Genomic DNA, 115,343 nt, shown 5'->3' with positions numbered 1-115,343 from the left:
CGGCCCCGCCGGCGAGAAGTGGGAGGTCTACACCGTGCTCGCCGACTCCGACACGTTCGGGTCGAGCCCTCGGCACAGCGATTCCGACACCGAGGAGGCCACCTGCTGCGGCACCGCCTCGGACGGCGAGAAGGCCTCCGCGGGCACGTCCTGCTGCTAGCCGACAAAGAGAAACCCCGCCACCTGCATCACAGCAGTCGACGGGGCTTCTTTGTGCGCCCGAAGGGATTCGAACCCCTAACCTCTTGATCCGTAGTCAAGTGCTCTATCCGTTGAGCTACGGGCGCATGTTCTTCAGTTGTCTAACTCTCACCGGCCGACTAGGCCCGGTGTGGCGGAGGCGAGAGGATTTGAACCTCCGGTCCCTCGTAAAAGGGACAACTCATTAGCAGTGAGTCCCATTCGGCCGCTCTGGCACGCCTCCCTGGGGTGGTTCCGATCCCTTCGGACCGCCGGTGCGAAAGATTACACACCTTTCCACCACAAAGGCAAAACGGCTGGTCAGCGCGCAGGAATGGCCGCTCTAACGCAGGTTGACGTCGAACCAGTCGAAGATCCGACGCTGCGCGTCGACGATGGCCTGGGCTCCCGGGTCGTCGTCCTTGCCGTCGGGCACCTGTGGCGGTTCGTCGGCCCGGTGCGCGAGCCCGGCGTAACTCACGACGAGTCCCGCGACGTCGGACTTGGCGGTGGCGTCGCGCAGCATCTCGACCTGATCCGGCGGCGTGGACGGATCGTCCTCCCCGTACAGACCGAGCCACGGCGCCTTCAGCCCGGGCGCCGCGTGCACCAGCGCGGGCGCGTCCTCCGACAGCGGTTCGACGATCCCACGGGCGGCGACACTCACGGCGGCGCCGACGGGACGCGTCGTGGCGACGAGCAGGGCGGCGGTCCCGGCGTCGTCGAAACCCAGCACCCCCACGCAGTCGGCGTAGATGCCCCGCGCGATCAGCCAGTCGAAGGTGGCATCGAAGTCGGCGAACAGCGATTCGCCGAACACCTCGACGTCGCTGGGCGCCGGTTCCCGGTGGAAGAGGTGCGGCGCTACCGTCACCCACCCTTCCATCGCGAGCGAGCGCATCAGATCGAGGAGAGGTTCGCTGAACGTGCGCGACTCGTGCAGGACCACGATCCCGCCCCGCGCCGGACCGTCCGGCTCCACCGCGGTGAGCGGAACACGCATCTGAGGGCTTTCCGGCGCGTCTCCGGACGTCCGCAGGGCTGCACTGTCCCTGAAGAATCCCGACATGTCCCTACCTTGGCACGAAGGGGGCGTCGGCGCAGTCGATCGGGAGGCGCATAATCGCCTGGTGACTCCGCGAACCAGGGCAGACCTCGACACCATCCCGGCCTACATCCCCGGCAAGAGCTTTCCGGGCGCGATCAAGCTGGCGAGCAACGAGACCACGCTGGGCCCGCTGCCGAGCGTGCTGGACGCCATCGCGGACGCCGCCGCCAACGCGAACCGGTACCCGGACAACGGTCACGTCACCCTGATCGCGGCCCTCGCCGACCACCTCGGGGTGGCCACGGAGAACATCGCCGCGGGGTGCGGTTCGGTGAGCCTGTGCCAGGAATTGGTGCAGGCCACGTGCAACGACGGCGACGAGGTCATCTTCGCCTGGCGCTCCTTCGAGGCCTATCCCGTGGTCACCCAGGTCGGCGGGGCGACGCCCGTCAAGGTTCCCCTCACCGCCGACCACGGGCACGACCTCGACGCGATGCTGGCCGCGATCACCGACCGCACCCGGCTGATCTTCGTCTGCAACCCGAACAACCCCACCGGCAACGCGCTGACGAAGGCCGAACTCGAGCGGTTCCTCGACGCCGTTCCCTCCGACGTCCTCGTGGCCCTCGACGAGGCCTACTTCGAGTACAACCGGTCCGACGCCGACGGCGTCGCCCTGTTCCGCGGACGCCCCAACGTGGTAGTGCTGCGCACGTTCTCCAAGGCGTACGGCCTGGCCGGCATCCGCGTGGGGTACGCGGTCGCCGATCCGGCGGTCGTCACCGCGCTGAGCAAGGTGCACATCGCGTTCGCGGTCAATGCCGTCGCGCAGGCCGCCGCCATCGCGTCGCTGGCCGCGTCCGGAGAACTGCTGGCACGCACGGACGGCGTCGTCGCCGAGCGGAACCGGGTTCGCGACGCCCTCCTCGCCGCCGGGTACGAGGTACCCGAATCCGCCGCCAACTTCGTCTACCTCCCGCTGGGCACCCGTTCCGGAGCGTTCGGTGCGGCCAGCGCCGAGGCCGGTGTTCTGCTGCGCCCGTACGGCGACGACGGGGTGCGGATCACGATCGGCGATCCCGCCGAGAACGATGCGTTCCTCGCGTTCGCGACGAGCACCGAGGCGCGCTCGATCGCGAACGTCGCGGTCCGGGCGTAACGCTCGAGACGTAACCGTTACCCACGGGTACAACGCCCGTCACTCCTTGTTGGCAGACTCAGTGAGGTTTTGCCGAAGGGAGACCGCACATGCGTCGCCGCGCCGTGATCCGCACCGCCGTGCTGGCGGCCGGACTGGCGACGACGCTGGCGATCTCGGTGACGTCGGGGCCGACGGCGCAGGCCCAGGATTCGGCGGTCTCCGTCCGGATCCTCGCCTTCAACGACCTCCACGGCAGCCTCCAACCGCCGCCCGGCGTCCGCAGCCAGGTCAAGCACGCCGACGGTTCGCTGGTCCCGGCCGGCGGCGCCGCCTACCTGGCCGCCTACGTCGCCCAGCTGCGCGGGCAGGCCACCCGTTCGCTGCTGTATTCGGTGGGCGACAACTGGGGGTCGTCGGCGCTCGAATCCGCGATGTTTCACGACGAACCGACCGTGCAGCTGCTCGACAGAATGGGCGTCGACGCGTCCGCGATCGGCAATCACGAGCTCGACGAGGGGTACACGGAGTTCCGGCGGATGCAGACCGGCGGCTGCCATCCCGTCGACGGCTGCCGGTTCGGAAACACGTTCGCGGGCGCGGACTTCCCACTCCTCGCCGCGAACATGGAGTTCGACGACGGCGCACCTGCGACACTGCCGTTCACCGTCGACTACGTGGAAGGCATCCCGGTCGGGGTCATCGCGACCATGCCCGCCGACACCGCCACGATGGTGACACCGGAGGGCGTGGGCGGACTGCGCTTCACGGACGAGCTCACCGCCGTCGACCGGACCGCGGATCTCCTCGACTTCTTCGGCGTGCGGGCCATCGTGCTGCTGATGCACAGGGGAGCCGAACCCGTCGCCGACAACGGCCCCAATTCGTGCGAGGTGACGTCGGGACCGGCACGCGACCTCGCACTGCGGGCGTCCCCGAAGGTCGACGTCATCTTCACGGCCGACAGCCACCAGCAGTACAACTGCTCGTTTCCCGACCCGATGGGGAACCCGCGCGTGATGATGCAGGGCGCGTCCCACGGCCGCATCATCTCCGTGGTCGACGTGTCGATCGACCGCACCACCCGCGACGTCCTGCGCGACCGCGCGTCCGCGTTCAATCAGGTGGTCACCCACGACATCCCGCCCGACCCCGACATCCAGGCGCTCGCCGACAGCGCTGCCGCCCAGGCCTCCCGGGTCGGTGCGGCGCGGGTGGCGTCGCTGTCCGGCGACCTCACCCGCGACGAGACCCGCAGCGGTGAATCGACCCTCGGGAACGCCGTCGCCGACGCCCAGCTGTCCGCCGGGTCCGGGCACGGCGCCCAGGTGGCGCTCACCAACCCCGGCGGGCTCCGCGAAGACCTGCTGCGGGGCGCCGACGGCGCCGTCACCTACGGGCAGACGTACGCCGCTCAACCGTTCGGCAACACCCTCGAGGTCCTGACCGTCACCGGCGCGGTGCTGAAGGCCGCTTTGGAGCAGCAGTTCCAGCCCCGCGGCGACGGCACGGTCACGGAACGGATCCTGGCGCCGTCTCACTCGCYGACGTACACCCTGAATCGCTCGGCGATCGTCGGCGAACGCATCTCGGACCTCCGGGTGAACGGCGAGGCAGTCGACCCCGCCGTCTCCTACCAGGTGGCGGTCAACAAGTTCCTCGCCGACGGCGGCGACGGCTTCGACGCCTTCCGCACCCGCACCGAGGCGGTGCACGCGGGCTGCGACCTCGACGCCTTCACGACGTATCTGGGAACGAATTCACCGGTCACGCCGCCGAACACCGACCGGATCACCGTAGTCGGCTAGGAACGCCGGTCAGACGCCGAGCGCGCTCTTCAGTACCGGCCACGACGTGCGCAGTTCGTCCTGCCAGTACGGCCACGAATGCGTGCCGAAGTTGCGGTAGGTGAACGTCGCCGGGATCGCGAGCTGGGTCAGGCGCTGCTGGAACGTCTGCGTGCAGAGATTCGCCGCCGCCTCGAGGGGACCGCCCACCGCGATGGTCGACGCGATGTCTCCGGTGATCTCGTACGGTCCGGGAAGACCGTTGCCGGTGGAGATGTAGATCTGCTTGCCGCGCAGCGCTTCGGCGTTCACCGACGGATCGTGAGCCGTCCACGCCGGGTCGGTGTCGGGACCCCACATGTTGGCCGGGTTCCCACCCTTGAACGCCACCGTGCCGCGGACCGAGTCACGCGAACTGGGGTTCGAGTTGTCGAGGCATCCGCTGTAGGCCGCCAGTCCACGGTAGAGCTGCGGGTGCCTGGTGACGAGGTTGGCGGCGCCCATCGCGCCCATCGACACACCCGCGACGGCGTTGACGCCGTTGCCGCTGAAGTTCTTGTCGATGATGGGCGGGAGTTCGTTGGCCAGGAACGTCTCCCACTTGTTGATTCCCAGCGTGGGGTCGGGCTGCAGCCAGTCGGTGTAATAGCTGGCGGTGCCACCCACCGGGAGCACCACGTTGACCTTCTTGTCGGCGAAGAACTGGACGACGTCCGTCTTCTGCGTCCACGTGCTTTCCCGGAAGTCCGACTCGGCGCCGGCGCTGACGCCGTCGAGCAGATACAGCGACGGCCGCGAGCCGCCACCGGCCGGGTGCAGGACCTGGACCTGCACGACGCGGCCCATGGCGGGGGAATTGATGAAGACGGCGCTGCGGGTATCGGTGAGCGGGACGATCTTGTCGACGCTCGCGACGCCGTTGCCCTGAGGCGCGACCGGAGCGGGCGCCGGATCGGCCACAGCAGTGAACGCCGGCCCCAGAAGGGTCAGTGACACTGCCAGACCGACAGCAGCCATTGCTTCGCGACGCATAAAGTAAACCCTCTTCCCCGGACTGTGTGGACCCCGATTGCACAGTACAAAATGCGTCCGGTCAACAAGAGCTTAGAGGGTTTGCGACAGCTGCGTGCTCCACCGTGATCACGTTGTAGTCACCACGGTTCACACGGCTGCGGATTGCGCGACCGCTACTTGGGCAAGGCCGACTTCAACTGGTCCAGACCGTCTCCGCTGAGTTCGTCGAGCGCGGCGCGCCGACCCGTCATCGCCAGCACCAGCGCCAGCATCGGGCCGGAGACCTCAGGTCCCGATCCGGTGGTCCAGTCGGTGTCGGTGGCCCGCAGCGTCAGCCCGGCGACCCGCGACTTCGACCCGATCAGCAGGTTCGAATTCTTGTAGAAGTCGGCGACGCGGACGACGGCGTCCATCGGGTACTCGTGCGCGATGCCGAGCGGCCGGCGGATGTCCTCGCCGTGGACGATCATCTCGCCCAGCATGGCGTCGATCGGGCCCGGTGGGTGGGTGGAGTCGGCCATGTGCGCCCGGAACTCGTCGAGCGCCTCCGCCGGTGTTCCTTCCTCTTCGTGCGCGATGTCCTTCTCGAACATGGTGTTGATCCGAAATCCCGACCCGACGAGCTTTCCGACGAACTTCGGCGGCGTCATCTTCTCCGTCGCCGTCATGTGCGCGAACACGTCCCGCACTGTCCACCGCTCGCAGAGCGACGGCGTCGACCACTGAGTGTCGGTCAGCGGTTCGAGGTCGTCCACCAGGGCGCGGCGTTCTTCGTGAATCGTGGGCCAGGGGCTTGACGTTGTCATTTTTCACTCCCTCGTCGCCAAGAATTCTCCCACCTCAGGACGTCGGCGGCGAGACCCATTGCACAACGTGTTAGTCACGACTAACGTATTGATCGTGCTCGATCAGTTGGAAGTCGCAGCTGAGCCCACCCGGAGACGCCTCATGCAACTGCTGACCGCAGGTGAACAGACCGTCAACAACCTCGCCGCACACTTCCCCGCGAGCCGGTCTGCGATCTCGCAACATCTCCGGGTGCTCACCGAGGCCGGACTGGTCACCGCGCGCAAGGACGGACGCTTCAGGTACTACCGGCTCGATCCTCAGGGACTCGCAYAGCTCCGCATGTTGTTCGACTCCTTCTGGATCGACGAACTCGACCGCCTCGTCGCGGACGCCACCGACGAAGCAGGACCCAAAGGAGACAGCTGATGCCATTCGACAAAACCGTCGTCGTCCCGCTGGACCCCGACGCCACGTTCGATCTCGTCACCAGACCGGACCGCTTGCGGCGGTGGCAGACCGTCGCGGCCCGCGTCGACCTGCAGGCCGGCGGCGAGTACCGGTGGACCGTCGTTCCCGGGCACTCGGCGGCGGGCACCTTCCGGGAGGTCGTGCCCGGCAAGCGGGTGGTGTTCGGGTGGGGCTGGGAGGGCGACGAGGAACTCCCACCGGGATCGTCCACCGTGACGGTCACTCTCACCCCGACCGCCGGCGGCACCGAGGTGCGCCTCGTGCACGACGGGCTCGATGCCGAACAGGCCGCCCGCCACGCGGAGGGCTGGAACCATTACCTCGACCGGCTCGTCGCCGCCGCGCAGACGAGCGACGCCGGGCCCGACGACTGGGCGGCCGCACCGGACCCGCTCGACGAACTGTCCAGCGCCGAGGCGACATTGGCTGTCGTGCAACACGTCCTGCGCGGCGTCACGGCGGACGACATGTCCAAGCAGACGCCGTGCACCGAGTTCACCGTCTCGCAACTCACCGATCACCTGGCCGGTTCGATCACCGCCCTCGGCGGCGCGGCGGGCGCGACATTCGACGACGACCCCGGCAAACCCGTCGAGGCCAGAATCGCCGACCTCGCCCAGCCCGCACTGGAGGCATGGCGCAATCGCGGCCTCGACGGCACCGTGACGCTCGGGCCGAACAACGCTCCCGCAACCGTCGCGGCGGGGATCCTGTCGATCGAATTCCTGGTCCATGCCTGGGATTTCGCGGCAGCGACCGATGGCGACGTTGCCGTTTCCGAGCCACTCGCCGAATACGTGCTGGCGTTGGCACACAAGATCATCTCGCCCGAAGGCAGGAAGGCCGTCGGGTTCGACGACCCCGTACCCGCCCCGCACACCAGCGACGCGGTGACCCGGCTCATCGCCTACACCGGCCGCCACCCCGTCCCGGCGGCCTGACACCCCTCACACGGAAAGGTCCAGTCATGCCCATCAAGTCGGAATACGCCCAGGGAACACCGAGCTGGGTAGACCTGCAAACCAGCGATCAGGACGCGGCCAAGAAGTTCTATGCGGAACTGCTCGGCTGGAAGTACGACGACCGGCCGATGCCCGAGGGCCCCGTCTACTCGATGGCCACGGTGCGCGGCGAGAACGTCGCCGCCATCGCGCCGCTGCCGCCCGAGGCAGCGAAGGCCGGGGCGCCGGCGAACTGGAACACGTACATCGCCGTCGACGACGTCGACGCGACGGTCGCGAAGGTCCCCGGCGCCGGCGGCCAGGTGCTGATGCCTGCATTCGACATCTCGGACGCCGGCCGCATGTCCTTCGTCACCGACCCCACCGGGGCGGCCGTCGGATTGTGGCAGGCGAAGAGGCACATCGGCGCCTCGCTCGTCGGCGACCCGGGCGCGTGCCTGTGGAACGAACTGAACACCGGCGACGTCGACAAGGCGCTCGCGTTCTACAACAGCGTCTTCGGGATCACCTCGTCGACGATGTCCATGGGGCCGGAGTACACGTACCACCTGCTGGAGGTGGGCGAGGATCAGGTCGGTGGCTGCGGTCAGCCGATGACGCCGGGCACGCCGAACCACTGGCGGGTGTACTTCGCCGTCGAGAACGTCGACGCGAGCGCAGCCAAGGTCGTCGAACTCGGCGGCACGATCGTCGAAGAAGCGATGGACATCCCTACCGTCGGCCGCATGGCCGGTGTCACCGACCCGCAGGGCGCGACGTTCAGCATCATGACGCCCGAGGAACGTCAGGATCAGTAACGGTGAAGATGCCCACACCCTCCGAGGAGGACAAGCAGTTCTTCCGCTCGCTGATCCCCGACACCCCCGGCGTCGAGGTGAAGCCGATGTTCGGCAATCTGGGCGCGTTCGTGAACGGCAACATGTTCGCCGGGCTGCTCGGGCCGAGCGTCGGGGTGCGGCTCCTCACCGAGCAGGCGAAGGCCGAACTGGCCTCCGCCGACGGCGTCGGCGGTTTCGGCCCGGGTGAGAAGCCGATGCGCGAGTACCTGGCCCTGCCCGACCGGTGGCGGGACACCCCGGACCTCGCCACCCCGTGGATCGAACGCGCGCTCGCCGAGATCGCCGAACTTCCGCCGAAGCAGCCGAAGCCGCGGAAGAAGTAGAAACGACTGCAGCCCGGACCTGGAGCGAAACCAGGTCGGGGCTGCCGGTCGTTGGCGGAAGCGGAGGGATTTGAACCCCCGGTCGCTTTCACGACGCTCGCTTTCAAGGCGAGTGCATTCGGCCGCTCTGCCACGCTTCCGTGGGCGATCTTATCGGTATGGAGGCGGCATCGGGCAACCGGTCAGCGGTCGCCGATGGCCTTGTCGACGCGTTCGAACACCTCGGCGAGAACCTTGAGCTGAGACTTGGTGAGCAGATCGACGAGGTTGCTGCGCACCCCGGCCACATGGGTGGGGGCCGCGTCGGCGAGCCGGGCGCGACCTTCGTCGGTGATGACGGCGAGCACCCCACGGCCGTCCTCGAGGCAGGTGTCGCGGGTGACCATGCCCTGCGATTCCATCCGCCGGATCTGGTGGGTGAGGCGGCTGCGGGAGGAGAGGACGCCGTCCGCGAGATCGCTCATGCGCAGCGAGCCGTCCGGCGACTCGGACAACAACACCAGAATCCGGTAGTCCGCGAGGGAGAGGTCGTGCTTCTCCTGCAGATCCCGGTTGAGGACGTCCATCAGCCGCTGGTTGCCGTCCATGTAGCCGCGCCATGCGCGCATCTCGGCCGGCGTCAACCAGTTGGTCGCGGCTTCGGCGTCGGAGGTTTCTGCTGTCACAGGTTCACATTCTAGTAGTGCGACATTACTTTCCAGTAGCGTGCGGTGTCCGAAGAGGCCGAGCGGTCGCTCGGACCGGTCGCGGGCACCGGACGGCGCCGCGTTTCGCTAGCGTCGTTCCCATGTATGCGATCACGATCGATCAGCCGGGCGGCCCCGAAGTCATGACGTGGGCCGAGCAGCCGGACCCGGAACTTCCCCCCGGTCACGTTCTCCTCGACGTCGCCGCGACGGCCGTCAACCGCGCCGACCTGCTGCAGCGTCAGGGGTTCTATCCCCCGCCGCCCGGGGCCAGCGACATCCTCGGGCTCGAATGCTCCGGCACCATCGCCGAACTCGGCGAGGGAGTGTCCGGGTGGTCCGTCGGCGACCAGGTGTGTGCGCTGCTGGCCGGCGGCGGGTACGCGGAGAAGGTGGCCGTCCCCGCGTCACAACTTCTCCCGCTGCCCGAGGGCGTCGATCTGCTCGTCGCGGCGTCGCTGCCGGAGGTCGCGTGCACGGTGTGGGCGAACGTCGTGATGGGCGCCGGACTGTCCCGCGGCGACGTGCTGCTGGTCCATGGCGGTGGCGGCGGCATCGGCACCCACGCCATCCAGGTCGGCGTCGCGCTGGGGGCCCGGGTGGCCGTCACCGCCGGATCCGAGGAGAAGCTGGCGCGCTGCCGCGAACTCGGCGCCGACATCCTCGTCAACTACCGGGAAGCCGATTTCGTCGACGAGATCCGCAAGGCGACGGACGGACACGGCGCCGATGTGATCCTCGACAACATGGGCGGCGCGTACCTGGGCCGCAACGTCGACGTGCTCGCCGCCGACGGCCGGCTCGTCGTCATCGGCATGCAGGGCGGCCGGAAGGGCGAACTGGACCTGGGCAAGGTGCTGGCCAAACGCGCCCACGTCACGGCGGCGGGACTGCGGGGGCGGCCCGAGTCGGGTCGCGAGGGCAAGGCCGACATCGTCGCCGACGTCCGCAAGCGGTTGTGGCCGCTGATCGCGGAGGGCGCGGTGCATCCCATCGTCTCGGCGGAACTGCCGATCACCGAGGCGCCGCGCGGACACGAATTGCTCGACTCCGCCGACACCGTCGGCAAGGTGATCCTGACGATCCCGCGGAACTGACGCTTCGTCCGGTGTGACATTCGTCGTTCCCCTCCGGTGCAACGAATGTCACACCGGGCCGGCCGGCTGTGTTCAGCCGAGGGTGGCGAGCTCGTTCACGAGCTGGTCGATCTCGTAGCGGGTGGTGTACGGCGCGAGACCGATGGTGACGGCGCCGCCCTCGTCGTTGACGCCGAGGGCGTCGAGCAGCCGGGAGCCGCCGTGGACACCGCTGACGGTGGCGATGCGCTTGTCGGCGAGGTGCGACGCCACCTTGTCGGCCGAGACTCCGGCGACGGTGAAGCTGAGCGTCGGAACCCGGCTCGGCGACCGCCCGATGACCATGACCTGCGGTAGCCGCTTCAACGAGGACATGAGGTGGTCGAACAGGGTGTCCTGGTAGTTCTGCAGCGAGCTGATGGACGCCTCGAGCTTCTCGCGCCGGGAACCGGTGGCCGACTCGTCGAGGTTCGCGAGGAAGTCGATCGACGTGGTGAGGCCGGCGAGGAGCGCGAACTGGTGCACCCCGACCTCGAGACGTTCGACACCCCGCGCATACGGGTTGAGCGACACGGCCGGGATGCGGTCGAGGAGCGACGGGTCGCGGAACACAAGTGCCCCGACCTGCGGTCCGCCCCAGGAGGTGGCGCCGACGGCGACGACGTCCGCACCGAGTTCGTTGATGTCGACGTGCGCGTAGGGGGCGGCGCCGATCGCGTCGACGACCATCAGTCCGCCGACTTCGTGGACGCGGTCCGAGGCGACGCGGACGTCGGGCGCCGAGCCGACGATCGGGGAGGCCGCGGTGAGTGCGACCAGGCGCGTCGTGGTGGTGATGAGGTCCTGGAACTGCCAGCTGGGGAGTTCGCAGGTCTCGATCTCGACCTCCGCCCACCGCACCTGGGCGCCGTAGCGGCTGGCGACGCGCAGCCAGGGGGCCACGTTCGCTTCCTCGTCGAGGCGGGAGAGCACGAGCCCGGTTCCGAGACCGAGTCGCGTGCTCAGCGACTCCGCCAGCCAGGCCAGGAGAACGGATCGGTCGGGTCCGAGGACGACCCCGGCGGGATCGCCTCCGACCAGGTCGGCGACGGCTGCTCGGGCCGCATCGAGAACCGCCGCACTGCGCCGGCTGGACACATGTCGTCCGGTCGACGAGGAGGCAGAAGCCCGGAAGGCCGTGGAGACAGTGCGCGACACCGCGTCCGGAATCTGCATGCCGGCCTGCGGATCGAGATGGATCCAACCGTCGCCGAGTGAGGGGATGAGTCCCCGAACGCGGGCAACGTCGTAAGCCATGCCCGACACTCTAAGACCCCAAGTCAATACGGTCGAAGCCAGCCATCGGTTGTTGTCGAATGCAACAAAGAGGGAAAGGGCCAAATCGGACGCACTTTCGCACTGCCGCGCAGGAACAGCCAAGATGGAGGCATGACGAACTCGGAGAATGAACACGTAGTCGTGATCGGTCCCGACGGTCAGCCCATGGCGATTCCCGTCGCGGAGGCCGCGAGCAAGCCCGAGGGCTCCGACGCCGCCGCAGCCGCCGAGAACGGGAACGGCGCCGAGTCGGTGGCCGACATGGTGGAGCAGCCGGCCAAGGTCATGCGCATCGGAACGATGATCAAGCAGCTCCTCGAGGAGGTGCGTGCGGCACCGCTCGACGACGCCAGCCGCAACCGGCTGAAGGAGATCCACAAGTCGTCTATCCGCGAGCTCGAGCAGGGCCTGGCCCCCGAGCTGCGCGAGGAACTCGAACGCCTCACGCTGCCCTTCACCGACGACACCGTCCCCACCGACGCCGAACTCCGCATCGCGCAGGCGCAGCTGGTGGGGTGGCTCGAAGGACTGTTCCACGGCATCCAGACGGCCCTGTTCGCCCAGCAGATGGCGGCCCGCTCCCAGCTCGAGCAGATGCGTCAGGGAGCCCTGCCTCCGGGCATCAGCATGGGCAACCCGCACGGGCCGCACAACAACGATCCGGGATCGCAGTCGAGCGGTACCGGCCAGTACCTGTAGCAACGGGCAAAACAGCATGGAACTCGACTCCCGGTAGGCTCGGTGCCCGTGTCAGCATCCGCTATCGAAACCGAGGCCGCAGGCGGCCCGCTCCCGGCGTCCGATTCGCAGACCTTCCGTCGCGCGTTCAAGGACCTCAGGGACGGCTTCGCTCAGCGCGAGCTGTGGCTGAGCCTCGGCTGGCAGGACATCAAGCAGCGCTACCGCCGGTCGGTGATCGGCCCGTTCTGGATCACGATCGCCACCGGCGTGCAGGCCGCGGCGATGGGCATCCTCTACTCGGCCCTGCTGGACATCCCGCTGGACGAGTTCCTGCCGTACGTCACGGTGGGTCTGATCGTCTGGAACCTCATCAGCGCGAGCATCCTCGAGGGGTCCGAGGTGTTCATCGCCAACGAGGGGCTGATCAAACAGCTACCGTCGGCGCTGAGCGTCCACGTGTACCGGCTGGTGTGGCGGCAGCTGCTGCTGTTCGCCCACAACCTCGTCATCTACGTGATCATGCTGTTCGCGTTCGGGGTGTGGCGGCACCTGACCTGGATGTCGCTGGCCGCGATTCCCGCGATCGCACTGATCGTCGTCAACGCGGCGTGGGTGTCGATCATGTTCGGCATCTTCTCCACCCGCTACCGGGACATCGCGCCGATCCTCGGCAGCATGACGCTGCTGCTGTTCGTGCTGACACCGATCATGTGGACCACGCAGAGCCTCGAGGCGCAGGGCGGTCAGGCCGCCGAGCGCGTCAAGCTCGCCGAGCTGAACCCGCTGTTCCACTACCTCGACATCGTGCGCGCGCCGATGATCGGCCAGGACCAGCAGGCGTACCACTGGTACATCGTGCTGGCCATCACCGTCGTCGGGTGGACCGCCGCCATCCTCGCGCTTCGCAAGTACCGGGCCCGCGTGCCCTACTGGGTATAGGGGTTTGCCATGACAGAACACGTGAGCATCGAGACGCGGAACGCCTGCGTCGACTTTCCGATCTTCGACGCCAAGTCCCGATCGCTGAAGAAGGCGTTCCTCGGCAAGGCCGGCGGATCCATCGGGCGCAACAACTCGGACGTCGTGGTGGTCGAGGCCCTGCGCGACATCAACCTGTCGCTGAAGGAAGGCGACCGGATCGGTCTGGTCGGCCACAACGGTGCCGGCAAGTCGACGCTGCTGCGCCTGCTGTCCGGCATCTACGAGCCCACCCGCGGCAGCGCGAGCATCCGCGGCCGCGTGGCGCCGGTCTTCGACCTCGGTGTCGGCATGGACCCCGAGATCTCCGGCTACGAGAACATCATCATCCGCGGGCTGTTCCTCGGGCAGACCCGTAAGCAGATGCTCGCGAAGATGGACGAGATCGCCGAGTTCACCGAACTGGGCGAGTACCTGTCGATGCCGCTGCGCACGTACTCCACCGGTATGCGCGTGCGCGTCGCGATGGGCGTGGTCACCAGCATCGACCCGGAGATCCTGCTGCTCGACGAAGGCATCGGCGCCGTCGACGCGGAGTTCATGAAGAAGGCGCGCGTACGGCTGCAGGCGCTGGTGGAGCGGTCCGGCATCCTGGTGTTCGCCAGCCACTCCAACGAGTTCCTCGCCCAGCTCTGCGACCGGGCCATGTGGATCGACCACGGTCAGGTCCGGCAGGAGGGCGGCATCGAGGACGTCGTCCGCGCGTACGAGGGCGACGACGCCGCCGACCACGTCCGCCATGTCATCTACGAGATGGACCGGGAGAAGTCCGGGCTGAGCGCCTCGGCCGAACGGGACGTCCGTAGCGACAGATCGAACGAGCGTCCCGTTCGCACGGTCGCGGAAGCCGAGGCGGAGTCCGCGTGAGCGCTGCTGCCGAGCGGATCGTCGGCGTCGTCGTCACCCACAAACGCCGCGAACTGCTGGCGGAGTCGCTGAAGGTCCTCGGCTCACAGACGCGTCCGCTGGACCATCTGGTGGTCGTGGACAACGCCGCCGAGGACGACGTGCGCGCACTCGTCGAATCGGCAGGGATCCCCACCAGCTACCTCGGGTCGCAGCACAATCTGGGCGGGGCGGGCGGCTTCGCCCTGGGGATTCTGTACGCCCTCTCGCTCGGCGCCGACTGGGTGTGGCTCGCCGACGACGACGGCAGGCCCGAGGGGCCGAAGGTCCTGGAGACGCTGCTCGACTGCGCCGAGCGGCACGGGCTGGCCGAGGTGTCGCCCGTGGTCTGTGACATCGACGACCCCGACCGTCTCGCGTTCCCGCTGCGCCGCGGCGTGGAGTGGCGTCGGCTGCGGTCCGAACTGTTCGCCGACGGCGACGACTCGGCCGACCTGCTTCCCGGCATCGCGTCGCTGTTCAACGGCGCCCTGTTCCGGGCGTCGGCGATCGACACGGTCGGTGTCCCCGACCTGCGGCTGTTCGTCCGCGGCGACGAGGTGGAGGTGCATCGCCGGCTGGTGCGGTCGGGGCTGCCGTTCGGCACCTGCCTGCAGACGGCGTACGTGCACCCGAACGGCGCGGAGGAGTTCAAGCCGATCCTCGGCGGCCGGATGCACACGCAGTACCCGGACAACGAGACGAAACGGTTCTTCACCTACCGCAACCGCGGCTATCTGCTGTCGCAGCCGGGCATGCGGAAGCTGCTGCCGCAGGAGTGGGTGCGGTTCGGGTGGTATTTCCTCGTCACGCGGCGTGATCCGCAGGGGCTGCGGGAGTGGATGCGGCTGCGCAAGCTGGGCCGTCAGGAGCGGTTCGAGCGGCCGTAAATTCGGTTGCGCCCGGGTTCCGCCGGGTGGGAGCATCGTGGGGTTCCGGTCGATAGACCCCAGTGTTTCGACCCTCAGGTGCTGCGAAGGAGTGAGTGTCCGATGACTGTCTCGTCGGTCGACGCCGCGTGCGTCCACTCCCCCTTCCCCCTCGCCTGACCGAACCCGCGCAGTGGTCCGGTCGGCACTCATCGACCCGAGGATCACACCCATCATGTTCGATTCCGGACACCTCCTGCCCTACGGCTGGAACGACACACTTTCCGACACCTTCGACAGTTACCCGGCCGACGGCAGCGAGCCCGGGCGGGTGATCCGCGTGGACCGCGGTCGCTGCGACGTCGCCGCGCCCGCCGGCGTCGTCCGCGCCCTCGCCGGCGAGCACACGCTCTGCACCGGCGACTGGGTGACGGTCCACCGGCACGGCGACGACATCGCCGTCGCCGACCTGTTTCCCCGGCGCAGCGCGATCGTCCGGTCGTCCGCGTCCGGCCGGTCCGAGGGGCAACTCCTCGCGGCCAACGTCGACACGGTGGTGATCGCCGCCGCACTGGACACCGCCCTCGATCTCGGGCGCATCGAACGACTGCTCGCACTGTCGTGGGAGAGCGGCGCGCAGCCGGTGGTCGTCCTCACCAAATCCGATACCGTGCACGACGTTTCCCTCGCGACCGCCGAAGTGGCGGCGGTGGCTCCGGGCGCGACCGTGGTCGCGGTGAGCGCCGATACCGGCGACGGCATCGACATCCTCACCGCAGTGATCGACGGGACCGTCGCCCTCATCGGACCGTCGGGCGCGGGCAAGTCGACGCTCGCGAACGCGTTGCTCGGCGAGGACGTGCTCGCCACCGGACGCGTCCGCGAGGGCGACAACAAGGGACGGCACACGACGGCACACCGGGAACTTCTGCCACTGCCGTCCGGCGGCGCTCTGATCGACACGCCGGGACTGCGGGGCGTCGGCATGTGGGACGCGGCCGACGGCATCGACAAGACGTTCCCCGAGATCGAGGAACTCGCGGCGCAGTGCCGGTTCGCGGACTGCTCGCACGAAGCCGAACCCGGGTGCGCGGTCCAGGGCGCGGTGGCGGGCGGCGAACTACCCGAACGCAGACTCGCCAGCTACCGCAAGCTGATTCGCGAGAACGGGTGGATCGCGTCCCGCACCGACGCACGGCTGCGGGCCGAGCGGGAGCGCGAGTGGAAGACCATCGCCCGTCGGCAACGCCAGATGTACCGCAGTCGCGGTCACTGATCTGGGTAAACGACCCGCATCCCGGTTGACTCCCTGAGCCGGGATGCGGGTGGCAACATGGGGCTATGTTCGATCTTCGGAGAAAGGCCCGTCTGAAGTTTCAACGTGCCATGTCCGAGGTGGTCGCCGAGTCCGACCGGCGCTCCCGCGAGCTCACCGAGAACCAGCACGACCAGACCCTTGCCGAGCTGACCGCGACCAACCAGGAACTGGCCCGGGTGCTGTCCGAGCTGTCCGATGCCCGCATGGAGATCTCCGACGTCCAGCAGCGGCTCGGCGAACTCGAGCAGCAGGCCCGCCGCGACATCACCCAGGCGCTGGACGTGCGGGCCACGAAKGAGGCCGCGGAGTTCGTGCTCGAGCACATGCCGAAGGCGCCTGTGTTCTGGAATCCGCAGGACACGTTGCGGTACGGGCTGTCGCAGGTGGAGGTCGAGGGGCTGGCGCTCGAGTTCGGGGTGGCGTCGGGCACGACGCTCCGGATCATCGTCGAAGAGTTGAAGGACGCCGAGCACGAGGTGTTCGGGTTCGACGTGTTCTCCGGTCTGCCGCAGACGTGGCGCACCGGGTTCCCGGCCGGGGAGTTCGCGCAGGAGAAACTGCCCAAGGTACGCGGCGCGGAGCTGGTGCCCGGGCTGTTCGAGGACACGCTGTCGGGCTTCCTCGAGAAGCATCCCGGACCGGCGTCGTTCGTGCATCTCGACGCCGACCTGTACTCGTCGACGAAGTCGGTGCTCGACCGGCTCGAACAACGGCTCGTCGCGGGCACGGTGATCGTGTTCGACGAGTTCTTCAACTTCCCCGGCTGGCAGGAGCACGAGTACCGGGCGTGGACGGAGTTCGTCGACCGCACCGACGTCGGATTCGAGTACCTCAGCTACACCGCCAACCACGAGCAGGTGGTCGTGCGGATCACCGCACCAGTTTCACCGCCTGGGTGACGTTGAACGTCGCGCGGTCGTCGATCCGCAGCCCGGACCGGGCGAGCGCGGCGAACGCCTCGGTGTCCTCGAAGTGGTACGGCGGCAGCGTCCACACCTCGTTGGACGTGTGCCGGATGATGCGCTCGCTGTCGCGTTCGTAGTCGGTGAAGAACCAGACCACGGAGCAGGAGTCGAGCGCGCCGGCGAGGTCCGGGACGGCGAGTTCGTCGTCCCACAGCGACCCCCGGCTCGCGGCGGTGGTCCCGAGCCCGATGTCGCGGGTCCCGTCGAACGCCTCCGGCCGCACGTCCTTGACGAGCCGCAGCGACGTGGGGTTCCACGCCGGTTTGTCGAACAGCACGCAGTCACCGGGCCGGAGGTGCTGCCCGGCGAAGACGTTGACGGTGCTGAAGTCCATACCGCTGGGTTTCGCCCACTGTTCGCGCTGGGCGACGTAGCCCGGCGACGCGGCGACCGCGAGCACGGCCAGCACCGCGGCGGACTGCCACCATTTCCGGGTCAGCGCGGCCAGGCACAGCCCGCCGATCAGGGCCACCGCCGGCGTCGTGAACGTGAAGTACCGCGGAAGGTACACCGGGCTGCGCAGCAGCGAGTAGGCGAGCAGCAGCGCCATCGGCACCGCGACCCACGGCAGCGCGACGGACAGCGCCGGCGGCAGCCGGTGACCGCGCACCAGGGCCACCGCCCCGGCCACCACGAGCACGGCGAACAGCACGGCGAACCACGGTGCGCCGACGAACCACTGGTACTCGGCCACGGCCCGCGGCAGGTTGCGGTCGAGCGGCGGGATCCACGCCACCTGGACGGCTTCCCGGCGCACCAGCGCCACGAACGGCGCCGCGACCACCATCCCCACCGCCGTCGCCGACCCCCATCCGAGCCAGGACCGCCGGGCCGCACGCAGCAGCAGGAGCGTCAGCAGGTTCGCGGGCACCAGCGTGAGGAGGTAGACGAACAGCACGATCGACACCGCCAGGCCCGCGGCGTACAACGCCCACAGCCACCACCGCCGGAGTCTCAGTGCCGCAAGGAGAATCACGGTCAGCCAGACCGCGGCCGCCGCCGTGGCCGCGTATCCGCGGGCCTCCGCGGCCGCCCACGTGACGCTGGGCAGGACCACGAACAGGAGCCCGGACAGCACCGCCACCCGCCGGGTCGAGATCAGCGCACCGAGCACCACCACACCCGCGCCCGCGGCGCCCACGGCCAGGGCGCTCGGGAACCGCGCCGAGAACTCCGAGGCCCCGAACACCGCGAACCAATAGCGCATCGCGACGTAATACAGACCGTGCACGGCATCGATGTGGCCGAGCAGATTCGACAGGTCCGGCCGGGACCGCTGACTCGAATACAGCGTCGCGACCTCGTCGTACCAGAACGACGGACGCCAACTCCACGCCGCACCGAGCAGCACACCGACAGCGAAGACGAGCAGCGAATCCCGGGACAGCCCACGCACATCGCGGGCCGGCGACGGTCCGGGCAACGTCACTGACCGTACAGGCGAGCCCAGTTCTCCCGGCTGGTGAGCTGCGGCAACGCATCCCGGTACTGGCGCTGCGTCGACGCCGCATCCTCGCGGAACCGCTTCATCAGCTTCGCGGTCCGGGCCGTGAGTTCGCGCGCGGTCTCCTTGTCGCGGCGGCGCACCCGCACCCCGGACTGGGACGCGTCGGTGATGACGGCGGTGTCGAACAGCGACACGTGCCACCAGTGCGCCTCGGCCACAGGAATACTCGCGACACCGTGCTGGGTGCGGCCGAGCCACTGGTACGCCGCACGCTTGGCGAGGACGAGGTCGATCTTGCTCTTGTCCGGCTCGAAACCCGCATACCGGGTGACGAGGTCGGAGTTGCGGACACCGGGGATGTTCGTCGCGGGATGCTTGACGGTTTCGGGGAACCGCTTGCGTTCCTCCCGGATCGCCGCCAGCACGGCCTGACCGCCGTCCTCGAGCACCTTCGGCCCCTCGAGAAAGTCCTCGATACCGCGGATCATGGTGTACGCCAACCCGTACTGCATCGACACGAGGTACTGGGTGATCTCCCGCGTCATCATCTTGCTCAGCGACTTCGCGTCGAAGTCACTGTGCAGCGCGGCGGCGATCAGCGAGTTGCGGATGCTGAAGTACTTGGCCCAGTCGTCGCGGTCCTTCCAGTGGAAGTCCGCGTGCCACACACCGGCGTTGGGCAGCGTGACCGTGACGAATCCGGCCGCGCGGGCGCGAATGCCGTACTCGATGTCGTCCCACTGGAAGAACATCGGCAGCGGGAGCCCGATCTGCGCGACCACCTCGGCCGGGATCAGGCACGACCACCACGCGTTGTAGCCGGCGTCGACGCGCTTGTGCTGCTTCTTCTTCAGCAGGTTGATGTCGTGCCGCGACCCGGCCGCCCAGCGGCCCGCCTTCAGCTTCGACAGGTCCGCTTCCTCCGCGCTGACGTGCAGGTGCTCCGGGTTCATCAGGTACAGCATCTGCGCGCCGACGAGCGTCGGCTCGGTGGTGACGTTGGCGAACGCGTTCATCCGCAGGATCGACTCCGGCTCGCACAGGATGTCGTCGTCCATCAGGATCAGGTTGGCGTGCTCGTTGATGCCCGACACCTCGTACATGCCGCGGGTGAAGCCGCCGGCCCCGCCCAGGTTCGGCTGTCGCAAGTAGACGAGTTTGTCGCCCAGGATCTCGGCGACCTCGGTGAACTTCTCCCGGTCCGACACGTGGTCGCTGCCCTGGTCGACGACGTACACGGCGTCGATGCCGGACGCCATCGTCGGGTCGTTCGCGATGGCGGCGACGGTCTCGGCGCAGTCGTCGGCGCGGTTGAACGTGCAGATCGCGATCGCGGCAGGACGGATCACCGACGGCGTGGCGACGGTCCACTCCAGTTCACTCACGGCGAGGGCGCCGTCGACGGCGGTGAACTCCACCCACAGGGAGCCGCCGTCGAGATAGGCGTCAAGCTTCGCGGACAGCGTCGCCGTGCCCGTGCCGTCGATCTCCGTCGTCGACAGGATGCGGGAGTTGCCGCCCGAATCGGAGCCGCGTAGCGCCACCACGGCGCGGCCGTCGGCCTCGTGGCGGAAACCGACGGTCACGTCGGTGACCGTGGTCCAGCGCTGGTAGTAGCTGGCCGCGAACCGGCCGAAGTAGGTGTCGGTGTCGACCGTCGCACCCTTCTCGAGGTGCACGACGTGCCGCTCGCGGTGGGCGCGGCCCTTGACGATCCTGGCGTACAGGTCGTCCTTCACCCGGGTGGTCGGTCCCGTGAACAGACCTCGCGCCACCACCAAGCGGTCGGGTGCGCGATGCTCGGTGAGAGCACTCCGGACCGCGGCCGTGCTCCCGTCCACAGGTGCTACCGACGCAGACTCGTTCATAGTGCTCCTACTGTTCCCCGCGAGAGGTGGGCTGGACCGCACCAACGCGACGGCACGATCCTCTTCTCGGTTCGCAGGGTATCAACCTCGCGGCGCGCTCCCCGACCATGCGAGGCGACCTCCGTCCCGGTGACGGGCCCGCAGCCGGAACAGTCCCACCCCCATCGCGAGCACATCGGCCCTGGATATGCGGGTTTCGTGGCTGTCGTGGTCGGCGCTCAGACGCACCGGCACCTCGACCGGGACGAGGCCTGCGCGCTCCGCGAGGTAGACGAGTTCGGTGGTGAACAGGAACCCGGGCTCGACGAGGTCGGGAACGAGGCGGCGGACCAGGTCTCCGTCCATCAGGACGGTGCCCTGGGGGTCGCCGGTGCGCATCCCGAGGACCACCCGGCGCAGCGCCGCGAAACCCCACGTCAGGGTTCCCCGGAGGGCGCCGCGCCGCACCTGCGAGTCGGGGTGGGCCTTGGACCCGATCACGACTTCGGGCAGGCGGCCGTCGTGGGCGGCGGCGAACGTCTCGGCGCCGTCGAGGTCGTCGAACCCGAACGGCAGGTCGTCGGCGGTGAGCAGCACGTGCGCGCCGCGACTCGCCTCCGCGCCCGTCCGCAATGCGTTGCCCATGCCCTTCGCGCTCCGCAGGACGGTGAGCGTCACCTGCCCGGGCGCCCAGTCCGCGACGAGGCGGGTGCAGATGTCCACGGTGCCGTCGGTGGAGCCGTTCTCGACGACGATGATCTCGACGTCGTGGCCTGCCAGCCGTTCGGCCACCCGGCGGACGGTCTGCTCGATGACGGCGGCGGAATTGTAGGCGGGCACGACGACGGAGAGCGCCTTCGGCGCACGTGCGCCTTTCTGGTCGTGGGAACAACCGAAAAGGCGCACGGGCGCAGCCTAACTCGTAGGCTCGGAGTCCGTGGCACCCTCCGCGTCCGTGTCCTCGACGTTCACCCGATCGATACGCGGCGTCCCGGAGTGGGCGGTGGCACTCGCGGTCGCGGTGGCTGCCGCGACCGTCGCGACGGTTCCCCGGATCGTGTACGACCGCTTCTACTACGGCGGCGACATGCTCGAATCGTTCGTGCCGTCCTGGCACCGGATCGGCGGGGAACTGCTCGCCGGGCGGTGGCTCGCCGTCAATCCCGACGCCTGGATCGGTGGCAACTACGCGGGCGAGGCCGCCTACGGTCTCTACAACCCCGTCAACCTCGCCAACTACATGCTGGCCGCGAAGTTCGAGAACCTGTCGGTCGCGTCGTTCGTGATCATGGCCGAGTTCCTCGCGCTGTTCGCCCTCGGCACGTATCTGCTGTGCCGCGAATACGGCGCCCGCCGCGGTGCCGCGGTCCTCGCCGGGCTGACGATTCCGTTCAGCGGTTTCACCCTGTTCTACGAGGCGGCGGGCTGGCCGTCCGGGATGATGGCCATCGCCTGGGTGACGCTGTTCTGGTGGTCGGCGCTCCGTCTCTCGCGCGGCCGCACGAACCCGCTGATCACGTTCCTGATCGGCGCGCTGACGGTGAGCATGGGCAACCCGTACGCCGCGCTCGGCGCCGTGGTGATTCTCCTCGGCCTCGGGATCGGCCTCCTGGTCCAGCGGGAGTTCTTCCGGTTGCTCGTGCTCGTGATCACCGGCGCGTGCGCGGGCACCGCCGCGCTGGTGACGTACCTGCCGCTGTTCCTCAGCGTCGACGTCACCACCCGCGCAGGCAGCACCGGCATCTTCAACGACACGTTCCTGCAGCCGCAGATCGGCGGGCCCGCGGGAATGAGCAGCCCGTCGTATCTCCCCGTGATCATGACGTTCGGGGGTCCCGTCGAGGTGATCCCGTCGCTGTACCTCGCGTGGTTCGTGCTGCCGCTGCTGCCGTGGCTGCCGTGGGGCCGGATCCGCGCGCTGTTCGCGTCCCCGGGGTTCCGCCGCGCGCACGGGCGACCGCTCGTCAGCCTCGCGATCATCACGGTCGTCTACTTCCTCTTCACGTTCGGACCGTCGAACGTCGGAATGTTCCGCTGGCCGATCCGGCTGGTCGAATACCTCTACCTGTGCGTGGTGATCGGTCTGTCGCTCGCGCTGTCGCTGGGCCTTGCCCGTGACCGGGTGCGCCGGCGGGCGACGGCGTCGGCGGTGCTGATCGCATTGGGCTTCTATCTGGCGTTCGCGTCCTCCCCGGCCCTGACCGGCAGGCATGCGCTGTTCACGCTGCTCGTCGCGGCGCTGTGCGCGATCGCGTACGTCGCCTGGCGCACCCTGGGCCCGAGCGGTCTCGTCGCCGCTCTCGTTCTGGGAACGGTGGCGGTGACCGCCGCGCAGGTCTGGTCCCTCACCCACGACGTCGACCGCGGCAGCCGCGTCGACCCGTCCAGCACGTCGCTGCTGTCCGCGCAGACCGACCGCTACCAGGGCACCGTCCTGCAACTCGCCGACCTCGGCGACACCTCCCCCGAGGACGTCACCGCAGGCCGGATCCTGTTCGGCAACGAGATCATGGCGTCGTCCGCGGTGAGCAGCATCAACGCGTACACCGGCATCGGGTTCACCGAATTCCAGGAGGCCCTGTGCATGGACTACCGAGGCGCCGTCTGCCCCGGCGTGTACGGGGCACTCTGGCAGCCGGTGAACGCGGACATTCCGATTCCGCTGATCGACTACCTGCGGGTGTCGACGCTGGTGGTGGAGCACCGCCTCGTGCCCGAGGTGGAGACGGCACCGCCCCCACCCGGCTGGCACGTCACCGAACGCAGCGACTCCCGGACGGTACTGCAGCGCGACCGGCCGCTGCCCCTGCCCGGGCGGGTGTCGTTCGCGTCCGACGGCGTCCGGGTGCTCTCGTCCGACACCGAAGCGGCGACGGAGACCGTGCGGGTGACGGGCAGCGGCGGCACCGTCTCGTTCGCCCGCCTCGCGTGGCCCGGCTACTCGGCCACCGTGGACGGCGAGCCGGTGGACGCGACCGCGGGCTGGCACGGTCTGCTCGAGGTGTCGGTGCCGCCGGGTGACCACGAACTGGTGGTGACGTTCCGGCCGCCGCGGCAGAACCTGTCCGTCGCGGCGTTCGGGGCCGCGACGGTCGTGGTGCTGATCCTGTCCGTCGTCGACGCGGTGGTCCGCCGCCGGAAGCTCAGCGCGGCGACCACCCGGACGACGTGAGCGCCGACACCTCGGTGGAGCCGGACCCCGCGACCGCCGCGGACGACAACGCGTCGGCGATCAACTGGTGGCCGATCTGGTTCGGGTGGTCGCCGTCGTCGGCCAGCAGTCCGGTGGGATCGCCGTCGCCCCACGTTCCCTTGAACGTGCTGAACAGGTCGACGTACGTGGCGCCCTCCGAGCCCGCGACCTCCGAGATGACGTCGTTGGCGCGCAACGTCAGCGCGGCGCTGTCCCGCAGGAACTGCGGGCCGTACAACTCGCGGGCCACGTCGCCGTCCGGGAAGACGTCCCAGTACCCGGTGACCAGCACCGCGGTCGGCTGACCGGCCCGCAGTTCGGTGATGCGGTCGAGCACGGACGTCAACGTGGTCTGCAGTTGCGGCAGCACCGGCGCGAAGCAGCCGAGCCCGTCGTCGCCGCCGCAGTCGCCGTCCAGGTAGTCGTCGAGTTCGGTGTAGAAGTCGTTGGCGCCGATCGTGACGGTGACGAGATCGGCGGCACCCACGGCGTCGGCGTCGTATGCACCGGGTTCGAGGGAATCGAGCAGGTCGGTGCTGGTCCAGCCCCCGACACCCAGATTGGCCACCTGGACGGGCAGCGCCGTGTCGCCGGACAGCTGATCGCCGAACAGTTCCACGAACGGCGTGCATCCGGGGCATCCGTCACCGGCCGGGATCGAATCGCCCAGGCCCACCAGGGTCGCGACCGCGGGCGACTCCGGCTGCGCCACCGGCGGTGCCGTCGACGTGGAGCAGCCGGCGAGGAGCGGAATCAGAACCGCTACGGGAACACCGAGAATCCAGCGTCGCACGGGGCCTCCCCATCACGTCCTGCGCCTCGGAGGTAGCGCTCGTCACCGGTCCGCACGAATTCTACCGACGGTCGGTGCCGGACGCCGTTCCCCGCGGGACGGTCCGGACGTGCGCCCGCTCGCCCTGGGGACCGAACAGGCTGAGGATCTCCACCGGCTGCGGTCCGGGATTGCCGAACCAGTGCGGCACATGGGTGTCGAACTCCGCGACCTCCCCCGGCGTCAGGATCACGTCGTGTTCGCCGAGCAGCAGTCGCAGCCGGCCGGACAGGACGTACAGCCATTCGTAACCCTCGTGGACCTGCAGGTTCGGTACCGCGGTCGGGTCGCCCGGCGGGATCACGTGCTTGAACGCCTGGATCCCGCCGGGCCTGCGGGTGAGCGGGATGATCGTCGTGCCGTTGCGGTCGAGGGGCCGCAGGTGGACGCGGGGGTCGCCGGTGGCGGGTGCGTCGACCAGTTCGTCCAGGGGCAATTGGTGGGCGCGGGCCAGCAGCAGCATCAGTTCGAGGGTGGGTTTGCGCTGGCCGGCCTCCAGCCGCGACAGCGTGCTCACCGAGATCCCGGTGGACTCGGAGAGCTGGGCGAGGGTCGCGCCGCGCTGCTGCCGCAGTGCTTTGAGCCGCGGTCCCACGGCGTCGAGGACACCGTCCAGATCGGGTAGGTCGTCGTTCACACCACCCATGTTGCCACACTGGCAAACATTCTTGCCAGGATCGCGATCTGCCCGGACAGTGGACGTCACGAGGTCGACGAACGAAGGAGAACGCGATGGATGACAGTTACGACGTGGTGGTCATCGGCGGCGGCGCGGCCGGACTCAGCGGGGCACTGACCCTGTCGCGGGCCCGCCGATCCGTGCTCGTGATCGACGCGGGCGAACCCCGCAACGCACCGGCCGGGCACATTCACAACTATCTTGGCCGAGAGGGCACCCCTCCCGGTGAACTCCTGGCCATCGGACGCAAGGAGGTCGCCGGATACGGCGGGGAGATCGTGACCGGCACCGTCACGTCCGCCGAGAAGGTCGGGGACGGGGAGTTCCGGGTGACGCTCGCCGACGGCCGGGCCGTCGGGGCGCGACGGCTACTCGTGACCACCGGCCTCGTCGACGTCCTCCCCGACATCCCCGGGGTGGCCGAACGGTGGGGACGCGACGTCCTACACTGTCCGTACTGCCACGGGTGGGAGGTCCGGGACCAGCCGGTGGGCGTCCTGGCCGGCAGTCCGCTGGCGGTGCACCAGGCGCTGATGTGGAGCCAGTGGACCGATCGGGTGACGTTGTTCCTGAACGACGCGAACGAGCCCACCGGCGAGGAGTACGAGCAACTCGCCGCCCGCGGCGTCGCCGTGATCGACGGCGCGGTGGCCGGACTCGAGGTGCGGGACGACCGGCTGACCGGTGTCCGGCTGCGCACGGGCCGGGTCTTCCCCCTGGCCGCCGTCGTGGTCCCGCCGCTGTTCCGGGCCCGCGCCGACTTCCTCACGACCCTCGGCCTGGGCACCACCGAGATGGAGATGGCCGGACACGTGATCGGCACCGCCGTCGCCGCCGACGCGACCGGCGCCACCGCGGTTCCCGGGGTGTGGGTGGCCGGCAACGTCGCGGACCCGAAGGCGCAGGTCATCGTCGCCGCCGGAGCCGGACTGACCGCCGCCGCCACCCTCAACGCCGACCTCATCGCGGAAGACACCCGCCTGGCGGTCGCCGGAGCGCTCAGCCGGTAGCCGACACGGTCGCCTCGTGGACCACGCGGTGCGCGGGCAGGATCGACTCGCGCTCCGCGTCGGCGTCCCCCTCTCCGCCGACCAGCCCGACGTAATGCGCGAGCTGGGCGGCGAGGGGTTCGTCGCTGTAGCGGATGGTCGGGATCTCGATGACGGTCTGCTGCTTGTACCCGTCGGCGGGCAGGTCGTCGTCGATGTGCCGGTAGATGGTGATGTCGCGGCGCAGCAGGTCGATCTCGATCAGACGGTCCGGCTCCAGCAGCGACAACTGCCGGACCTTCCGCTGACTCACCCGGCTCGCCGAGATGGTGGCCACCGCCCCGGATTCGAACCGCAGCACCGCCTCCGCGCAGTCCTCGGCCTCGTTGCGCCGCGAACTGTCGTGGAAGTAACCGAATTCGGCCTTCACCCCGACCGGCGGCGATCCGACGAATCCGATCGCGAGGTCCACGTCGTGGATCAGCAGGTCCGTCGCGACGCCGGTGGGGATGCGGGACACGAACGGCGAGTGCCGGATTCCGTTGACCTGCCACACGTCACCGGCGAATTCGCGGGCCGTCCGGACCGCCGGGTTGAATCGCTCGAGCAGACCGCACATCAGCGGGACGCCGGTCGCGGCGGCACGTTTCACCAGATCGGTGCTCTCCTCGTACGTTGCGGCGAGCGGCTTTTCGACGAGCAGCGGCTTTCCGAGGTCCAGGATGCGGCCCGCCACTTCGTAGTGTGCGGGGGTCGCCGCCGCGACGACGACGGCGTCGATGCCGTCCAGGTCGTCGAAATCCGCGGCCCACTCGGTACCGAACCGGGCGGCGACGTCCCGTCCGTGGTCTTCCCGCGGCTCCACCAGCAGCGCCAGGTCGCACAGCGGCGACTGCGCGAGGACGCGGGCGTGCAGCGATCCCATCTTCCCGGATCCGACGAGCGCGATCCGCGGTCGTGTGGACGTCATCACGCCTCCATCGCCTCGCGCACCGCCGCGACGATCCGGTCGACGTCGTCGGTGGAGAGCGCGGCGTGAACGGGGATGCTGAGGCACCGGCGGGCCACCGACGTCGCGACCGGTGTCGGCGAGGCGATCACCCGGGGATGGTCGCGGTAGCAGTCGTAGTCGTAGACGGTCCTCGGGTAGTAGACGCCGCTGCCCACTCCCCGCTCGCCCAGACGCTGCGCGAGGGCGTCGCGGTCGATCGGCGCATCCGGCGCGAGGACCACGGTGAACTGGTGCCACACGTGCCCGCGGCCCGCGAGTTCCGAAGGCAGCACGAGACCTTCGACGTCCTTCAGCCCGGTCCGCAGCGCTTCCGCGTTGCGCCGGCGCGACTCCACCTGCTGCAGATACGAACCCAGTTGCGGCAACCCGACACTGGCCTGCAGATCCGTCATCCGGAAGTTCTGGCCCGCCATCTCGTACTCGTAGCGCCCGCGCATGCCCTGGTTCCGCAGCACCCGCAACCGGTCGGCCACCGCGTCGTCGTCCGTCGTGACCATTCCGCCCTCGGCGGTGGTGAGATTCTTGGTGGCGTAGAACGAGAAGCAGCCGAGCCCGAAACTGCCCGCGCCCCTGCCGTCGAACGTAGCGCCGTGCGCCTGCGCGGCGTCCTCGACCACGGCCAGTCCCCGCGACTCGGCCAGCGGCATCAGCGCACCCATGTCCGCGGTCTGCCCGTACAGGTGCACCGGCATCAGCACCCGGGTGCGGTCGTTCACGCAGTGCTCCGCCACGTCGGGGTCGATCGCGAAGTCGGCCTCCCCGATGTCGGCGAACCGTGCCGTCGCGCCGGCGTCGAGGATCGCGTTGAGCGTGGCCACGAACGTGAACGGGGTGGTGAGTACCTCGTCCCCGGGCTGCAGGTCCAGCACCCGCAGGGCCGCGATCAGCGCGGTGGTGCCGCTGTTGACGGCCACCGCGTGCCGGGTGCCGACGAGTTCGGCGAACCCCTCCTCGAACCTCGCGACCTTCGGTCCCTGCGCGACCATCCCGGATCGCAGGGTGTCGAGGACCTCGCGCTCGACATCCTCGCCGAAGGAAATACTCGAGATCGCGATCACGGTTCCTCCGATAGATTGACGTGCAGTTCACACCGTCTTCACAGATTGCAACCACTTGAAGGTTCCCACGGTCTGCACGGCTCCTGGAAGGAATCCGAAACTTTCATGACCATCGGTGAAAACTGCGAGATCCACCCGACCGTCGTGATAGGCGACGGCGTCACCGTCGGAGACCGGGTCAGCATCGGACCGTATGCCGTCCTCACCGGCCCCCTCGACATCGGCGACGACTGCTGGATCGGCGCCCACGCGACGCTCGGGGCCCCGCCGGAGTGGATCGGGAAGACGCATCCCCGCACGTGGACGGAGGTCAGCCCGCACCGGGGTGTGGTGATCGGCGCGGGCACCGTGATCCGGGAGATGAGCGCCGTCCAGCAGGGCGCCGAGCGGCCGACGACCATCGGGCGCGGCGGATTCGTCATGAACCACACGTCCGTCGAGCACGACGTCCGGATCGGCGAGGACTGCGTCCTCTCGCCGTCGAGCACCCTCGGCGGTCACGTGACCCTCGGCGACGGCGTCAATCTCGGCATGAGCGCGGTGGTGCATCAGCGGCGGGTGATCGGGGCGCGCGCAATGGTCGGAATGGGATCGGTCGTCGCCAAGGACATTCCGCCGTTCGCCACGGTGTTCGGCAATCCCGCCGCCCTGCGGGGCACCAACCGGGTGGGGATGAGCCGGTCCGGGATCGCCGACCAGGACATCGAGGCGGTGGAGAATCTGTTCGCCTCGGGGCGGCTCGACGCCGGCGCGGAACTCCCGCGGTCGCTCGCCGACGCGTTCGCCTGGTGGCGGGAGTTGGCGGTGAAACCGCTCGTTTCCTGATCCTGCGCCCGCCGATTGCTATCGTCGGAACCGAACGCTGCACTGCTGCAGCGCACTGCCGGTGAGGGGGTGGTTCTCGTGGACACCGATCCCGAGATCGTCCCGGACCGCGGTGGCCGCGCCGTCCTGATGCACGCGCTGCGGATCCTCGTCACCCTCGCGATCGTCGTCGCCGTCGTGTTCGCCGTGAAATCGCAGTGGGCCGAGGTCCGGGACACGATCACCCAGCTGGACTGGTGGGCGCTCTCCGTCTCCGCGGTGTTCGTCTTCCTCGGCATGGGCGCCGCGGTGCGCGCGTGGCAGCACGCGCTCGGCGCGCTCGAACACCCGATTCCCGCGTTCGACGCCGCCCGGTGCTACCTGGTCGGCCAGCTCGGCAAATATCTGCCGGGCAGCGTGTGGGCGTTCGTCCTCCAGACCGAACTCGTCCGCCGGGCCGGGGTGTCGCGTGCCAACGGATTCGTCGCCGTCCTCGTCACCGTGGGGCTGAGCATCACGTCCGCGCTGGTCGTCGGGCTGCTGGCACTGCCCGCCCTGTTCCACATCAGCACCGTCGCGGCGGTCGCGGTGATCGTCCTCGTCCCCATCGCCCTCGTCTGCTGCTATCCCCCGATCCTCACGCGGCTGGTGAACCTGACCCTGCGGATCCTGCGGCGCGCCCCGCTGCACCGGCAGTTGACGATGCACAAGATCGGGCGTGCCCTCGGCTGGTGCGCCGTCAGCTGGGTGCTGTACGGCGTGCATCTCTGGTTCCTCGCGTCGAGCACGTCGGGATTCGCGGTGGGCACCCTGGTGCAGTGCATCGGCGCGATCGCCCTCGGCATGTGCGCCGGCGTGCTTGTGGTCGTCGCGCCGTCCGGCATCGGGGTACGCGAGGCCGTCGTCGTCGCGGCGCTGTCCCCGTTCATGGACAGCGGGGTGGCGCTCGGGCTGGCCCTCGCGTCCCGCCTGGTGTTCACGCTGTGCGAGGTGCTCGCCGGCTTCGTCGCCGCGGTCGCCGGTTCGCGCTCGCTGCGCAATGCCCTCGTGCACGAGGATTCCCGGGTGCCGCAGCCGTCGTGAGGAGACCGCGATGACGGACGCCTGGGAGGTCGATCCCGCGTACGAGAACTACATCGGCCGCTGGAGCAGGCTGGTCGCGCCGCAGTTCCTGCGGTGGCTGGCCGCAGGCCCGGGCGGCGCCTGGTGCGACGTGGGTTGCGGGACCGGCGCCCTCGCCCACACCGTTCTCCGCACAGCCGACCCGGCCCGGGTGGTCGGGGTCGAGCCTTCGGCCCCGTTCGCCGCGGCGGCCCGGGCCGGCGCGGACGATCCCCGCTTCGAGGTGCGGCCGGGGACCGCCGAAGCGATCCCCGCCGCCGACGGCGAGTTCGACCGCGTGGTGTCCGGGCTGGTCCTCAACTTCGTTCCCCGTCCGGTCGAGGGGCTCGCCGAGATGCGCCGCGTCACCCGGGCCGGCGGGACCGTCGCCGGATACGTGTGGGACTACGCGGACGGCATGCAGATGATCCGCGTCTTCTGGGACGCCGCGCGCGAGCTCGACGCCACGGCCGCGACCCTCGACGAGGGTGCCCGCTTCCCGCTCTGCCGGCCGCAGCCTCTCCGCGATGCGCTGTCCGCCGCGGAGCTGGCTGGGGTGGAGGTGCACCCGCTCGACGTTCCCACCGTGTTCGCCGGCTTCGACGATTTCTGGCGGCCGTTCCTGGGCGGTCAGGGCCCCGCGCCCGGCTACTGCATCTCTCTGCCCGCCGGACGTCGAACCGCGCTGCGCGACCTGCTCGCTGCCAGATTGCGGCGCGACGAGGCAGGCCGCATCGCACTGACGGCGCGAGTGTGGGCGTTCCGCGGATCGGTCCCGGCCTGACTGCTGTGCAACTACCGGACGCTCAGCCGATGACGGATTCCGTAGCCGCGTACGCCTTCTCCGCGGATTCCTTCTGCGCCCGCCACCACGACTCGTTGTCGCGGTACCACCGCACGGTCGCCTCGAGCCCGCTGCGGAAATCCTCGTACTGCGGCGTCCAGCCCAGTTCCGTGCGCAGGCGCGTCGAGTCGATCGCGTAACGCAGGTCGTGGCCCGGGCGGTCGGTGACGAAGTCGAGGTCGTCGGCGTCGCGGCCGAACAGCTCGAGCAGCGTCCCGACGACGGTCCGGTTGTCGACCTCGCCGTCCGCGCCGATCAGGTACGTCTGGCCGAGAGTGCCCTTCTCCAGGATGGTCCAGACGGCCGCGTTGTGGTCGTCGACGTGGATCCAGTCGCGCACGTTCTTGCCGCTGCCGTACAAACGGGGGCGCACCCCGTCGATCAGGTTGGTGATCTGACGCGGAATGAACTTCTCGACGTGCTGGTACGGGCCGTAGTTGTTGGAACAATTCGACAGGGTGGCCCGCACCCCGAACGACCGCGCCCACGCCCGCACCAGCAGGTCACTCGACGCCTTCGTCGCCGAGTACGGGCTCGACGGGTTGTAGGGGGTCGACTCGGTGAAGCGCTCGGGGTCGTCCAGTTCGAGATCGCCGTACACCTCGTCGGTGGAGATGTGGTGATAGCGGACGTCGTGGACGCGGACGGCCTGCAGCAGCGAGAACGTGCCGATCACGTTCGTCTGCACGAACGGCGTCGGATCGGCCAGGGAATTGTCGTTGTGCGATTCCGCGGCGAAGTGGACCACCGCGTCCGACTCCGCGACCAGGCGATCCACCAGCGCGAAATCCGCCACATCGCCGTGCACGAACTCGATGCGGTCGGCCACGGCGTCGAGCGAGCGCCGGTTGCCGGCGTACGTCAGCGCGTCGAGCACCGTCACCTGCACGTCCGGCCGCTCGGCGACCGTCTGGTGCACGAAATTCGCACCGATGAACCCGGCGCCGCCTGTCACGAGAAGCCTCATGTGCACCCACCCTAGTGGCGAGCCCGAGTTTCTATCCGGCGCGAACACTGGAACACTGCGCACATGCGCGGAATCATCCTGGCAGGCGGCACCGGGTCCCGATTGCACCCGATCACCCTCGGCGTGAGCAAGCAACTGGTCCCGGTCTACGACAAGCCGATGATCTACTACCCGCTCTCCACCCTGATGCTGGCGAACATCCGCGACATCCTCGTCATCACCACCCCGCACGACGCCGAGCAGTTCCGCCGGCTCCTCGGCGACGGCTCCCAGTTCGGGGTGAACCTCACGTACAAGGTGCAGGAGGAGCCGAACGGCCTGGCGCAGGCGTTCGTCCTCGGCGCCGACCACATCGGCGGCGAATCCGTGTCCCTCGTACTCGGCGACAACATCTTCTACGGCCCCGGCCTCGGTTCCCGGCTGAACCGCTTCGAGAACATCGACGGCGGCGCCGTGTTCGCCTACTGGGTGTCCGATCCCAGCGCGTACGGTGTGGTCGAATTCGACGACACCGGCCGGGCGATGTCGATCGAAGAGAAGCCCGCCACCCCGAAGTCCAACTTCTCGATCCCCGGGCTGTACTTCTACGACAACGACGTCGTCTCCATCGCGCGCAATCTGAAGCCGTCGGACCGCGGCGAATACGAGATCACCGACGTCAACCAGGCCTACCTGCAGGCGGGACGGTTGCAGGTCGAGGTGCTTCCCCGCGGAACCGCGTGGCTCGACACCGGCACCGTCGATTCGCTGCTCGAGGCGTCGAACTTCGTCCGCACGCTCGAGCACCGGCAGGGGCTGAAGATCGGCGTCCCGGAAGAGGTCGCGTGGCGCCGCGGGTTCATCACCGACGCCGAACTGTGTTCGCGTGCTGAGGCTCTCGGCAAATCGGGGTACGGCGACTACCTCCTCGAACTTCTCGAACGCGGCAAGGACTGGTGACGTGGAGTATCGGGAACTGAAGGTCCCCGGCGCCTGGGAGATCACCCCACGGCAGTTCGGCGACGACCGCGGCGTGTTCCTCGAATGGTTCAAGGGCTCGGAGTTCGAGGCCGCCGTCGGGCATCCTCTCGAACTCGCTCAGGCCAACTGCTCGGTGTCCGCCGCCGGTGTCCTGCGCGGTATCCACTACACCGACAATCCGCCCGGGCAGGCGAAATACGTCACCTGCGTCAAGGGCGCGTTCCTCGACGTCATCGTCGATCTCCGGGTGGGGTCGCCGATGTTCGGGCAGTGGGATTCGGTGCTCATCGACGACGTCGACCGCCGCGCCGTCTACCTTCCGGCCGGCGTCGGCCACGCGATCCTGTCCCTCGAGGACGCGTCGACCGTGATGTACCTGTGCTCGATCGAGTACACCCCGGCCCTCGACCACGACCTGCACCCGCTCGACCCCGATCTGGGCATCGACTGGCCCACGACGGGCCGGGACGGCAACCCGCTGACGTTCCAGCTGTCCGAGAAGGATTCGGCGGCGCCGTCGCTGAAGCAGGCGCTGGACGCCGGGCTACTGCCCCCCATGTGAGTGTTTTCGTGTGCCCGGGTACACGAAAACACTCACATGGCCGGTGACTCACGAGAACGTGTTCTAGTATCGAGGGCGTGACCTTCGTCGTCGTCGACCACCCCCGGCCGGGTATCGCCCTGGTCACGCTCAACCGCCCGGAACGCATGAACGCGATGGCGTTCGACGTGATGATCCCGTTCCGCGACGCGCTGGAGGAGATAAGCAACGACAACTCGGTCCGCGCGGTGGTCGTCACCGGCGCCGGCCGCGGCTTCTGCTCGGGCGCCGACCAGAGATCCGCGGGCCCGCTCCCCCACGTCGACGGCCTCACCCCGCCGACCGTGGCGCTGCGGGCCATGGAGATGCTCGACAACGTGGTGCTCTCGCTCCGCCGGATGCATCAGCCGGTGATCAGCGCCGTCAACGGCGCCGCCATCGGCGGCGGGCTGTGCCTGGCGCTCGCCTCCGACATCCGGATCGCGGCGGAGGACGCCTACTTCCGGGCGGCCGGCATCAACAACGGGCTGACGGCCAGCGAACTGGGCCTGAGCTACCTGCTGCCCCGCGCGATCGGTTCGTCCCGGGCCTTCGAGATCATGCTGTCCGGGCGGGACGTGCACGCCGCGGAGGCGGAGCGGATCGGACTCGTGTCGCGGTGCGTGCCCGGTGAGGACCTCCTGGACGAATGCTTCGACCTCGCCGAACGCATGTCGCGCTTCTCCCGGCCGGGCCTGGAGTTGACGAAGCGCACGCTGTGGTCGGGACTCGACGCCGCCTCACTCGAAGCCCACCTCCACCAGGAGGGTCTCGGACAGCTGCTGGTGCGGCTGCTGACCGACAACTTCGAGGAGGCGACCGCCGCGCGGAAGGACAAGCGCGAACCGCGGTTCCGGGACCGGCGCTAGGCCCGGGACAGCGACGGCGCGAACTCGCGCAGGGTGAACGAATTCGACACGACCGCACGCAGTTCGGCGAGTCCCCCGGACAGCACACCGGCCGCCCGCGCCTGCACCAGGACGTTGCCGAGGGCGGAACCCTCGACGGGTCCGGCGACGACGGGCAGCCCGGTGGCGTCCGCCGTCAGCCGGCACAGCAGCGCGTTCTGGGATCCGCCGCCGACGATGTGCACCACGTCGATCGGGGTGCCGGTCAGTTCGACGATCGACTGCACCGACCGCCGGTACGCGTCCGCGAGACTGTCCATCACACAGCGGATCACCTCGGCCGGACCGTCCGGCACGCGCTGACCCGTCCGCGCGCATTCGGCGGCGATGCGGGCGGGCATGTCGCCCGGCGGCAGGAACACCGGCAGGTCCGGGTCGATCACGGAGCCGAGGTCGGTCAGCGCTGCGGCGTCGTCCAGCAGGTCCTGCAGCGATACGTCGAGTCCGTCGGCCTGCCACTGCCGCATCGACTCCTGCACCAGCCACATGCCCATCACGTTCCGCAGCAGCCGGGTGGTGCCGTCGACGCCGGCCTCGTTGGTGAACCCCGCCGCCCGCACGTCCTCGGTGCGCACCGGGCCGGGCAGTTCCGTTCCCACCAGCGACCAGGTGCCCGACGCGATGTACACGAACCGCGTGCTCGCCGCGGGTACCGCGACGACGGCCGACGCCGTGTCGTGGCTGCCGACGGCCACCACCATCGGGGGACGGTCCGTCGCCCCGATGTCTTCGGCGACGTCGGGCCGGACGGCCCCGATCGCCGAGCCGGGCTCCGCCAACGGCGGCAGCACGCGGTCGTCGAGACCGAGCCGGGCGACGAGCGCACGGTCCCAGTCGCGGCTCACCGGATCGAGCAGACCGGTGGTGGACGCATTGGTCACCTCGCCGACCCGAACCCCGCTGAGCCAGTACGCCAGAAGGTCGGGGATCATCAGCAACTGCTCCGCCACGTCGAGCCGCTGCGCGCCGCTCTCCCGCTCGGCCAGCAGCTGGTACACCGTGTTGAACGGCAGTTGTGCGATGCCGTTGCGCTCGAACAACTCCCGATCCGGGATCGACGATCGCATCCCGGCCGCGACGCCCCCCGCCCGCTGGTCGCGGTAGTGGTACGGCATCCCGAGGAGGGAGCCGTCGCCGCCGAGCAGCCCGTAATCCACCGCCCACGTGTCGATTCCGATCGACACGAGGACGTCACCGCGGGCCACGGCCTCCATTGCCGCGGCCCGCAGCCCGTCCAGCAGACCCCGGTAGAGGCCGGCCAGATCCCAGTGCAGCGATCCACCCAGCCGCACCGGGCGGTTGGGGAAGCGCGCGACCTCGTCGAGGGTGATCACACCGTCGGCGACGCGGCCCAGCATCACCCGCCCGCTGGACGCGCCCAGGTCGATCGCGGCGAACACGTCCATCAGCGCAGGAACGCCGCAGCGACACCGGCATCCACCGGGATGTGCAGTCCGGTCGTGTGCGTGAGGTCGCCGCCGGTGAGCGCGAACACCGCGTTGGCGACGTGCTCGGGCAGCACCTCCCGCTTGAGCAGGGTGCGCTGCGCGTAGTACTCGCCCAGCTTCTCCTCCTCGACGCCGTACACGGCGGCCCGCTTGGCGCCCCAGCCGCCGGCGAAGATGCCCGAACCCCGCACCACACCGTCCGGGTTGATGCCGTTGACGCGGATGCCGTACTCGCCCAGCTCCGCCGCGAGCAGCCGCACCTGGTGCGCCTGGTCGGCCTTCGTCGCGGAGTACGCGATGTTGTTGGGCCCGGCGAACACCGAGTTCTTCGAGGAGATGTAGACGATGTCGCCGCCCATCGCCTGGGCGGTCATCACCCGCGCCGCCTCCCGCGACACCAGGAAGGAGCCCTTCGCCATCACGTCGTGCTGCAGGTCCCAATCCTTCTCGGTGGTCTCGAGCAGCGGCTTGGAGATCGACAGTCCGGCATTGTTGACGACGAGGTCTACTCCGCCGAACGCCAGGACAGCGGCCTCGAACGCCGCGGCGACCTGGTCGGCGCTGGTCACGTCCGCTGCGACGCCGACGGCGACGTCACTGCCGCCGATCTCGGCGGCGGCCTCGGCCGCCTTCGCCTGGTCGAGGTCGGCGATGACGACGCACGCGCCCTCCGCGGCGAGGCGCTGCGCGATCGCCTTGCCGATTCCCGACGCGGAACCGGTGACCAGCGCGATGCGGGTGGCGAGCGGCGCCGGCTTCGGCATGCGGGCCAGCTTCGCCTCCTCGAGGGCCCAGTACTCGATGCGGAACTTCTCCCGCTCGTCGATCGGCTGGTACGTGGAGATGGCCTCGGCGCCGCGCATCACGTTGATCGCGTTGACGTAGAACTCGCCCGCCACCCGCGCGGTCTGCTTGTTCGCGCCGAACGAGAACATCCCGACGCCGGGGACCAGGACGATGGCCGGGTCGGCGCCGCGCATCGCCGGGCTGTCCGGCTCCGCGTACTCGGCGTAGTACCGGGCGTAGTCCTCGCGGTAGGCGGTGTGCAGTTCACGCAGTCGCGCGGTGACCTCCTCGAGCGACGCGGTCGGCGGCAGGTCGAGGAGCATCGGCCGGACCTTGGTGCGGAGGAAGTGATCCGGGCACGACGTACCCAGCGCGGCGAGACGCGGATGCTCGTGCGCCGCCAGGAAGTTCAGCACCTCCTCGCTGTCGGTGAAGTGCCCCACCTGCGGGCGATCGGTGGAGGCCAGTCCCCGCAGCAGCGGGAACAGCGCGGCGGCGCGGCGGCGGCGCTCCTCGGCGGGCAGTGCTTCGTAGCCCGCGATCGCGGGACCGAACGGCTCCTCGCGGCCGTTGTCGGCGATGAACTGCTCGGCGGTGCGGATGATCTCGAGCGAACGCTGCTCGCACTCCTCGCTCGTCGACCCCCACGCGGTGATGCCGTGCCCGCCCAGGATGCAACCGATCGCCTGCGGGTTCGCCTCCGCGATGGCCGAGATGTCGAGACCAAGCTGGAAACCGGGGCGGCGCCACGGAACCCACACCACCCGGTCGCCGAAGCACTTGCGGGTCAACTCCTCACCGTCCGCGGCGGTCGCGAACGCGATACCGGAATCGGGGTGCAGGTGGTCGACGTGCGGCGCGTTCACCAGACCGTGCATGGCGGTGTCGATGGACGGCGCGGCGCCGCCCTTGCCGTGCAGGCAGTAGTCGAATGCGGCGACCATGTCGTCCTCGGCGTCGAGGCCCGGGTAGACGTCGGTCAGGGCGCGGACCCGGTCAAGGCGCAGCGCGGCGAGTCCGGCGGGCTTCAGCGTGCCGAGGTCTCCGCCGGAACCCTTCACCCAGACGAGGTCCACCTCGGCGCCGGTCACAGGGTCGACGTCGGTGCCCTTGGCGGAGGTGTTGCCGCCGGCGTAGTTGGTGTTCCGAGCGTCGGCGCCCAGTCTGTTGGACCGTGCGATCAGTTCGGCGATGGTGCTCGTGGCGTTCACTTCTTGTTTCTCCCTCGAGATTCTTGACTTCAGACCCGGATGAATTCGACGCCGAGCAACTCTGCTGCGGCCTTGATCGCGCCGGCCCGGTGGCCGACGCACAACGCCCAGTGGTGGCCGGTCCCGGTGGCACTCCACTCGTCCGTCCACTCCCCCGGGTCCCGGCCGAAGTCGACCCGCGACGTGGTGTTGCCGATGGCGAGGAGCGGCCCGGGGACCACTTCGCCCTCGGACGCGATGAACGAGTACGAGCCGTCGCGGTTCTGCCCGACCGCGAAGGTCGTGACGGGCCCGTGGGTCACGTCGAACTCGACGCTGACGCCGTACCCTCGCTTGCCGTGATAGACACCGAGACCGCGGAGCAGCGGTTCGGTTGACGAGATCTGCAGATGGGCCGGTCCGTCGTGACCCATTTCGACGACGCCGTCGCGGAAGTTCAGTGCCTGCAGTTCCGTGAACGATCCACCGGCGCCCATCCGGTCCGAGACCAGCATCGCGACCGCGGTGCGAATGTCGTACTCCCCGGCCAGCGGAATACCGCGGGCCGTGAGCAGGGACGCTCCGAGAATCATTCCGGCGCCGAGTTGTTCGTGGAGTTCACCACCCAGCCCGCGGTGGTAGTACGCCATGGCGTCGAGTTCGAAGTCCGCGACGAGACGGTCGAGTCCCACGGAGACCCGGGCTCCCCACGCGAGATCGTCCGCGTTCACCGAACCGTCGAGCGCGAACACATCGTTCGCGAGTGCGATGCGGTCCGCGGTCTCACGGTCGGAGACCGCATCGACCCGCACCCGGAGGTCGTCGAATTCGAGCACCTCCACGTGCGCGCCGAACTGGGACGACAGCAGCGTCATGTCCGTCGAGATGTCGAGCATCCCCGGGTACAGGTGACCCATGAGTCCGAGCCGGCCGTGCCGCAGGGCAGCCCGTGCCGAGGCGGCACTCACCCAGGCGTCGATGCGCCGCCAGGCGTTCTCGTCGTGCAGATACCCGGACACCGACCGGAAGTCGATGCCGCTGCGCCGGAACACGTTCGCGACCTCCGGCAGCGGACACTGCCCGCAGTAGGCCAGCCACGTCCCCGTGTCGGTGTTCGCGTGATCCATCGCCTCGGTCGGCTGCAGGTCGATCAGCAGCACCGGCACGTTGGTGCGCTGCGCGATCGGCAGCACCATCGACGATGTCAGGTAGGTGGTCAGGAAGATCACCACGAGGTCGCAGTCGGCCTGCCTCAGCGTCTCGGCCGCGACGGCGGACTCCTGCGGGTCGGAGACGAATCCGGCATCGACGACCTGGCAGTCCCGTTCCTCGAATCGGCCCGTCACGTAACGGGCTGATTCCTGCAGGACGCCCCGGAGGCCGGGGAACTGCGGCCAGTAGGCGCCGAGCCCACCCGACACCAGCCCCAGCCGGGTCTTCCGGGGACGCACCCGGTCGAGGTGAGCGGGCACGGTATTCGTCGTCGCCACGGTCATCACGCGCCCCAACTCGCCTGGTTTCCGCCCACCCGCTCGCGCTCGATCCGCTCCAGGTAGCCGGAGCGCGCGAACGCGCCGATCGGGTCGGCGTCACGGCCCTGCGATTCGCGCAGTTCGGCGAGCAGCGGCCGGACGTCGGTGTTGTAACCGTCCATCAGCACCGCGTGCGCGCCGAGCACGTCACCCGACTGCTGGGCCGCCTCGAGGGCGTCCCCGTCGACGAGCAGTGCCTTGGCCGTGGCTTCCTGGACGTTCATGATCGACCGGATCTGGCCGGGGATCTTCGGCTCGATGTTGTGACACTGGTCGAGCATGAAGTTCACGCGCGAGTCCGGGAGGTGCGCGCCGGCCCGGACGATCTCGTGCATGATCCGGAACAGCTGGAACGGGTCCGCGGATCCGACGATCAGGTCGTCGTCGGCGTAGAAGCGGGAGTTGAAGTCGAACGCGCCGAGCCGTCCCTGCCGGATCAGCTGGGCGACGATGAATTCGATGTTCGTGCCCGGTGCGTGATGACCGGTGTCCAGCACGACCTGGGCCTTCTCGCCCAGCGCCAGACAGTGCAGCAGCGACGTTCCCCAGTCGGGGATGTCGGTGGTGTAGAAGTACGGCTCGAAGAACTTGTACTCGATCAGCAGGCGGTGATCGTCGTCGAGTTCGGCGTAGATCTTCTGCAGCGAATCGGCGAGCCGATCCTGCCGGGCGCGGATCGAATCCTGGCCTGCGTAGTTGGTGCCGTCGGGCAGCCACAGCTTCAGATCCTTCGATCCCGTGGCCCGCATGACGTCGACGCACTCGACGTGGTGGGCGACAGCCTTCGCACGGATCTTCGGGTCGGCGTTGGTGAGCGACCCCAGCTTGTAGTCGTCGTCCTGGAACACGTTGGAGTTGATCGCCCCCAGCGACACCCCCTGATCGGCGGCGTACGCGGCGAGTTTGCCGAAGTCGTCGACGCGGTCCCACGGGATGTGCAACGACACCCGCGGCGCCGCCCCGGTCACGCGATGCACCTGTGCGGCGTCCTCGATTTTCTCGTACGGGTCGCGCGGGACACCTGCCGTGGCGAACACCTTGAATCGGGTGCCGGAGTTCCCGTATGCCCAACTGGGAACTTCGATTCCGAAGTCGGCAAGGGCGGCGATGTCGCCGGCGGTGCGCCGAATGTCAGTTGCCGTCATGGTGAATCATCCTTCGGTGGAGATCGTGTGGTCGAGAACGGTGTGGAGTTGGGCGTCCAGGTCGAAGATCTCGGTGAGGAGCGTGAATCCCTCGTCGGGGGCCACCCCGTCGAGTTCGAAGAACGGCGCCATGTCGTGTTGCCAACGCCTGTTGACGTCGGTGCRCGCCATAGCCGCCTGCGCCTGTTCGAGATCTGCCGACTCGACGTAGCCGACGATCAGCCCGTCCGGCCGGATGTGCAGCGAATAGTTGTGCCACCCGCTGGCTTTCAGGGCCTCCAGCATCTCCGGCCAGACCTGGGCGTGCCGGCGAACGTACTCGTCGATCCGGTCCGGCCGGAGTTGCAGGGTGAAGCAGTACTTGTTCATCGGACGGTTCAGAAGTTGTACTGGTCGATGGTGTTCGCGTCGAACACGGTGGGCGGGCCGAGCACGACCTCGCCGCCGGCGCCGATCGTGTACTCGCCGAGCTTGCCAGCCGTGAACTTCTGTCCCTCGGCGCCGGTGATCTGACCGGATGCCAGTGCGGCACCGGCGTAGGCGGAGAGGTAGCCGATGTTGGTCGGGTCCCAGAGGGCGAATTCCTTGACGGTGCCGTTCTTCACGTATTCCCGCATCTGGTTCGGGGTACCGAGGCCGGTGAGCACGATGTTGCCCTTGTAGCTCGACGACGAGATGTAGCGCGCCGCGGCGGCGATGCCGACCGTCGTGGGCGACACGATCGCCTTCAGGTCGGGGTAGGTCTGCAGCAGGCCCTGCGTTTCCTGGAACGACTTCTGGTCGTCGTCGTTGCCGTACACCGTGGCCACCAGTTCGATGTTCCGGTATTCCGGCTTGCTCGCGAGCTCCGCCTTCAGCACCTCGATCCACGCGTTCTGGTTGGTGGCGTTGGGTGTCGCGGACAGCACCGCGATCTTGCCGGTGCCGCCGATCTGCTCGCTCGTCATCTTCGCGAGCGTCTCGCCGACGCCCTGGGTGGTGGCCTGGTTGATGAACAGGTCGCGGCAGTCCTCGGCCGCGTCGGAATCGAACGTCACGACCTTGATGCCTGCGTCGCGGGCCTGGTTCAGCGAGGGGCACACGGCATTCGGATCGTTGGCGGCGATGTTGATGACGTTCTGGCCCTGCTGGATCAGCGTGTTGATGTACGACACCTGCGAGGACGCGCTCGCATCGTTGGGGCCGACGAGCTTGTACTCGCCGCCGAACTCCTCCACGGCGGTCTTGCCACCGCCGACCTCGATGTCGGAGTACGGGTTGTTGAGCTGCTTGGGGAGGAACGCGACCTGCAGACCGTCCTGGATCGGCGCGTCGGGGTTCGCGGTCCCGGTGGCGCGGTCGCCACCCCCCGAGTTCGATGCCGAATCCTGGGTGGTGCCGCCGCAGGCCGTCAATCCGATCGAGACTGCGACGATCCCCGCCAGGGGAACGAAGGTCCGGCGGAATCGGGTCATGGTGGATCCTTTCCTCGTGTTCGCGTCACCGCGAACGCTGAAGTGAGAAAGAGCGGTGAAGCAGGGAATTCAGGGCGCGTTTTTCAGCTTTCGACGCTGCGCGGACGTCCGCACGGTCTTCAGCAGGTTCGGAAGCAGAACCGCGACGATCAGGAGAACACCGGTGACGATGGTGAGTGCCTCGTTCGAGATGTCCTCGAGGCGCAGCGCATTCTGCAGCGTGGCGAGCAGCACCACCGCGGCGAGCACGCCCGCCAGCCGGCCCTTGCCGCCGAAGATCGACACTCCGCCGAGGAGCACCGCCGCGACCACGGCCAGTTCGAGACCGGATCCGTTGTCGGCCCGGGCGCTCGAGTACCGCAGGCTCCACAGCACCCCGGCGAGGGCGGCGACCGCCCCGCACACCACGTAGAGCCAGAACTTCAGCCGCGCCCCGTCGATGCCGGCGAAGCGTGCGGCCGTGTCGCTGGCGCCGGTGGCGTAGATGTCGCGGCCGAGCGGGGTGGCCTGGAGGATCACCGCGAACACGACGGCCGCGACGACCAGCGGGATGGCGAGATTGGGGATGGCCGTGCCGCCGACCGTTCCCGTGACCCACGACGTGTATGCGCGGGGGAAGTTGGACACCGCCTGGTCACCGAGGAGGACGAACGCGAGCCCCCGGAACAGGGCCAGGGTACCGATCGTGACGGCGAGAGACGGCAACCCCAGCCTGGCGACGAGGAAACCGTTGAGGGCACCGAGGAGGCAGCCGAGCAGGATGCACATCGGGATGATCGCCTCGATGGCGAAGCCGTTGTTCCACATCCAGCCCATCGCGGCGCCGCTCAGCCCCAGGACGCTCGCCACCGACAGGTCGATCTCGCCGGTGATGATGATGAACGTCATCGGCAGTGCGATCAGGAAGATCGGTGCCAGGTCGAGAACGAGGAACGTGAAGTTCCGGCTGCTCCCGAAGTCGGGGTTGGTGACCGAGGCGACCACCAGCACGACGATCGTGATGGCGATGATCACCGAGTCCCAGCCGGCGAGCACCTCGCGGATTCGGCCGACCGTCGACGTCCCCGCGGTGTCCGGCTGTGCGGTCGTCGCCGGCTCGATGGTGTCAGTCGACATGGGCGCTCCTCTTCCGAAGTTGCTGTGCGGCACGCACCGCGAGCAGTCGATCGGCCGCGATGGCGATGAGAATCAGCGCACCGACGATGGCCTGCTGCCAGAACTGGTTGATCTGGAGAACGGGCAGCGAACTGTTGATGGTGGTCAGGAGCAGCGCGCCGAGCGCCGCGCCCCAGACGGTGCCGACGCCGCCGACCACGGCGACACCGCCCACGACGGCGGCCGCGATCACGTTGAGTTCGTAACCGGATCCGGCGGCGGCGTCGACGGTGCCGAACCGCGCCGCGAACATGACCCCGGCGACTCCGGCCATGGCCCCGGAGAACACGAAGGCGAGCAGGACGCGCTTGCCGACGGCGATGCCCGCGAGTTCGGCGGCGTGGCCGTTCGACCCGATGGCGTAGAGGTCGCGTCCACTGCGATAGCGACGCAGATACACACCGGCGAGAACAACGGCCACCACCGCGACGATCACGAGCACCGGCACACCGAGAAGCGTTGCGGTGCCGAGCTTCAGGAAGTCCGGCGGCATCTCRTCGGCGGTGATCTGCTCGCCACCCGCCCACAGGTAGGCGATGCCGCGGAAGATGTACATCGTGCCGAGCGTGACGACCAGGGCGGGAACGCCGCCGAACCGCACCAGCAGCGCGTTGGCGAGTCCGCAGACCGCGCCGACGGCGATCCCCGCGAGGATCCCCACCACGATCGGTGCACCGTCGGCACCCGACATCACACTGCCCGCGGCGAACGCCGACAGCCCGAGCACCGAGCCGACCGACAGGTCGATGTTCTTGGTGATCATGACGACGGTCTGCCCGACCACCAGCACACCGACGATCGACGCGGCCAGCAGAATGTCGCGAATGCTCTGGGAGGAAAGGAAATTGCCGTTCTGCATCGTGGTGACCACGACCAGCACGATCAGCGCGGCGAGGATGCCGAGCGAACGGACCTGCAGCACCTTCTCGATCAGCGACGGACCCCCGTCCGACTTCACCTGTGGCTTCGCGGCGCCCGCAGGCGCGACGCGGGTGGGTGCGCTCATGCGGCGGCCTCCGAACCCGTTGCAGCGAACATGATCTTCTCCTCGTCGGCCTCGGCCCTGCTCAGTTCCGACACGATTCGTCCTTCCCTCATCACAAGGACGCGATCGGCCATTCCGAGCACCTCCGGCAATTCGGAGGAGATCATCACGACGGCGACGCCTTCACTGGCGAGCGTCGAGATGATCCGGTGCACTTCGGCTTTGGTGCCGACGTCGATACCGCGGGTGGGTTCGTCCACGATCAGGACGCTCGGCGCGGTGGCCATCCACTTGGCGAGCACGACCTTCTGCTGATTGCCGCCGGACAGCACCCCGACGGGGTCGGTGATGCGCGCGTACTTGGTCTGCAGTTTCTTCGTCCACTCGTAGGCCGACCGGCGCTCACGTCCCCCGAAGAGGAACCCGAACCGGGCGAGAGCGGACGACCGCGTCAACGTGGCGTTGCGCTCGATCGACATGTCCAGGATCAGGCCCTGCTGGCGACGGTCCTCCGGGACGAGCGCCATTCCCGCGCGCATCGCGGCCTTCGGATCGCCCTTGCGCAGGCTCTTGCCTCGCACCCGGACGTCGCCGCTGTCACGGGGGTCCACACCGAACGCCGACTGCATGACCTCGGAGCGGCCGGCACCGACCAGCCCGGACAGTGCCACGATCTCGCCGGCGCGCACCTGGAAACTGATGTCGGAGAACACCCCGGCTCGCGACAGGTTCTCGACCTCGAGGACGACCGCCCCCGGTTCCACGTCGATCTTCGGGAACAGGGCGCCGAGGTCGCGGCCGACCATGCTGCGGACGAGGTCGTCGACCGTCAGGCCCGCCAGTTCCGATGTGGCGATGTGCCGTCCGTCGCGCATCACGGTGACCCGCTGGCACAGCGCGAAGATCTCCTCGAAGCGGTGCGAGATGAACATGACCGCCGCGCCGGACGCGCACAGGGACCGGGTGACCTTGAACAGCCGCTCCACCTCGTTGCCGGACAGGGCCGCGGTCGGCTCGTCCATGACGATGACGTTGGCGTCGGTGGACAGCGCCTTCGCGATCTCGACCAACTGCTGATCGGCGATCGACAGTCCGCTGGCCGGCCGGTCCGGGTCCATCGGGACCCCGAGACGGTCGAACAGCGCGCGGGCGGCTGTGTTCATCGCGCCGCGGTCGATCATGCCGAAGCGGGCCCGCGGCTGGGTGCCGATGAAGATGTTCTCCGCGATCGTGAGGTCGGGGAACAGGGTCGGCTCCTGGTAGATGACCGCGATACCCCTGGCCTTGGCATCCGAGGGCGACCCGAGCGACACTTCCTCACCGCCGACGAGCATCGATCCGGTGTCGGGGCCGTGCACGCCGGCGAGCATCTTCACGATGGTCGACTTGCCTGCACCGTTCTCTCCGACGAGGGCGTGCGCCTCGCCGCCGTAGAGCGGAAACGACACACCCTGAACAGCAGCGACGTTGCCGAAGGACTTGGTGACGTCCCGTACTTCCAGCAACGGCACCGCAGGGGGGACGCTCATTCAGCACCTCCGATTGAAACGGTTCATTTCTTGTTTATGAAGCTAGAAGTGACAGGCGCCACAAGTCAAGAGGTTCGGTAGAGCCGGTCACCACCGTGACCTTATCGTTATAAAAGCACGCCAGGTCGCTTACCGGATATTCCGCATCGTCTCGCCTGACAGCCGGTCTTGATTCCGGCCCCGCGGACGGCGATACTGTGAATGAAGCGATTCAAGAGCACTGGATTGTTCTCGGGCACCGGCCGACGCGACAATGTGCGCTGTCGAACGAGCCGGCTGAAGGGGGAATCGGATGGCAGCGTCCATGCGCGAGGTCGCCGCACTCGCGGGCGTCTCGATGGGAACGATCAGCAACGTGCTCAACCACCCCGAACTGGTGTCGGAGGCGACCCGCCAGCGAGTACACGAGGCCATCACCCAGCTCGGCTTCGTCCGCAACGACGCCGCCCGCCAACTCCGCGCCGGCCAGTCACGGATGCTCGCCGTCGTCGTCCTCGACGCGCGGAACCCCTTCTTCGTCGACGTCGCGTCGGGAGCCGAGGAAGTCGCCGAGGCGAACGAACTGCTGATGGTCATGATCAGCACCGGCGAATCGGAAGAACGCGAGAACCGGCAGCTCGGCCAGCTCATGGAACAACGCGTCCACGGAATCCTGCTCTGCCCCACCGGCGAGAGCACGCCGATGCTCGCCAACCTCGACCGTCAGGGCACCCCGGTGGTCCTGCTCGACCGCGGGTCCCGCACACCCGGCCGATCCTCCGTCGCCGTCGACGACGTCCACGGCGGCAGGATCGCCGCCCGCCACCTGATGGAGCAGGGGCACCGGAACCTCGTGTTCGTCGGCGGGCCCGACACCATCAGGCAGGTCCGCGACCGCCGGGACGGGGCGCTCAGCGCCGTCGCGGAATCGGCGAGCACCCGCATGCGCACCGTCGCCACCCGATCCCTCAGCATCGAGGCCGGCACCCACGCGGCCCGCGAGATTCTCGCGATGCCGCCGCAGGAGCGGCCCACGGCGGCGTTCTGCGCCAACGACCTGCTCGCACTCGGTGTGCTCCAGGAGTTCATCCAGCACGGCAAGCGCGTGCCCGAAGACCTCGCGATCGTCGGGTACGACGACATCGACTACGCCGCCGGTGCGGCCGTGCCGCTGACCTCCGTCGCCCAGCCGCGGAACGAACTGGGACGGGCGGCGGCCGAACTCCTGCTCGATCAGGTCAACAACCCCGACACCCACAAGCACCAGCAGCTCTCGTTCACCCCGACCCTCGTCGTCCGGGAGTCCACGGCCGCCTGCCCCGTGCGTGGTTGACGAGCGTCTGGACTCGTCAACCGCGCACCGGGCCGGAGGCCTCAGGGGTATCTTTCGGACATGTCGAAGCCACCTCTGACACCGAAGGCCGCCGAGATGTTCGCCCGGCCCAATTACGCCACCGTCGCCTGCGTCCGACCCGACGGGCAGCCCGTGTCCGTGGCCACCTGGTATCTGTTCGAGGGCGGCAGGGTGCTGGTCAACATGGACGCCGAGCGGAAGCGCCTCGACTACCTGCGGGGCGATCCCCGGGTCAGCCTCACCGCGATGGATCCCGGCGACTGGATCACCCACGTCAGCGTCCAGGGCCGGGTGACGGAGTTCGTCGACGACGAAGACCTCGCCGACATCGACCGCCTCGCGACGCATTACACCGGCAACCCGTACCCCGTCCGCGACCGGAAACGGGTCAGCGCCTGGATCGAGATCGACACCTGGCACGGCTGGGGGTCGCTGAAACAGTCCTGACCGAATCCGCGCCGACGACACCCGGGCATGACGACGCCCCGCGCCGCAACGGTCCTCGCCGTGGCCACGGCGGTGATCGGCAGCCTGCTGCTGAGCGCACCGACGGTCCGCGAATCGGGGCCGCCCGCGGCAACGGTGGCCCAGCCCGCGCCGCCTCCGCCACCGCCGCCCGTCGTCCTGACCCCGGAAGAGGTCGAGGCCAGGGTGATCCCGGCGATCGTCACCCTCGTCGCCGACTCGGGGCTCGTCGAAACCGCGGGAACGGGGATAGTGCTCACCCCCGACGGCGTCGTCCTCACCAATCATCACGTGATCGACGGTGCACTCGACATCAGCGCGGTGAGCCTCGGCAACGGTGCGGAGTACGTCGCGGACGTGCTCGGTTACGACAGTTCGCGCGACATCGCGGTCCTCCGGCTCCAGGGCGCGGGCGACCTTTCCGCCGCGCCCCTCGCGAAGGACACCGCCGTCGGCATCGGTGATCCGGTAACCGCGGTGGGCAACGCCGAAGGGGGCGGAGTCCCGGTGGCGGCACGGGGTTTCGTGACCGATCTCGGGCAGGCGATCACCGCTCGCAGTTCCACCGACGGTTCCCGGAACCGGCTGAACGGGTTGATCCAGATCGATGCGGCGGTCCGGCCCGGCGACTCCGGTGGCCCGCTCGTCGACGCCACCGCCGCCGTCATCGGCGTGAACACCGCGGGCAACGCCGACTCCGATCCCACCAAACCCGCTCCCGCCCAGCCGAGGTCGTATGCGGTGCCCATCGACACCGCGATGACGATCGTCGATCAGGTTCGCGCCGGGACGGCGTCCGCCACCGTGCACATCGGCGACACCCCCCTCCTCGGGATCAGCGTCACCGACGATCCTCGTGGCGCCGAGGTCCTCTGGGTCAGCATCGGCACCCCCGCCGACGACGCGGGCATCGACATCGGGGACGTCGTCACCGAATTCGACGGAATCCCGATCCGGTCCTCGGACGACCTCAGCGGGCTCATGATCGCGCGGCACCCCGGCGACGCGGTCGAAATCCGCTGGCTCGACGAGACCAGGAGGCCGCGGTCGACCACGATCGTGCTGGAGAAGGGCCCGCCGCGGTAGTCAGGCGGTCTTGTCCCGGGCGACACCGTCGTCCGGCCGCACCCGCGTCGCGACGAACCGCGCGATACGCCGAAGCACCACACGACTTTCCGGCAGACCGGGCCACAACGCCGGAAACGCATGCACCTGACCGTCCCAGATCTGCAGCGTCGTCGGCACACCCGCACCGCTCAGCCGATGCGCCATCAGCTCCGAATCCGACCGCAGCACCTCGCCCTCCGCGGCGAACAGCAACGACGGCGGCAGACCCTCGAGCGCACCGTTCACGGGCGACAGCGCGGGGTCGAGCACACCGTCCACCTCGCCGCCCAGCTTGCCGATGGTGACGAGCGCCTCCACGGGCGCGAACACGTCGCGGGCGGCGTTGGCGTGCACCAGCTTGTCGGCGCAGTCCAGGTCCAGCAGCGGCGACAGCCCGACCAGCCCGGCGGGGAGATCGACACCCTCCTCGCGGGCCTTCAACGCCGTCGCGAACACGAGGAACCCACCCGCCGAATCACCGGCGAACACCGTCCCGCCCGCCTGGGCTCCGTTCTCCAGCAACCACTTGTATGCCGTCAGACAGTCGTCGACGGAACCGCTGATGTTCGTGTCGGGCAGTTGCCGGTAGCCGACGTGCATCACCGGCAGTCCGGTCAGCTTCGCGATCGTCGCGACCACCGGCCGGTGCGTGTTCAGCCCGCAGCACAGGAACCCGCCGCCGTGGAGATAGAGGACGACACCGTCGCTCAGCTCCGGTGAGACTCCCGGGGCGCGCACGATCTCCGCGTCGAACCCGGGCAGCCGCACCTTCTGGCGGCGGATACCGGAAGCGGGGCGCATCCCCGCCGCGAGGTCCAGCAGCGCGGCCCTGCGGATCGCCGACTCGTTGATCGGCGCCATCCGCACCACGGGCCGGAGGAACCATCTGCATGCCTGGTAGAGAACCTGGGATTCGATACTCGGCCCCGCCAGCCGCGCACCCGAACGGTATTGGACGGTCGGTGTCCCATTCCGCTGCTGCACAGACGGCTTGCGGTCGTTCGGCACAGATTTCATGCCTTCTCCCCTGGTCGCCGATACCCGTCGCCGTTGACGGATACGTAAGTTCAACCTTGGAGTACCCGCCACGCTCGTGCGTCGCTGATGGTGGCTTCGGCCCCAAGTCGTTATGCCCGGTGCCCGAATCGTTACCGGCGGGTCGGATCAGCCGAAATCGAGATCGTCCAGCTCCTCCACCACGGTGACCTTGCGCTTGCGGCCACCCCGCATCCGGCCGATGCCACGGCGTCCGCCGGTGTCCGCGTTGCCGGACGGCAGGATCCGCTGCGGCGCCACCCGGGGGCGCGCCACGTGCGCGGGCGGCGGCGCGACCCGGGGTTCCACAGGGTCGGACACGACGAGGGGCGTCCGGGGCGGCGGGGCCGCGACCACGGGCCGTGGTGCCGCGGCCACGGTGGGCGGTGCCGCGACGGCGGCAGGCGGGGCGGGGACCGCGGCAGGCGGGGCGGCGATCGGCACGGAGACCCGTTCACGGCGGGGCAGGCCGGCGTCCCGCAGATCCACGTCGTCGAGCCCGGTCACCCACCGCAGCCGGTGGTCGAGACCGCGGTCCTGCAGCTCGGCCCAGATCTCGTCGTGCCACGCCCCGGGCTCGCCGCTCCCGAACGCCCGGGAGTTCGCGCTGACCCACACCACGTCCTCGGACGGGCGGCGGTCCGCGATGTCCAGGACCGTCAGCCAGTTCACCGTGGCCGTGTAGCCGCGCCGCTTCCGGTCCACATACGGGCGGCGGCGCTGCAGTTCACGGGCGGCGACTTCGAGGTGTGAGGTGTACGCCGGCTCGATCACGTCGCAGCCCATCGCCTCCAACTGCCGGGCGAGCGAGTCGACGTAACCGTCGGCCTTGGCCCGCGCGGCGTCCACGAACGCAGACAGGTCGTCGCGGAGCCCGAGCCGGTCGTACATCCGTGCCTGGACGGTGAGGGCCTCGATCATCGCGACCGACTCCCGCTGGTACCGGTGGGCGACCTCGACGAGGACGAGGCGGGGGACGAGCACTCGGCTGCCCCGGTCGAGGGCGTCGCGGACGAACGTCTCGAAGCGCGCGTCTCGCGTGACGGCCGAAGTATCGAGGACAATCAGCATTGATCGATTCTCACCGAACGCGTCGGCAGCGCCAGGGAAGTTGCTGAGTCGTTACCGAAACACCCGACCAGTCGGTATCGCAGCACCCGCCGGGGCATTGCCGCCCGGTTGCCGGGCGGCCATCTCAGTGGATCTTGAAGATCACCGCGCGCTGCACGACGAAGTTGATGACCGTCGCCGTGCCCTGCGCGATGACGAACGCGAGCGGCAGACGCCACCATTCGTCGGGGAATGCGTGGTACATCACCCAGTTGAGGCCCACCTGCACCGCAAACGTGACGGCGTACAGGATCACGACGGCGACGAAGCGGGCGCGGCTCGGTTCGGCCTTGAACGTCCACCGGCGATTGATCAGGTACGCGGTGGTGGTGCCCGCGATGAAGCTGATCGACTTCGCCACGTTGACGGGCAGCCCGACCACCTCGAACAGCAGGAAGTACAGGCCGAAGTCGACGACCGCCGACAGTCCACCGGTCAGGACGAAACGGACGATCTGCGTCTTCAGGTCCAGTGCGTCGTCGGCGATGTTCTCGGTGACGGGGATCTCGACGGGGAGCGGAACGTGAGGTTCGTGCTCGTGACTCGGCTGGGTTTCTGACACGACGACGAGGCTAGCGCCCCGTGAGTACTTCTTAACCGCCCGCGGTTAACAAGTACTCACAGGCGGTAGCCTCTATGCCGATGTCCACGACAGCAGAAGAGACGCCCACCCAGGCGCTCCCCACACAGACCCGCACCCTCACCGGCTGGGGACGCACCGCGCCCACCACCGCGCAGGTGCTGTCCACTCCCGACGTGGAGGTGATCGCGCAAGCGGTCGCCCAGGTCGCGGAGCAGAACGAGTCGAAGCCGGCTCACCTGCAGCGTGGGGTGATCGCCCGTGGCCTCGGCCGCTCCTACGGCGACCCGGCGCAGAACGCCGGTGGCCTGGTCATCGACATGAATGCGCTGAACCGGATCCATCGCATCGACCGCGACACCCACCTCGTGGAGGTCGACGCCGGCGTCAACCTGGATCAGCTGATGAAGGCGGCGCTGCCGTTCGGCCTGTGGGTTCCGGTGCTGCCGGGCACCCGGCAGGTCACCATCGGCGGTGCCATCGGCTCCGACATCCACGGCAAGAACCATCACAGCGCCGGCAGCTTCGGCAACCATGTGGTGTCGCTGGACCTGCTCACCGCCGACGGCAAGGTGCGGACGCTGACGCCGAAGGGCGGCCGCAACGACCCCAAGGGCGCCCTGTTCTGGGCGACGATCGGCGGCATGGGCCTGACGGGCATCATCCTCAAGGCGACCATCAAGATGACGCCGACCGAGACGGCGTATTTCATCGCCGACGGCGACGTCACCCAGACGCTCGACGAGACCATCGCGCTGCACAGCGACGGCAGCGAGGCCAACTACGAGTACTCGAGCGCCTGGTTCGACGCCATCGCCGCGCCCCCGAAGCTGGGCCGGGCCGCGGTCTCCCGGGGCTCGCTGGCGAAGCTCGACCAGTTGCCGGCGAAGTTGCAGAAGAATCCGCTGGCGTTCGACGCGCCGCAGCTGCTGACGTTCCCGGACGTGTTCCCGAACGGCCTGGCCAACAAGTTCAACTTCTCGATGATCGGCGAGCTGTGGTTCCGGAAGTCCGGCACCTACCGCGACAAGGTTCAGAACTTGACGCAGTTCTACCACCCGCTCGACATGTTCGGTGAGTGGAACCGCGCCTACGGATCGAACGGATTCCTGCAGTACCAGTTCGTGGTGCCGACCACCGCGGTCGAGGAGTTCAAGGCGATCATCCGCGACATCCAGACGTCGGGGCACTACTCGTTCCTCAACGTGTTCAAGCTGTTCGGCGAGGGCAACCAGGCGCCGCTGAGCTTCCCGATCCCGGGCTGGAACATCTGCGTCGACTTCCGCATCAAGCCCGGCCTGAACGAGTTCGTCACCGAACTCGACAAGCGGGTCCTGAAGTTCGGCGGCCGTCTCTACACGGCCAAGGATTCGCGGACCACCGCCGAGACGTTCCACGCCATGTACCCGCGGATCGACGAGTGGATCGCCACCCGCCGCAAGTACGACCCCACCAATGTCTTCGCCTCCGATATGTCCAGAAGGTTGGAACTGTAGTGATCAACGCTGTCGGGAACCCCCAGACCCTCCTGCTGCTCGGTGGCACCTCCGAGATCGGTCTCGCGATCTGCGAGGAGTACCTGAAGAAGGCGCCGATGCGGGTGATCCTCGCCGCGCTGCCCGGCGACCCCGGGCGCGACGGCGCGGTAGCCCAGCTGAAGGCGGCAGGCGCCAACGCCGTCGATGTCATCGACTTCGACGCCGTCGACACCGAGAGCCACCCGAAGGTCATCGACGACGCCTGGGCGAAAGGCGACGTCGACGTCACCATCGTCGCGTTCGGCCTCCTCGGCGACGCCGAGGAACTGTGGCAGAACCAGCGCAAGGCCGTCCAGATCGCCGAGGTCAACTACACCGCGGCCGTGTCCGTCGGCGTCCTGGTCGGCGAGAAGATGAAGGCACAGGGCTTCGGCCAGATCATCGCCATGTCGTCCGCCGCGGGCGAGCGCGTGCGCCGCTCCAACTTCGTGTACGGCTCCACCAAGGCCGGACTCGACGGCTTCTACCTCGGACTCGGTGAGGCCCTGCGTGAGTTCGGTCCGCGCGTCCTCGTCATCCGTCCCGGCCAGGTCCGCACCCGCATGTCCGCGGACGTGAAGGAAGCCCCGCTGACGGTGAACAAGGAAGACGTGGCCAAACTCGCCGTCACGTCGGCGGAGAAGGGCAAGGATCTCGTCTGGGCGCCCGGCGCATTCCGGTACGTGATGATGATCCTGCGGCACATCCCGCGACCGATCTTCAAGAAGCTGCCCATCTAAGCTTCGCCCTCGTGACGGAAGCAGACGTAGCACCGGCCCGACGGTCCCTGTCGACAGCTGCCGAAATGCTGCTGGGGGCCGTCGTGGCCGCGGTGGTGGCAGCGGTCGGACTGTTCGCGTTCGGGCGGGTGCAGTGGCCTGCGTTCAACTCGTCCAACGTGACCCAGGCCGTCACGACGGTCGGCCAGGTCGTGGCCATCGCGGGTATCGCGGTGTCGGTGCTGCTGGTCCGGCTGCACCGGGCCGCGCGGTTCGCCCGGCTGCTGTCGTGGGCGAGCCTGTCCGGCTTCGTCACCGTCACACTCGGTCTGCCGCTGGCCGCGACCAAGCTGTACCTGCACGGTGTCTCCGTCGACCAGGAGTTCCGCACCGAATACCTCACGCGGCTGACGGACTCGGCCGCACTGCGCGACATGACGTACGCCGACCTGCCGCCGTACTACCCGGCCGGCTGGTTCTGGGCGGGTGGGCGCGTCGCCAACCTCCTCGGCATGGACGGCTGGGAAGCGTTCAAGCCGTACGCCATCGGATCCCTCGCCGTCGCCGCCGTCGTCGCACTGGTGTTGTGGAGCAACCTGATCCGCCACGACCTGGCCATCGTGGTGTCCCTCGCGACGACGGCCCTCGTCCTGGCCTACGGTTCGCCGGAACCGTACGGCGCCGTCATCACGCTGCTGATCGGTCCCGCGCTTGTCCTCGCCTGGGGCGGCCTGAATCGTGCCGACGGGCGCGGCGGTTGGGGTGCCGTGATCGGCACCGGCCTGTTCCTCGGTCTCGCCGCCACGTTCTACACGCTGTATCTCGGTCTCGCCGCCTTCGCGATCACCCTGCTCGCACTGCTGGCGGCGGCGCTGCGCGTGCGCGCCCGGAAGTCGTGGCGGGCGGCGGTCGACCCGCTGGTCCGGCTGATCGTGATCGCCGCCGTGTCCGGGCTCCTCGCCCTGACCGTGTGGCTGCCGTATCTACTGAAGGTCGTGGGTGGTTCGCCCGCCGCGTCGGGAACCGCGCTGCACTACCTGCCCGAGGCGGGCGCACAGCTGCCGTTGCCGATGATCCACTTCTCCCTCACCGGGGCGTTGTGCCTGCTCGGCACCATCTGGCTCGTCGCCCGCGCGTCGACGTCACGGCGCGCGCAGGCCCTCGGCGTCGGAGTGGTGGCCATCTACCTGTGGTCGCTGTTGTCGATGGCGTTCACGGTGCTCGGCAGCACCCTGCTCTCGTTCCGGCTCGAGCCCGTGCTGATCGTCCTGCTCGGCGCGGCAGGCGTCTTCGGATTCGTCGAATTCGCGGGGTGGCTCGTGCTCGCGACCAGCGACAACCCGCGGGTCAAGGGTGCGGTCCTGGTGATCGGCGTGCTGGGTGCGCTGTCGTTCGTCCAGAACATCCCGAAGTTCCTCGACGCCGACATCGCCGTCGCCTACACCGACACCGACGGCAACGGCGAACGCGCCGACCAGCGCCCACCCGGTGCCGCCGCCCACTACGCGGCGGTCGACGAACTCATCCGGGCGCAGGTCCCCCGCGACCGCGACGACACGGTGGTCCTCACCGCCGACACCAGCTTCCTCAGCTTCTACCCCTACCTCGGGTTCCAGGCGCTGACGTCGCATTACTCGAATCCCTTGGCGGACTTCGCCGGACGCGCCCGGACCATCGCGGAGTGGAGCGAGCTCGAGACACCCGACCAGCTGGTGGCCGCACTCGACGCGGCGCCGTGGCGGGCGCCCGACGCGTTCGTGTTCCGGCAGGGCCCCGACGGATACACGCTGCGGCTCGCCGAGGACGTGTATCCCAACGACCCCAACGTGCGCCGCTACACCGTCACGTTCCCGAAGGAACTGTTCGACGACCCGCGATTCACGGTGTCGGAGACCGGACCGTTCGTCGTCGTCACAAGAAACTGATCGGTCTGTTCGCGTTTACTCGGCCCTGCTCGCGGGAACACCGCAGCCAATCAGGGAAGCGGGTATTTTCCGCGCCCCGAGGGGAATTGTCGGGTCGTCGCGAGGAGCGGTCATGCCGGATGCAGTGGAACCTCGACGTGCCGGCAGCGGTGCCGAAGACTATCTTCTCGGCACCGCTCCCGGTGAGGTGATCGTGCATGCCGGACTCGCAACGACGATCGGAGCGATCATCGGTGTCTACGTCGGGCACTGGGCGCTTTTCGTGGTCGCAGTGCTCGGCGCCGCCGTGTTCGTCGCCGGCGACGTCGTCGTCCATCTGAGTCGACAAAGGTCGCCGGACATCAGTCCGGCGACCCCTGTCAGGCACCCTGTCGGGCGGGCTGCCTAGTTGAGCTTCTGCGGCACGCCGTAAGTCATCACGGTGTCACCGTTCTCCGTCACGGCCATCGCGTACGGACGGATGGTGACCGGCCCGATAGCACCGGAGATGGAGCCATGAACTCCCTGCATCCTGACCACAGCCGCCGATCCGTCGAACTCCTGCCCCTCGAGGAGCGGGACGGTGGTGATTCCACCCGGTTCCAGGTCGATATCGAGTTCCTGCGACGGAATGATGTCACCGGCGAGTTCCGCGTTGGTCCCTGCGTTCAGGTCCAGCGTGAAGTCGGGGACGAGTCCCAGGTTGATTCCATTACTCGACCCGATTGCGAACCCGAGTCCGGGCGAGTTGAGGACGATGGTCGCGCCTGCCAACGAGACCGGGTAACCGATCTGATAACCGACGGTGAGCTGAGTTCCCTTGAACTCTTCCGCGTTCGGCCCGGTGATGGCGACCCCCGCGTAACCGTTGTGGAAGAACTCCACGCTGGTAGGTACGCCGTCCAGCGGCGGTACGACCTGATACTGCGTGTCGCCCTGGACGACTTCGATGCGATTCCCTCGTGCATCGATCACGGAGCTGGAATTGTCCACGCCGGCCGACGCCGTGCCGTTGCCCATGACCATGGCGAGCGCGGCGATGCCTGCGACTGCAACCGTCCGTGTGAAGCGTTTGTACCCAAATCGAGATGTGCTGATGTCCGTCATGCCGACCCCATTCAGAATGCACTGCAACCGATACGGAAAAGCATGCTGAGCGTAACCAGTGGGGCAGAAGAATATCCCTGTATTGATCAGAAGTTCACAAATCAACTTGATGTGATACACGCAACAATTACCCGATCGCAACCCAGGAAGCTCTCAGCGACCTCCGGTACCCTCGATCGATTGACATCGACCCGAGAACCGGAGGCGCTGCTGCGTGACTGAGATACTCACCCCGGTCGAGACGACTCGGCCCGCCGGGAGCACCAGCACCACCGCTCGCCCTGTCCGCTCCCGTTTCCGGCCGCACCCGGCCGATGTCGCAGCGGTCGTCTTCTATGTCGGCCTGGCCGCATTCGTGTTGGCCCGCCAGTGGAAACACCTCGGAACCGGCTATCTGGTGCGCAGCGGCCAGGACCAGACCATGTGGGAGTGGTTCTTCGCGGTCGCCGCACGCTCGCTGGTCCGTCTGGAGAACCCGCTGTCCAGCGACCTGCAGAACTATCCACTGGGCGTCAATCTCATGGGCAACACGGCGATGTTCGGCATCAGCATTCCGCTGGCGCCCATCACACTGTTGTTCGGACCGAACGTCACATTCACTCTGGCACTCACACTTGGCCTGTCGGGCACGGCAATTGCCTGGTATTGGGTCTTCTCACGGCACGTCGTGTCCTCGCGACTCGCGGCGGCCGTCGGCGGCGGCCTGTGCGGTTTCGCACCCGCCCTGATCTCGCACACCAACGGGCATCCCAACTTCGTCGCCCTGTTCCTGCTGCCCTTCATCGCGCTCGCCGTGATCAGGCTGGGCAGCGGCGCGCGACCCGTGCGCGACGGCATCGTGCTGGGACTGCTGATCGCCTACCAGATCTTCCTCGGCGAGGAACCCCTGCTGATCTACGCGCTGGCGTTCACGGTGTTCGGGATCGCCTACGCGGCGTCGCGCCCGCGGACCGCGTTCGCGGCAGTCAGGCACAGCATCAAGGGTTTTGCGGTCGCGGGCGGCGTCGCGCTGGCCGTCGCCGCCGTTCCCCTGTGGTGGCAGTTCTTCGGGCCCGACAGCTACCGCGCGATCGAACACGGCCCGGTGGGCAACGATACCGAGTCGTTCACCAGCTTTCCGACATCCTCCCTGGCAGGCGAGCCCGGGTCCGCCGAGTTCAGCATGAACGCCACCGAGGAGAACGCGTACTTCGGCTGGCCCCTGCTGATTCTCCTCGGCCTGTCCGCCCTGTGGCTGTGGCGGATGCCGCTCGCACGCGCGGCGGCCGCCACGGTCGGGGTGATGGGTGTCCTGTCGCTCGGGACGTCGCTGACGATCGGCGGCTGGGACACCGGAATTCCGTTGCCGTGGAAGCTGATCTCACACCTGCCGCTCCTCGAGTCCGTCCTCGAGTCGCGCTTCGCGATGGGCTGCCTGCCCGCCGCCGCGCTGCTGCTCACGCTCGGCACCGACCGCGCCCTGGCGTCCGCCCGCGAGGGCCAGCGGACCACCACGCTGCTGTGGGTCGGGTGGCTCGTGGTGGCGCTGCTTCCGCTGACGCCGACACCCCTGGCAGTCGTGCAGCGGGACGCCGCGCCGAACTTCTTCGCCGACGGTACGTGGCGGGACTACGTCACCGACGGTTCCGTCGTCACGGTGCCGCTCCCCTCCCCGGAAAACGCCCGGATGCTGCGCTGGCAGACCGAGCAGGATCTCGCATTCCCCATTGCCGGTGGATATTTCGTCGGCCCGGCCGGCAGCGAGCAGCGGGGCAAGTACGGGCCCGACGACCGCCCCACCGCACTACTGCTCGCGTCCGCGCAGTCGTCCGGCCAGGTACCGGTCATCGACGACGCGACGAGGGCCCAGGCGCTGACCGACCTGAAGTTCTGGAACGCCGACGTCCTGGTCCTGCCGCACACCCAGAACGATCGCGTCCTGCGCGAGACGGTCCGGCAACTCGTCGGGGCGCCGGCGAAACCCGTCGACGGCGTGTGGCTGTGGGACGTGCGGTGGCTGCACCACCCGTGAGTACTTATCAACCGCCGGACGTTAATAAGTACTCACGGGTGACTAACATCGTGCTGTGCCACAACCGCCGCTGCCCGACGTCCGGAGCATCCGCACTTCCCGGCTCATCGCGATCGTCACCGGCCTGATCGGTTTCGTTCTCGCGCTGGCCACCCCGTTCCTGCCGGTGAAGCAGGACGCCGCGACGATCGACTGGCCGCAGAACGGCACGCTCGGCAGCGTCGAGGCGCCCCTGGTCTCGTACACGCCGCTGGCCCTGCAGGTGAACGTTCCCTGCTCGGTGTTCACGCAACTCGGGCCCGACGGCGGCACCGTCGTCTCCACCCTCCCGAACCGGGCGCCCGACTTCGAGAAGAACGGCCTCGTCGTGAAGGCGGGGGCCGGCGGCACGGTCGACGTCACCCTTCGCGGCAGGTCCCTGATCTCGGCGGGTGCGGGGGACCTGCAGGGCTGCACCGGTCTCACCGTCACGTCCGACTACCAGCGGACGTCGGCCGAGGTCACGGGCACCGCCGAACCGCTCGCCGGTTCCGTCGAGGGCGACCAGCGACCGCAGATGGTCGGCCTGTTCACCGACCTGCAGGGGGCGGCGCCCGCCGACTTGAGCGTGCACGTCGACCTCGACTCCCGGTTCTCGTCGAGCCCGACGCTGCTCAAACTGCTGGCGATGATCGTGTGCGTCCTCGCGACGCTGACGTCGCTGTACGCGTTGCACCGCGTGGACGGCATCGACGGCAGGCGCGCCCGCCGCTTCCTGCCTGCGCACTGGTGGAAGTTCACCGGCGTCGACGCCGTCGTGATCGGGACGCTGCTGCTGTGGCACGTGGTGGGCGCGAACACGTCCGACGACGGCTATCTCCTGGGCATGGCGCGGGTGTCGGAGCATTCCGGTTACATGGCCAACTATTTCCGCTGGTTCGGCGTCCCCGAGGCGCCGTTCGGCTGGTCGTACGAACTGCTCGCGACGCTGGCGAAGGTGAGCACGGCGAGCATGTGGATGCGACTGCCGACGCTGCTCGCGGCGCTGCTCTGCTGGATGGTGATCAGCCGGGAGGTCATTCCCCGCCTCGGTGTCGCCGTGCGCCGCAACAGGACTGCCCTCTGGACCGGTGGCCTGGTCTTCCTGGCGTTCTGGTTGCCGTACGACAACGGGTTGCGCCCCGAACCGGTCATCGCGCTCGGCGCCCTCCTCACGTGGTGTTCCATCGAACGGGCCATCGCCACCGGACGACTGCTTCCCGGTGCCGTCGCCGTGCTGATCGCCGCGTTCTCCCTCGCCGCCGGACCGTCCGGGCTGATCTGCATCGCGGCCCTGATCGCGGGTGCGCGGCCGATCCTGCAGATCATCATCGCGCGCGGCCACCGGGTGGGATTTGCGTCCCAGATCCTGCCGATCCTCGCCGCGGGAACGGTCGTGATGGTGGCCGTCTTCGCGGATCAGACACTGGCGACGGTGCTCGAATCGACGCGTGTCCGCACTGTCCTCGGCCCTAACGTGGCATGGTTCGACGAACGGCTGCGCTGGGATTCGCTGATGGGGATCTCCCCGGACGGCTCGCTGGCCCGCCGGTTCGGTGTGTTCGTGATGCTGCTGTGCGTCGTGGTCTGCGTGATGCTGATCCTGCGCAAGGGGAAGGTGCCCGGGACCGCGATCGGGCCGTCGCGCCGCATCCTCGGCATCGTGTTCGCGTCGCTGCTGCTGATGATGTTCACGCCCACCAAGTGGACCCACCACTTCGGGGTGTACGCGGGGCTCGCGGGTTCGGTCGCGGTGCTCGCCGCGGTCGGGGTGGGGGCGGCGAGTATCCGCTCGAAACGGAACCGCACGCTGTTCGCCGCGGGTGTCCTGTTCATCCTCGCGGTCGCGTTCACCAGTTCCAACGGCTGGTGGTACGTCTCCAGCTACGGCGTCCCGTGGTGGGACAAGCCGCCGATGATCGCGGGCAAGGGTTTCTCCACGCTGTTCCTGGGACTCACGGTCCTCATGCTGCTCCTGGCCGCCTGGTACCACGTCCGCGAGCCGTACGAGACGGGCAAGAAGCCCAACGGGAAGCGCGCCCGGATGCTCGCGCCGTCGCCGCTGACCGTCGCGGCCGGTGCCGTCGTCCTGTTCGAGGTGCTGTCGCTGCTGAAGGGGGCCGTCGCGCAGTACCCGGGGTACTCCATCGCGAAGGCCAACATCGAGTCGGTCACCGGCGGCACGTGTGCGCTCGCCGACGAGGTCCTCGTCGAAACCGACCCGACCGCCGCCCTGCTGCAACCGCTCACCCCCGTCACCGACCAGGGCGGTGCGGGCGCGTTCGGTGCGACGTCCGCGGAGGGCTTCACCCCCAACGGCATCGCAGACGACCTCACCGCCGACTCCGAGAAGATCGCGACCGGCGGCGCCAACACCGTCGACACCGAAACCGACGAGACGACCACGGGCACCAGTTCCGGCACCGGTGGCGRCACCGAGGCCACCGCCGGAGTCAACGGCAGCACCGTGACGCTGCCGTTCGGTCTCGACCCCGCCCGAACCCCGGTTCTCGGCAGCTACCAGCCGGGCGGGGAGCAGAAACCCGCCTCCCTCACCACCGGCTGGTACGGGCTGCCCGACCGCAGCGACGACGCACCGATCGTCACGATCTCGGCGGCCGGACGCATCCGGTCGGTCGACGCGGACGGCGTCGTCACCCCCGGCCAGAGCCTGAAGGTCGAGTACGGGGTGGCCGGTCCCGACGGGTCCGTCACCGCGCTCGGCACCGTCGACCCGATCGACATCGGACCGTCCCCGTCCTGGCGCAACCTGCGGGTGCCACTCGACCAGCTGCCCGCCGAGGCGAACACGGTCCGGCTCGTCGCGGACGACCCGGACACCGACCCCGGACAGTGGCTGGCGGTCACGCCGCCCCGGGTGCCGAAGATGCAGACCCTGCAGACCGTCGTCGGGTCCAGCGACCCCGTGCTCCTCGACTGGGCCGTCGGGCTCGCATTCCCCTGCCAACGCCCGTTCGACCACCGGTACGGGGTCGCCGAGGTCCCGCAGTGGCGCGTTCTTCCCGACCGCATCGGCGCCGAGTCCACGAACGCCTGGCAGGACAAGTTCGGCGGCGGCCCGCTGGGCTGGACGGACCAGTTGCTGTCGGCGAGCACCCTGGCCACCTACCTGTCGAACGACTGGGACCGCGACTGGGGTTCGCTCGAGCGGTACACGCCGCTGGACGAGTCGGCGACGCCCGCCGAGGTCGAATCCGAACAGGTGACCAGGTCGGGTACCTGGTCGGCCGGACCGGTGCGTTACTACTAGAAGCGCCCCTACCCTCTGGTAGGCGGCAATATGCCTCCTCAGGTTCCTGACATACCATCGACAACCGTGCCCGACGCTCTGACAACTTCCGTCTCCGATCCCGAAGCCACTTCGCCGCCTGCTCGCCAGGACCGGCGGAGTGAGTACCGGACCGCTCGTCTGATCGCCATCGTCACCGGCCTCATCGGGTTCGTGCTGGCGGTGGCCACCCCGTTCATGCCGGTGCAACAGACCACCGCAGCGGTGAACTGGCCGGAGAACGGCGTCGTCGGCGACCTCGAGGCACCGCTGGTGTCGCAGGTCCCGATCGACATGTCGGCGTCGATCCCGTGTTCGGCGGTGGCCGGGCTTCCCCCGCAGGGCGGAATCCTGCTGGCCACGGCCCCCGCGCAGGGCGAGGGTGCAGCGCTCAACGCGATGTTCGTGCGGGTGTCGGACAAGTCCGTGGACGTGCTCGACCGCAACGTCACCATCGCCACGGCGCCCCGCGCACAGGTGCAGTCGGGCGCCTGTAGCGAGATCCGCATCACATCGAACATCGACGCGACGTCCGCCGAGTTCGTGGGCCTGACGACCCCGACCGGCGACCCGATCGCCGGTTCCCTCACCGGTGACCTCCGCCCGCAGGTGGTGGGCGTGTTCAGCGACCTCCGCGACGGGGCGGCGCCGGCAGGTCTGTCGTTCACGATGAACGTGGACTCCCGGTTCTCGTCGAGCCCCACGCTGATCAAGCTCGTCGCCATGATCGTGGCTCTCCTCGCCACGGCGATCGCCCTGGTCGCCCTCGGCCGCCTCGACGGCACGGACGGGCGCGGGCACCGCAACTTCCTGCCGTCGCACTGGTGGAAGTTCACCGGACTCGACACGATCGTCGTGGGCACGCTGGTGCTGTGGCACTTCATCGGCGCGAACACCTCCGACGACGGCTATCTGCTCACCATGGCCCGGGTCTCCGACCACGCCGGCTACATGGCCAACTACTTCCGCTGGTTCGGCGTCCCCGAGGCGCCGTTCGGCTGGTATTACGACGTCCTCGCGGCGATGGCCAAGATCTCGACGGCCAGCCCGTTCATGCGACTGCCCGCCCTGATCGCCGGGATCCTGTGCTGGATGGTGATCAGCCGGGAGGTCGCTCCGCGCCTCGGCCGGTCGGTCCGGCGCAACAAGGTGGCGCTGTGGACCGGCGGACTCGTGTTCCTCGCGTTCTGGCTGCCCTACAACAACGGTCTGCGGCCCGAGCCCATCGTGGCGCTCGGCGCCCTGCTCACGTGGTGCTCCATCGAGCGTTCCATCGCGACCGGACGTCTCCTTCCCGCGGCCGTCGCCGTCCTGATCGGCGCGTTCACTCTCGCGGCCGCCCCGACGGGTCTGATGTGTGTGGCCGCCCTGCTCGCCGGCGCCCGCCCGCTCGTCCGGATCGTCGTCAAACGCCACCGCCAGGTGGGGACGCTGCCGCTGCTGGCGCCAATCGCGGCGGCGGGCACGATCGTCCTCGTGGTCGTGTTCGCCGACCAGACCATCGCCGCGGTGATGGAGGCCACCAGGGTCCGCACCCTGATCGGCCCGAACCTCGAGTGGTACAAGGACTTCCTGCGCTACTACTACCTGTTCGTCCCGACCGTCGACGGTTCCGTGGCCCGCCGCTTCGCGTTCCTGACGATGATCCTGTGCCTGCTGACGACGCTGTTCATCCTGTTGCGCCGCAGGCGTATTCCCGGTGCCGCCACCGGACCGTCGTGGCGCCTGCTCGGTGTCGTGTTCGGCACGATCTTCTTCATGATGTTCAACCCCACCAAGTGGACCCATCACTTCGGTGCGTACGCGGGCATCGCCGGTTCGCTGGCCGCGCTGACCGCTGTCGCGGTGTCGGCGTCCGCGCTACGGTCGCGCCGCAACCGGACGATCTTCCTGGCCGGACTGCTGCTCATGCTGGCGTTGACGTTCGCGGGCATCAACGGCTACTGGTATGTCTCGAGCTACGGCGTGCCGTGGTTCGACAAGACCGTCTCCATCGGCGGACGCCAGTCCAACACGTTCTTCCTCGTCCTGTTCGGGCTGGCCGTCGCCCTGGCCGCCTGGCAGTACCTGCGTGAGGGATTCGCCGCGCCACCCGTCCGCGCCAACACCGAGAAGGGCAGGCGGATCAGGAAATTCGCGGCCGCCCCGCTCACCGTCGTCGCCGGCATCATGGTGCTGTTCGAAGTCCTCTCCCTCCTCAAGGGCGCCGTCTCCCAGTACCCGGCGTACTCGCTCGCCCGCTCCAACTTCGACTCCCTCACCGGACAGACGTGCGGGCTCGCCGAGGACGTCCTCGTCGAAGGCGACACCAACGGCGGAAACCTCACTCCCATCAACGATCCCGCGCAGCCGCTCGCGAACCCCGCCGACCCGCTCGGCGGAGCGAACCCCGTCGGATTCTCGCCCAACGGGGTGCCGTCCGACCTGACCGCCGACTACGTCGAGGTCAAGCAGGGCATGGGCAACACCGACAACCAGAGCGTCGGGCCCAGCTTCGAGACCGGATCGAGCGCCGGAACCAGCGGCGGCACCGGAAATGTCGGCGTCAACGGCAGCACCGCCAAGCTGCCGTTCGGACTCAACCCGGCCACGACACCCGTCATGGGCAGCTATCAGGAAGGCGTGCAGGAGCCGGCGACGCTGTCGTCCAGCTGGTACGCCCTCCCCGAACGCAGCGACGACACCCCGCTGATCGTCATGTCCGCCGCGGGCCGCATCTGGTCGGTCGACGCAACCGGCGCCCTCACCTACGGTCAGTCGCTGCTGCTCGAATACGGCAAGCGTCAGCCCGACGGCACCGTCCAGGCCCAGGGCACCTACCTGCCCAAGGACATCGGGCCCGCACCGTCGTGGCGCAACCTGCGCGTGCCGATCAGCGAACTGTCCCCCGACGCCGACTCCGTGCGGATCGTCGCCAACGACCCCAACCTCACCGGCGATCAGTGGCTGGCGTTCACCCCGCCGCGGGTTCCGAAGCTCGAGACCCTCAACTCGACGATCGGCAGCTCGCAGCCCGTGCTGCTGGACTGGGCCGTCGGACTGCAGTTCCCGTGCCAGCGCCCGTTCGACCACCAGTACGGTGTCGCGGAGATGCCGAACTACCGCATCCTCCCCGACCGTCCGCTGGCCGTCAGCTCCACCGACACCTGGCAGTCCGCGGAGAACGGTGGCCCCCTCGGCTTCACCGAACTGCTCGCCAGCGCCACCGCCATCCCCACCTACATGCGGGACGACTGGGGACGCGACTGGGGCTCCCTCGAGCGCTTCGACCGGTACTACCCGGACGCCACCGCGGCCACCGTCGACACCGAGACCGCCACCCGGTCCGGACTGTGGAAGCCGGGCACTCTGCGGGTGTACCCCACCCCGTAGCGGTCTCCGGGAGGCGGAGTTGTCCACAACTTTCCGTCCATCCACAGGCCAATTTCCGACCTGGGCTTTTCGGCCGCGGATCCCTGCGCCCGGGGCAGGCTCAGACCCATGCGAACCGAAAGCTGGGCCGAAGACCTCCCCGGGACAACCGCTGCCGGCCGCGACGGAGTGGTCCGAGCGGCTGCCCTGGAACGGCTGGGCGTCGCCAAGGGCACCATCGCCGCGCGCTGCCGCGACGGTGGTCCCTGGCAGCGGATCCTCCCCGGCGTCGTCCTCCTGCACGACGGGCCACCGACAACGCTGCAGCGCAACCTGGCGGCGCTCGAATACGGCGGCCCGGACGCGCTCCTGTCGGGTCACGCCGCGCTGGCCGCGCTCGGCTACCCAGCGTCACCGCCCCGGAACGACGTGCTGCTGCTCATCCCGTCCACCCGGCATCGCCGGGACTGGTCGTACGTGAAGGTCGAGCGGACGCGGCACCTGCCCGCACCCGTCCACCGGGGGCTCCTGCGCCTCGCTCCGCCGCGGCGCAGCCTTCTCGACGCCGGACGTCGCACGCTCACGGCCGAGGCCTGTCACGCGCTCCTGACCGAGGGAATCCGGCGTGGCGACGTGACGATAGACGAACTGGTCCGCGAAATCGCACACGGCAGCGACCGCGGAAGCCACCTGCCGCGGGCAGTCCTGCGTGAACTGACCGAAGACGCGCATTCCGCCGTCCGGGTCCACGCGCAGAATGTGTATGCGACGAGCGGGCTTCCGCCGATGCGGCACGACGTGGACGTGCTGTCCGCGGCCGGGCTGTGGGTCGCCCGGCCCGACGGCTGGCTCGACGACGTCGCCGTCGCCTGGGAGATCGACTCGCCGAAGTACCACTTCTCACCCGAACTGCACGAGGCGACGAGGCAGCGGCGGGCACGGATGCAACGTGAGGGAATCGTCGTCGTGACACACCTGCCGGAGCAGATCCGGGGCGACCCGTCGACCGTTCTCGCCGACCTGCGCGCTGCGTACACGCTGGCCGCGTCGCGCCCCCGGCCGCCGGTGTTCGTGCACACCGAAACGCACCTGCGGTCGGCATGACCGCCGACCGCAGGTGCGGGAACGAACTACAGCGGCATCAGGTCGTGCTTGCGCGGATTACGCTGCACCGTCTTGTCGCGCAGCATCGTCAGCGCCTTGCGGATCTCGAGCCGGGTGGTGGCGGGCTCGATGACGGCGTCGATGTATCCGCGCTCCGCGGCGATGTACGGCGTCGCGATGTTCTCGTTGTAGAAGTTGATCAACTGCCGGCGGACGGCGGGCGCGTTCTCGCCCGCGGCCTCGATCTGCCTGCGACCGATCAGGTCGACAGCGCCCTCGGCGCCCATCACCGCGATGCGGGCGGTCGGCCACGCGAAGTTGATGTCGGCGCCCAACTGCTTCGAGCCCATGACGGCGTAGGCGCCGCCGTAGGCCTTGCGGATCACGACGGTCACCTTCGGCACGGTCGCCGTCACGAACGCGAAGATGAACCGGCCACCGCGCTTGATGACACCGATCCGCTCCTGCTCGAGCCCGGGAAGGAATCCCGGGGTGTCGACCGCGAACACCAGCGGGATGTCGAAGGCGTCACAGATGCGGATGAAATGCGCGGCCTTGTCCGAGGCCTGCGCGTCCAGCGCACCCGCCGCGACCAGCGGCTGGTTCGCGATCACCCCGACCGTGCGGCCGTCGACGCGGGCGAAGCCGGTGATGATGTTCAGCGCCACCTGCCCGCCGATCTCGTGGAACTCGCCGTCGTCGAAGATCCGCAGCAGGATGTCGTGCATGTCGTAGCCGGCGTTGTCGGCGTCCGGGATGAACGTGTCCAGATCGCGGTCGGAGTCCGTGATCTCCGGTTCGAGACCCGGATTGACGACCGGCGGCTTCTCCATGCAACTCGACGGCAGGAAGCTCAGGTACTTGCGCACCCACTCGAACGCGGCCTTCTCGTCGGGCGCCACATGGTGCAGGTTGCCGTACTGGGCCTGATTCCGGGCACCACCGAGTTCGTCGAGGCTGACGTCCTCGCCGGTGATCTTCCGGACCACCTCGGGCCCGGTGACGAACATGTACGACTCCTCGGTGGCCACCAGGACGTCCGTGTTGATCGGCGCGTACACCGCACCGCCTGCGCACTTGCCGAGAATCATCGAGATCTGCGGGCACATGCCCGACAGCGGCTCCTGCCGACGGCCCAGCTCCGCGTACCAGGCCAGCGACGTCACCGCGTCCTGCACCCGGGCTCCGCCGGAGTCGTTGATGCCGACACACGGGCAGCCGATCTTCGCGGCGAACTCCATGATCGCGGCGACCTTGCGGCCGAACATCTCGCCGACCGAACCACCGAACACGGTCTGATCGTGCGAGAACACCGCGACCGGGCGTCCCTCGACGGTCCCGTGGCCGGTGACGACGCCGTCGCTGTACAGCGCATTCGGGTCACCGGGCTGGCGCATCAGACCGCCGACCTCGATGAAACTCCCCGGGTCCAGGAGCATGTCGATACGTTCGCGTGCGCTCGGAATACCCTTCTTCGCGCGCTTGGCAATAGCCTGCTCGCCCGCGGGTTCCTTTGCCGTTTCCAGCTTTTCGCGCAGTTCGGCAAGCTTCTCTGCGGTCGTGGTGGTCATTGATGCGCTCCGGTTCCGGCGGCCTGGATCGCCGCCAGCTTCTTGGTGAGGTCGGCACCGACCTTCGCGATGTACGGCTCGTCGACGATCTGGATGTGATCGCCGCCCACGTGGATGATCTCCAGGTTCTTCACCGCGTCGCCCCAGCCGCCGTCCGGCTTCCGGGTCTTGAACGCGGGCTCCAGGTTCATCACGTCGTCGTGGTAGCGGTCGGCCATGTACAGGACGACGTCGCCGTCGTACTGCTCGAGCTCGGCGGTCTGGATGGCCCGGTTGTCGAGCCACGACGTGCGCTGGTGCTCGATGATTCCGCCCGGAATCTTGGTGCCACTCAGCTTGAGCAGTTCCGTCAGGATCTTGATCTGCTCTTCGTCGCTCTCCGCCGCCGCGAGCTTGTCGTACGGCAGCGGGTAGTCGACGTTGTACGTCTTCTTCGCGAACGCCGCGTACCGCTGCCAGCGCTTACGGATCTCGTCGGGAGTGTCCTCCACCTTTTCCCCGGCCATGACCGTGTCGATCAAGCCGACGATCCGGACGTCCGCACCCGACTCGCGCAGCAGCTTCGCCACCGCGTACGCCAGCACACCGCCCAGCGACCAGCCGTACAGCACGTACGGTCCGTCGCCCTGGATCTCGCGGATCAACGGCAGGTACTCCGCCGCGCGGACATCGATCGGCCCCTCGGTGCGCTCGAACCCGTACATCGGCGTGCCCTCGGGCAGACGCTTCAGCAGCGGCTCGTACGCGACGGTCGACCCGCCTGCCGGGTGGAACACGAACACCGGGACGGCGTCGGATCCCTCCGGGCGAGCCCGCAGCGCGCGGACCAGCCCGTCGATCTTGCCGGAATCCTCGAGGAAGCCGCGCACCACATTGGCCAGTTCCTCGATGGTGGTGGAATCGAGGACGTCGTCGAACGTGATCTCACCGTTCGCGCGCTCCGACAGCCGTGCCGCCAGCTTCTCCGCCGTCTCGTCGTTCAGGATCGGCAGCGTGTTGAAGATGCCCTTGGCGGACTCGCCGGTGACGACGGCCCACGTGGCGAACGTCAGACGTTCGGCGGCGTCGCGCGGCGGAACGTCGGTGCCGGTCGCCTCGGCGAACGCTTCCTTGCTGTCCACGGCGGTTTCCTCGGGCGCAGCCTCCGGGACAGGGGTGGCCGCGATGATCGCCTCGGCCTCCGCCTCCACGGACGTGTCCTCGGCGTCGAGCGGGGCCGCGGCGCCCTGGGAGTCACGAGCGGCCTCCGCATCACGGTCGGCCTCCCCGGCCTCCGCGGCCTCCTCGGCTTCCTTCTCGGCCTTCTGCTTGTCGGCGAGGGCCTGCACCTCTTCGCGGTTCTCGACCGCGTAGCGCAGGTACTTGCCGACCTCCATCAGGTTCGCGTCACGGACCGCCTGCAGCTGCAGCTGCGGGATGTCGAACTCGTACTCGACGCGGTTCTTGATGCGGACGGCCATCAGCGAATCGAGTCCCAGCTCGATCAGCGGGATCTCGGCGGGCAGGTCCTCCGGGGCGTAACCCATGGACTCGGCGACGATCAGCGCGAGACGGTCTTCGAGCGTCTGCGAACCGTTCGGGTCCCACTTCTCGCCGATGTCCTCGACGACCTCGGGCAGCTCCTCCACCGGCGACGTCGTCTGCACCGGCGCCGCACCAACATTCCCCGTCGCTTGGCTCGCCCCGACAACCGGTTCAGGCAATGCCTCACCGGACGTGACGGCGGCGTCGAACAGCAGCGTGAAACTCGCACCGCTCTTCGCGTGCACCTGCAGCGACGCGCCACCCGGATGCGGGTTGAGCGTGGTGGTGAGCGTTCCCTCGGCGGGCGCGTCGGCGTGCAGGACGGACGCGGCGAGCGTCACGTCCGACAGCACCTGCGACGCGGCGGCGGTGACCAGGGCGGGCAGGTCGGTGACCGCGCCGGCCTGGACCTCCCATACGTGGCGGCCGTCGGGCAGCGACACGTGCGCACCCGGAACACGGGTGTTGCCGCTCGAGTCGATCCGGGTCTCCACCCAGTACGGCTTGCGGATCCACGCGGTGCGCGGAACGGCCGCGAAGTCGCCCTCGGGCAGCAGCGAGGACAGGTCGACGGCGTGCCCGTGGACGTAAAGCTGTGCGAGCGCGGCGAGGACACCGAGCGGCTCGTCCTCCTTGCGCTTGAGCGTCTGGATGAGCTGCATGTCGTGCAGGCCGGCGTCGAACGCGGTGGCGGCCACGGACATCAGGGCCACCGGGTTGGGCGCCAGTTCCACGAACGTGGTGTGCCCGCTGCCGACGGCGAGGCGGACGGCGTTGGTGAAGTACACGCTGTGGCGCAGACCCTTGGTCCAGTACTCCTCGCGGTGGATCGGCTCGTGGCCTGCGCGGTAGTAGGTGTCCTGGTCGACGGACGAGTACACGCCCAGCTTCAGCTTGGTCGGTTCGATGCCCGCCAGTTCCGCGGCCAGCTCGCCCAGCAGCGGGTCGACCTGAGAGGTGTGGCTGGCGCCCTTCGTCTTGAGGACGCGGGCCATCTTCTCCTCGCCCTCGGCCCGCGCGACGATGGCGTTGACCTCAGGCTCCGGGCCGCCGATGACGGTGTGCGTCGGGGCCGCGTACACGCAGACCTCGAGGTGCGGGAAATCGGTGAAAACGGTCTCGATCTCGGATGCGCTGTACTCGACGAGCGCCATCAGACGGATGTCGTCGCCCTCGAGCGTTGCCTCGGCCTCGCCCATAAGGCGGGACCGGGCGCAGATCACCCGGACCGCATCCTCGAGCGGCAGGCCACCCGAGATGTATGCGGCAGCGGCCTCGCCCATCGAGTGTCCGACGACGGCCTCGGCCTYGGCGCCGTGGTGACGCAGCAGGGCAGCCAGACCGATCTGGATGGTGAAGATGCCGACCTGCGACGTCTCGACGTCGTAGTCGATCGCGTCGTCGAGGAACTTCTCCTTCATGGAGTAGCCGGCCTCGTCCTCGATCAGCGCGTCGACCTCGTCGATGGCCGCGGCGAACACCGGGTTCTCCAGGTACAGCTGCTTGGCCATCTTGCGGTGCTGCGAACCGAAGCCCGACAGAACCCAGACGGCGCCCTTCGACGACGGCGAGTCCGCGGTGAACACACCCTGCCCGGGCTTGCCTGCGGCGACGGCGCGCAGACCGGTGACGGCCTCCGATCGGGTCTTCGCCAGGACGACGGCCCGCGAGCGCCCGTGGTTGCGGCGCGCGAGAGCGCGGGCGACGTCGGCGAGCGGGGTGGTGCTGCCCTCTTCCGTTTCCAGCCAGTCGGCCAGATCGGCGGCGGCCCGGCGACGGCGCGACGGCAGCGCACCGGACACCGCGAGGACGACCGTCGGCTCGGTCTCGGCCACCGCTACCTCGGCGGGCACGACCGTGTCGGCGGGCTCGGCGGTGTCGTCGACGGCAGGCCCGGTGTACTCGCGCACCACGACGTGGGCGTTGGTGCCACCGAAACCGAATCCGGATACACCGGCGACGGCCGCGCCCGTGTAGCGCGGCCACGCCGCACCCTCGGGAATGACCTGCAGGTGCGCCTTGTCGAACGCGATGTACGGGTTGGGTCCGGCGAAGTTCAGCGTCGGGGGAAGTGTGTCCTCCCGCATCGACAGCACGACCTTGATCAGACCCGCGGCGCCCGCGGCGGCCTCGAGGTGACCGAAGTTGGTCTTGGCCGAGCCGAGCAGGGCGGGCTTGTCGTCGGCGCGTCCACGACCGACGACGCGTCCGAGCGCGTCCGCCTCGATGGGATCGCCGAGGATGGTGCCGGTGCCGTGCGCCTCGATGTAGTCGACGCCTGCCGGGTTGATGCCCGCGTCCCGGTAGGCGTGCCGCAGGACGTCGGCCTGCGCGTCCGGGTTCGGGGCCGCGAGACCGTTGGAACGGCCGTCCTGGTTGACGGCGCTACCGGCGATGACGGCGAAGATCTCGTCGCCGTCACGCTCGGCGTCCTCGAGGCGCTTCAGGACGACGAGACCGCCGCCCTCCGCGCGGATCATGCCGTCGGCGTCGGAGGAGAACGCCTTGATGCGGCCGTTGGGGGCCATCACACCCAGCTGGTCGAAGCCCAGCGTGGCGGGCGGCGCGACGAGCATGTTGACGCCGCCGGCGAGCGCGAGGTCCGACTCACCGGTCCGCAGCGAGCGCACCGCCTGGTGCACCGCGACGAGCGAGGACGAGCAGGCCGTGTCGAGAGCGATGGACGGTCCGCGGAAGTCGTAGAAGTACGACACCCGGTTGGCGACGATGGACGTCGACGTACCGGTCAGCGCGTACGGGTGCGCGTGGACGGGGTCGCTGACGGCGAGCAACTGGTAGTCGTTCGCCGAGCTGCCGATGAACACACCGACCTGCTCGCCCTTGAGGTCGCTGGCCGGGATGCGGGCGTGCTCGAGTGCCTCCCACGTCAGTTCCATCGCGAGGCGCTGCTGCGGGTCGACGTTCGCGACCTCCAGCGGGGACATCGCGAAGAACTCCGCGTCGAACGTCTTCACGTCGTCGAGGTAGCCGCCCTGCGTGTTGGCCTTCTCCACGGCGGCCTTGATCTGCGGGTCGGAGGTGAACTCCTCCCAGCGGCCCTCGGGCAGGTCGGAGATGCCGTCGCGGCCCTCCGCGAGCATCTGCCACATCTCGGCGGGAGTCGTGCCCGCACCCGGGAAGCGTGCGGCCAGGCCCACGATCGCGATGTCGTGCGCGTCCGACGTCGGCGCCGACGCGTAGTAGGCGGCGTCGGCGGAGTCGTCGGGCTGCTCGGGTTCGCCCTCGATGATCCGGGTGGCGAGCGACGCAATGGTGGGGTGCTGGTAGGCGACCGTCGCGGTGAGCGTGACTCCGACCAGTTCTTCGATCTCGCCGCTGAGTGCGACGGCGTCACGCGACGACAGACCGAACTCTTCCATCGGGCGGTCGTCGGTGATCTGACCGACCGGTTGCCCGGTTGCGTCGGCAATCCAGTTGCGCAGCCAGTCGCGCAGCTGCGCGACCGTCATGTCACCTGTGCTGCCGGTGACATTCCCCGTCGCTTCGCTCGCCCCGACCCGGTCATCATCTTTTTCAGCCATCAACTCACCAAGCTACCCGTCAGGAAGTGGACTATTCGGAAACGCTATCGGGGAAGGCCGTCTGCGTGTATCCGCCGCGCAGGGTGCCTTCGATGTAGCTCGCCTTGCACGCCCGGCGGGCGATCTTGCCGCTCGACGTGCGAGGAATCGAGCCCGCGGGCACCAGCAGGATGTCGCGCGCCGTGACCCCGTGCCTGGTCGACAGCGCGGCCCGCACCGTGTCGGCGACGGGCTGCGGGTCGGCCTTGCCGGCACCCGGTGCGCGTTCGGCCACGATCACGAGCTGCTCGGAGGAGTCGTCCGCGTCGTAATTCAGACCCGAGTGCGTGTTCTCGAACACGACGGCCGGCAGCTGGTTGGCAGGGACCGCGAACGCGGCCACGAAGCCGGGGCGCAGCGCGGTGCTCGCCTCCTGCGCCGAGAACTCGAGGTCCTGCGGGTAATGGTTGCGCCCGTCGACGATCACGAGGTCCTTGACGCGGCCTGTGATGAACAGCTCACCGTCGATGTACACGCCGTAGTCGCCGGTGCGCATCCAGTTGGCGTCCGCGGACGTACCCTCCGCGTGGCTGCCCTCGGCGAGCCGGTTGGTGAGCTTGTTGTGGAACGTCTCCGCGGTCTCGTCGGTGCGTCCCCAGTAGCCGATGCCGATGTTCTCGCCGTGCAGCCAGATCTCACCGACCCGGTCGTCGGGCTGCTCGATGCGCGACTCCGGGTCGACGATGGCGGCCCACTGGCTGCGCGCGACGTAACCGCAGGACACCTGCGGGATGGCGTTCTCGGCGTCCTGGTCCACCTTCACGACGCGACCGGCGTTGAGTTCGTCGCGATCGACGTAGATGACGCGGGCCTCGTCCGAGTGCCGGGTGGAGGACACGAACAGCGTGGCCTCGGCCATGCCGTACGAGGGCTTGATCGCCGTCTTCGGCAGGCCGTACGGCGCGAACGCCTCGTTGAACTTGCGCATCGACGACGTGGTGACCGGTTCGCTGCCGTTGATGAGGCCGATCACGTTGCTCAGGTCGAGGCTCTCGCCGTTCTTCGGCAGGCCGCGGGCGGCAGCGTGCTCGAACGCGAAGTTGGGTGCGGCCGCGAACGTACCTGCGCCGTCCGACACCGCGGCCAGTTCCTTGATCCACCGGTACGGCCGCTGCACGAACGCGCGCGGACTCATGATGGTGATGTACTTGCCGCCGAGGGCGGGCAGGATGACGGTCAGCAGCCCCATGTCGTGGAACAGCGGCAGCCAGGTGACGCCGCGTGAGTTCTCGTTCAGCTCGATGGAGTCGACCATCTGCAGCGCGTTCGTGCCGACGGCGCGGTGCGTGATCTCCACACCGGCGGGCACCCGGGTCGAGCCGGACGTGTACTGCAGGTACGCGATGTCGTCGAGATCGATCTCGGGGCGCACCCAGGACTCGCCGACGCTGTCGGGGATGGCGTCGACGGCGATGATCCGGGGGCGTTCGGCGGCGGGGAGGGACCGGAAGAACTGTCGAACACCCGCGGCGGAGGAGGTGGCCGTGAGGATGGCGGCAGGCTTGCAGTCACCGAGGACGGCGTGCAGACGGTCGGTGTGGCCGGGTTCGTCGGGGTCGAACAGCGGCACCGAAATCGTTCCGGCGTGGATGGCGGCGAAGAAGGAGATGACGTAGTCGAGACCCTGCGGCGCCAGGACCGCGACACGGTCGCCGGGCTTGGTGACCTGCTGGAGGCGCGCCGCGACGGCACGCAGCCGGTGGCCGAACTGTTCCCAGGTCAGCTCCTGCGCTTCGCCGTCTCTGTCCCGCGAATAGTCGATGTAGCGGTATGCCAGCTCGTCCGAGTTCTCCCGGGTGTGCCGCTGGACGTAGTCGACCAGCGTGCTTCCCGAGTCGAGCCTGATGTGGCCCGTCTCGTCGATAAAATCATCGAACTTCGCGTTCATTCCATCTCCTCCGAAGCGATCACACAGGCATGCCACCGGCATGACTGCGCCCCAGACTTCCTTCGCCGAATCGGATCTTGTAAAACTCGTGGGAAACGACGTAACACGCCACTCACCCGAATAAGTTCATCGATTCCAAACCATCGATATGTTACAGATTGGCATCGCCGCCCTCGGTACGCTGCGTCTACTCGCCCTTCAGTTGCGAGATGATCGGCGCGAACGCATCCATCTGTGTGGGGAACACACCGACGTAGGACATTGTCGTCTTTTCTCGCACCATACGGATCTGATCGGCGATCTCCTCGAAGCTGCCGATCGCGAGATACGGCGAGCTCAGGATGTCTTCGACGGACAGCTTGGTGTCGACCTCGATGTTGGGCGGGAAGCCCTGGTCGAGTGCGGCGAGCGCCATCTCGGCGGTCTGCTCACGGTCGTCGGTGATGACGATGGTGGTGATCGTCCAGTTCAGTTCGATGTCGTCGAACCGGTCACCGGCGGCCTCCCGGATCCGGTCGACGCGCTCCATCGTCTTCTCGAGCGTGACACCCGACAGGAGGAGCTTGCCTTCCTTGCTGGTCGGCGTCGCTACGGAGATGATGTCGGCGTACTTGGCGGCGAGCGCCAGCATCTTGGGGCCGCCGCCGCCGACGGCGATCGGGGGACGCGGACCCTGCCGCGGTCGCGGGCTGCCCGTCAGGCCCTTGATCTGGTAGTACTTGCCGTCGAAGTTGCACTCCTGGCCGCGCAGCAGCACGTCGAGAATCTGCAGGGTCTCCTCGAGCTTGGCGATCCGGACGCCCGGGCGCTCGTAGTCGATGCCGCCCTTGTCGAACTCTTCCTTCATCCAGCCTGCGCCGATGCCGAGTTCGAGGCGGCCACCCGACAGCACGTCGATGGTGGCGGCGTCCTTGGCGAGGATCGCCGGATGCCGGAAGCCGTTGGCGAGGACGGCAGTGCCGAGCCGGATCTTGTCCGTCGCGATCGCGAGCGCGCCGAGCGCGGCGATCGGCCCCACCTGGTTACCCAGGTGGTCCGGGATCATGAAGCTGTCGAACCCGAGTTCCTCGGCCTTCTGCGCAAGCTTGACGAACCGACGCGCGCCGCCCTCGTCCGCGTTGCCCTCTCCGCCTGCCGCGAATCGGAACTTACGCAACGAGCTGGCGTCGGAACTCATGAATAGCTTCTCCTGTGGTGTAACGCCCCCGTTCAGGACGTGAACATCGGTGGGTCGGGCACGGGTGGTGCAGCAACAGTGCAGCACTCTACCGGTGCCGGGAAACGCACACTACCGGCGAGTACGCGCCGCGGCCATCTGCTCGGGACGATTGACGGCACACCGACCACGGTGAACCCATCCGCCACAAAATCAACTGTGGGCCGGGGTCGGGGCGGCCTCTATCTTCTCGGCTGCCCATCCGGCGATCCACTGCGTGGCCGTCGTGCCGGAGTCGTCGACGACGTACGAGTTGTACATCGCGTGGACCGGGTTGTTGTTGTACTCGAGAAGACGCAGCCCGCTGCCGATCCAGTTGCTCGGCTTCAGCGCCTGCGCCGGCGCGTCGCAGATCCCGTCCGTGGGGGCGCAGATCTCGACCGCCCGGTCGGTGAGGTCACCGAAACCGCCGGGCCGCTGACCGGTCATCGTGATGCCCGGGATCTGCAGACCGGCCAGGGACAGTTCGGCGCCCACACCGGTGACCGGCTGCCCGACGTTCGTCGCTGCGGCCGGGTCGCGACGGCCATCGGCGATGAGCCCGACACCCAGCACCAGATCCGCCGGAACAGGGCCGTCACCTGCGCCGATGCTCGAAGCGACGTCGCCGGCGATGACCGCACCCTGGGAGAAGCCGGTGAGCAGGAAGCTGGTCAGCGGGCACTCGGCGTGCCGGCGGACCAGGATGTCGTTGGTGGCGGCGGTGCCGGCGCCGCGGCTGTTGTTGTACGACTGCTGCCCGTCCGGCGGGAACGCGACCGGGTTGGAGAACTGCGCGACGTACGGAACCGTGTACACGTCGGCGCGCGAGGACTCGAACTGCTCCTGCAGCGGACGCGACACGTTGAGCATCAGCGACGCCGGGTTGGCCGTCGGGTTGTACGGGTCGTCGGTGGCGCTGGACTCCCATGTGCCCGGGACGACGACCACCTGGACGTCGGGACAGCTCGCCGGCTGGGCATTGGGACGCTCGGGACCGGGCGGCGTCGGGATCGGTTTGGGCAGCCGCCCTGCGAGCAGATACCAGAGTGCGATCACTGCGACGAGAATCACCAGCAGGACCACGATCAGCACCAGCAGTTTGCGCAGGAGGCTGCTCTTCTTCTTCCGCGTTCCGCGCCCGGTCACCGACATCGGCGTCTACTTGCAGTAGGTCGCGTGTGCGACGTCCATGTAGGTCGTGGCGTTGGCGGTCGCCTGCTCCTGGGTCAGTTCCTTCCCCGCAGCGGACGCCTCGGTGCCGACCATCGCTGTGACGAACACCATCGCTTCGGCGTCGCTCTTGCCCTCGGCCTTGGCCTGGCAGATGAAGTCGGCGGTGCTCACGGCCATGGTGCCGTCGGCGGCGGGCTCGATGCCCTTGGCCTTCAGCGCGTCGAGGAACTTCTGGCCGTCGGCACTGACCGGGACCTCGCTGGGGCCGGGGAAGTCGCCCGGAACTTCCTCGGGCTGCGCCGGCGGCGCGGTGGCCGCCTCGCCGGGGCTCGTCACCGGTGCGGAGGCCGACGCGGAAGCGCTCGCGCTGGGTGCGGCGGACACCGAACTCTCGGCGGAACTGGACGCGGCCGCGGACGTCGTGGTCGCGCTGGTCGACGGGTTGGACGTCGCCGTGGAGTCGTCGCTACCGCACCCGACCAACAATCCGCTCGCTGCGACGGCGAGCGCGCCTACCGCGATCGACCGTCGGAAGGTGGTGCTGATACGTGAGTGCTGCGGCATCTATTTCCGTCCTTGCTTTCCAAGTCGTTGTCTCTCGACAGGGTACAGACGCAGATCGGGCGGAAACCTGGTCCGCCGGACCCGGCTCCGCCCGTTGCGCGTGAGATTTCTAGTACGGTGCGGCCATCAGTGAATCTCGGCCTTGTTGTCGATCACTGTGACGTAACCGGTCTGGAAGTTCTGCTGGACGCCACCGGGAATGGCGAACTTGTCGCTGATCGGGAACCCGAGCCGGCCGCCCTCGTAGCCTGCGCTCTTCCAGGCGTCGAAGATCGGTCCGTTCTCGACGGCCCAGGCGCCCGACAGCGGACTCCAGTAGATGTTGCCGCCCTCGAACTGGTTGAACCGGCCGCCGTCCTTGACGGGGATCTCGCTGGTCTTCGGGAATCCGAGCCAGCCGCCCTCGTAACCGAGTTCGGCGTACTTGCCCATGATCATTCCCTGCACGCGGTGGGTGCCGTTCACGGGACTGAAGTACATGGCGCCGATCTCGAAGCCCTGCACTGCGCCGTCCTTGCCGGGCGTGGGAACTTCCTCGGCCACCGGGTATCCGAGCGGTCCGGCCTCCCAGCCCTGCCGTGCCCACTCGTCCCGGATCGCGCCGCGGACGGCGTGCGCCCCGGTCTGCGGCGACCAGTAGACGGACCCGCGCTCGAAGTGGTTGAAGCGACCACGTCCGTCGGGGGTGGCCAGTTCGGGCGTCGTCGGGTAGCCGAGCGACCCGCCCGGACCGCCGGTCGCCTGGTAGACGCCACCGATGGCGCCGGCCACCGGCTGCGCGCCGGTGTCGGACTTGACGAAGATCCGGCCGTTGCGGAAGTCCTGGACCGTTCCGCCCGCGAGGCTGTACTCGGGGGTCAGGCAGTCGCCGATCCACGGGTTCGCGCCTGCGACACCGGCGATGGACCCACCGGTGGTGCACACCGGCTTCTCGGGTTCGACGTCGACGGCGCTGGCGAGCTGCGGCCACAGCTGGTGGAGTTCGAATTGCCAGTACGGCCACGAGTGCGTGCCGGACGGCCGGTAGTTGACCTGGGCGGGGATGCCCAGCTTGTTGAGCTTGGTCGCGAACGTCTGGGACGTGAGCCGGCTGAGGATCTCGAGCCCCATGCCCGCGTAATTGGTGCTGACGCCCGGGATTCCGGACGGCTGGTCGTACGGACCCGTGGTGCCGCTGCCGCTGGAGATGTACAGGCTGACGCCCTTGAGCTTGTCGGCCAGCAGGTAGGGGTCGTGTTCCTCCCACGCAGAGCTGGTCGGGGGCCCCCACATCGCGTCCGCGTCGAATCCGCCCGCATCGCTCATCGCGTAGGCGACGGCCTGCGGCATGCCGAGCGCCGTGGTGGTGAGCATGCCCGACAGCGACGCGGCGAACTTGAAGAATCCCTGGTTGCGGGCCGCGAGGAACATCGCGGACGTGCCGCCCATCGACAGTCCGACGACGCCGCGTGTCTTGGTGGTGCGCCAATCGCTTTCGAGGATCGGGGGCAGTTCCTTCGTGAGGAACGTCTCCCACTGGTAGTTCTGACCGTTGTCCTGGGCCACCCAGTCGGAGTAGAAGCTGGACTGGCCGCCGACCGGGAGGACGACGTTGATGTTCTTGTCGGCGAAGAACGATTCGGCGTCGGTCTCGAGCGTCCAGCCGTTTTCGTTGTCCTGCGCGCGGAGGCCGTCGAGCATGTAGACGGACGGGAACTTCTCCGTCGGCTTCGAGTTCCAGTCCCGCGCCAGCAGCATCTGCACCTGGATCGGCACACCCATCGACGGGGAGTTGATCCAGATCGCCACGCGACGGTCGGTGAGCCAGTCGACGTGATGGATCGTCGCGCCGCCCGGGGCCTGGGTGGCCACCGGGGCCTGCGCGGCGACTGGCGCAGCCGAGACGGTGGCGGTCTGGGTGAACCCGACCGCCACCGGCACCACGAGCACAGCGGCAAGCGAGGCGAGCGCGCGCCTTCGAACGTTTCCGGTCGACGAACGCTGACGTTCTGCCCTGAACAGGCCTACTCGCATGACGTTCACTCTCTCTCTGCGCGTCGAGGCCAACACGGAGCACGGCCTCGCGTTCCGGTTCTTTCTACACGCAAACAACAGACGAGTGGGAGTGCCGCGCTGTTACAGCTGGTGCAATTGTTACTTCCGAGCTACCCGATCGTGTTGCCGAGATCCCCGGCCAGATCGTGGATCTGCTGCTGCCAGTAGCGCCACGTGTGGATGCCGCGCGGCGGGAAGCTGTAGGTGACGTTCTTCGCGCCGAGGGTCGCCATCTTGACCTGGAAGGCACGCGTGTTCGCCAGCGACAGCGCCTCGAGGCTCGCACCGGTGCTCGCGTTGAACACGTCGATGACGCCGGTCGGTGCGGCTCCGCCGGGGGCGGGGATGCCGTTGGCGGCCGACACCCACAGGCGGGTGTTGTTGTCGCGAAGCTTGTTCGCGAACACGAACGGGTCGTTGCGCAGCCACGCCGGGTTCCACGGCGGGCCCCACATGGCGTCGACGTTGTAGCGGCCGGCGTCGAGCATCGCGACGCGGATCGCCTCACGCATGCCGGGAGCCGAGATGTTCAGGTAGCCCGACAGCGAGCCCGCGTAGTTGAACTGCTCCGGGTGGTAGGCGGCAAGCGTCAGGGCGGCGCTGCCACCCATCGACAGGCCGATGACGCCGTTGCGGGTGGACTGGAAGCCGAGGCGGTTCGCCAGTGCGTCGCGCAGTTCCTCGGTGAGGAACGTCTCCCACTTGTACGGGGTCTTCTGGCCGTTGAAGTTCGAGTTCGACAACCAGTCGGAGTAGAAGCTGGACTGTCCGCCGACCGGCTGGACGACGTTGATGTTCTGCGAGGCGAGGAACGGGCCCGCATCGGTGTTGACTTCCCAGCCGCTCAGGTCGTCCTGCGCGCGCAGGCCGTCGAGCAGGTAGACGACCCGGTTGGTGTTGCCGTCAGCGGCCCGCCAGATGCGGCTCTTGATCGGACCCATGGAGGAGTCGACCCAGAAGTCCTGCGCTGCGGGGTCGAAGGCTGCGGAGGCCGTTGCGCCGCCGCCCACCATGGTCACGCCCAGTGGCAGTGCGACCGCCAGAGCAATTGCGGCGGCGGTACGCCTGGCCCATCCGCTTGTTCTCGTCGAACCCCCAACTCGCATGAACTCGTCTTCCCTCCGCTTGATGCGTCTCGCGCCGCGGCCGCGGCAACCTCTCGATAACTCTCGTGAAAATCTCACGTACAGACGCCACCCGCGCAGCGCTCGCTGCGCGGGTGGCGTCTCGACGGGATCACCTTACTGACAAAAGGACCCGTTGTGCACTCCCGGGGGGAACGGATTCCGAGGTTTTCCTCTCACCCTCCGATCCGGGACCGTGCACTTCAGAACGCACGAGCGCCGCCCCGCCGGTGAGGCGGGGCGGCATTCGCCACGAATGTGGTGGCGTCTAGATCACCAGGCGCCCAGCGTGTCCAGGATCTGGCCGCGGGCCTTCCACAGCTCGGCACCCCAGTACGGCCACGAGTGCGTGCCGTTGGCCGGGAAGTCGAAGGTGGCCGGCACACCGAGGCTGGCCAGACGCACCTGGAAGGCGCGGGTGTTGGCCAGGGCGAGGGCCTCGAGGCCCATGCCGTTCGCGGTGTTGTAGTAGTCGATCGGCGCGCGCGGGTGATCGAATTCACCGGGCAGGCCGCTGGCGGCCGAGATGAACATCGACAGGCCGTTCAGGCGCGGCGCGAAGACGAACGGGTCGTTGCGCAGCCACGCCGGGTTCCACGGCGGGCCCCACATGGCGTCGACGTTGAAGCGGCCGGCGTCGAGCATCGCGACGCGGATCGCCTCACGCATGCCGGGAGCCGAGATGTTCAGGTAGCCGGACAGCGAACCGGCGAACTTGAACTGGTCGCGGTGGTACGCGGCGAGCGTCAGGGCGGCGCTGCCACCCATCGACAGGCCGAGGACGGCGTTGTTGGTGCGCGAGACACCGTAATTGGCCAGGAAGTCGGGCAGTTCCTGGGTCAGGAACGTCTCCCACTTGTAGGTGACGGGCTGACCGTTGAAGTTGCTCGCCGAGTACCAGTCCGAGTAGAAGCTGGACTCGCCGCCGACGGGCATGACCAGGGTCACGTTGTCGTTGCGGTACTGGTCGAACGCGTTGGTCTCGAAACTCCATGCGTTGCGGTCGTTGCGGGCGCGCAGTCCGTCGAGCAGGTACAGCGCCGAGCTACCGCCACGGGCCGCCCACTGGACCTGGACCTTGATCGGCCCCATGGAAGAGGGAACCCACAGTTCCTCGTAGCCACCGGCCGGCGCGGTCTTGGCGGGCCCCGCGTGCGTCGGTGCTGCTGCAGCAACGGCTCCACCAGCGATTCCTGCGCCTACAGGCAGTACCAGTGCGACGGCGCCGATGGCCATCGCACGCTGCTTGAGGCGCTGAGACAACCTCGGTCTGGCAAAACGCATGAATACTGCTCACTCTCTTCGTCTGCGGACTCCGCCAACTGGGCGGCTCCGGCGGATTCCGTCGGGGAACAGGCGACCTGCCGCCCCGGGCACGTGGCCGGGCCGGCAGCGGACCTCTTCCGAGTCACACTGCGCTTGGTGGACTGTATGTCACACGAACTTCCCTGACAAACGCTCGCGGAGCGCTTTTCGGGGAACTTCCAGACCACCGTCACGATGACTCATCATCGACGTACATCGTCGCCGACAGTTCCAGCGTTACACAAACGAGATCTGATGTTCCGACATCGAGATCTGGCCGGGACGCCCCGGTGACACAGGCCCCGCCCGGTACGCCCTATTTGGCCGGTTCCGGGAACGGCGGCTCGAGATTGCACCGCTGAATTTCATATGCGGGCACTCGCTCGATTCGATAACTCGCGAAATGCAGCGCATCCTTGAAATTCTGTTTGAATCGCGGCCATGTCAGTTCCGACCGGTACGACGTCAGCAGGTCCTGAGTCTCGGGGCACGTGAGCGCAACCCGCGCCTCGGTCACCCAATCCTCGTCGAGGAATCCGGGCATCCACGGGTGCTTGTCGATCATTCCCGTGTCCACCACGACCCAGTCGGGGTACAGAGCCTTGTCGTGCCCGATACGGCCGTCGTCCAACCGCTCGGTGTGCGCCGCAAGCGGGTAGGCGAGACCCATCTGGTCCAGCACCCGCACGTCGAGGCCGACGTTCATGCTCGTCATGCCGAGGTTCAGGAAGTACACGGTGTGGCCCGCTCCGTCCTCCGGGATCGGAAGGGGCGGTGGAACGACGAACCAGTACGTGTAGTCGGCGGACGGGATGAGCAGGCCGCCGTCAGGGGTGTCCGAAATGGTCTGGACCATCGCGCGCATGCGCGGATAGTCCAGGTAGTCGTCCGCGCGAATCGGGTGCGCATGACCGGTGTTGAGAACGTAGAAGGCGCGTTCGTCGACAATTCCGGAACGTCCGATAACGACACCTTCCGGCATTCCCGTCGTGTTCGACGCGAAAAATGCCCACACGACGGTGCCGACCCACAGGAAAGCCATTGCCAGGAAAATCGACGATTCCCTGTTACGCCCCCATGATGCGCGGTCCGGAATTCGCACCGGAATTACGGCGACAGGAACGATGAAACAGAACAGAACGGGGAGAAGAACGCGGCCGTGCATGAAGTCGCCGCCGACGCGCAACGAGTACAGACCGAGGATCAGCCCGCTCGCGAGAATGAAGACGACCACGGCATTCTGCGTGCGCAGCCCTCCGCGCAGGCGCGTCAGCCAATTCCCTTCGGTGTGACGAACACCATGCTCGATGTCCTTGTCCCGGCCGCGCCAGGCGATCACGGCGCCGGCGAACAGGAAGACCAGCGGCAGCCACAGCAGGTAAGGGCCGAGCAGGTTCCAGAGGTACGCGAAACCCTGCGACCACTTCGCGCCGCCGGCGTCCTTCGACACCGCGGTATTGGGGTACGGGAGGGCGTAGTAGCCCATGCGCCAGATCTGGTAGCCCACCGGGACGATGCCGGCGACGAACACCATCGCCACCCGCACCACCCACGTGAGGCCGGGCGCCAGGAAGATCATGGCCAGCGACAGCACACCCAGGATCGCCAGTTCGGGCCGCACGAGCGGGCCCATGCCGGCGACGAACGCGAGCGTCAGCACCGAAGTGGTGGACGGGGAGGCCGCCTGGCTCCACCGGACCAGCAGCAGCCAGAGCAGCGCGATCCAGAAGATGACGAGGCAGCTTTCGAGGCCCGACGTCGCGAAGTCGCGGGCCGGGGGCACCGCGATGTACACGAGCACACCGGCGGGCATCAGGAACAGCGTGCCGCCGCCGGCGAAGGATCCACCGCGGTACAGGCGTGCGGTGCCGAACATGGCGAGCACGATCGCCGCCGTGGACAGGATGAGCGCGATCGTCAGAACGACGTATTCGAGCCGGGCCTGGGACAGCCAGCTGAACGCGTAGACGATGTACGTCCACGCGGTGCTGGTGTTGGCCTCGACCCGCTCGCCCGAGTTGAAGACCGGACCGTTGCCCGCGAGCAGGTTCCGGACCGTGCGCAGCACGATCAGACCGTCGTCGGCAATCCATCGCCGCTCCCAGGCGCCCCAGAACATCAGGAGAGCCGAGACGGCCACACCCCCGAGGAAGACCACCCTCGAGAGGATGGCCTTCCGGTGGCGTTCGGTGGTCCGCTCCGCGGCGGCGCCCGATTCCTCGGCGTCGCCTACCAAGTCAGACGAGGTAGACAGCGACACCCACCACTCCGATCCAGGCAATCGCGAGAAGTTGGAGCACGCGGTCGCCCAGCGCGATCTCCTCGGGCTCCCCGGCCTCGCCGCCGTCGACGTCGACGGCGTAACGCAGGATCGCGATCGTGAACGGCACCATGGAGATGGCGTACCAGTTGGTGCCCTTCAGGTCGTCCTGCTGGAACGCCCACAGCCCGTAGCAGAGCACGACCGCGGTGGCGCTCAGCGTCCAGACGAACCGCAGGTACGTCGTGGTGTAGTTCTCGAGGGACTTGCGGATCTTCGCGCCGGTGCGCTCGGCGAGCTGCAGTTCGGCGTACCGCTTACCGGCCGCCATGAACAGCGAACCGAATGCCATGACCAGCAGGAACCACTGCGACAGTGCGATCTCGGCGGCCACACCACCGGCGATGGCGCGCAGCAGGAACCCGGACGAGACGATGCAGATGTCGAGGACGGCCTGGTGTTTGAGGCCGAAGCAGTACGCCAGCTGGATGCCGATGTAGACGGCCATCACGACCGCCAGCTGCCAGTTGGCGAGGAACGACAGGGCGATCGAGCCGCCGAGCAGCACGACCGCCATCGCGAACGCCAGGTTGACGGGCAGCACACCGGCCGCGATGGGACGGAATCGCTTGGTGGGGTGCGCACGGTCCGCTTCGACGTCCATCGCGTCGTTGACGAGGTAGATGCCGGACGCTGCCATGCAGAACACCACGAAGGCGAGTGCGACGGGAAGCAGGACGGCGGATTCCGTCGCCGTGCCCGCGGCGACGGGAGCTGCGAGGACCAGGACGTTCTTGACCCACTGACGCGGGCGGACGGCCTTGACGATGCCAGCCGCCAGGGATGTCGGGGGTCCGGTGACGACGGCCGGTTCCTCGCTCATTTTTCTCCAAACTTCTGCTCGGCCTTCAGCACCGCGACCGCGGAGGCGGCCCCCAGGGCAGATCCGGCGAGCACATCGGTCGGGTAGTGCACTCCCAGAACGAGCCGGGAAAGCAGCATCGGCGGTACCAACAACGCAGGCAAGGGTAGCCCGGTGAGTCGGCCGAGCAGCACCGCAGCCGCTGTGGTGGATGTCGCATGCGAGGACGGGAAGCTCAATTTGCTGGGCGTCGACACGTTGACCTGGATCGACGGGTCGTTCGGCCGCGGGCGGCGGACGATGCGTTTGATCACGATCGAGGCCGCATGGGCACCGACGGCGCCCACGGCGACGCCCGCCCACTGCCGGCGGCGGGGCTTGTCGAGCGCCGCGCCGATGCCGGCGACGGCCACCCACCCGAGGGCGTGCTCACCGAAGTGGGACATGCCCCGCGCGGTCGAGACGACGCCGGGCCTGCTCGCGATCGTCGACTGGACGGTCTGCAGGATCTGGATCTCACTGGATGCCGAAGACACGTTCCCACCTCTCCTTGCTGGTCAGGGCAGGAACGGCGTCCTGGTACTCGCGCTTGAGTTCGGGGAATCGCTGGGCCAGTTCGCGGCGCAGCCGGATCGCTTCCTTCAGCAGCGCGAGCGCCAGCTTGGGGTTGCGCTTGCGGTAGACGACTCCGCGCCCGTCCGCGGTGGTGACGGTGACACCGTCCACCTGGGACAGCAGGAACCAGCGCGCGTCGATGGTGGGCACGTTGAGCTGGGGACGCTCGTGGTGCTGCTCGTGCGCGGGCTTGACGTTGTGGACCAGGCCCTTACCGAGTCGGACGATCTTCGCGAGCGGGTTCGTCGGCAGGCCGACCGCGCCGACTTCCTCACCGGAGGGCATCGGCAGGCTCGTCGACGACGGCAGGACGACGGCGTCCGGGTACTCCTTGCGCATCGCGTGGACGTTGCCGAGCGCGGTGGGGAGCAGTTCGAAGATGTGCTCGGGACCCTGCAGGAAGTCGGCGATGGCCTGGTTCTGGATCGCGACCGTCGAGTATTCGAGGCACAGCAGGTGCTTGATCGTGGCCTTGACCGTGTTGATCACGAGGCCGCGGCCGTTCCCGGGCATGTGCAGGGACGCGACGACGAGACGGTTCCGCAGGTGGAAGTACGCCTGCCAGTCGATGGCGTCGTCCTTGTCGCTCCACGCCATGTGCCAGATCGCGGCACCGGGCATGGTGACGGTCGGGTAGCCGGCGGCGCGGGCCCGCAGACCGTATTCGGCGTCGTCCCATTTGATGAACAGCGGCAGCGGCTGACCGAGTTCCTCGGCGGCCTGCCGGGGGATCATGCACATCCACCAGCCGTTGTAGTCGACGTCGATGCGGCGGTGCAGTAGGCGGGAGTTCTCGCGGTCGCTCAGCGGGTAGCGGGAGAAGTCGTGGTCGTACTCGACGTTCGGGGCGGCCGTCCACATGAAGATGCTGCGGTCGACGACCTCGCCCATCGAGTGCAGGTGGCTGCGCTCCTGGAGGTTCAGCATCTGCCCGCCGACGAGCATCGGCGACTTCGCGAACCGGGACATGGCGAGCGCGCGGAGGATCGAGTCGGGCTCGATCTCGATGTCGTCGTCCATGAACAGGATGTGCTGGCAGTCGGTGGTCTTCAGCGCCTCGTACATGATCCGGCTGTAGCCGCCGGACCCGCCGAGGTTCGCCTGGTCGTGCATCGCCAGCCGGTCGCCGAGCGCCTCCGCGGCCTCCGCGAAGCCGGGCTCGTCCTTGACCTTGCGGGTGCCCTGGTCCGGGATGATGACGGCCTTGACGACATCCATGACGAGCTCGTCGGACGCCAGCGCCGTCAGCGCCTTGACGCAGTCGGTGGGCCGGTTGAACGTGGGGATGCCGACGGCGACGGTGGCCTCACCGGGGGCGTCGACCGGCGCGTACCAGCCTGCGCTCTCCAGCACGACCTCGGTGTCGCTGGTGATGTCGAACCAGATCCAGCCGCCGTCCTCGAACGGCGCCAGCTCGATCTCGAACTCGAGGGCGGCGTCGCCGTCCTGGAACTCGCGGCCCTCGACGTGGATGCGCGAGGAATCGGCCTTCGACCGGTACACGTCGATGCGGCAGTGCCCCGACAGCTCGAGCCGCAGCACCACGGAGTTCAGCGTGCTCCACCGGCGCCAGTAGCTGGCCGGGAACGCGTTGAAGTAGGTGCAGAACGACGCCTCGGACTCGGCGCCGACCGACAGCGACGTCCGCGACAGCGAATGCGCGCGGCGACTGTTGGTCTTCGCTTCCTCCAGGTAGAGGGTGCGGACGTCGAGCGGTTCACCGGCGCGCGGCAGGATCACCCGCTGCAGCAGTGACTTGCCGAGAAGCGGCGCGTCCTCGGTGACCTTCTCCGATTCGAGCAGATGCCGGGCGCTCATTCGGCCTCCCCCACGAGGTCCGCACCGGATTCGAAGTGCGGACGCAGGGAGTTGTCGAACATCGACAGCGCGCTGGCGATCGCCATGTGCATGTCCAGGTACTGGTAGGTGCCGAGACGGCCGCCGAACAGGACCTTGTTCGCGGACATCTCCTCCTTGGCACGGTCGCGGTAGGCGGTGAGCATGGCGCGGTCGTCCGGGGTGTTGATCGGGTAGTACGGCTCGTCCTTGCTCTCCGCGAACCGGGAGAACTCCCGCATGATGACCGTCTTGTCCTTCGGGTAGTCCCGCTCCGGGTGGAAGTGGCGGAACTCGTGGATCCGGGTGAAGGGCACGTCGGCGTCGTTGTAGTTCATGACCGGTGTTCCCTGGAAGTCACCCGTCTCCAGCACCTCGGTCTCGAAGTCGAGGGTGCGCCAGCCCAGCTCGCCCTCGGAGTAGTCGAAGTAGCGGTCGAGGGGGCCCGTGTAGACGACGGGGGCGTCGGGGCTCTCCGCGCGCAGGTCGTCGCGGACGTCGAACCAGTCGGTCTCGAGCCGGACCTCGATCTTCGGGTCCTTCGCCATGTTCTCGAGCCACGCGGTGTAGCCGTCGACGGGCAGGCCCTCGTACGTGTCGTTGAAGTAGCGGTTGTCGAACGTGTACCGCACCGGCAGGCGGGTGATGTTGCCCGCCGGCAGATTCTTCGGATCCGTCTGCCACTGCTTGGCGGTGTAGTCGCGCACGAACGCCTCGTACAGCGGCCGCCCGATCAGGGAGATCGCCTTCTCCTCCAGGTTCGACGCCTCCTTGGAGTCGATCTCGGAGGATTGGTCGGCGATCAGCTTCCGCGCCTCGTCCGGGGTGAAGTAGCGCCCGAAGAACTGCGACACCAGACCCAGGCCCATCGGGAACTGGTACGCCTGGCCCTTGTGCAGCGCGAACACGCGGTGCTGGTAGTTCGTGAATTCGGTGAACTGGGTGACGTAGTCCCACACCCTCTTGTTCGAGGTGTGGAACAGGTGCGCTCCGTACTTGTGGATCTCGATGCCGGTCTCGGGTTCGGCCTCCGAATAGGCGTTTCCGCCCAGGTGATGACGACGGTCGAGCACCAGCACACGCTTACCCAGCTGTGTTGCTGCACGCTCGGCGACGGTCAGTCCGAAAAATCCGGAGCCGACGACGATGAGGTCGTACCGGCCAGGGGCGGTTGTCTCTGGGGTTGCAGCGGTCACGATGAACCAGGGTAAGCGACTCCGCGACCTGTGCGCGGCCAAGGGGTGCAGGGACCCCTTCGGCACGCACGAGGAGTTCTCCCTGTATTCACCGGTTCTGCAGACCTCGTTGTTCGCGTCGACGCGGCGATCGCGCTTCATGAGCGGGTGCGCATCGTCCAGCTGGCGAACTTCTACGGACCGCGGTCGGGCGGGCTCCGCACCGCCCTCCACAACTGGGGTCAGGGGTACGTCGAACGCGGACACGAGGTGATCCTCGTCGTCCCAGGTCAGCGGGACTGTGAGGAGCTGCTGCCGAGTGGGGTCCTGCGGATCACCCGGTCCGCTCCGACCATCCCCTGGACCGGGGGTTATCGCGTCGTCGATCCGCGCAGGGTGGCCGACGTCGTCACCGGGCTCGGACCGGACGTCCTGGAGGTGTCCGACCGGCTGACGCTGCGCGGTTTCGGGGGCTGGGCCCGCGCCCGCGGGGTGCGCAGTGTCGTCGTGTCACACGAGCGCCTCGACCGGCTGCTCGGCCAGTTCGCTCCCCGGCGCGTGGCCCGCGGCTGGGCCGACGTCGCGAACCGCCGGATGGCACGCAACTACGACGCCGTGGTCTGCACGACGGACTTCGCGAGCGAGGAGTTCACCCGGATCGGGGCCCCCAACCTGCACCGGGTCCCGCTCGGTGTCGACCTCGCGATGTTCCACCCCGGCAAACACGACCAGGAGATGCGCGACTCCTTCGCCGATCCGGCGCAGCGTTTCCTTCTGCACTGCGGCCGGTTGTCGGTGGAGAAGCAGGTGGAACGGAGCATCGACGCCGTCCGGCTGTTGCGGCGGCAGGGGCACGACGCCCGGCTGGTCATCGCAGGCGACGGCCCCCGGCGGGAGGCGCTTCAGTACCGGGCCCGGGGGCTTCCCGTGCACTTCACCGGGTTCATCAGCGACAAGGGCCGCCTGGCGTCGCTGTTCGCGTCGGCGGACGYATCGCTGGCGCCCGGACCGCACGAGACGTTCTGCCTGTCGGCGCTCGAGTCGCTGGCGGCGGGCACGCCGGTGGTCGCGTCACAGTCTTCGGCTCTCGCCGAGATCATCACACCCGGCTGCGGCGCCCTGGCCCGGGACCGGGGCCCGGCGTTCGCCGACGCGGTGAGCGGCATCCTCGAGATCCCCTCCCGCACCCGCCGGGCGTCGGCCCGGCGGCGGGCCGAGGACTTCGGCTGGGCCGAGTCGGTCGACGGGATGCTCGCCGTGCTCGAGGGGGCCGCTCCGCTGTCTTCCGTTTAGCTGCCGCCGGTCGGCAGCCACTCGCGGAGCACGCTGGCGTCGATCACCTGCGCCCCCAGTTTCTTCGTCCAGATGATGGTGCCGTTGGTGAACATCCGGAACTTCCCGGCCTCCGACGGCAGCATCATCTCGGGACCGATCGGCGCGCCGAGTGTGCTGTTGACGCCGCCGAGTTCCTTGTACTTCTCGGTGATCGGCGAACCCTCGGTGGTGCCGACGGTGTCCTCGTCCTCGCCGGCGGAGGCGAGGATGGACGGGTCGGGTTCGCCGGGGGCGGCAGGCGGAGCCGGGACAGCGAGTCCGTCACCGAGGGTGAACCAGTCGGACTTGAGCTTCAGCTTCGCCCTCGCCTCGGCGCCGGTCGCCTCGGCGGTCCCCGACGTTCCGACGACCTTCACACCGGTGACGCGTCCGCCGTCGACCCCGAAGTTGTTGCGGGTGACCACCTCGAACGATTCGAGCTCGCCGACGTTGAACGCGGACGCGATGTCGCCCGCGGTGAGGGTCACCACCCAGTCGTGGTTCGGCGACACGGTGTCGCCCTGGTCCTCGATGGCCGGGAACTCGCCGCCGGCGGTGTATCCGCCTGTGGACGAGGAGAATTCGGCAGCGACCGGCTTGTTGTCCTTCGTCAGGATCATGCCCTTGGTGGAACGGACGGCGTCCGTGGTCCGCGGGTCCTCCTTCGAGGAACCGCCGTAGACCTGGCAGCTCTGGGTGTCGCAGGTCTTCGCGTACTCTTCCCGGTTCTCGGCGGCGGCATAGGAGCGGGCCGCGACGGCCTGCGCCCGAAGCGCCTCGGCCCCACCGGTGTCGGCCCAGCCCGCCTTCGCCTCGGCAGGCACCACACCCAGCAGGTAGTCGTCCATGTCGACGACGTTGACGGTGCGCACGGCGGCGCCGTCGAGCGCGACCCCGAGGGCGCCGCGGTAGGGGGTGTCACCGGCGCACAGCTTGAGGTGTTCGTTCGCGGGACGGTCCGGGGCGAGGTCGACCGGGTCGACCCACGGGTGGTCGGTGGCGTCCTGCCACAGGACGTCGCCGGCACATCCGCGGGTGACGACGACGTTGGCGCCGCCGTCCGCGGTCGGCGTCAGGTGGACGGCCTCGCCCGGCCCGACGGGCTTGCCGGCGACGACGGCGCCGGCGTCGGAGTAGACGTCGAGCGGCTGGTCGTCACGCGCCTGCAGCCGGACGCTGATCTGCGCGTCGGCGAGGGTGCCGAGTGTGGTGCCGCCGTAGTAGTGGCCGAGGATGCGCTCGGCCGCCCACCCCTGATCCTTCGCGTACCCGTAGGCGCCCCACTGGCCCATCCCGCGCCCGTGGCCGTTGCCGTGCCCGGACAGCGTGAACGGCGTGTCGGAGGCGACGGTTTCCCGGACGTCCTGGCCGGAGGAGCGCACCTGCACGACCACGCCGGTGACGGCGCCGACGACGAGGACGGGTGCGATGCCGAGCGCCGACGCGCGCAGAAGTCTGGCCCTGAACCCGCGCGGGGCGGGAGGGCCCGCGATGTACCGCCTCCTGCGAGTCCAGGCAGGTCTACCTGCACGAACCCCGAATTCGGTCTTCGCCATCACTGCACTCCTCATCGCTGAACAACGAGCGCTGAGACGGGGCGTGCACCTCGTCTCAGCGGGTCCGAGAAATTCGGGATAAAGTCTCAATGTAAGGTTGAGCGTTATGGACCTGTGTGACTAGTGTGGCAAGAGTGATTGGAGTTAGCAACAACAGTCTCTTCCGTCACACAAGCATCACGAGTTGCAGACACGCGAGGTCGCTCGCAGGAAACTACAACTGAGGAGAGTCCCCCTTGCCGCACCGTCGACCGAAGCCCTCGATCGTCCTCGGGGCTGTCGCCGCGCTGGCTGTCGCAAGTCCCGTTGCGGTCTACGGCATCAGTAGCGCACCCTCGGACGTCCGATCCACGAACGAAACCTCCAACTCCGCCGTGTCCACCGAGATCGCGCAGGTAGTGCTGTCGCAGATCCCCGACATCGTGATCCCGCTGAAGGAACTGACCGGGCTGAACCTGCCGGACGTCAACATCGGCGACCTCCGGAACCTGAAGATCCCGCCGTACCTCCACATCCCCAGCAACGTGCAACTCCCCGGYGGAATCCAGATCCCGAGCCTGCAGATCCCGCTGAAAATCCCCGCCCCGGGCGACGTCTCCGACCCCGCGATCCTGCCCCCGGCCGATCAGCAGCCCGGCGCGATCGTCAAGGAACTGTCCCGCGACACCCCGTTCAGCATGGTGGCGCTCACGTCCGAAACCCTCGCGTCCGCGGAGTCGAAGGTCCGTGCGCTGCAGGCCGACGGAACGTGGGGACAGTGGGTCTCCCCCGACATGATCGACACCCGTCGCACCGACAAGACCGCGTCGGACGGCACGGTCGCCACCGAACCCGTCTACGTCGGGCTGACGAAGGCGATCCAGATCCTCACACCCACCTCCGCACCCGCCCAGGCGGGCGCACCCGCACCCGCACCGGACGCGGTTCCCGCACCCGAGGCACCCGCTCCCGCACCGGCGCCCGCCGCCGGCGGGGCCGCGCCGCTCGGGTACACCCCCGCCGCCGTCAACACGCCGCTGCGACAGCAGCCGGCACGAGCGGGCGCCGACGACGTCACCGCCGTGCTCATCGAACCGGGCAGCGGCCCCGGCGACGCCACGCTCAGCGACATCGCGAGCCCGCTCGACAGCGGCGGCCCCAAGGTCATCAGCCGACAGCAGTGGGGCGCGGACGAGTCCATCCGCTGCCAGGACCCCGACTACGACGACTTCATCGGCGGTGCAACCGTGCACCACACCGCGGGCGCCAACGACTACTCGAAGGCCGAATCGGCCGAGATCGTCCGGGCGATCTACGCGTACCACGCGCAGACGCTCGGCTGGTGCGACATCGGCTACAACGCGCTGGTCGACAAATACGGCCAGATCTTCGAGGGCCGCGCAGGCGGTCTCGACCGTCCCGTCCAGGGCGCACACGCGGGCGGGTTCAACGAGAACACCACCGGCGTCGCGATGATGGGAGACTTCTCGTCCGAGGATCCGCCGCAGGCCACGCTCGACGCCGTCGGCAAGTTCCTCGGCTGGAAGCTCGGCAAGGCCGGACTCGACCCGCTCGGCGAGACGACGATGTACTCCGAGGGCACCGAGTTCACCCCGTACGCGGAGGGTGAGGCCGTCGACCTGCCGGTGATCTTCGCGCACCGCGATGTCGGCAACACGTCCTGCCCGGGCGACGCGGCGTACTCGCACATGGACGAGATCCGGCAGATCGCGGCCGCCAACCTTGGCGGCAACGCGTCGCTGGCCTCGGACGCACACGCGGGTGAGGCTCCGGCGCCGTCCGGCGGTCCGGGCACGGATGCCAGCGGCAGCCTCGGCGCCGGGATCCCCGCCCTGGTCAACGAACTGCTGCGGCTCACCGATCCGTCGCCCGTCGCCCAGAAGTGGGTCGCGGAAGGCGGCGACACCGGCAGGCTCGGCCAGGCCATCACGGGACTATTGCAGGCCAAGGCCGGGAACTCGGGCGCAGAGTTCGCCAACGGCGCCATCTTCACCTCGCCCAACGGCGGCGTGTGGGCGGTCCTCGGCCAGATCTTCAAGACGTGGCAGAGCCTCGGGGCCGACAACGGTGAACTGGGCCTGCCGACCAGTGACGAGTACTCGATCCCGGGCGGTCTGCGCACCGACTTCGAGAACGGCTCGCTGATCTTCAACGAGCTCACCGGCATCGTGACCAAGGTGTTGAAGACGTACAACGACACCTACGCGGAGGCCTACAAGAACGGCGCCCGGGTCGATGCCGCGGCTCCCGTCGCACCGCCCGCGGACCCGGCACAGATTCCGCCGGCCCCCGCCGAGCCCGCTCCGGCACCTGCACCTGCACCCGAACCGGCTCCCGCGCCCGCTCCCGTCGAGCCGGCACCGGTTCCGGCCGGCTGACCGGGTTACCCCCTCTCGGGCGCTGGTGGTCTCAGGACCACCAGCGCTCGAGTACTTTCGCGACCCCGTCGTCCCAGTTGGTGGCCGTCACCTCGTCGGCGGCGGCCTTGGCGTCGGGATGCGCGTTCTCGACGGCGACACCGCGGCCCGCGAGGTTCAGCATCGGGATGTCGTTGGGCATGTCGCCGAACGCCACGATCTGCGACGCCGTCACGCCGAGCCGTTCCGCGACCAGCGCGAGCCCGGACGCCTTCGTGATGCCCGCCGCCGACAGTTCGATCAGCCCGTTGTCGGTGGAGAACGTGACGTCGGCGCGGCGCCCGATGTGCGGCGCCAGCGCGTCGACCATCGCCTGACTGGACATTTCCGGCACCCGGATCAGCAACTTCACCGCGGGGGCCGCGACGACCTCGTTCTCGGACATCTCGGTGTTGTCGGGGTTGAGCCAGGCGTGCTGGTAGCCGGGCGAGCTGACGAACTGCGGCGTGGCGGCGTCGTGGGCGCTGACCCCGACCCGCTCGGCCGCGAGACCGGCGCCGGGCAGCACGTCGAGCGCGATCGCCGACAGCCAGGTGAGGGTGTCCACGTCCAGGGTCGCGGCGCTGAGCACGCGGTCGCTGTCGCTGTCGTAGATGACGGCGCCGTTCGCGCAGACGGCGAGCGGCGCGTAGCCGAGGCCCTCGACCACGGGATGGATCCAGCGCGGGGGCCTGCCGGTGGCCAGCACGAAGGGTGTCCCCGACGCGACGACCGACGCGACGGCGTCCCGGGTGCGGGCGCTGATGCGCTCGTCCTCCCCGATCAGGGTGCCGTCGACATCGGACGCTACAAGGCTCGGTCGGTCTGGGCTCACCCAGCCATTCTGCCTGCCGGGCCCGCGACGCCACCGGGCGGCCGTTACCGGGACCGGCGTTCCTCCGCCTCGCGGCGGTCCAGCTCGGTGGCTTCCTCGATGGTCGGCGCACTGCCACCGAGACGTCGGGGCACCCAGTACGCGCCCGCCGGATGGTCGAATCCGTCCTGCACCCGGCGCAGGATCGCGCCCATCTCCGCGTGCAGGGTCTCGGTGAGGGCGTCCGCCGGTTCGCGCGGCTCGATCGGCCGTCCCACCTCGACGGTCACCGGGAAGCGGTGCCGTCCAAGTTGTCTCGGCCGGCCTTTGGTGGCGATCCGCTGAGCACCCCACACGATGACGGGCACGATCGGCACCCCGGCATCGATCGCCATGCGCGCCGCACCCGACTTCAGTTCCTTGATCTCGAAGCTCCGGCTGATGGTCGCCTCCGGGTACACCCCCACCAGTTCGCCCTCGCGCAGCCGCTCCACCGCGGTGAGGTAGGCGCCCGCTCCCGCGGTCCGGTCGACCGGGATCACCCCGCATCCGCGCATCAGGAACGCCATCACCTTGTTGTTCGCGAGTTCGGCCTTGGCCATGATCCGCAGTTTGCGGTCCACCGCACCGACCGCGAGTGCCAGCTGGACGAAGTCCAGGTACCCGGTGTGATTGACCGCGAGCACCGCACCGCCCTCGGCGGGGATGTTGTCGAGGCCGACTCGCGTCATCCTCAGCCCCTGGAACAGGGACAACGCCCTGGCCGTCGACTCGACAGCCGCGTAGACCGGCTCCACCGCCACCGTCTCTAGCTACCGGTCTCCCGGGACCGGCGGGCCTGCGCCTTCGCCTCGGCGTCGGCGGCGTCCATCTTGTTCGCCTCGTCGAGCGTCGGCGCACTGCCACCGAGTCGCGCGGGCACCCAGTACTCCCCTGCCGGGTGGTCGTACCCCTGCTGAAGGTCCGCGAGCATCGCGGTCATGGTGGTGTGCAGCTTCTCGGTCAGCTCGGACGCCGGCTCGAACGGCTGGATCGGCTCACCGACGGCAATCGAGATGGGAGTGTTCGTGCGGCCCAGCCGCTTCGGGAACCCCTTGGTCCACACCCGCTGTGCGCCCCAGATGACCACCGGGACGATCGGCACATTCGCCTCGATCGCCATCCGCGCGGCACCCGACTTGAATTCCTTGATCTCGAAGCTCCGGCTGATGGTGGCCTCCGGATAGACGCCCACCAGTTCGCCGCGACGCAGGAAGTCGACGGCCGCCTTGTACGAATCCGAGCCGGCGGCCCGGTCGACCGGAATGTGCTTGAGCGCGCGCATGATCGGGCCCGAAATCTTGTTGTCGAACACTTCCTTCTTCGCCATGAAGCGGACGTACCGCTTCACCCTGCGGGCCGGAAGTCCGGCGTAGGTGAAGTCCATGTAGCCGGTGTGATTGATCGCGATCACCGCCCCACCCGTCGCCGGAATGTGCTGATCACCCTTCACCGTGAACTTCAGCCCCTCGAGGGCGAATACGGTGCGGGCGATGCCGATGACGGTTCGGTAGACGGGTTCCACAATCGGCTAGCGTAGCCGGGTATCCGCGATCTGGCCCGCCGTCGGGGACGGACATTCGGTGGGGAGTCGACAGAAAGGGCGCGCTGGACATGGGTGGCACGGGCAGGAGGGCGCTCATCGCGCCGGTCGTCGCGGTGATCCTCGGGGCGGGGGCGGCGTGCGATTCGCAGTCCGGCATCCCGACGGAGGAGCCCCCGGCCGACGCTGTGTCCGCGCCCACCTCCGCGGCCGAGCCCACGACCACCACACCGCCTGCCCCCGTGCCGCAGGTGGTCGTCGGTGAGGTGCCCGGCAACCCCGCGGCGGTGGACGCGGTCAGAGCCTGGGCCACCGACCTGGTCACCCGGCCCGCCGCCGTCCCCGCGAAATGCTGGACGCTGCCGCCCGCGCAGGCCGCCGACCAGTACGCCGACGCGTCCGCGATCCTCGGGGCGCTCGCGCAACCCGGCCTCGACGGGCAGTTCGCGGTGTCGTGGACGGGCGGCGGGACCACGGTGTCCGTCAAACGCAGCGAGATCGCGTCCGGCTACGCCTGCCCCCACGTCCACCCCGCCGGGACCGTCGACTTCTACACCCCCGCCGACGCCGAGTACGCCGTCACCCGGTTCCTGTCGCGGGAGTCCGGCGCGCCGGTGAACCGGGCGGACACCGAGACCGCCTACCCGCTGATCTGCCCCGGCCTGAGCCCATGGGACCCGGCGGGCACGGGCGCAGGCGGCCGTCCGCCGCTCCGGCTCGACCCCGACGTCCTGGCCGGGACCACCGCGTTCGCCGCCGACGCGATGACCGCCACACCCGTCCGCGGTGACTACCTGGACGTGTCCGTTCCGGTCACCGACGTGTCCGGTGTGACCGTCACCAAGCAGGTCACGCTGTCCATCGGACCCGACGGATATTGCCTGGGCGAAGTGACCTGACCGCACGTGAGTGGCACGGTGTGCTGGAGCGCGCATTGTCACTCACCTGGGGGGAACGCCTACCCTGGAACAGTCGCTCAGCTCCCAGGAGGCATACCAGTGCAGGTCACCAGCGTCGGACACGCCGGATTCCACATCCAGACCGAGGCAGGCTCGATCCTGTGCGACCCGTGGGTCAACCCCGCGTACTTCGGGTCCTGGTTCCCGTTTCCGGACAACACGCAGCTCGACTGGGACACCCTCGGCAACTGCGACTACCTGTACGTGTCGCACCTGCACAAGGACCACTTCGACCCGGAGAACCTGGCCAAGCACGTCGACAAAGACGCGACCGTGCTGCTCCCCGACTATCCGGTGCCGGACCTCAGGCGTGAGCTCGAGGCGCTGGGCTTCCACAAATTCTTCGAGACCGAGGACTCCGTCAAGCACAAGGTCACCGGGCCCAAAGGTGACTTGGACATCATGATCATCGCGCTGCGCGCGCCCGCCGACGGTCCGATCGGCGACTCGGGTCTCGTGGTGTCCGATGGCGAGACCACCTGTTTCAACATGAACGACGCCCGGCCCGTCGACATGGACGTCCTGCACGACGAGTTCGGCAAGATCGATATCCACCTGCTGCAGTACTCGGGCGCCATCTGGTACCCGATGGTCTACGACATTCCGACCAAGACGAAGGCCAACTTCGGCAAGCAGAAGCGTCAGCGCGGCATGGACCGCTGTCGCAGCTACATCGAGCAGGTCGCGGCCACGTGGGTGGTGCCGTCCGCGGGGCCGCCCGTGTTCCTCGACGACGCGCTGCGCTACCTGAACGACGACCGGGGTGACGAGGGCAACATCTTCCCCGACCAGATCACGTTCCTCGAGCAGATGCGGATCCACGGCAACGACGGCGGGATCCTGATGATCCCGGGGTCCACCGCGGACATGAAGGGTGCCGAGCTGACGCTCACGCACCCGATCCCGGACGCCGAGGTCGACAAGATCTTCTCCGATAAGGCCGCATACATCGAGGACATGGCGCAGCGCTTGGCACCGGTCCTCGCCGCCGAGAAGGCCACGTGGGCCCCCGCCGAGGGTGAGCCGCTGCTCGAGGCGCTGAAGGCGAAGTTCGAGCCGATCATGAAGCAGTCCGACCTGATCTGCGACGGCATCGGCTACCCCGTCGGCCTGGTGATGGGCGACGAGACCGTCGTCCTCGACTTCCCGGCGCGCACCGTCCGCCCGCGCGGCGAGAAGGACGGCAAGTACCGGTACGGCTTCCGCATCGCCCCCGAACTGGTGCGCACGGTGCTGCGCGACGACGAGCCCGACTGGGTGAACACCATCTTCCTGTCCACCCGCTTCGAGGCGTGGCGCGTCGGCGGGTACAACGAATTCCTCTACACGTTCTTCAAGTGCCTCACCGACGAGCGCATCGCGTACGCCGACGGCTGGTTCGCCGAGGCCCACGACGACTCCGCGTCGATCGAACTCGGCGGTTACGAGATCCAGCGGCGCTGCCCGCACCTGAAGGCCGACCTGTCGAAGTTCGGCGTCGTCGACGGCACCAACCTCACCTGCAACCTGCACGGCTGGCAGTGGGACCTCGAGTCGGGGCGCTGCAAGACGTCCAAGGGGCACGAACTGCGGTCCACGAAGCTCTGACCCCGGCGGGTGAATGTACCCTTCGGCGCATCTGAGGCGTCGAAGGGTACGTTCAGCCGACGGTCGGCGGCTGATCGACGAGCTGGGCCATGTAGAGCTGGTCGCCCATCTTGTCCATCAACTCGATCTGCGTCTCGAGGTAGTCGATGTGATCCTCTTCTTCCTTGAGGATCCCCTCGAGCAGTTTCGCCGACGTGGCATCGCCCTTCTCGCGGCACATCTGGATGCCCGGACGCAGGCGCTCGACGACCTCGACTTCGATGGAGAGGTCGGAGTGGAACTGCTCGCGCAGGTCCTGCCCGATGCGCAGCGGCAGCAGCTTCTGATAGTTCGGAAGCGCTTCGAGGAACAGGATCCGGTCGGTGAGGATCTCGGCGTGAGTCATCTCCTCGATGGACTCCGCCCGGGTCTTGTCCGCAAGTTTGGTGAATCCCCAATTGGCTTGCATCTTCGAGTGCAGGAAGTACTGGTTGATCGCGGTCAGCTCACTGGTCAACTGTTCGTTGAGAAGAGCAATGATCTCGTCGTCGCCACGCATGACTTCTCCGTTCGCCCCGGTTGTGGCGAACGTACCACTGGCGATACCACGGTGTGGCGAATCGCGGGATTCAGTTGTGCTGCAGTTTTGTCACGCGGCCGTGCTACCGACGACCGTCCGCTCGCCCAGAATCTCCTTCAACCGATCTACGCACGTTCCACATCCCCAGCCGGCACCGCACCGCTCACCGATCGCATCCGCGCTGTCGGCCCCGGCGGCACAGTGCTCATGCACTTCGTCTTCCGTCACGGCCTTGCAGATGCACACGAACATGTGGAGCTCCTCACCAACCAACTGGATTAGGTAAGGGTTACATCATTCTCGCGATCGCGCAAGGGTAGCCTTCCCAAAATCTCGGGGCGGCGCATCACGGTTTCAAAACATCCGTCCCGACGAACGGCACGAGCGCCTCGGGCACCCGCACGGTGCCGTCGGACTGCTGGTGGTTCTCCAGGATGGCGACGATCCACCGGGTGGTGGCGAGGGTGCCGTTGAGGGTTGCGGCCGTCTGCGGCTTCCCGTTCTCGTCGCGGTACCGCACGCCGAGGCGACGCGCCTGGAACGTCGTGCAGTTGGACGTCGACGTGAGCTCGCGGTACGCCTGCTGCGTCGGCACCCAGGCCTCGCAGTCGAACTTGCGAGCCGCCGACGACCCCAGGTCGCCGCCGGCCACGTCGATCACGCGGTACGGCACGTCGATGGCGGCGAGCATGTCGCGCTCCCACGCGAGCAGGCGCTGGTGCTCGGCGTCGGCGTCCTCGGGCTTGCAGTAGGTGAACATCTCCACCTTGTCGAACTGGTGCACCCGGATGATGCCGCGGGTGTCCTTGCCGTAGCTGCCTGCCTCGCGGCGGAAGCACGTCGACCAGCCGGCGTACCGCTTGGGGCCGTCGGCGAGGTCGAGGATCTCCCCCGAGTGGTACCCGGCCAGCGGGACCTCGGACGTGCCGACGAGGTAGAGGTCGTCGTCGGCGAGGTGGTAGATCTCGTCCGCGTGGGCGCCGAGGAACCCGGTACCCGCCATGATCTCCGGCCGCACCAGCACCGGCGGGATCATCATCTGGAAGCCGTTGGCCATCGCCTTCTGCGCGGCCAGCTGCAGCATTCCCAGCTGCAGCATGGCGCCGAAGCCGGTGAGGAAGTAGAAGCGGGCGCCTGAGACCTTGGCCCCGCGCTCCATGTCGATCAGCCCCAGCGACTCACCCAGCTCGAGGTGGTCCTTGGGTTCGAAGTCGAACGCCGGAATCTCCCCGACCGTCTCGAGTGTGACGAAGTCGTCCTCACCGCCGGCGGGGGCGCCGTCCTGGACGACGTTGGAGATCGCCCGGTGCGCGGCGTCGAGCGCGGCCTGCGCCTGGTGCTGCTCGGCCTCGGCCTGCTTCACCTTGGCCGCGAGTTCCTTGGATCCCTCGAGCAGCGCCGGACGCTCCTCCGGGGACGCTTGACCGACCTTCTTGCCGAACGCCTTCTGCTCGGCACGCAGGTTGTCGCCGGCGAGAACGGCGGCGCGACGGGACGCGTCGGCCTCGAGCAACGCGTCGACCAGGGCGGGATCTTCGCCACGGGTGCGCTGCGACTCGCGGACGGCGTCGGGGTTCTCGCGGAGGAACTTCAGGTCAATCACGGCTTCAAACCCTACCGGGCGCCGCGGAGCGGCTCACTCCGGTTTCGGTTCCAGCAGGGTCAGGAGATCCTCGCGGCCGAACATCCGGGCGGCGTCGACGGCGGTCGGGTGGCCCGCCGTGGCGTCGGCACCACCGGCGACGAGGGCTCGCACCACGGCGTCCTCGCCCTTGAACAGCGCCCCTGCCAGCGGGGACTGCCCCTTGTCGTTGAGCCGGTCGACGTCGGCCCCGCGGTCGATCAGAACCTGAACGGCCTCGGCGTGACCGTGGTAGGCCGCCAGCATCACCAGCGTGTCGCCGTTCTGATTGGCGAGGTTCACCGGGACGCCCGCGTCGAGGTACGTGGCGAGGGACACGGCGTCGCCGGATCGTGCCGTATCGAACACGCGCCCGGCGAGCTCCTGCAGTTCGGGATCCACCGGCTCGGCGGAGCGCTGAGAGTCGTCGCTCATGGTTGTCGAAGGTACGCCGGGTTCGAGCCGATTGCGGGAGTTGTTCTGCTTCCTCGATCGGAACGGGCATTATGGAAATCGATGTCCTCAGATCAGTCGAACGGCGCCGACCCCCAGCCGCAGAATGGCGGGCAACCGGAGAAGGCTCCCCGCAGCATGTCCGCGACCACGACGCGTCGCGCGCTCGCGGCCGTCGCGGCAGGTGCCGTGGTGGCGGCGATCGCCACGGTCGCGATCGCCGGCGGTTTCAACCGCAGCGAGAATCTCCCCACGCACTCGACGGGTGCCGGACCGCAGGCGACGGGTTCGGCGGAGGGCGACGCGTTCTCTTCGGCGGCGGCGGGCGACTGCCTCGACTGGACGCCGTCGAACGACCCCCAGGAAGACCGGAAGGACGTCGCGAAGGTCGACTGTGCGGACGAGCACCGGTTCGAGGTGGCGGCGCCGCTGGATCTCAGCGTGTATCCCGGCGCCGAGTTCGGTCCCGGTTCGCGTTACCCGGGTGCGTTGCGGTTCGCCGCACTGCGGGACGAGCACTGCGTGCCCGCCGTCGACTCCTATCTCGGCGCAAAGTTCGATCCGTACGGCAAGTTCAGTGTGGGCCTGATGTTCCCCAGCGAGTCCGGTTGGGCCGCGGGCGAACGCACCCTGCGGTGCGGCCTCCAATTCTCCAGCACGGCAGGAACGTTGCTGCCGTTCACCGGGAAGGTGGCCGAGCAGGACCAATCCAACATCTGGGACCCCGGCACCTGCATCGGCATCAACCAGAACGTGCCGACCGATCCCGTCGACTGCGCGCAACCCCATGCCTTCGAAGTGATCTCCGTCGTCGACCTGGCCACCCAGTTCCCGTCGTCGATGCCGTCCGTCGAGGATCAGGACAAGTATCTCGAAGGCGTGTGCACGCAGGCCGCCAACGAATACCTCGGTTCCGCAGACGCGCTGCGGAACAAGACGCTCACACTGTTCTGGGACAACCTGGAACTCGACAGCTGGCTCGCGGRCAGCAGACGGGTGAACTGCTCGGTGGGTAAGGAGACCGACGCAGGCGGCTTCTCGACCATCACCGGTTCGGCGAAGGGCGAGATCCTCATCAACGGCGCCGCGCCCGTGCCTCCGCCGCCGGTCCCGGAGGGCAGGTCGATGCCGACGCCGCTCCCCGGCGCGGCCCCACCCCCCGGGAACTGATGTGGCGGTGAGCATGACGCCCGACCGATTCGAGGAATTGGTGGGCGACGCACTCGATCTGATCCCACCCCAGCTCGCGGCAGCGATCGACAACGTCGTCGTGCTGGTCGACGACCGCAACGACGAGGACCCGTATCTTCTGGGCCTGTATCACGGGATCGCCCTGACGCAGCGGGACAGTCATTACGGCGGATCGCTGCCCGATACCATCACCGTCTATCGCGACGCCCTCCTCGAAATCTGCAGTTCGGAGGAGGAAGTCGTCCACGAGGTCGCCGTCACCGTGATACACGAGGTTGCGCACTACTTCGGGATAGAAGAAGATCGCTTGCACGAGCTCGGCTGGGGATGAACGGTTTTCCCGAGAAGAATTTCTCGGGATCGGGGGGAACCGAAGAGCGCGGTGCAGCGTCCAAGTGTGTAGGGACAGCTGCACATGCAGTTCGTTTGCCGGGGGGCAACTGCCTTCCGCCTGCCTAGGTCAAGAAGGAGTTCGACGCACATGCCGGATCTGCACGTCGCACCTGAAGCTCTCGTCGCCGCCGCCGTGGAACTCGACGCGCTCGCCGCGCGTCTCGAGGCAGCGGTCGCTCTCAACTCCGCGGCCATCCGTGTGCTCCCCTCCGGGAGCGAAGAGGTCTCCCTGCACGCCGCCGGTTACTTCAACACCGTCGCGGGCACGTTCACCCCCGCTGTCGCGCAGGGCATTCTCGAGATGCGCGAGACCGCGAACACGCTCCGCACCCAGGCCGCGTTGTATGTCGCCGAGGACGTCGCGCTCGGCGCGACCCTCGCTGCGGGCATGTGACGGCCGGCGCCTCGAAACCACCAGGAGATCAGACATGACCATGGGACTGACAGGTGTCATCTGGTTGCCCCGAGGGGCGACCGTCAACTCGACCACCCTCGTCGCGGGCGCGGGACCGGTGCCGCTGAGCGTGGCGAGCGCGGCGTGGACGGCGCTGTCCACCAGCTTCGTCGACGCCAACCTCACGCTGGTGCGTGTGATGGCCGAACTCGCGGCCGGCTGGCAGGGTGTGTCCGCGGTCGCGGCACTCGCGAAGATCACGCCGTTCACGGTGTGGACGGCCGAATGCGCGGAACTCGCCGCGGACACGGCCGCGAAGGCGGGGCTCGAAGCGGGCGCGTACACCACCGCCGCGCTCATCATGCCGAGTATTCCCGAGATCGTCGCCGTGAAGACCGCGAAGGCCACCGCGTACACGACGGGTGGTGCGCTCAACGGCACCGCCGCGGCCGCGGAGGCCGCGGACCGTGCGATGGACATCCGCGCGGGGCTCGTGATGGAAGGTTACGAGGCCGCGTCGAACATCCTGGCACTGAAGCGCGCGTACCGGCAGCCCCCGCGGATCGTCACCAAGGCCGATTCGAAGGAGGTCGGGACGTTCGACGAAATCCCGGCCGACGGTGAATTCGATCCGACACGTGCCGCGGCGGCCGCTCTGATGGCCGCAGGCCAGAACCCGGCCGTCACCACGGCCGCGTCACAGGTCGGCAGCATCGCGGGCACCACCGTCTCCACCGCCACGTCGGCGGCGAGCAACATCGGCGGCGCGGCGTTGTCCGCGGTCACCGGTGGCGGCGCCGCCCCGATGATGGGCGGTGCGCCGGTGCTGTCCGGTGGCTCGTACGGCGGCGGTTCCGCGGCGACCAGTGCCGCGGCCGCCCGCACCTCCGTCGGTGGCATCGGCGCCGGCGCGGCAGGCGGGGCGACGCTGCCCGAGGGCTGGGGCAGGACCGACGGCGGCCAGGGGGCACGGCCCGGCGCACCGGCAGCCACACCCGGCGGGGTGATCGGAGACGTTCGCGCCGACGTGAACCCGGCCGCGGCGACGCGCGGCGGCACCGGTAGCGGACCGATGTCGGTCGGTCGCGGGGCGGGCGCGGCCGGTTCACAGGACGACGACGAGCGGGAGACCCCCGACTACCTGAAGAACTTCGAGCACTTCTCGGACGGGCGCACGGTCATTCCCTCGGTCATCGGCGCGAACCCCGACCACCGGGAGTCGGGACGGTGATCGACCTGGGCACCCAGCCGGGCGTACCGACCCTGCCGGCGGTGACCCTGAGCCTCGACGAAATGGATTATCTCGTCGACACGCTCGCGCTCGACGTGCTGCCGGTGGTGCTCGACGCCACCCCGCGGTACGACACGTACGACGCCAGGGACGCCGCGTTCCGCGGCGCCGCCGGCGCCCTCGCCGCCCGGGATCTGCTCCCGGGCGGTGGGGTCCACCCCGAACTCGCCGACCGCCTGCGGGTTCTGGCCCGGCCGCTGTGGGAGATCGCCCTGCGCTGGTACGTCGACGGCAGCATCTCGCGACTGTGCGTCTCCCGGGGCGAGGCACTGTCGGTGCTGGCCCTGCGGGCCGGCGACACGTACGTCGTCCAGGATGCGGGCGCCGACATCTTCGCGCCCGTGATCGGTGCGCTGGGGGCGGTGGAACCGTTGAACGCCGGCGTCGTCAACGCACCCACGGTCCAACTCGGCGCGGCGTTCGATCAGGGCGGGGACGGCAAGTCGCTCGCGGCCGCGCTCGCCGTGCTCGGCGTGCCCGCGGTCGACGCGACGGTTCTGGGCAACGCGATGGCCGGCTGCACCACCTACGCCGAGATCGTCGGAATCGTCTACGGCGACGGGCAATACGATCCGGTCGGCGGGCCCGTCACGGTATTCGACACGGAGGCCGGGCGCATCGTCGGCACGTCCAGTGTGTCCGCGCACGGCGTGGCGTGGTCGTCGCTCAGCCCCGGCACCCCGCAACGCCTGCGGCAGGCGCTGGAATCGCTGGCCGACCGGCTCCGCTGACCTACACGGGTTGCCGCTTCCACCACGCACCGGTCTCGCGGCGCTCCTTCCAGGTGGTGAATTCGTACCGGTACATGCGCGCACGCACATGTTTCGGCGGCTGATCCGGGAACGGGTTGTACTGCAACAACTTCAGGGTGTCCGGGTCGTTGCGCAGCAGCCGCTCGACGAACCCCCGGAACCACGGTTCGGCGTAGCCGGGCGAGATCGCCGTGAACCAGAGCAACCAGTCGAGCCGCAGGTGATACGGCGCGAATTGGCGCGGCCGCCGGTTGACGTCACCCGGTTTCCCCTTGAAGCCGTACTCCTTCCACTCGGAATGCAGGCCGCGATGAGCGTCGGACGTGCCCTCCACGATCACCTCGTACCGCACCCGGGTGATGCTGCCGAACGCGCCGTACGTGTTGACGAAGTGCCATTTGTTGAACGACGCATTCATGCGCTGGCCGTGGGAGATCAGGTTGCGAATGGGCCAGTAGCTCAACACGACGACGAGCGCGGTCACCGCGATCACCAGCGCAGCGAACGGGACGGGCGCCGAGTCGCTGCCCGCCGGGACGTCGACGGGCAGCACCGTCTCGTACACGCTGTCGGGGATGGCGGACAGACCGAGCACGATGGTCGTCCAGTTCAGCCAAGAGAAGTTGCCGCTCGCCACCAGCCACAGCTGGGTGACGATCATGATCGTCGCGGCGACGGCCGCGACCGGTTGCGGCGCGAACAGCCCGAACGGCACCACCAGCTGAGCGAAGTGGTTGCCGAGCACCTCGACCCGGTGCAGCGGCTTCGGTAGCCGGTGGAAGTACCAGCTGAACGGTCCGGGCATGGGCTGGGTTTCGTGGTGGTAGTACAGGCAGGTGAGGTTCTTCCAGCATCGGTCGCCGCGCATCTTGATCAGCCCGGCCCCGAATTCGAGCCGGAACAGCAACCACCTCAGCATCAGCAGCACCAGGATCGGTGGCCCGACCGACGCGTTGCCCAGGAAGATCGCCAGGAAACCTGCCTCTAGCAGCAGCGACTCCCAGCCGAAGCTGTACCAGAGCTGGGAGACGTTGACGATCGAGAGGTACAGCACCCACAGGGCGAACCACACCAGCATGCACACGGCGAGCGGGACGACCTGCGTCAGACCGAGCAGCGCGGCGAGCGACAGTCCGGCGCCGGTCCAGCAGATCCCCTCGAAGAACCGGTCGGAGTAGTGCAGGTGGAAGATACTCGGCGAACGCGTGAACGGGACGGCACGGAGAAACTTCGGGATGGGCAGCATCCCGGTGCTGCCGACGAGCGGCCTGAACTGGTTTCTCGCGGCCAGGAACGCGACGAGGTAGATCGCGGCGAGCCCCTCGGTGACGAGCAGCCGACCGAGCGAATAGTTTTCGCCAACGAACCAATCCAACGCCGTCACTCCTCGAGGACGGTTTCCTCCATCGTCGCGCAACCGCAGGGTGCGCGCAACGACGTCACCCCATCGGATCGTCGGCGCCGGGGATCACCCGGTGCTCGAACGGCGGCTCCACGGTTCCCCAGCGCACGCACTCCCAGCTGCCGCCCGCGAGCGGGGTCAACTCCACCGTCTGGGTGTTGGCCAGGTGATTGTTGGCGGCGAACAGCCCCGGCACCCCGGCCAGTTGTGCTGCCACGAGCCGGATGGCGGCGCCGTGGCTGACCAGCACGACGTCGCCCGAGGCCGCCGGATCGTCGAGGTACTGCTCACGCAGGGAGTCCACGACCGGGACGTACCGGTCGAGGATGTCGTTGGCGGATTCCCCGCCGGGAACCCGGGCGTCCAGTTCGCCGGTGTGCCACAGGTGGAACGTCTTCATGAACAGCTTGTGCGACTCCTCGTCGCTGCGGTCCTCGAGTTCACCGGCCTGCGCCTCGTGCAGTCCTTCCCGCACCTGGACGGCGATGCCCGACGCCAGTTCCACGAACCGCGCCGTCTGCCGGGCGCGCAGTGCCTGCGAGGACACGAGTGCGGCCGTCGTCGCGCGTGCGGCGAGGTCGTTTCCGAGCCGCTCCGCCTGGGAGAGTCCTTCGGGTGTCAGCCGGGCGCCGGGCAGCCTCGTGTCGAGCCTGCGCTCGACGTTCGCCTCGGTCTGCCCGTGCCGGACCAGGATCAGCCTGCCGCTCACGATTCCCTCTCTCCCTGACGGATTCGTTCGATCCAGTCCGCCGCGTCTCCGTCGGACGGCGGGGGCGGGCCGCTCGGGTTGGCGGCGGGCCAGGACCCGAGGAACCGCACGTGCGACTTCCGGTGCAGCGCACGGAACGCCTCGGCGACGAGCGGGTCCTCGATGTGCCCGATGCAGTCGACGAAGAAGCGGTACAGGCCGGGGGTGGTGCGCACCGGGCGTGATTCGATGCGGATGAGATCGATTCCGCGCGTCGCGAACTCGGAGAGCACACCGACGAGGGAGCCGGGGGTGTTGTGGGGTTCGAGGACGGCGGAGGTGCGGTCGCCGCCGGTGCGGGCGGGCACCCGGGTGGGCGCGGTGACCAGAACGAATCGGGTGCGGGCGCTCTTCTCGTCGGCGACCCCGTCGGCGAGGCTGCGGAGCCCGAGCCGTTCGCCGGCGAGGGCGGTGGACACGGCGGCGTCGGCGAGGCCGTTCGCCACGTCCTCGGCGGCGCCGGCGTTGGAGGACGCCGTCTGGAGTTGGGCGCCGGGGCAGTTCTCCTCCAGCCAGATTCGCACCTGACCGGCCGCCACCGGGTACGCCCGCACGGTGCGCACCTGGTCGAGCCGCTCGACGCCCGCCCCGCCGAGGATCGTGAACGCCACGTCGAGTTCGGTCTCGGCCACGATCTGCAGGCGGTCACCCAGCGCGAGCGAGTCGAGGGTGGGCACCACGGCGCCCTCGACGGAGCTCTCGATGGGAACGACGGCGCCGTCGACGACGCCGTCACGCACCATGGCCAGGGTGGCGGGCGGACTCGTCGCGGCCACCCGCTCCACGGGCCCGTCGAAGGCACCCTCGGCCTCGAGCTGGGCGAGCGCCATCTCCGTGAAGGTTCCCGACGGTCCGAAATACGCGATCTTTGGCACGACTACGAGATTACGCACCGAGCGTTGACGGTCCGGCGCATTGACGGTGAATGTTTTACCGCAGACCCGCGTCCGCCAGCTCACCGGCGACGAGCACCGGGTCGTCGACCTCGACCCCGAGCAGGACCTCGCGGACGGCCTCCGCGGCCTCGGGGATCAGCGAGGCGAGTCTCGTGGGATCCGGGGTCGCGAGCGCCGCCCGCACGTCGTCGCCGCGGAGGGACGCGACCGTCCCCGACAGCAGCGCGAGCACCTCGGCGGTGTCACGGGCCCGCGCCACGTATCCGACGTCGGCGTGCGCGAGGACGGCGAGGAAGTCGGCGACCTCGCCGATGGAGTGCCCGCTCGCGAGTCCCGGGATGCAGCCTGCGTCCGCGAGGTGCTGCGCCGTCTCGGCCAGGCCGGCGTCGTCGCTGCCGTCCGCGACGACGAACACCGCGAGCGGGGACGGCAGCCGCAGCGCGACCGCGTCGCCGAGCTGGCCCGCCGGGCAGTCGAGGTGGAACCGGACCGCCTCGTAGGAGGCCTGCTCGCTGGTGCGGAGAACGGCCGGGTCGACGTCGAGCCCCACGATCACACGGCCCGCGTCGGTGCCGACGGCGTCGAGCAGCGCGGACGCCGCGACCACCCGCGGTCCGAATGCGCCACCGGCGGCCGGGCTCGTGTCCCGGGTCCCGCTGAGCAGATCCGCGAGCAACGACTGCGGTCCGCGGGAGCGCGGAACACCGAGGGAGAGAGGTATGGCCACCGTCCCACCGTATGCCCGCCTCGTGGACCGAAATCTTTTCGGGTCTTGCCCTCGCCGGTTCCGTCACATTAGGTTAGGGTTACCTCAGTATCGCGGAACCCTGAAGGAGGCTCCATGCCCGTCACGACCACCGGTCCGTCCACCGCCGAGCGTGTGCGTAGCTCGTGCGCACGGACCCAGGACGCGGTACTCGCCGTCGAAGGCAGCGCACCGACCGTCACGTCGGTCCACCACCTGCGGTCCAGCGGCGACGTCGTCGTCGCGGTGCCCACCGAGTCGGCGGCCGCCACGCTGTCCTGGCTCGCCGGCGGCGGCGGAATCCCGGCCGTGCTCGAACTGACCGACAACTCACCGCTCGCGCTGCGCGAGCCCGTGCGGTCGCTCGTCTGGCTGCGCGGCAACCTCCACGCGCTGTGCGAGGCACACACCCGCACCCTCGCCGACGAGGTGGCCTCCGAATACCCGCACCCCGGACTACTCGACGTCGGACACGATGCGACGCTGCTGCAACTGCGTCTCGAATCGGCGGTGGTCGCCGATTCGAGTGGCGCCGAACCCGTCGCCCTGGACGATCTGCTCGCCGCCCGGCCCGACCCGTTCTGGGAGATGGAGACCGCCTGGCTCCAGCACCTCGACGAAGACCACCGCGACCTCATCGACATGCTGTCGCGCAAACTTCCGCCCCACATGCGGCGCGGACGCGTCCGCCCCCTGGGCATCGACCGGTACGGACTGCGACTGCGCGTCGAGAACGACCACGGCGATCGCGACATCTGGATGCCGTTCTCCGCGCCGGTCGACGACGCCGTCGCCCTGAGCAGGGCGATCCGGCTGCTGGTGGGATGCCCGTTCGTGAACGGACTCCGCGCGCGCGGCTGACCGGCCCTCCGGTTCGCCGCACGCTAGCGTGTGCGGCGTGATCTCGCGCGCAACGCTCACCTCCTGGCTACAGCCGGCCTCACCCGAACCGGCCGCCCCGGTGGCCGCCGGCACCGAGCGCCGGGCCCTGTGGATCGAGATCACGATCGTCCTGCTCGTCACGTTCGGGACGAGCGGGCTGTCGGGACTGCTGTCGCTGACCGAATCGCTGCTCACACCCGGCAACCTGGCCGACCAGGCCGTCGCGCTCAACGTCGCCCGCGCCGAGAACCAGATCATCGACGTCGCCCGGCAACTGCTCGGCGTCGTGAAACTCCTCGCGTGGGGCGCCCTGGGGCTGTATCTCCTGTGGCGGAGCGGTGCCGGCCCACGCGACGTCGGGCTCGGCCGATTCCGCTGGCGCCCCGATGCGACGCACGGTGTCGGGCTCGCCGCACTGATCGGTCTGCCCGGGCTCGGCTTCTACCTGCTGGCCCGCGCGATCGGCGCCAACCTCACCGTCGTCCCCAGCACGATCGGGGACCACTGGTGGCGTCTGCCCGCGCTGATCCTGTGGGCGATCGCGAATTCCGGCGCGGAGGAAGTGCTCGTCGTCGCGTATCTGATCACCCGGCTGCGGCAACTCGGGTGGAGCGAGAATTCTTCGCTGCTCGCGTCGGCGCTGCTGCGGGGGACGTACCACCTCTACCAGGGCTTCGGCGGCGGGCTGGGCAACGTCGCGATGGGTCTGGTGTTCGGCCGGTACTGGCAGAAGACCGGACGGTTGTGGCCTCTCGTGATCGCTCACGCCACCATCGATTCGGTCGCTTTCGTCGGCTATGCCGCGCTGCGCGGGCACGTCGGCTGGATTCCGTAATCCGGCCGGACCAGTAAAGTCGTGCGGGTGACCGGCGACGCCCCCTATCCTCCGTTGCCGCCCCGTCCGCCTCGGCGGACGCCGGGCGGGCAGCAGGTGCCGCCACCCCCGAACCGCCGAATCCCGCCTCCCGACCAGCGGGTTCCTCCGCAGACCCGGCGGGTGCCGCCGCAGGGTCCGCCGCAACAGGGGCCTCCTGCGCCTCGCCCGCGACACCCCGCGCCGCGTCAGGGTCCGCCGCCGCAGGAGGGCACCCAGGTGATCCGCCGCGACGGCCGGGGCGCCCCGCCGCCGCCCCAGCAGGCCTGGTCCCAGGCCCCGGAACCGCAACTGTCCCGCTCGGCCCCGCCGCAGGGTCCGCGCGGCTACGCACCCACCCAGACGCCGCAGCCGTACCGCGACGCACCACCGCCACCGCCACCGCAGGTGCCCGACCGGCGTCCCCCGCGCACGCCACCACCTCCGCCGCCCGCACCGTCGCGGGCCCCGGAGCCGCCGCAACAGCGCAGGCGGCCACGGCACTGGGGGCGTCGCATCGGCATCCTGTTCCTGGTGCTGGTCCTGGCGCTCGCGGGCATGACCTATTACCTCGACAGTTCGCTGAACCGGATCGACGCGCTGGCCGACTACCCCGGCCGGATCGGCGACACCCCCGGCACGAACTGGCTGCTGGTCGGTTCGGACAGCCGCACCGGGCTGACCCCCGAGCAGGAACAGCAACTGTCGACCGGCGGCAACAGCGGTCCGGACCGCACCGACACCATCATCGTGGTGCACGTCCCCAGCGGCGGCGGCCCGGCGACGATGGTGAGCATCCCGCGCGACTCGTACGTGTCGATCCCCGGCTACGGCGAGGACAAGATCAACGCGTCGTTCGCGTTCGGTGGTCCGCAACTGCTGACCCAGACGGTCGAGGAGGCGTCCGGTCTGCACATCGACCACTACGCGGAGATCGGATTCGGCGGATTCGCCGGCATCGTCGACGCGATCGGCGGCGTCGACATGTGCCTGGACACCGCCATCGACGACCCGCTCGCGGGGATCAACCTCGCACCCGGCTGCCAGGAACTGTCGGGGGCGCAGGCGCTCGGTTTCGTCCGCAGCCGCGCGACCGCGCTCGCCGACATCGACCGGATGAACCATCAGCGGATGTTCATGGCGGCGTTGATGTCGAAGGCCACCAGTCCGGCGACGTGGCTCAACCCGTTCCGCGTCTGGCCGCTCGTCACCGACACCGCCGCATCGTTGCGCGTCGACGAGAGCGACCACATCTGGAACCTGGCCGCACTCGCCTGGGCGGTTCGCGGCGACATGGTCACCACCACCGTCCCCGTGGGCGGTTTCGAGGACGTCGACGGCTCCGGGAACGTGCTGCTCTGGGATCACGACCGGGCATCGCAGTTCTTCGACGCGCTGGCCAACGACCGTCAGGTCCCAGCCGAACTGGTCACCACCGGACCGTGACGCGCGGCCGTAAACTGACACCCATGACGCACCCGGAGCCGAAGGCACCCAGCGAGTTCCATGCCCTCCTGCAGCAGCAGATCCGCAACGAGTTCACCGCATCCCAGCAGTACATCGCGGTGGCCGTCTATTTCGACTCGCACGATCTCCCGCAACTGGCTCACCGGTTCTATTCGCAGGCCGCCGAGGAGCGCGGCCATGCGCTGATGATGGTCCAGTACCTGATCGACAACAACCTCCAGGTGACCGTCCCCGGCATCGACGACGTGGTCACCGATTTCGATTCGGTGCGCGCCCCCGTCGCACTGGCGGTGGAACGGGAACGTGCCGTCACCGAGCAGATCACCAAACTCGCCCGCACGGCCCGCGACACCGGCGACTACCTCGGCGAGCGGTTCATCCAGTGGTTCCTCGAGGAACAGGTCGAGGAGGTCGCAAGCATGCACACGCTCCTGACGATCGTCGAGCGCGCCGGCGACAACCTGTTCGACATCGAGGATTTCATCGCCCGCGAGATGAGCGGCAACTCGCCGGTCCGGCCGGGTGCGCCGAAGCGCGCGGGCGGCGGCGTCTGACCTGACGGGTCAGCAGCGGGTGGGCGCCGGTTCGCCGCGGAATCTCGCGGCCACGTATTCGTACGCGTCCGGAAAGCCCACCACTGCCGTCGTCATGTGCTCGGAAATCTCGTACGGGACGAACGTCAGTCTGGCGCCGGCCGCGCAGTAGCGGTGCGCGGTCTCCGCGATCGAATCGAACGGCGTCAGCCCGTCGAGGGTGCCGTGCCACAGGTAGAGGGGCGCGGTCGGGACACCCTCGTAGTACCGCAGACTGTTCTCGCGCAACACCTGGTGCGCACCCGAACTCGCCATGAGGCTGGTGGACGCGGCCAGCTGTCCGGCGCTGCGGAAGGCGCCGTGGAACAGCAGGAACCGGCGGCATTCGTTCGACATCCACTCGCGCAGCCACAGCCCGGTCGCGTTCAGCTGCGACGAGATCGGCAGCTGCTCCGGGTATTCACGTTCCAAACCGATCGCGGCGGCGAACGCGAGCCCGAACCCCGGATGCGGATTGAACCCCAGACCCAGGGCCATCTGCTCGAGGTCCGCGGGAATCCCACCCGCCACCACCGCGTCGAGTTTCAGTTCGGGCGCATAAGTCGGCGCCAGCGCCGCGGCCCAGGCACTGGCCATACCGCCGCCGGAATATCCGGCCAGCGCCACCGGGCTGTGCGTCAACCCCAGTTCGGCCACCCGCTGGACCGCCCGGACGCTGTCGAGGGTGATCATTCCCCCGAGCTTCGCGGCACCGTACGCGCCGGTCGGGCCGAGATGATCGGGCACCGAAACCGCCCAGCCGCGCTGCAGCCCCAGATACAGGCCCGGCGACTCCTGCAGTTCCAGATTGAACAGCGAGTGCGACGGGGCACATTTGGTTCCGAGCGAATTCACGATCGCCTGATACGACACGAGCGGAGGGTTCGCGACACCGCGGGGAAGCAGCACGGTGGTGACGGCCAGGATCGGATGTCCCGCAGAGTTCGTCGACCGGAACGCGATCTGCCACCCGTCGGAGTTCGCGTACATCCAGGTGTCGATCCGCCGCGTCCGCACGACGTCGCCGGGATTCAGGACCCCGAGGTCGGCGGGGGCCGAATAGAAGGGGTCGGGGTCCGGCCAGGGATACAACGGGTCGGCCTGCACGGGAGCCGGAATCGTCGCGCCCAGGAAAAGGGCACCGAGAATGAACGCTATCCACGCACCGGGTCGTCTCAACATGTGCCTGCGCCTCCGCACCGTCGGAACGGTGTGAATCTTATACAGAGGCCGGGGCCCGGCGACGCGGATTGCCCCGTTCCCGCCCAACCGTTCGTCGCCAGTTCACGTTAGGAAAATGACATCAGAATGGTTCCGAAATTAGGTTGACTTTAGTTTGGGAACGCTTGCCAAAATTAGGTCGAACTTGGATGACACGTGCCCTGACCAGCGATATTATCCATTTCATGACTTCCACTGACGCGCACAAGACGAAATTCCACGCTCTGCTTCACGACCAGATTCGCAACGAATTCAACGCGTCACACCAGTACATCGCGACTGCCGTCTATTTCGACAACTCGGACCTGCCGCAGCTGGCCAAGCACTTCTACAAGCAGGCCGTCGAAGAGCGCAACCACGCCATGATGATCGTCCAGTACTTCCTCGACCGCGACATTTCGGTGGAACTGTCGGGTGTCGACGCGGCGAAGGGCCAGTTCGAGAACGCACGCGAGCCGATCGCACTCGCTCTGACTCAGGAGAAGACGGTCACCGAGCAGATCGTGCAGCTGGCGAGCACCGCCCGCGAGGAGGGTGACTACCTCGGCGAGCAGTTCATGCAGTGGT

General features: G+C 68.6%; 100 protein-coding genes and 3 tRNA genes (2 of these 103 only partly in view). 47 read left to right on the top strand and 56 right to left on the bottom strand.

Annotated features, from left to right (window positions below; translation table 11 throughout):
• A protein-coding gene (locus AC1DWT_RS01675) for an ArsI/CadI family heavy metal resistance metalloenzyme (RefSeq protein WP_206014405.1) crosses the window boundary here: on the top strand, nt 1–160 show its 3' portion. The gene continues 314 nt to the left of window position 1, outside the view; only the last 160 of its 474 coding nucleotides appear in the window; its start codon lies off the left edge, out of view; the stop codon is at nt 158–160.
• A 54-nt stretch (nt 161–214) separates the two neighbouring features.
• Here the strand turns inward: AC1DWT_RS01675 and AC1DWT_RS01670 are convergent.
• The 3 genes from AC1DWT_RS01670 to AC1DWT_RS01660 form a co-directional block, all read right to left on the bottom strand.
• Nucleotides 215–287 (bottom strand) — tRNA-Arg (locus tag AC1DWT_RS01670).
• Between the two features lie 45 nt (nt 288–332).
• Nucleotides 333–424 (bottom strand) — tRNA-Ser (locus AC1DWT_RS01665).
• A 99-nt stretch (nt 425–523) separates the two neighbouring features.
• Entirely contained in the window at nt 524–1,249 is a 726-nt protein-coding gene (locus tag AC1DWT_RS01660; protein ID WP_387492665.1) for a dienelactone hydrolase family protein, read from the bottom strand.
• A 61-nt stretch (nt 1,250–1,310) separates the two neighbouring features.
• On the opposite strand from AC1DWT_RS01660, the gene hisC reads away from it, so the two are divergent.
• Both hisC and AC1DWT_RS01650 read left to right on the top strand, forming a co-directional pair.
• A complete protein-coding gene (gene hisC, locus AC1DWT_RS01655) occupies nt 1,311–2,387 on the top strand; it encodes a histidinol-phosphate transaminase (RefSeq protein WP_206014403.1) in 1,077 nt (358 codons plus the stop codon).
• An 89-nt stretch (nt 2,388–2,476) separates the two neighbouring features.
• Nucleotides 2,477–4,174, top strand: coding sequence for a bifunctional metallophosphatase/5'-nucleotidase (locus AC1DWT_RS01650; RefSeq protein ID WP_477919434.1), 1,698 nt, complete (start codon nt 2,477–2,479; stop codon nt 4,172–4,174).
• Nucleotides 4,175–4,183: 9 nt separating this feature from the next.
• Here the strand turns inward: AC1DWT_RS01650 and AC1DWT_RS01645 are convergent, their stop codons facing one another.
• The gene (locus tag AC1DWT_RS01645; protein WP_206014401.1) at nt 4,184–5,185 is read right to left on the bottom strand and encodes an alpha/beta hydrolase; all 1,002 of its coding nucleotides are present in this window, start codon (nt 5,183–5,185) and stop codon (nt 4,184–4,186) included.
• Nucleotides 5,186–5,340: 155 nt separating this feature from the next.
• Nucleotides 5,341–5,973, bottom strand: a complete 633-nt coding sequence (locus tag AC1DWT_RS01640) for a maleylpyruvate isomerase family mycothiol-dependent enzyme (protein ID WP_072938407.1) — start codon at nt 5,971–5,973, stop codon at nt 5,341–5,343.
• Nucleotides 5,974–6,115: 142 nt separating this feature from the next.
• On the opposite strand from AC1DWT_RS01640, the gene AC1DWT_RS01635 reads away from it, so the two are divergent.
• Genes AC1DWT_RS01635 through AC1DWT_RS01620 form a run of 4 tightly spaced genes read left to right on the top strand, consistent with a single transcriptional unit; the run spans nt 6,116 to nt 8,548 of the window.
• On the top strand, nt 6,116–6,382 hold the full coding sequence (locus AC1DWT_RS01635; RefSeq protein ID WP_477919433.1) for an ArsR/SmtB family transcription factor: 267 nt from the start codon (nt 6,116–6,118) through the stop codon (nt 6,380–6,382).
• Nucleotides 6,382–7,365, top strand: coding sequence for a TIGR03086 family metal-binding protein (locus AC1DWT_RS01630; protein WP_072938412.1), 984 nt, complete (start codon nt 6,382–6,384; stop codon nt 7,363–7,365). Before AC1DWT_RS01635 ends, AC1DWT_RS01630 begins: the two co-directional genes overlap by 1 nt.
• Nucleotides 7,366–7,391: 26 nt before the next feature.
• A complete protein-coding gene (locus AC1DWT_RS01625) occupies nt 7,392–8,183 on the top strand; it encodes a VOC family protein (protein ID WP_095862864.1) in 792 nt (263 codons plus the stop codon).
• 2 nt (nt 8,184–8,185) lie between these two features.
• The gene (locus AC1DWT_RS01620; RefSeq protein ID WP_095862863.1) at nt 8,186–8,548 is read left to right on the top strand and encodes a TfoX/Sxy family protein; all 363 of its coding nucleotides are present in this window, start codon (nt 8,186–8,188) and stop codon (nt 8,546–8,548) included.
• A 52-nt stretch (nt 8,549–8,600) separates the two neighbouring features.
• Here the strand turns inward: AC1DWT_RS01620 and AC1DWT_RS01615 are convergent.
• Together AC1DWT_RS01615 and AC1DWT_RS01610 are read right to left on the bottom strand one after the other, a co-directional pair.
• Nucleotides 8,601–8,688, bottom strand: a tRNA-Ser gene (locus AC1DWT_RS01615).
• 42 nt (nt 8,689–8,730) lie between these two features.
• Entirely contained in the window at nt 8,731–9,213 is a 483-nt protein-coding gene (locus tag AC1DWT_RS01610; RefSeq protein ID WP_072938420.1) for a MarR family winged helix-turn-helix transcriptional regulator, read from the bottom strand.
• A gap of 122 nt (nt 9,214–9,335) precedes the next feature.
• Between AC1DWT_RS01610 and AC1DWT_RS01605 the strand changes: the two genes are divergently transcribed.
• A complete protein-coding gene (locus tag AC1DWT_RS01605; RefSeq protein WP_072938423.1) occupies nt 9,336–10,331 on the top strand; it encodes an NAD(P)H-quinone oxidoreductase in 996 nt (331 codons plus the stop codon).
• Between the two features lie 72 nt (nt 10,332–10,403).
• On the opposite strand, the gene AC1DWT_RS01600 is transcribed toward AC1DWT_RS01605, so the two are convergent.
• Nucleotides 10,404–11,606, bottom strand: a complete 1,203-nt coding sequence (locus AC1DWT_RS01600; RefSeq protein ID WP_012691164.1) for a cysteine desulfurase-like protein — start codon at nt 11,604–11,606, stop codon at nt 10,404–10,406.
• Nucleotides 11,607–11,738: 132 nt separating this feature from the next.
• On the opposite strand from AC1DWT_RS01600, the gene AC1DWT_RS01595 reads away from it, so the two are divergent.
• From AC1DWT_RS01595 to AC1DWT_RS01570, 6 genes are all read left to right on the top strand, one after another.
• Nucleotides 11,739–12,326 carry a bacterial proteasome activator family protein gene (locus AC1DWT_RS01595; protein WP_206014400.1) on the top strand — a complete coding sequence of 196 codons (588 nt, stop codon included), beginning with the start codon at nt 11,739–11,741 and terminating at the stop codon, nt 12,324–12,326.
• Between the two features lie 48 nt (nt 12,327–12,374).
• Entirely contained in the window at nt 12,375–13,247 is an 873-nt protein-coding gene (gene wzm / locus AC1DWT_RS01590) for a galactan export ABC transporter permease subunit Wzm/RfbD (protein WP_005248784.1), read from the top strand.
• Nucleotides 13,248–13,256: 9 nt separating this feature from the next.
• Nucleotides 13,257–14,153, top strand: coding sequence for a galactan export ABC transporter ATP-binding subunit Wzt/RfbE (gene wzt / locus AC1DWT_RS01585; RefSeq protein ID WP_072938429.1), 897 nt, complete (start codon nt 13,257–13,259; stop codon nt 14,151–14,153).
• Nucleotides 14,150–15,061, top strand: a complete 912-nt coding sequence (gene glfT1, locus AC1DWT_RS01580) for a galactofuranosyltransferase GlfT1 (RefSeq protein WP_206014399.1) — start codon at nt 14,150–14,152, stop codon at nt 15,059–15,061. Before wzt ends, glfT1 begins: the two co-directional genes overlap by 4 nt.
• Nucleotides 15,062–15,233: 172 nt before the next feature.
• Complete coding sequence (gene rsgA / locus AC1DWT_RS01575; protein WP_206014398.1) at nt 15,234–16,316, top strand: ribosome small subunit-dependent GTPase A; 1,083 nt, start codon at nt 15,234–15,236, stop codon at nt 16,314–16,316.
• A 65-nt stretch (nt 16,317–16,381) separates the two neighbouring features.
• Entirely contained in the window at nt 16,382–17,257 is an 876-nt protein-coding gene (locus AC1DWT_RS01570; RefSeq protein WP_477919432.1) for a class I SAM-dependent methyltransferase, read from the top strand.
• On the opposite strand, the gene AC1DWT_RS01565 is transcribed toward AC1DWT_RS01570, so the two are convergent.
• The 3 genes from AC1DWT_RS01565 to AC1DWT_RS01555 all read right to left on the bottom strand — a co-directional run bounded on the left by AC1DWT_RS01565 (nt 17,229) and on the right by AC1DWT_RS01555 (nt 21,523).
• Entirely contained in the window at nt 17,229–18,752 is a 1,524-nt protein-coding gene (locus AC1DWT_RS01565; protein ID WP_095862859.1) for a glycosyltransferase family 39 protein, read from the bottom strand. The two genes, AC1DWT_RS01570 and AC1DWT_RS01565, sit on opposite strands and share 29 nt — an antisense overlap.
• On the bottom strand, nt 18,749–20,638 hold the full coding sequence (locus tag AC1DWT_RS01560; protein WP_206014396.1) for a glycosyltransferase: 1,890 nt from the start codon (nt 20,636–20,638) through the stop codon (nt 18,749–18,751). The genes AC1DWT_RS01565 and AC1DWT_RS01560 overlap by 4 nt, the downstream gene beginning before the upstream one ends.
• A gap of 81 nt (nt 20,639–20,719) precedes the next feature.
• On the bottom strand, nt 20,720–21,523 hold the full coding sequence (locus tag AC1DWT_RS01555) for a glycosyltransferase (protein WP_206014395.1): 804 nt from the start codon (nt 21,521–21,523) through the stop codon (nt 20,720–20,722).
• 49 nt (nt 21,524–21,572) lie between these two features.
• Here AC1DWT_RS01555 and AC1DWT_RS01550 point away from each other — a divergent pair, with 49 nt between their 5' ends.
• Complete coding sequence (locus tag AC1DWT_RS01550; protein WP_206016153.1) at nt 21,573–23,789, top strand: glycosyltransferase family protein; 2,217 nt, start codon at nt 21,573–21,575, stop codon at nt 23,787–23,789.
• On the opposite strand, the gene AC1DWT_RS01545 is transcribed toward AC1DWT_RS01550, so the two are convergent.
• Together AC1DWT_RS01545 and AC1DWT_RS01540 are read right to left on the bottom strand one after the other, a co-directional pair.
• Nucleotides 23,761–24,603, bottom strand: a complete 843-nt coding sequence (locus tag AC1DWT_RS01545; RefSeq protein ID WP_206014394.1) for an SGNH/GDSL hydrolase family protein — start codon at nt 24,601–24,603, stop codon at nt 23,761–23,763. The genes AC1DWT_RS01550 and AC1DWT_RS01545 overlap by 29 nt on opposite strands.
• 61 nt (nt 24,604–24,664) lie before the next feature.
• Nucleotides 24,665–25,288, bottom strand: coding sequence for a helix-turn-helix domain-containing protein (locus AC1DWT_RS01540; protein WP_072938491.1), 624 nt, complete (start codon nt 25,286–25,288; stop codon nt 24,665–24,667).
• 86 nt (nt 25,289–25,374) lie between these two features.
• On the opposite strand from AC1DWT_RS01540, the gene AC1DWT_RS01535 reads away from it, so the two are divergent.
• Nucleotides 25,375–26,331 carry an NAD(P)/FAD-dependent oxidoreductase gene (locus AC1DWT_RS01535; protein WP_206014393.1) on the top strand — a complete coding sequence of 319 codons (957 nt, stop codon included), beginning with the start codon at nt 25,375–25,377 and terminating at the stop codon, nt 26,329–26,331.
• Here AC1DWT_RS01535 and AC1DWT_RS01530 read toward each other — a convergent pair.
• Both AC1DWT_RS01530 and AC1DWT_RS01525 read right to left on the bottom strand, forming a co-directional pair.
• Nucleotides 26,321–27,280, bottom strand: coding sequence for a Gfo/Idh/MocA family protein (locus tag AC1DWT_RS01530; protein WP_072938496.1), 960 nt, complete (start codon nt 27,278–27,280; stop codon nt 26,321–26,323). The genes AC1DWT_RS01535 and AC1DWT_RS01530 overlap by 11 nt on opposite strands.
• Entirely contained in the window at nt 27,280–28,380 is a 1,101-nt protein-coding gene (locus AC1DWT_RS01525; RefSeq protein ID WP_206014392.1) for a DegT/DnrJ/EryC1/StrS family aminotransferase, read from the bottom strand. Before AC1DWT_RS01525 ends, AC1DWT_RS01530 begins: the two co-directional genes overlap by 1 nt.
• Before the next feature lie 105 nt (nt 28,381–28,485).
• On the opposite strand from AC1DWT_RS01525, the gene AC1DWT_RS01520 reads away from it, so the two are divergent.
• The 3 genes from AC1DWT_RS01520 (at nt 28,486) to AC1DWT_RS01510 (ending at nt 31,069) form a co-directional block, all read left to right on the top strand.
• On the top strand, nt 28,486–29,205 hold the full coding sequence (locus AC1DWT_RS01520) for a DapH/DapD/GlmU-related protein (RefSeq protein ID WP_206014391.1): 720 nt from the start codon (nt 28,486–28,488) through the stop codon (nt 29,203–29,205).
• Nucleotides 29,206–29,274: 69 nt separating this feature from the next.
• A complete protein-coding gene (locus AC1DWT_RS01515; RefSeq protein WP_477919431.1) occupies nt 29,275–30,267 on the top strand; it encodes a lysylphosphatidylglycerol synthase transmembrane domain-containing protein in 993 nt (330 codons plus the stop codon).
• 10 nt (nt 30,268–30,277) lie between these two features.
• Nucleotides 30,278–31,069, top strand: coding sequence for a class I SAM-dependent methyltransferase (locus AC1DWT_RS01510; RefSeq protein ID WP_206014389.1), 792 nt, complete (start codon nt 30,278–30,280; stop codon nt 31,067–31,069).
• A gap of 22 nt (nt 31,070–31,091) precedes the next feature.
• Here the strand turns inward: AC1DWT_RS01510 and rfbB are convergent, their stop codons facing one another.
• Complete coding sequence (gene rfbB, locus AC1DWT_RS01505; protein WP_206014388.1) at nt 31,092–32,096, bottom strand: dTDP-glucose 4,6-dehydratase; 1,005 nt, start codon at nt 32,094–32,096, stop codon at nt 31,092–31,094.
• Nucleotides 32,097–32,159: 63 nt separating this feature from the next.
• On the opposite strand from rfbB, the gene rfbA reads away from it, so the two are divergent.
• From rfbA to AC1DWT_RS01490, 3 genes are all read left to right on the top strand, one after another.
• Nucleotides 32,160–33,035 (top strand): glucose-1-phosphate thymidylyltransferase RfbA, encoded by an 876-nt coding sequence (gene rfbA, locus AC1DWT_RS01500; RefSeq protein ID WP_095862848.1) that lies wholly within the window; start codon nt 32,160–32,162, stop codon nt 33,033–33,035.
• A 1-nt stretch (nt 33,036) separates the two neighbouring features.
• Entirely contained in the window at nt 33,037–33,618 is a 582-nt protein-coding gene (locus AC1DWT_RS01495) for a dTDP-4-dehydrorhamnose 3,5-epimerase family protein (RefSeq protein ID WP_072938515.1), read from the top strand.
• Between the two features lie 77 nt (nt 33,619–33,695).
• On the top strand, nt 33,696–34,505 hold the full coding sequence (locus AC1DWT_RS01490) for an enoyl-CoA hydratase (RefSeq protein ID WP_072938518.1): 810 nt from the start codon (nt 33,696–33,698) through the stop codon (nt 34,503–34,505).
• Here the strand turns inward: AC1DWT_RS01490 and AC1DWT_RS01485 are convergent.
• From AC1DWT_RS01485 to AC1DWT_RS01445, 9 genes are all read right to left on the bottom strand, one after another.
• On the bottom strand, nt 34,502–35,950 hold the full coding sequence (locus tag AC1DWT_RS01485) for a rhamnulokinase (RefSeq protein WP_206014387.1): 1,449 nt from the start codon (nt 35,948–35,950) through the stop codon (nt 34,502–34,504). The two genes, AC1DWT_RS01490 and AC1DWT_RS01485, sit on opposite strands and share 4 nt — an antisense overlap.
• Nucleotides 35,950–37,989, bottom strand: coding sequence for a bifunctional aldolase/short-chain dehydrogenase (locus AC1DWT_RS01480; RefSeq protein WP_477919430.1), 2,040 nt, complete (start codon nt 37,987–37,989; stop codon nt 35,950–35,952). The genes AC1DWT_RS01485 and AC1DWT_RS01480 overlap by 1 nt, the downstream gene beginning before the upstream one ends.
• Nucleotides 37,990–38,018: 29 nt before the next feature.
• Nucleotides 38,019–39,464: an L-fucose/L-arabinose isomerase family protein gene (locus AC1DWT_RS01475; protein WP_206014385.1), complete on the bottom strand. Its 1,446-nt coding sequence runs from the start codon at nt 39,462–39,464 to the stop codon at nt 38,019–38,021.
• Nucleotides 39,464–40,645: an L-rhamnose isomerase gene (gene rhaI / locus AC1DWT_RS01470; RefSeq protein ID WP_095862843.1), complete on the bottom strand. Its 1,182-nt coding sequence runs from the start codon at nt 40,643–40,645 to the stop codon at nt 39,464–39,466. The genes AC1DWT_RS01475 and rhaI overlap by 1 nt, the downstream gene beginning before the upstream one ends.
• Nucleotides 40,646–40,651: 6 nt before the next feature.
• The gene (locus AC1DWT_RS01465) at nt 40,652–41,014 is read right to left on the bottom strand and encodes an L-rhamnose mutarotase (RefSeq protein WP_477919429.1); all 363 of its coding nucleotides are present in this window, start codon (nt 41,012–41,014) and stop codon (nt 40,652–40,654) included.
• An 8-nt stretch (nt 41,015–41,022) separates the two neighbouring features.
• Entirely contained in the window at nt 41,023–42,099 is a 1,077-nt protein-coding gene (gene rhaS, locus AC1DWT_RS01460) for a rhamnose ABC transporter substrate-binding protein (protein ID WP_037228161.1), read from the bottom strand.
• A 69-nt stretch (nt 42,100–42,168) separates the two neighbouring features.
• The gene (locus AC1DWT_RS01455; protein WP_206014383.1) at nt 42,169–43,215 is read right to left on the bottom strand and encodes an ABC transporter permease; all 1,047 of its coding nucleotides are present in this window, start codon (nt 43,213–43,215) and stop codon (nt 42,169–42,171) included.
• Nucleotides 43,205–44,260, bottom strand: a complete 1,056-nt coding sequence (locus AC1DWT_RS01450; protein WP_206014382.1) for an ABC transporter permease — start codon at nt 44,258–44,260, stop codon at nt 43,205–43,207. The genes AC1DWT_RS01455 and AC1DWT_RS01450 overlap by 11 nt, the downstream gene beginning before the upstream one ends.
• A complete protein-coding gene (locus tag AC1DWT_RS01445; protein ID WP_206014381.1) occupies nt 44,257–45,768 on the bottom strand; it encodes a sugar ABC transporter ATP-binding protein in 1,512 nt (503 codons plus the stop codon). The genes AC1DWT_RS01450 and AC1DWT_RS01445 overlap by 4 nt, the downstream gene beginning before the upstream one ends.
• Before the next feature lie 292 nt (nt 45,769–46,060).
• Here AC1DWT_RS01445 and AC1DWT_RS01440 point away from each other — a divergent pair, with 292 nt between their 5' ends.
• The 3 genes from AC1DWT_RS01440 to AC1DWT_RS01430 are packed head-to-tail and all read left to right on the top strand — an operon-like array spanning nt 46,061 to nt 48,652.
• The gene (locus tag AC1DWT_RS01440; RefSeq protein WP_206014380.1) at nt 46,061–47,080 is read left to right on the top strand and encodes a LacI family DNA-binding transcriptional regulator; all 1,020 of its coding nucleotides are present in this window, start codon (nt 46,061–46,063) and stop codon (nt 47,078–47,080) included.
• Between the two features lie 60 nt (nt 47,081–47,140).
• Entirely contained in the window at nt 47,141–47,548 is a 408-nt protein-coding gene (locus AC1DWT_RS01435; protein WP_095862837.1) for a TIGR03618 family F420-dependent PPOX class oxidoreductase, read from the top strand.
• A gap of 27 nt (nt 47,549–47,575) precedes the next feature.
• Complete coding sequence (locus tag AC1DWT_RS01430; RefSeq protein ID WP_206014378.1) at nt 47,576–48,652, top strand: S1C family serine protease; 1,077 nt, start codon at nt 47,576–47,578, stop codon at nt 48,650–48,652.
• On the opposite strand, the gene AC1DWT_RS01425 is transcribed toward AC1DWT_RS01430, so the two are convergent.
• From AC1DWT_RS01425 to AC1DWT_RS01415, 3 genes are all read right to left on the bottom strand, one after another.
• Nucleotides 48,653–49,690 carry an alpha/beta hydrolase gene (locus AC1DWT_RS01425; protein ID WP_072938547.1) on the bottom strand — a complete coding sequence of 346 codons (1,038 nt, stop codon included), beginning with the start codon at nt 49,688–49,690 and terminating at the stop codon, nt 48,653–48,655.
• 147 nt (nt 49,691–49,837) lie between these two features.
• Nucleotides 49,838–50,779, bottom strand: coding sequence for a PIN domain-containing protein (locus tag AC1DWT_RS01420; protein ID WP_206014377.1), 942 nt, complete (start codon nt 50,777–50,779; stop codon nt 49,838–49,840).
• A 124-nt stretch (nt 50,780–50,903) separates the two neighbouring features.
• Nucleotides 50,904–51,380: a GtrA family protein gene (locus AC1DWT_RS01415; protein ID WP_072938553.1), complete on the bottom strand. Its 477-nt coding sequence runs from the start codon at nt 51,378–51,380 to the stop codon at nt 50,904–50,906.
• An 80-nt stretch (nt 51,381–51,460) separates the two neighbouring features.
• On the opposite strand from AC1DWT_RS01415, the gene AC1DWT_RS01410 reads away from it, so the two are divergent.
• The 4 genes from AC1DWT_RS01410 to AC1DWT_RS01395 all read left to right on the top strand — a co-directional run bounded on the left by AC1DWT_RS01410 (nt 51,461) and on the right by AC1DWT_RS01395 (nt 55,947).
• Nucleotides 51,461–52,894 carry an FAD-binding oxidoreductase gene (locus tag AC1DWT_RS01410; RefSeq protein WP_072938591.1) on the top strand — a complete coding sequence of 478 codons (1,434 nt, stop codon included), beginning with the start codon at nt 51,461–51,463 and terminating at the stop codon, nt 52,892–52,894.
• On the top strand, nt 52,894–53,655 hold the full coding sequence (locus AC1DWT_RS01405; protein WP_072938555.1) for a decaprenylphospho-beta-D-erythro-pentofuranosid-2-ulose 2-reductase: 762 nt from the start codon (nt 52,894–52,896) through the stop codon (nt 53,653–53,655). The genes AC1DWT_RS01410 and AC1DWT_RS01405 overlap by 1 nt, the downstream gene beginning before the upstream one ends.
• Before the next feature lie 11 nt (nt 53,656–53,666).
• Entirely contained in the window at nt 53,667–55,559 is a 1,893-nt protein-coding gene (locus AC1DWT_RS01400) for a galactan 5-O-arabinofuranosyltransferase (protein WP_477919428.1), read from the top strand.
• A gap of 112 nt (nt 55,560–55,671) precedes the next feature.
• Nucleotides 55,672–55,947 carry a hypothetical protein gene (locus tag AC1DWT_RS01395; protein WP_072938560.1) on the top strand — a complete coding sequence of 92 codons (276 nt, stop codon included), beginning with the start codon at nt 55,672–55,674 and terminating at the stop codon, nt 55,945–55,947.
• Here the strand turns inward: AC1DWT_RS01395 and AC1DWT_RS01390 are convergent.
• On the bottom strand, nt 55,944–56,645 hold the full coding sequence (locus tag AC1DWT_RS01390; protein WP_072938563.1) for an MspA family porin: 702 nt from the start codon (nt 56,643–56,645) through the stop codon (nt 55,944–55,946). The two genes, AC1DWT_RS01395 and AC1DWT_RS01390, sit on opposite strands and share 4 nt — an antisense overlap.
• A gap of 214 nt (nt 56,646–56,859) precedes the next feature.
• On the opposite strand from AC1DWT_RS01390, the gene AC1DWT_RS01385 reads away from it, so the two are divergent.
• The 4 genes from AC1DWT_RS01385 to AC1DWT_RS01370 all read left to right on the top strand — a co-directional run bounded on the left by AC1DWT_RS01385 (nt 56,860) and on the right by AC1DWT_RS01370 (nt 66,418).
• The gene (locus AC1DWT_RS01385; RefSeq protein WP_206014375.1) at nt 56,860–58,656 is read left to right on the top strand and encodes a glycosyl transferase; all 1,797 of its coding nucleotides are present in this window, start codon (nt 56,860–56,862) and stop codon (nt 58,654–58,656) included.
• A gap of 55 nt (nt 58,657–58,711) precedes the next feature.
• Nucleotides 58,712–61,945, top strand: coding sequence for an arabinosyltransferase domain-containing protein (locus AC1DWT_RS01380; RefSeq protein WP_477919427.1), 3,234 nt, complete (start codon nt 58,712–58,714; stop codon nt 61,943–61,945).
• Between the two features lie 66 nt (nt 61,946–62,011).
• Nucleotides 62,012–65,335, top strand: a complete 3,324-nt coding sequence (locus AC1DWT_RS01375) for an arabinosyltransferase domain-containing protein (RefSeq protein WP_206014373.1) — start codon at nt 62,012–62,014, stop codon at nt 65,333–65,335.
• Between the two features lie 108 nt (nt 65,336–65,443).
• Complete coding sequence (locus AC1DWT_RS01370) at nt 65,444–66,418, top strand: hypothetical protein (RefSeq protein ID WP_206014372.1); 975 nt, start codon at nt 65,444–65,446, stop codon at nt 66,416–66,418.
• Between the two features lie 26 nt (nt 66,419–66,444).
• On the opposite strand, the gene AC1DWT_RS01365 is transcribed toward AC1DWT_RS01370, so the two are convergent.
• The 14 genes from AC1DWT_RS01365 to glf form a co-directional block, all read right to left on the bottom strand.
• On the bottom strand, nt 66,445–67,989 hold the full coding sequence (locus AC1DWT_RS01365; protein WP_072938577.1) for an acyl-CoA carboxylase subunit beta: 1,545 nt from the start codon (nt 67,987–67,989) through the stop codon (nt 66,445–66,447).
• Nucleotides 67,986–73,055: a polyketide synthase Pks13 gene (gene pks13, locus AC1DWT_RS01360; RefSeq protein ID WP_477919426.1), complete on the bottom strand. Its 5,070-nt coding sequence runs from the start codon at nt 73,053–73,055 to the stop codon at nt 67,986–67,988. Before pks13 ends, AC1DWT_RS01365 begins: the two co-directional genes overlap by 4 nt.
• 31 nt (nt 73,056–73,086) lie before the next feature.
• Nucleotides 73,087–74,982 (bottom strand): long-chain-fatty-acid--AMP ligase FadD32, encoded by a 1,896-nt coding sequence (gene fadD32, locus AC1DWT_RS01355; protein WP_072938582.1) that lies wholly within the window; start codon nt 74,980–74,982, stop codon nt 73,087–73,089.
• Between the two features lie 187 nt (nt 74,983–75,169).
• The gene (locus AC1DWT_RS01350; RefSeq protein WP_009477140.1) at nt 75,170–76,159 is read right to left on the bottom strand and encodes an LLM class F420-dependent oxidoreductase; all 990 of its coding nucleotides are present in this window, start codon (nt 76,157–76,159) and stop codon (nt 75,170–75,172) included.
• Nucleotides 76,160–76,351: 192 nt separating this feature from the next.
• On the bottom strand, nt 76,352–77,332 hold the full coding sequence (locus AC1DWT_RS01345; protein WP_074933804.1) for a cutinase family protein: 981 nt from the start codon (nt 77,330–77,332) through the stop codon (nt 76,352–76,354).
• A 6-nt stretch (nt 77,333–77,338) separates the two neighbouring features.
• Entirely contained in the window at nt 77,339–77,917 is a 579-nt protein-coding gene (locus AC1DWT_RS01340; RefSeq protein ID WP_095862829.1) for a DUF732 domain-containing protein, read from the bottom strand.
• 126 nt (nt 77,918–78,043) lie between these two features.
• Nucleotides 78,044–79,930: an alpha/beta hydrolase-fold protein gene (locus AC1DWT_RS01335; protein ID WP_206014371.1), complete on the bottom strand. Its 1,887-nt coding sequence runs from the start codon at nt 79,928–79,930 to the stop codon at nt 78,044–78,046.
• Nucleotides 79,931–80,061: 131 nt separating this feature from the next.
• Nucleotides 80,062–81,057, bottom strand: a complete 996-nt coding sequence (locus AC1DWT_RS01330) for an alpha/beta hydrolase (RefSeq protein WP_083395667.1) — start codon at nt 81,055–81,057, stop codon at nt 80,062–80,064.
• Between the two features lie 291 nt (nt 81,058–81,348).
• Entirely contained in the window at nt 81,349–82,359 is a 1,011-nt protein-coding gene (locus tag AC1DWT_RS01325; RefSeq protein ID WP_072938600.1) for an alpha/beta hydrolase, read from the bottom strand.
• A gap of 337 nt (nt 82,360–82,696) precedes the next feature.
• Nucleotides 82,697–84,616, bottom strand: coding sequence for an arabinofuranosyltransferase AftB family protein (locus AC1DWT_RS01320; RefSeq protein WP_095862828.1), 1,920 nt, complete (start codon nt 84,614–84,616; stop codon nt 82,697–82,699).
• A 1-nt stretch (nt 84,617) separates the two neighbouring features.
• Nucleotides 84,618–85,523 carry a decaprenyl-phosphate phosphoribosyltransferase gene (locus tag AC1DWT_RS01315; protein ID WP_072938605.1) on the bottom strand — a complete coding sequence of 302 codons (906 nt, stop codon included), beginning with the start codon at nt 85,521–85,523 and terminating at the stop codon, nt 84,618–84,620.
• Nucleotides 85,520–86,038: a phosphatase PAP2 family protein gene (locus AC1DWT_RS01310; RefSeq protein ID WP_012691118.1), complete on the bottom strand. Its 519-nt coding sequence runs from the start codon at nt 86,036–86,038 to the stop codon at nt 85,520–85,522. The genes AC1DWT_RS01315 and AC1DWT_RS01310 overlap by 4 nt, the downstream gene beginning before the upstream one ends.
• A complete protein-coding gene (locus AC1DWT_RS01305) occupies nt 86,019–87,935 on the bottom strand; it encodes a glycosyltransferase (RefSeq protein ID WP_072938608.1) in 1,917 nt (638 codons plus the stop codon). Before AC1DWT_RS01305 ends, AC1DWT_RS01310 begins: the two co-directional genes overlap by 20 nt.
• Nucleotides 87,932–89,149, bottom strand: a complete 1,218-nt coding sequence (gene glf, locus AC1DWT_RS01300) for a UDP-galactopyranose mutase (RefSeq protein WP_206014370.1) — start codon at nt 89,147–89,149, stop codon at nt 87,932–87,934. Before glf ends, AC1DWT_RS01305 begins: the two co-directional genes overlap by 4 nt.
• A gap of 147 nt (nt 89,150–89,296) precedes the next feature.
• On the opposite strand from glf, the gene AC1DWT_RS01295 reads away from it, so the two are divergent.
• Nucleotides 89,297–90,421, top strand: a complete 1,125-nt coding sequence (locus AC1DWT_RS01295) for a glycosyltransferase (RefSeq protein WP_477919425.1) — start codon at nt 89,297–89,299, stop codon at nt 90,419–90,421.
• Here AC1DWT_RS01295 and AC1DWT_RS01290 read toward each other — a convergent pair.
• Nucleotides 90,418–91,998, bottom strand: coding sequence for a SpoIID/LytB domain-containing protein (locus AC1DWT_RS01290; protein ID WP_206014369.1), 1,581 nt, complete (start codon nt 91,996–91,998; stop codon nt 90,418–90,420). The two genes, AC1DWT_RS01295 and AC1DWT_RS01290, sit on opposite strands and share 4 nt — an antisense overlap.
• Nucleotides 91,999–92,234: 236 nt before the next feature.
• On the opposite strand from AC1DWT_RS01290, the gene AC1DWT_RS01285 reads away from it, so the two are divergent.
• The gene (locus AC1DWT_RS01285; RefSeq protein ID WP_095862823.1) at nt 92,235–94,376 is read left to right on the top strand and encodes an N-acetylmuramoyl-L-alanine amidase; all 2,142 of its coding nucleotides are present in this window, start codon (nt 92,235–92,237) and stop codon (nt 94,374–94,376) included.
• Between the two features lie 31 nt (nt 94,377–94,407).
• On the opposite strand, the gene AC1DWT_RS01280 is transcribed toward AC1DWT_RS01285, so the two are convergent.
• Genes AC1DWT_RS01280 through AC1DWT_RS01270 form a run of 3 tightly spaced genes read right to left on the bottom strand, consistent with a single transcriptional unit; the run spans nt 94,408 to nt 96,772 of the window.
• Nucleotides 94,408–95,229 carry a Cof-type HAD-IIB family hydrolase gene (locus AC1DWT_RS01280; protein ID WP_072938619.1) on the bottom strand — a complete coding sequence of 274 codons (822 nt, stop codon included), beginning with the start codon at nt 95,227–95,229 and terminating at the stop codon, nt 94,408–94,410.
• Nucleotides 95,230–95,273: 44 nt separating this feature from the next.
• On the bottom strand, nt 95,274–96,005 hold the full coding sequence (locus AC1DWT_RS01275) for a lysophospholipid acyltransferase family protein (RefSeq protein WP_095862821.1): 732 nt from the start codon (nt 96,003–96,005) through the stop codon (nt 95,274–95,276).
• A gap of 11 nt (nt 96,006–96,016) precedes the next feature.
• Nucleotides 96,017–96,772, bottom strand: a complete 756-nt coding sequence (locus AC1DWT_RS01270; RefSeq protein ID WP_072938622.1) for a lysophospholipid acyltransferase family protein — start codon at nt 96,770–96,772, stop codon at nt 96,017–96,019.
• A gap of 89 nt (nt 96,773–96,861) precedes the next feature.
• On the opposite strand from AC1DWT_RS01270, the gene AC1DWT_RS01265 reads away from it, so the two are divergent.
• Complete coding sequence (locus AC1DWT_RS01265; protein WP_206014367.1) at nt 96,862–97,689, top strand: hypothetical protein; 828 nt, start codon at nt 96,862–96,864, stop codon at nt 97,687–97,689.
• A 99-nt stretch (nt 97,690–97,788) separates the two neighbouring features.
• Nucleotides 97,789–99,336 (top strand): Rieske 2Fe-2S domain-containing protein, encoded by a 1,548-nt coding sequence (locus AC1DWT_RS01260; RefSeq protein ID WP_072938627.1) that lies wholly within the window; start codon nt 97,789–97,791, stop codon nt 99,334–99,336.
• Between the two features lie 52 nt (nt 99,337–99,388).
• On the opposite strand, the gene bfr is transcribed toward AC1DWT_RS01260, so the two are convergent.
• The 4 genes from bfr to AC1DWT_RS01240 form a co-directional block, all read right to left on the bottom strand.
• Nucleotides 99,389–99,874 carry a bacterioferritin gene (bfr, locus tag AC1DWT_RS01255; protein ID WP_072938629.1) on the bottom strand — a complete coding sequence of 162 codons (486 nt, stop codon included), beginning with the start codon at nt 99,872–99,874 and terminating at the stop codon, nt 99,389–99,391.
• A 90-nt stretch (nt 99,875–99,964) separates the two neighbouring features.
• Nucleotides 99,965–100,147 (bottom strand): (2Fe-2S)-binding protein, encoded by a 183-nt coding sequence (locus tag AC1DWT_RS01250; protein WP_012691106.1) that lies wholly within the window; start codon nt 100,145–100,147, stop codon nt 99,965–99,967.
• A 94-nt stretch (nt 100,148–100,241) separates the two neighbouring features.
• A complete protein-coding gene (serS, locus tag AC1DWT_RS01245; RefSeq protein ID WP_095862818.1) occupies nt 100,242–101,498 on the bottom strand; it encodes a serine--tRNA ligase in 1,257 nt (418 codons plus the stop codon).
• Nucleotides 101,499–101,531: 33 nt separating this feature from the next.
• Nucleotides 101,532–101,951: an ankyrin repeat domain-containing protein gene (locus tag AC1DWT_RS01240; RefSeq protein WP_072938635.1), complete on the bottom strand. Its 420-nt coding sequence runs from the start codon at nt 101,949–101,951 to the stop codon at nt 101,532–101,534.
• Between the two features lie 81 nt (nt 101,952–102,032).
• Between AC1DWT_RS01240 and AC1DWT_RS01235 the strand changes: the two genes are divergently transcribed.
• From AC1DWT_RS01235 to AC1DWT_RS01215, 5 genes are all read left to right on the top strand, one after another.
• Nucleotides 102,033–103,139 carry a septum formation family protein gene (locus AC1DWT_RS01235; RefSeq protein WP_477919424.1) on the top strand — a complete coding sequence of 369 codons (1,107 nt, stop codon included), beginning with the start codon at nt 102,033–102,035 and terminating at the stop codon, nt 103,137–103,139.
• Between the two features lies 1 nt (nt 103,140).
• Nucleotides 103,141–103,491, top strand: a complete 351-nt coding sequence (locus AC1DWT_RS01230; RefSeq protein WP_072938640.1) for a metallopeptidase family protein — start codon at nt 103,141–103,143, stop codon at nt 103,489–103,491.
• A gap of 150 nt (nt 103,492–103,641) precedes the next feature.
• Nucleotides 103,642–103,947 carry a PE family protein gene (locus AC1DWT_RS01225; RefSeq protein ID WP_072938642.1) on the top strand — a complete coding sequence of 102 codons (306 nt, stop codon included), beginning with the start codon at nt 103,642–103,644 and terminating at the stop codon, nt 103,945–103,947.
• Between the two features lie 34 nt (nt 103,948–103,981).
• Entirely contained in the window at nt 103,982–105,178 is a 1,197-nt protein-coding gene (locus tag AC1DWT_RS01220; RefSeq protein ID WP_095862815.1) for a PPE family protein, read from the top strand.
• A complete protein-coding gene (locus AC1DWT_RS01215) occupies nt 105,175–105,969 on the top strand; it encodes an ESX secretion-associated protein EspG (RefSeq protein ID WP_095862814.1) in 795 nt (264 codons plus the stop codon). The genes AC1DWT_RS01220 and AC1DWT_RS01215 overlap by 4 nt, the downstream gene beginning before the upstream one ends.
• Nucleotide 105,970: 1 nt before the next feature.
• On the opposite strand, the gene AC1DWT_RS01210 is transcribed toward AC1DWT_RS01215, so the two are convergent.
• From AC1DWT_RS01210 to AC1DWT_RS01195, 4 genes are read right to left on the bottom strand one after another with little or no spacing between them, the layout of a single operon-like run.
• Complete coding sequence (locus tag AC1DWT_RS01210; RefSeq protein WP_072938648.1) at nt 105,971–107,374, bottom strand: lipase maturation factor family protein; 1,404 nt, start codon at nt 107,372–107,374, stop codon at nt 105,971–105,973.
• Between the two features lie 55 nt (nt 107,375–107,429).
• Nucleotides 107,430–108,101 (bottom strand): histidine phosphatase family protein, encoded by a 672-nt coding sequence (locus AC1DWT_RS01205; protein WP_072938650.1) that lies wholly within the window; start codon nt 108,099–108,101, stop codon nt 107,430–107,432.
• The gene (gene pheA, locus AC1DWT_RS01200; RefSeq protein ID WP_072938652.1) at nt 108,098–109,015 is read right to left on the bottom strand and encodes a prephenate dehydratase; all 918 of its coding nucleotides are present in this window, start codon (nt 109,013–109,015) and stop codon (nt 108,098–108,100) included. Before pheA ends, AC1DWT_RS01205 begins: the two co-directional genes overlap by 4 nt.
• A gap of 55 nt (nt 109,016–109,070) precedes the next feature.
• Nucleotides 109,071–109,763, bottom strand: coding sequence for a hypothetical protein (locus AC1DWT_RS01195; RefSeq protein ID WP_477919423.1), 693 nt, complete (start codon nt 109,761–109,763; stop codon nt 109,071–109,073).
• A gap of 114 nt (nt 109,764–109,877) precedes the next feature.
• On the opposite strand from AC1DWT_RS01195, the gene AC1DWT_RS01190 reads away from it, so the two are divergent.
• From AC1DWT_RS01190 to AC1DWT_RS01175, 4 genes are all read left to right on the top strand, one after another.
• Nucleotides 109,878–110,642 carry a DUF2470 domain-containing protein gene (locus tag AC1DWT_RS01190; protein WP_007298301.1) on the top strand — a complete coding sequence of 255 codons (765 nt, stop codon included), beginning with the start codon at nt 109,878–109,880 and terminating at the stop codon, nt 110,640–110,642.
• A gap of 37 nt (nt 110,643–110,679) precedes the next feature.
• Complete coding sequence (locus AC1DWT_RS01185) at nt 110,680–111,498, top strand: CPBP family intramembrane glutamic endopeptidase (protein ID WP_072938656.1); 819 nt, start codon at nt 110,680–110,682, stop codon at nt 111,496–111,498.
• Between the two features lie 258 nt (nt 111,499–111,756).
• The gene (locus tag AC1DWT_RS01180; RefSeq protein ID WP_477919422.1) at nt 111,757–112,962 is read left to right on the top strand and encodes an LCP family protein; all 1,206 of its coding nucleotides are present in this window, start codon (nt 111,757–111,759) and stop codon (nt 112,960–112,962) included.
• A 23-nt stretch (nt 112,963–112,985) separates the two neighbouring features.
• Nucleotides 112,986–113,537 carry a ferritin gene (locus tag AC1DWT_RS01175; protein ID WP_072938662.1) on the top strand — a complete coding sequence of 184 codons (552 nt, stop codon included), beginning with the start codon at nt 112,986–112,988 and terminating at the stop codon, nt 113,535–113,537.
• Between the two features lie 9 nt (nt 113,538–113,546).
• On the opposite strand, the gene AC1DWT_RS01170 is transcribed toward AC1DWT_RS01175, so the two are convergent.
• Entirely contained in the window at nt 113,547–114,737 is a 1,191-nt protein-coding gene (locus tag AC1DWT_RS01170; RefSeq protein WP_095862811.1) for a lipase family protein, read from the bottom strand.
• A gap of 224 nt (nt 114,738–114,961) precedes the next feature.
• Here AC1DWT_RS01170 and AC1DWT_RS01165 point away from each other — a divergent pair, with 224 nt between their 5' ends.
• Nucleotides 114,962–115,343, top strand: partial view of a ferritin gene (locus AC1DWT_RS01165; protein ID WP_124390723.1) — the 5' portion only. It continues 164 nt past the right edge of the window; 382 of the gene's 546 nt are visible here — the first part of the coding sequence; its start codon is at nt 114,962–114,964; its stop codon lies beyond the right edge, outside the window.

Source organism: Rhodococcus sp. P4_B6 (assembly GCF_056402215.1).
This window is presented reverse-complemented; position numbering and strand designations above follow the sequence as displayed.

Coding starts and splice junctions, on each gene's coding strand:
- AC1DWT_RS01315 (WP_072938605.1), bottom strand. CDS start 85,523: ATGAGCGAGGAACCGGCCGTCGTCACCGGACCCCCGACATCCCTGGCG.
- AC1DWT_RS01220 (WP_095862815.1), top strand. CDS start 103,982: ATGACCATGGGACTGACAGGTGTCATCTGGTTGCCCCGAGGGGCGACC.
- rhaS (WP_037228161.1), bottom strand. CDS start 42,099: ATGACCCGATTCCGCCGGACCTTCGTTCCCCTGGCGGGGATCGTCGCA.
- AC1DWT_RS01600 (WP_012691164.1), bottom strand. CDS start 11,606: ATGGCTTACGACGTTGCCCGCGTTCGGGGACTCATCCCCTCACTCGGC.
- AC1DWT_RS01225 (WP_072938642.1), top strand. CDS start 103,642: ATGCCGGATCTGCACGTCGCACCTGAAGCTCTCGTCGCCGCCGCCGTG.
- fadD32 (WP_072938582.1), bottom strand. CDS start 74,982: ATGAACGCGAAGTTCGATGATTTTATCGACGAGACGGGCCACATCAGG.
- wzt (WP_072938429.1), top strand. CDS start 13,257: ATGACAGAACACGTGAGCATCGAGACGCGGAACGCCTGCGTCGACTTT.
- AC1DWT_RS01370 (WP_206014372.1), top strand. CDS start 65,444: ATGCGAACCGAAAGCTGGGCCGAAGACCTCCCCGGGACAACCGCTGCC.
- AC1DWT_RS01240 (WP_072938635.1), bottom strand. CDS start 101,951: ATGAGCGACGACTCTCAGCGCTCCGCCGAGCCGGTGGATCCCGAACTG.
- AC1DWT_RS01420 (WP_206014377.1), bottom strand. CDS start 50,779: ATGCTGATTGTCCTCGATACTTCGGCCGTCACGCGAGACGCGCGCTTC.
- AC1DWT_RS01170 (WP_095862811.1), bottom strand. CDS start 114,737: ATGTTGAGACGACCCGGTGCGTGGATAGCGTTCATTCTCGGTGCCCTT.
- AC1DWT_RS01330 (WP_083395667.1), bottom strand. CDS start 81,057: ATGCGAGTTGGGGGTTCGACGAGAACAAGCGGATGGGCCAGGCGTACC.
- AC1DWT_RS01605 (WP_072938423.1), top strand. CDS start 9,336: ATGTATGCGATCACGATCGATCAGCCGGGCGGCCCCGAAGTCATGACG.
- rfbB (WP_206014388.1), bottom strand. CDS start 32,096: ATGAGGCTTCTCGTGACAGGCGGCGCCGGGTTCATCGGTGCGAATTTC.
- AC1DWT_RS01530 (WP_072938496.1), bottom strand. CDS start 27,280: ATGACGTCCACACGACCGCGGATCGCGCTCGTCGGATCCGGGAAGATG.
- AC1DWT_RS01630 (WP_072938412.1), top strand. CDS start 6,382: ATGCCATTCGACAAAACCGTCGTCGTCCCGCTGGACCCCGACGCCACG.
- AC1DWT_RS01520 (WP_206014391.1), top strand. CDS start 28,486: ATGACCATCGGTGAAAACTGCGAGATCCACCCGACCGTCGTGATAGGC.
- AC1DWT_RS01510 (WP_206014389.1), top strand. CDS start 30,278: ATGACGGACGCCTGGGAGGTCGATCCCGCGTACGAGAACTACATCGGC.
- AC1DWT_RS01425 (WP_072938547.1), bottom strand. CDS start 49,690: ATGAAATCTGTGCCGAACGACCGCAAGCCGTCTGTGCAGCAGCGGAAT.
- bfr (WP_072938629.1), bottom strand. CDS start 99,874: ATGCGTGGCGACGACGAGATCATTGCTCTTCTCAACGAACAGTTGACC.
- AC1DWT_RS01345 (WP_074933804.1), bottom strand. CDS start 77,332: ATGTCGGTGACCGGGCGCGGAACGCGGAAGAAGAAGAGCAGCCTCCTG.
- AC1DWT_RS01390 (WP_072938563.1), bottom strand. CDS start 56,645: ATGACGGACATCAGCACATCTCGATTTGGGTACAAACGCTTCACACGG.
- AC1DWT_RS01395 (WP_072938560.1), top strand. CDS start 55,672: ATGCCGGATGCAGTGGAACCTCGACGTGCCGGCAGCGGTGCCGAAGAC.
- rhaI (WP_095862843.1), bottom strand. CDS start 40,645: ATGACGGCAACTGACATTCGGCGCACCGCCGGCGACATCGCCGCCCTT.
- AC1DWT_RS01535 (WP_206014393.1), top strand. CDS start 25,375: ATGGATGACAGTTACGACGTGGTGGTCATCGGCGGCGGCGCGGCCGGA.
- AC1DWT_RS01595 (WP_206014400.1), top strand. CDS start 11,739: ATGACGAACTCGGAGAATGAACACGTAGTCGTGATCGGTCCCGACGGT.
- AC1DWT_RS01560 (WP_206014396.1), bottom strand. CDS start 20,638: ATGAACGAGTCTGCGTCGGTAGCACCTGTGGACGGGAGCACGGCCGCG.
- AC1DWT_RS01250 (WP_012691106.1), bottom strand. CDS start 100,147: ATGTTCGTGTGCATCTGCAAGGCCGTGACGGAAGACGAAGTGCATGAG.
- AC1DWT_RS01410 (WP_072938591.1), top strand. CDS start 51,461: ATGTCCACGACAGCAGAAGAGACGCCCACCCAGGCGCTCCCCACACAG.
- AC1DWT_RS01440 (WP_206014380.1), top strand. CDS start 46,061: ATGGCAGCGTCCATGCGCGAGGTCGCCGCACTCGCGGGCGTCTCGATG.
- AC1DWT_RS01485 (WP_206014387.1), bottom strand. CDS start 35,950: ATGGACGTGTTCGCCGCGATCGACCTGGGCGCGTCCAGCGGGCGGGTG.
- AC1DWT_RS01430 (WP_206014378.1), top strand. CDS start 47,576: ATGACGACGCCCCGCGCCGCAACGGTCCTCGCCGTGGCCACGGCGGTG.
- AC1DWT_RS01455 (WP_206014383.1), bottom strand. CDS start 43,215: ATGTCGACTGACACCATCGAGCCGGCGACGACCGCACAGCCGGACACC.
- AC1DWT_RS01475 (WP_206014385.1), bottom strand. CDS start 39,464: ATGACCGTGGCGACGACGAATACCGTGCCCGCTCACCTCGACCGGGTG.
- AC1DWT_RS01265 (WP_206014367.1), top strand. CDS start 96,862: ATGGGTGGCACGGGCAGGAGGGCGCTCATCGCGCCGGTCGTCGCGGTG.
- AC1DWT_RS01435 (WP_095862837.1), top strand. CDS start 47,141: ATGTCGAAGCCACCTCTGACACCGAAGGCCGCCGAGATGTTCGCCCGG.
- AC1DWT_RS01645 (WP_206014401.1), bottom strand. CDS start 5,185: ATGCGTCGCGAAGCAATGGCTGCTGTCGGTCTGGCAGTGTCACTGACC.
- AC1DWT_RS01365 (WP_072938577.1), bottom strand. CDS start 67,989: ATGACCACCACGACCGCAGAGAAGCTTGCCGAACTGCGCGAAAAGCTG.
- AC1DWT_RS01335 (WP_206014371.1), bottom strand. CDS start 79,930: ATGCGAGTAGGCCTGTTCAGGGCAGAACGTCAGCGTTCGTCGACCGGA.
- AC1DWT_RS01340 (WP_095862829.1), bottom strand. CDS start 77,917: ATGCCGCAGCACTCACGTATCAGCACCACCTTCCGACGGTCGATCGCG.
- AC1DWT_RS01640 (WP_072938407.1), bottom strand. CDS start 5,973: ATGACAACGTCAAGCCCCTGGCCCACGATTCACGAAGAACGCCGCGCC.
- AC1DWT_RS01175 (WP_072938662.1), top strand. CDS start 112,986: ATGACGCACCCGGAGCCGAAGGCACCCAGCGAGTTCCATGCCCTCCTG.
- AC1DWT_RS01290 (WP_206014369.1), bottom strand. CDS start 91,998: ATGGCGAAGACCGAATTCGGGGTTCGTGCAGGTAGACCTGCCTGGACT.
- AC1DWT_RS01305 (WP_072938608.1), bottom strand. CDS start 87,935: ATGAGCGCCCGGCATCTGCTCGAATCGGAGAAGGTCACCGAGGACGCG.
- AC1DWT_RS01660 (WP_387492665.1), bottom strand. CDS start 1,249: ATGTCGGGATTCTTCAGGGACAGTGCAGCCCTGCGGACGTCCGGAGAC.
- AC1DWT_RS01625 (WP_095862864.1), top strand. CDS start 7,392: ATGCCCATCAAGTCGGAATACGCCCAGGGAACACCGAGCTGGGTAGAC.
- AC1DWT_RS01190 (WP_007298301.1), top strand. CDS start 109,878: ATGCCCGTCACGACCACCGGTCCGTCCACCGCCGAGCGTGTGCGTAGC.
- AC1DWT_RS01540 (WP_072938491.1), bottom strand. CDS start 25,288: ATGGGTGGTGTGAACGACGACCTACCCGATCTGGACGGTGTCCTCGAC.
- AC1DWT_RS01445 (WP_206014381.1), bottom strand. CDS start 45,768: ATGAGCGTCCCCCCTGCGGTGCCGTTGCTGGAAGTACGGGACGTCACC.
- AC1DWT_RS01325 (WP_072938600.1), bottom strand. CDS start 82,359: ATGCGTTTTGCCAGACCGAGGTTGTCTCAGCGCCTCAAGCAGCGTGCG.
- AC1DWT_RS01350 (WP_009477140.1), bottom strand. CDS start 76,159: ATGAGTTCCGACGCCAGCTCGTTGCGTAAGTTCCGATTCGCGGCAGGC.
- rfbA (WP_095862848.1), top strand. CDS start 32,160: ATGCGCGGAATCATCCTGGCAGGCGGCACCGGGTCCCGATTGCACCCG.